A 113,663-nucleotide genomic window follows, 5' to 3' on the forward strand; every position below is an offset into this window, starting at 1 on the left:
AAGCCCCGATATTCGCCGCCATACTTGATCGGCCGGCCCATTTGCCAGGCAAGTTCCGGCACGACGACATCGGCCATCTCATTAAGCCGGGCGACGCCCTTCAGCACGAGTTGGACACGATCTTCCATCGGGCGGCGGGCCCAATCCTTCTGTGCCTTGCGGGCGCGTGCAACGACTTCCCTGGCGGCATCCAGCGACAAGGCCGGACGTTCAGCATAAACCTCTCCGTTCACCGGAGAGACGCATGTGATCATAGTCATGATCGAATTCCTGTTTTCTTCGTCATCAATTGATTACCGGATATTTCGCAACCTGCCGCCGCATTCCAAGGAGAATCCGGCGAGCAGAAAAACATCCTGGCGCCCCTGCCCGACCATGGAATGAAATCGGGCACGAGGCAGATCGCAAAAGCCTTACGCTCTTTCGAATCCGCGCGCCACTTCCCAATCCGTGATGCGACGATCGTACTCCTCCTGCTCCCATTCGGCAGCGCGGGTGTAGTGATCGATGACATCGTCGCCGAAGGCGGCACGCAGCATCTTCGAATTGCTCAGGGCCTCGGTCGCACCGCGCAGCGTGCGGGGAATTTCGCGAACCTCGCGCGCACCATAGGCATCGCCGACGAAGGGCGCTTCCAGTTCGAGCTTGTTCTCGATGCCGTCGAGGCCGGCGGCGATCAGGGCAGCGAAAGCTAGATAAGGATTGAGATCGGAGCCGCCGACGCGGCATTCGATGCGGATACTCTTGGTCTCGGCGCCGCACAGGCGATAACCGGCCGTGCGATTGTCGGTGCTCCAGATCGCCTTGGTAGGGGCAAACGTGCCGGCGACGAAACGCTTGTAGGAGTTGATATAGGGTGCGAGGAAATAGGTGATTTCGCTGGCATGGTTCAAAAGACCGGCGACATAATGCTTCATCAGCGGCGTCATGCCATGCTCTTCGCCCTTGTCGAAGAACAGCGGCGTCTTGCCGTCGGCGCTCCATAGCGACTGATGGATATGCGACGAGCTGCCGGCGGCGTTGTAGTTCCACTTCGCCAGGAAGGTGATGGCCTTGCCCTTCGACCAGGCAATCTCCTTGCAGCCGTTCTTGATGATCGCATGCCGGTCGGCCATGGTCAGGGCGTCGGCATAGCGGACGTTGATTTCCTCCTGGCCGGCCGAAGCCTCCCCCTTGGAGTTTTCGACCGGAATATCTGCGCCCTGCAGGCCCTTGCGGATCGCCCGCATCACATCCTCTTCCTTGGTGGTCTGGAAGATGTGGTAGTCCTCGTTGTAGCCACTGACCAGATTGAGGTTGCGATAGCCGGATTCCCGGGCGCTGTCGTAGCTCTGGTCGAACAGGAAGAACTCGAGTTCCGAGGCCATGTAGGCCTTCATGCCCAGCGCCTCGAGGCGCTTGACCTGCTTCTTGAGGATCGCACGCGGCGAATGCGCCACTTCCTCATGCGTGTGATGGTCGAGCACGTCGCAGAGCACCAGCGCGGTGCCCTCGAGCCAGGGGATACGGCGAAGCGTGGCAAGATCCGGCTTCATCGTATAGTCGCCGTACCCCTTCTCCCAGCTCGTGGACTTGTAGCCGGAGACCGTCTCCATCTCGATGTCGGTTGCCTGCAGATAGTTGCAGCTATGCGTTTCCTTCCACGCGCTTTCAATGAAGAATTCCGCCTGGAAGCGTTTGCCCATCAACCGGCCCTGCATGTCAACCTGACATGCCAGAACCGTGTCGATGCGCCCTTCGGCCACATCTCGTTTGAGGTCGTCGAACGTATAGCTGCTGCTCATAATTGGTCCGCCTGAAATATAGAAGAGTGATCGGCCGGCGACATTGTGGGGAGCCTATTTGCCCCATGCCGCACGTCAAGTTGGATGGGGCCGCGCCTGCGGCCCCCGCCGGAGTGAATGATTGATGAGGATCACACCTCGCCCACAGCCCGTTCGGCGGCAGCGATATCGGCCTGACGCTTCGTGATCATGTCGCCTATAGGCGGCCCCTGGAAGCGGCGCTTCTCAAAGGCGAACCAAACGATCGCAGTCAGCACCAGGAAGCCGATGGTGATGTAAAGCGCCCATTCGTTCGGTGGCTGCACGCCGATGATGAAGATGATCGCCATCGCAAGGATCACGACAACCGAGACCACCTTATAAAGGCCGATACCCATGTTCCATGGTCCCATCTTCGGCCATTTCGCAGTTCCGATCGCCTTGATGCCGAGCACGATCGGCACGGTGAAGGAGAGGAAAAGGAAGATGACGGTGCAAGACACGACGATGGTATAGGCCGAAGAGCCGGCGATCGTGACGAGCGAAGCGCCCCAGACGAACAGCACGGCCAGAACCGCAGCCGTCCAGATGGCGACGGAAGGCGTCCTGAACTTCGGGCTGACGCTGGCGAGCGCCTTCGAAAACGGCAGGCCGCCGTCGCGGGAGAAGGCATAGATCATGCGCGATGCCGATGTTACGGTCGCAAGACCGCACAGGAGTTGCGAGATGAAAATCGCCACGTAAAGTATATTGGCGACGACAGGGTTGGTGATGCTGTTGATCGTCCAGAAGAAGACGTTCCAGCCCTGCTTCGAGGCTTCGTTCATGTCCGGGATCGCCAGGAGGAAGGCGAGCAGCATGATATAGCCGAAGAACGAGGACCACCAGACCGAGGAGACCATGCCGCGCGGCACCGAGCTGGATGCCTTGACGGTCTCTTCGGAGGTATGCGCCGAGGCGTCATAACCGGTAATCGTGTAAATCGGCAGCAACAGGCCAAGGGCGAAGACGTACCAGATATTCTCCATCTTCGGCCAGACCGATGAATCGCCTTCCGGCGTGCCGGAATAGTTGGTGAAGGTCCAGATGCGGCTGATGTCCCAGCTCTTGACGCCGATGAGGCAAACGATGGTCAACGCGATCGCGGCGCCGAAGATCAGGTAGCCCGACATGTCCGTCAGCTTTGCCGTCAGCTTGATCCCGAAGTGATTGATCAATGCCTGCAGGCCGGTGATGATGGCGACGAAGATGATCTGATTGGCAAAGCCCGCCGAAGTCGTCGTATCGACGGCAATGCCGAACCATCCGGCGATAGCGCCGCTGAAGAAGCCCCAGGTGCCGACGTTGATCGCGCCGAGCACGGTGATCAGGCCAAGCAGATTGAGCCACGCCGTCAACCAGCCGGTGAAGCGGTTGCCGAGGATGGAGCCCCAGTGATACAGGCCGCCGGCCGTGGGATAGGCCGAGGAAATCTGCGCCATGGAGAGAGCGAAAACGCCGGAAATCAGGCAGCCGAGCGGCCAGCCGATGCCGATCGCGGCACCGCCCGCACCCGATGTCGCCTGTGCGAGCGAGTTGATGCCGCCCGATAGAATGCAGATGATGGAGAAGGAAATCGCGAAATTCGAGAACGAGCTCATGCGCCGTTCCAGCTCCTGGGCGTAGCCCATGGAGTGCAGGATATGAACATCCTGCTTCTTGTCTAAGTCTGTGTATTCAGGCATGTCACTCCCCTAAAGCCCGGTCGTCCGCGGGATTGCGAAGAACCATGTGCACTGAGCGGACCGCCTTTCGGCACGCCGCCTTGATCGCAGTTGAACTGCTCCCCGGGGTCTTTTTCTTTTTATGCTCAGGCTTCCAGACTGCTCTGGAGAAGCCCTGTCAGATAATCGGCCACGACCCCTTGGCCGACGTCATCCTGGATGAGGTCGTTGCGGACCTCGATCATTACATTGTGCAGGCCATTGGCGAGCCCGTGCAGCTTCAGCGTATGGGTAACGCCGTCCTCAGGCCCGTAAGGCTGGTTGCGCCTGGTCTGATAAAGCGGCGCCTCAGCCGCTGCATCCAGCATGCGATCGGCCAGCCAACGGTCCTCGTCATGCAGAATACCGAGCTCCACGGCCCGCGGTTTGCCATTGTAGATCGGCGTGAAGCTGTGGATTGTCACGATCACGGTTTTTTGTCCGCGCGCCGCGCGTTCCTGCAGCAGCGTCCGGATGCGCTCGTGGAACGGTATATACAGTCCTTCCGTGCGCGCCTGCCTGTCGGCTTCGCCCAGATGCTGGTTGCCGGGGATCGTGTAGATCTCGCTCGTCTCCGGCATGGCGCCGGTACTTTCCGGCGGCCGGTTGCAGTCGTAGATCAGGCGCGAGAAGCGCTGAAAAACCAGGGTCGCATTCAGGCTCGCGGAAATTTTCCTTGCAACCGCGAGTGCACCCGGATCCCAGGCGATATGGCTGGCAAGCGCCTCGGCGGAAAGCCCGAGATCACCGAATTGCTCCGGCAGGGCACGGGAGGCGTGCTCGCAGACGAGCAAAACCGCACTGTCTCCGTCCGGCCTTTCGACCGCAACACAATCGCCGTCCGCCTTCGTCAAAATGCCTTGCTGAGCAAGCATCGGAGACGCCCCATTGCCGATTAATAAAATGTTTATAAGAAAAGAATTCTTCAGCTTCTCGTCGCTGTCAACTGAAAACTGAAATTATTTCTTCATTTGTGACATTGACTCGAAATGTGACAGCGTTGTTATATCCTGAGAGGAAAACGGCATAAGACCGTACCGGGGAGCAAAAATCGAGTGAACCATGCGTCGAAGACAGTTTCTGACGTGATTAACGCGCGCTTTGACACGCTGACGCGCGCCGAAAAGCAGCTCGCCAAGAGTCTGCTCGACAACTATCCCGTTTCCGGGCTGGGCAGTATCACGACAGTCGCCGAAAATGCACGCGTATCGACCCCGACGGTCGCGCGCATGGTGCAGAAACTCGGCTACAAGGGCTATCCGGACTTCCAGTCGCATCTTCATCAGGAAGTCGAAGCGACCATCTCCAACCCGCTGACGAAGCACGATCGCTGGGCATCGAACGCGCCGGGAACGCATATCCTCAATCGTTTTGCCGATGCCATCATGAGCAATCTGCGCCAGACCTTGTCGGATATCGACGTGGCGACTTTCGACAACGTCGCCACCCTGTTGTCAGAAAGAAAACGCGGACTTTATTTTGTGGGCGGCCGCATCACGGGCGCATTGGCCGAGTATTTCTTCACCCATATGCAGGTCATACGACCGAATACGACGCTGCTTTCCTCCAATTCCAGCACCTGGCCGCAATATGTCCTGAACATGAATCCGGGCGACCTGCTCGTCATATTCGACATCAGGCGCTACGAGCAGGAAATGGTCAATCTCGCCGCTGCCGCACGCAGGCGCGGCGCCGAAATCATCGTCTTCACCGACCAATGGGCGACACCCGCCGCCAAGCACGCGAAGCACACCTTCCGCGTGCAGATCGAAGCCCCCTCCGCCTGGGATTCCTCGGTCGTCACTCTCTTCATCGTCGAAGCCCTGATCGAAGCCGTGCAAAGCTCGACGTGGGACGAGACGAGCGAGCGCATGAAAACGCTGGAAGGCCTTTTCGAACAAACCAAGCTATTTCGCAAGCTGAGTTAAAGGGGAACGAAAGCATAAAATAACATGACATGAAGCCGCATGAAATGCAGCGACTGTCATACTTGTCGACTAGAAGCAAAATCATCTGCGTTGTCAGCAAACGCAACGCCTTGAAGCCGTCACACAACCTTCATGTTACGTCATTAACAGCAACGCCAGGCACTGAAAACCCAGAAGGAGGAAATGCAGTGATCTCGAATATTCATCGTGTTCTGACCATCTCTACCGCGATGCTCGTCGCTTCGACCGCTATCGCGGCCGCAGAGCCGAGTGCCGACCTGATCGCCGCCGCCAAGAAAGAAGGCACGCTGACCACGATCGCGCTGCCCCACAACTGGTGCGGCTACGGCGATCTCATCGCTGCGTTCAAGGCCAAGTACGGCATCGACGTCAACGAACTGAACCCGGATGCCGGTTCGGGCGATGAAGTCGAAGCAATCCGCGCCAACAAGGGCAACACCGGCCCGCAGGCTCCGGACGTAATCGACGTCGGCCTCTCCTTCGGCCCGACCGCCAAGAAGGAAGGCCTGCTGCAGCCTTACAAGGTTTCCACCTGGGACTCCATTCCGGATAGCGCCAAGGATTCCGAAGGCTACTGGTACGGCGACTACTACGGCGTTCTCTCCTTCGTCACCAACAAGGACGTCGTGAAGAACCCGCCGAAGGACTGGGCCGACCTGCAGAAGCCGGAATACGCAAACACCGTTTCGCTCGCCGGCGATCCGCGCACGTCGAACCAGGCCGTTCAGGCCGTTTACGCCGCCGGCCTCGCCGCTGGCGAAAAGGATGCGACCAAGGTCGGCGCCGCCGGTCTGGACTACTTCGCCAAGCTGAACAAGGCCGGCAACTTCGTTCCGGTCATCGGCAAGTCCGCTTCGCTCGCTCAGGGCGCAACCCCGATCGTCGTCGCATGGGACTACAACGGCCTGTCCTGGCGTGACAGCCTGAACGGCAACCCGCCGGTCGACGTCACCGTTCCGGCTTCGGGCGTTATCGCAGGCGTCTACGTTCAGGCGATCTCGGCTTTCGCACCGCATCCGAATGCCGCCAAGCTCTGGATGGAGTTCCTCTATTCCGACGAAGGCCAGATCGGCTGGCTGAAGGGCTATTGCCACCCGATCCGCTTCAACGACCTGGCGAAGAACAAGAAGGTTCCGCAGGATCTTCTCGACAAGCTGCCGCCGGCTGCCGCCTATGAAAAGGCTGTATTCCCGACGCTCGACGAGCAGGATGCCGGCAACAAGGCAATCACCACCAAGTGGGATTCCGTCGTCGGTTCGAACGTACAGTAATCAGACCTGACACGACCTCCCCGCTTCGGCGGGGAGGTTTTCCGTTTTTCCGGCACCGGGGATTGGGCTAATCATGAGCATCGCCACAACATCAACGGTCAGTTCCGCTCCGATGATCAGCAAACGCGCGGTTGTCGACTGGCTGGGCATAGCGCCCTTCCTCATTTTCGCGCTGCTGTTTCTGATTCTCCCGACGATCTATCTGATCGCAGGCGCCTTTCTGACGCCTGACGGAAGCCTGACGCTGAAGAATATCGGCGATCTGTTCACGCCGACGATCATGAGCGCCTACCTGATCAGTATCAAAATCTCCGTCGCCTCGGCGCTCGGCGGTGCGATCATAGGTTTCTATCTTGCCTGGGCACTGGTGCTCGGAGGCCTGCCCTCCTGGATCCGCCATGGCTTCCTGACCTTCTCGGGCGTGGCATCCAATTTCGCCGGCGTGCCGCTGGCCTTTTCATTCATCGCAACGCTGGGCCGGCAGGGTCTGGTCACCATATTGCTCGCTCATTTCGGTCTGAACCTCTATTCGACCGGCTTCAACCTGCTGAGCTTCTTCGGCCTGACCATCACCTACATGTACTTCCAGATCCCGTTGATGGTGCTGATCATTACGCCCGCACTCGACGGCATGAAAAAGGAATGGCGCGAAGCCGCCTCCATCCTCGGAGCGACCAACCGGCAATATTGGCTCATGGTCGCCCTGCCGATCCTCTGGCCGAGCCTGCTCGGCACCACGCTCCTGCTATTCGCCAATTCGTTCGGCGCCATCGCGACCGCAATTGCGCTCACCGGCAGCTCGCTGAATATCGTTCCGATCGTACTCTATGCCCAGATCCGCGGCGATGTGCTGCACAATGCCAATCTCGGCTATGCGCTGGCGCTCGGCATGATCGTCATCACCGGTATCTCGAACGTCATCTATATCTTGATGCGCATGCGCGCTGAACGGTGGCAGAAATGAAGTTGCAAAAGTTCTTTGCCTGGATCGCAGTTACCATCGGCCTCATTTATTTCCTGGTGCCGCTCATCGGTACATTGGAATTTTCGCTGCGCATGCGGCGCAACGCCTATAGCTTCGACGCTTACGCCTCGGTCTTTTCGGACTTTGGCTTCATAACCGCCTTCAGCTTTTCGATGCTGATGGCCCTTTTGACCATCATCTTCGGCATGCTCCTCGTCGTGCCAACAGCCTACTGGGTGCGGCTGCGGCTGCCGCAAATCCGGCCCTTGGTCGAATTCATCACGCTGATGCCGCTGGTCATCCCCGCGATCGTTATCGTCTTCGGTTATCTGCGCCTCTATAATTCCTCATCGGTCCTGCCGCTGACGGGCTACAACGCGACGACGAACATTCTCCTCGTCTGCTCCTACATTGTATTATCTTTGCCCTATATGTATCGTTCGGTAGATACGGCGATGCGTACCATCGATGTTGGCACGCTGACGGAAGCAGCCGAAAGCCTTGGTGCTAAATGGACAACGATCATGTTCAAATGCATCTTTCCAAACGTAATGAGCGGTGTGCTTTCCGGAGCGTTCATCACACTCGCTATCGTCATGGGGGAATTCACCATGGCGTCGCTGCTCAACCGTCCCGCTTTCGGCCCCTATATGCAGCTGATGGGCGCCAACAGAGCCTATGAGCCTTCCGCCCTGGCGATCATCGCCCTTGCGGTTACCTGGCTCAGCATGGGCCTGTTGCAGCTCGTTTCCCGTTTCTCAAAATCCGCTCCGATTAAGGCGTAAGGCTTCTCACCATGGCTTTTCTCGAACTCACCCACATCAAGAAGTCCTTCGGCGACATTCACGTCGTTCACGATTTCAATATGCAAATCGAGAAGGGGGAATTCGTCTCCTTCCTCGGCCCGTCGGGTTGCGGCAAGACGACCGTGCTGCGCATGATCGCCGGCTTTGAAACGCCGACGGCGGGCAACCTGACAATCAACGGCAAGGATCAGCGCCCCCTGAAGCCGAACCAGCGCAACATTGGCATGGTGTTCCAGGCTTACGCCCTGTTCCCGAACATGACGGTACACGACAATGTCGCCTTCGGCCTCAAGGTCGCCGGCATGGCGAAGCCGGACATCGACAAGCGCGTCAAGGAGATGCTTGCTCTCATCAAGCTCGACCATCTTGCCGGCCGCTACCCCTACCAGATGTCGGGCGGTCAGCAGCAGCGCGTGGCGCTGGCTCGTGCCATCGCCGTCAAGCCGCAGGTCCTCCTGCTCGACGAGCCGCTATCGGCGCTCGACGCAAAGATCCGCATCTCGCTGCGCGAGGAAATTCGCGCCATTCAGCAGCAGCTCGGCATCACCACGGTTTTCGTGACGCACGATCAGGAAGAAGCGCTGTCGATCTCCGACCGCATCGTCGTCATGAATGCCGGCCGCGCCGACCAGATTGGCACGCCCTTCGAGATCTACAACACCCCGGCAACCCGCTTCGTCGCCTCCTTCGTCGGCACGCTGAACCTGATCGAAGGCAAGGTCGTCGATCCCGACAGCAACCGCATCATGATCGGCGATCAGGGCGTGACCCTGAAACAGTCGGTCACGGCCTATAAGCCGGGCGACACGGTATCGCTCGCCCTGCGTCCGGAAGCCGGCTCGCTGGCGGAATCGGCCAAGGGCGATACCGCTTTGACAGGCGAAGTCTCCTCGGCGCATTTCCTGGGCTCGGTCATCCGCACCCGCATGAACGTCGCCGGCAACACCATTTCCTTCGATATGTTCAACAGCCCCGGAATGATGCCGCCCAGCGTCGGCGAGAAGGTGACGCTGCGTTTCGCCTCCTCCGACCTTCTGGTCATCCAGGATTGAAAGCACGCCGCGCATTGCGGGACAGCTTTGGAAAAATATTCGCGAACGCCGGGCCAAATGCCCGGCGTTTTTCTTTGATTTCGTTGCGCAAATGCATTTATAGTCCACTCGTTCTCAGGGCGGGGTGCAATTCCCCACCGGCGGTATGGGGTTTTCCCCGAGCCCGCGAGCGCCTTCCGGGATTCGGAAGGGTCAGCAGATCCGGTGAGAGGCCGGAGCCGACGGTATAGTCCGGATGGAAGAGAGCAAGCAGGTCGCAACCTTCTCGGCGAGAGGAGTGTCGCGTGCATGCGTGTTCGCCCAAGGGATATTTGATACCAACCCTTGAAAGGCAAAATTCATGACCATTTCAATCTCTACCCAGCCGAGCCGTATTGCGCTCATCCGCGCTCGCTGGCACGCCGACATCGTCGATCATTCCGTCGATTCCTTCGTCGCCGAGTGGCAGACGACGGAAGGCGCGTCGCCGATCGACATCTTCGACGTGCCCGGCGCACTGGAAATCCCGCTGCATGCGCAGACTCTTGCCCGCAATGGCCGCTATTCGGCGATCGTCGCCACCGCTTTCGTTGTCGACGGCGGTATCTATCGCCATGAATTCGTTGCCAATACCGTTCTCGATGCGATGATGCGCGTGCAGCTCGACACCGGCGTGCCGATCCTTTCGGCCGTCCTCACACCCCATCATTTCCAGGAGTCGGAAGCCCACATCCAGTTCTTCAAGGAACATTTCATCATCAAGGGCCGCGAAGTGGCCAGCGCCTGCCGCCATATTCTCGCGGAGCGCGCCAAGCTGCTGCCCGCAGTCACGGTCTGAGCCAGCATCGTGGAGGCGCGGCGAGAGCCCGCCTCCATCCTACAAGGGAGAAATGTCAGTGACGGTCCTACGGATCATTCCAAACCTGTCCACCGCCGATCCCGCAACGGCCCGGCTGTTCTACCATGATCTGCTCGGCCTCGATATCGTCATGGATCATGGCTGGATTGTCACCTTCGCCTCCGAAGCGGCAACGGTACCGCAGATCAGCGTCGCCAGCGAAGGCGGCTCGGGAACGATCGTCCCGGACCTCTCCATCGAGGTCGATGATGTCGACACGCTTTACCAGCGCGCCACCTCCATGGGGTTCGGCATATTGTACGACCTTACGGACGAGCCTTGGGGCGTGCGCCGCTTTTACGTTCGCGACCCCTTCGGCAAGGTGGTCAATATCCTCTCGCACCGCTGAGGCGAATACGGGCGGCCATTTGTCTCTGCGATCACCTTGATCCGGCTAGCGCAGATCCACATTGAAGGTGATCCGTTCCGCCGACCACATCGATTCCGAATAGGTTATCGGCACTCCGCCCGCATCCGCGTCCACCTTGCGGGTAATGAGGAGAGGTGTGGATTTCGGCTGACGTAGGATCCGTGCCTCCTCGGCCGTCGGCATGCGCGCTTCGATTTCCGTCGACAGCCGTTCATAATCGGTCACGCCATAGCTGGCGAGCGCCGCCGAGATCGTCGGATGGTGCAGTCGCGCCTTGTCGAAATCGGGAAAACGCTCGGCAGGATAATAGGAATCGCCCAATTCGACCGGAATGCCGTCCGCCGTCATGACGCCGCGGCGGTGGATGACCGGCACGCCCATCGCGAGCTTGAGATACGTCGCGATGCGTTCGGTCGCCGGCACGATCTCGTGAACGAGCAACTCGCCGCCCGGCTCGAAGCCCTGCTCGATCAGGTTCTTGTTGAAACGGGTGCGCTTGGAGAGTGTATAGTCGAGCACGCCCCTATGGACGAATGTTCCCCGCCCCTGTTCGGCGCGCACCAGCCCGCGTTGCTCGAGATGCCCCAGCGCCTGGCGTACGGTGAAACGGCTGACGCCGAAGCGCTGCATCAACTCGGGCTCGGTCGGCAATTTCTCGCCGGGAGCGAAGATCCCGGCGGCGATATCAGCCGCCAGGATCTCTCCGATCTGATGCCAGAGAGCACTCCCGCCCTTTCGATCGATCGTTTCCATTTCAAACGCGCTTTTCGAGGCGAAACAACAGCTTGTATTCGGCCGGATAACTCAACGCATCGAGAATGCTCGGATAGTATTTGCGGTCCTTGGTTGCGCGCACGAAGCCATCGTAGCCGAAACGCTTGACGGAGACATCGAAGCCCGCTGCGGCGAAGGCATCGATATAATCCTGCGGTGATCGATCCTGCACGGGGGCATTGCTATTGTTGCCGATGAGGTCCCGCCACGTCGGCCAGAGCGGCATTTCATTGTGGCAACCGGTCACCGCATAGTAGACGCCACCATCGCGCATGACCTGGAACATCTGCTCGGCATGCTGCTTCAGCTCCGGCAGCAGATAGACGACCTCGTAACTGAAGGCCACATCGAAGCTATCGGTAAAGGGCGACAGGTCGGTCGTGACATGGAACTGCAGCGGCATGTTGCCGATGGCAGCGACCGCGGCAGCTACAGATTCCGAGGCAATATCGATGCCGACACCCCGGCGAAACGGCCGCATGGCATGGAGCAACCGTAGGAAGCCGCCACGGTTACAGCCGAAATCAAGGACGGATTTCGACGAGAAATCTCGCTCCGGCACCATCTCGATGAAATGCCGCCAGTAAGGGCTATGCGATTCCGCCATCGAGATATCGCCCTGCGGCTCTGTATGCCAGGTCGCATAAATGGATGCTGCGTTTGTCATGATCTGCTCGCTATTGGAGTGGACTGACCCCGTGATAGCGCAACTTCATGACAGTCGCATGAATTCATCCGGACGACCGGACTATTTCGCGTCTTTCATCAGGCAATCGAAGTGTACGGATCGGCCCGCACGAGAACGGCATGGCCGACGTATAGCAAGGCTTCAGCAGTCGAGCCTTGCAGGCCCGATGCCTCGATAAAGGATCGCATGATTGCAGGTGTGGATGCTTTCCGGCCTGCCGCGTCTCCGCCGTCCGAGACAATAGCGGGTCGCTACCTATGTATTTGGAAAGTGCTCGACATGGGTATCCGCAGTACGGCCGATATAAAGAGCGCGGCGGCCGGAGAACGACACGATATAGCCGGCACACCCGGCCGAAACGGCCTTCTCGCAGAATCCTTTGTAGGTATATCCAGGCACCAGTTGCTGTGCCTCCCTGATGGCAGCCTGCATGCGCGCTGCATCGAAAGTCGACGCGACTGCGGCGTGGACGCGGTGCGTTGGCAGCTCCATGCTCTCGCCATCGGCCAGATAGTAAGTCGCGGTCGCCCGCCGGAAGTCGATCTGATAGCTTTCAAAGCCGGCTTCCATGAGGGTTCCGACGATCTGGGGGAAGGTCATGCTGTTGCCCTCGGCGCCTTCGAGGCAGGACCGGGCGATTGCTTTCTGCTGATCGTTCATAGGTGCTCCGTAAAGTGTTCGATCGCATTCATTCGATCGGGATTGCTGTCATATGGCCGCGCTCCGCCAGGCTCTTCAGGAGACGCCCCAGCATTGCCCGCTCATCCGTGGTGAGACATTCAAAGAATTCGGCATCGTTGCGGTCGGCAAGCGCTGCCAGATACGGCACGAGGTCTCGGCCGCGATCCGTCAGAGCAAGCGTCTGAGCACGACCGTCGTTCGCGCTGGCCTCGCGCCTTATCAGCGACTTCGCGATCAATCGGTCGGCAAGCTTGGTGATCGCCCCCCTGCTCATACCCATATCGTCCGCAAGCCGGCTGGGTGGCGTCGGCTCTTTGCCATAGAGCGTGCGCATCAGGCTCCATTCGGCGACCGTCACCTGCTTGTCGGCGAGCTTGGCCGCGAAGGCATGGGAAACGTGGTTGGACACCATGCGCAGCCAGAAGCCGAGATGCACGGTCAGGTCGGAAACGGGTGGGACTGGCGACATAGCAACCTCTTTGATTGACTAGGAAACTATATCAATATGATTTCCTAGTCAACTAGATCATGCAGCATCACCTATTCCAGATATGTTGGGGAATTTTCGAACAGCCTGCCCTGCAATGTCCAGGCTCCCTCCCGCACCCAGGCTATGGTCGACCGCATATGCTCAAGCCTGATCGCCCTTCGGCGGCCTGCGCGACGACATCAGTCACCAGTTCTATGAAGACGCGCGGAGATCGCTCTCGATAGCGAGCCACAATACGCTATGGCGTCGAACCCAAGCAGGAAACCCGGAGCAGGTCATCGCGCCCACCGGGCAGGCATTTCGAAAGGAAGAATATGGCGGCGCGGGCATCGATGCCTTGGCGAACGCGACCGGTGAAATCAACGGACACTTCCAACCTAAGGTCGAAGCGTTTCGCACGGCCATGGCGGCAGGATTATTCGGCAGGAAATAACCGAGACGAAGCCCTGCTCCGCCTCGGCCAAGGTCGACTTACGCGCGGATCGCTTTGTCGTTCGCGTCAAAGCGATGCATATGGCTCGTATCCGGCGTCACATAAACCACATCATCCGGTTCGTACTTGTGCTCGCCGAAGAGACGTACGGTCAGAAGGCCGGTGGCCTCGGATTCGAGATAGATGATCGTATCGGCACCAAGATGCTCGACATGGATGACCTTTGCGGCCCAAGTACCCTGATCACGCGATAGCGTGATATGTTCGGGACGGATGCCGATGGTCTTGGCGCCACTTTCACCAAGCCGTTCAGCCGGAATGAAATTCATCTGCGGCGAGCCGATGAAGCCGGCAACGAAGGTATTGGCCGGTCGGTTGTAGAGCTCCATCGGCGAACCGATCTGCTCGATCGCGCCGGCGTTGAGCACGACGATCTTGTCTGCAAGCGTCATCGCTTCGACCTGGTCGTGCGTGACGTAGATCATCGTTGCCTTCAGGCTGCGGTGCAGCCGGGCGATTTCGAGGCGCGTCTGCACGCGCAGAGCAGCATCGAGGTTCGAGAGCGGCTCGTCGAAAAGGAAAAGCTCCGGTTCGCGGACGATGGCGCGGCCGATTGCGACGCGCTGGCGTTGGCCGCCGGAAAGCTCAGCCGGCCGGCGGGCCAGATAAGGGCCGAGCGAGAGCATGCCGGAAGCCTTGTCGACACGGCTGTCGATCTCCGCCTTCGGAGTGCCGGCCTGTTTCAGGCCCAATCCCATATTGTCCTTCACGGTCAGGTGCGGATAGAGCGCATAGGACTGGAAGACCATGGAGATGCCGCGCTTGGCGGGCGGCGTCGTCGTCACATCCTCGCCATTGATCAGCACGGCACCGGACGTCACGTCTTCGAGGCCGGCGATGCTGCGCAGAAGAGTCGACTTGCCGCAGCCGGAAGGACCGACGAAGATGACGAACTCGCCATCCTTCACTTCGAGGTCGATGCCCTTCAGCACGTCGTGCGAGCCATAGGCCTTGCGGATGGATTTCAGTTGAAGCGATCCCACAGTCTTTTGTCCTTATAGATAAACAGGCTTGCCGGTGCGCACGCTCTCATCGGCGGCGAGGCATATGCGCAGCGATTGAACGGCGTCGGCCATATGGCGATTAAGGTCGATATCCTCGCGGATGGCTTTCAGCATGAAGGCCTGCTCGAAGTCGCAGAGCTCCTGATGGCCCGGCTCGCCGTCCATGTGCAGGTCCTGATCGGGCCGGATGAACTGGCCGCCCGACCCTGTTTCGGCGCTGTGCAGCCGGATGACGGAGGTCTTGGTATGCATGTCGATGTCATCGGACTTGGCATTCTGATCCATGACGATCGAGACCGAACCGTTCGGCGACATCACATCCTTCACGAAGAAGGCAGTCTCCGAAATCATCGGACCCCAGCCGGCTTCATACCAGCCGACCGAACCATCCTCGAAGATGACCTGCAGATGGCCGTAATTATACATGTCCGGCTTGATCTCCTGCGACAGGCGCAGACCCATGCCGCGCACCTCGACAGGCTTCGCATCGGTGATCTGGCACATGACGTCGACATAGTGCACGCCGCAGTCGACGATCGGCGACGTCGTGCGCATCAATGCCTTATGCGTTTCCCAGGTCGGGCCGCTCGATTGCTGATTGAGATTCATGCGGAAGACATAGGGACCGCCGAGCTTGCGAGCCTCGGCGATCAGCCGCATCCATGAGGGATGATGACGCAGGATGTAGCCGATCGCCAGCTTCTTGCCGGCCCTCTTGGCAGCTGCGACGACGCGCTCCGCGTCCTCGACAGTCGTCGCCAACGGCTTCTCAACGAAGACGTGGCAGCCCGCCTCGAAAGCCATTACGGCAAAATCGGCATGGCTATCGGAATAGGTATTGATGGAGCAGAGCTCGGGCTTCAGCTCCTTCAACGCCGCCTCGAAATCCGGATGGATCGTGTATCCCCGCAGCTCCTCCGGCAGTTCCGGCTTGGAGCGATTGACGAGGCCGACGATCTCGAAGCCCGGATTGTTATGATAGGCCAGCGCATGGCTGCGGCCCATATTGCCAAGGCCGGCAACGAGAACGCGGATTGGCTTTTCGGAAACGCTCACTTGACTGCTCCGGATGTAATGCCGCGAATGAGTTGACGCGAAAAGATAACGTAAAGGACGAGGATCGGCAGGATGGCGAGCGTGAGCGCTGCCAGCACCGCATTCCAGTTGGTGACGAACTGGCCGATGAAGATCTGCGATCCGAGCGTCACGGTTTTGGTCGCTTCGCTTGGCGCCAGGATCAGCGGGAACCACAGGTCGTTCCAGATCGGGATCATGGTGAAGACGGCGACGGTCGCCATGGCCGGACGAACCAGCGGCAGGACGAGACGGAAGAAGATCGCATATTCGCTGAGACCGTCGATGCGGCCGGCATTCTTCAGGTCGTCAGAAACGGTCCGCATGAATTCGGACAGGATGAAAATCGCCAAGGGCAGACCCTGCGCGGTGTAGACAAGGATCAGCGCCGTCAGCGTATTGACGAGGCCGGCGGCGACCATCCCCTGCAGGATGGCGACCGTGCCGAGGCGGATCGGGATCATGATGCCGATCGCCAGATAAAGACCCGTTACCGTATTGCCACGGAAGCGATACTCCGACAGGGCGAAAGCCGCCATCGCCCCGAACAGCAACGTAAGGATGATCGAGACGATCGTCACCACGAAGCTGTTCTGGAAATACGTCAGAAAATCGCCCTGCTTCAGAACGGTATCATAACCGATCATGCTGAAGGAGGAAGGCGTCGGGACGCTCAGGGGCGCGCGGAAGATCGATGCGCGATCCTTGAAGGAATTGATGACCGTCAGGAACACCGGGAAAATGGCAATCAGCGTGTAGGCGATCAACGCCAGATGCACGAAGCCGGTGCGGATGGTGGAAGTGCGTGCCTTGGACATGGTCGCCTCTCCTCAGAACTGGTAGCGGCGAATGCGCCGCTGTACGATGAAAAGGTAGAATGAAACGCCGGCGAGGATAATCAGGAACATCACCGTCGCGATTGTCGCACCCATCGAGCGGTCGCCCAGCTGCAGCTGGAAACCGAAGAAGACGCGGTAGAGCAACGTGCCGAGAATATCGGTCGAACCATCCGGCCCCGCCAATGCGCCTTGCACGGTATAGACCAGGTCGAACGCGTTGAAATTGCCGACGAAAGTGAGGATCGAAATGATACCGATTGCAGGGAGCACCAGCGGCAATTTGATCTTCCAGAACTGGCTCCAGCCGGTGATGCCGTCGCATTCGGCCGCTTCGACGACCTCTTCGGGAATATTGAGCAGGGCTGCGTAGATCAGCATCATCGGAATGCCGACATATTGCCAGACCGAGATGAGTGCGACGGTGATCAGCGCCGTACTCGGTCTGCCGAGCCAAGGCGCAAACAACGACTTGAGGCCGATGACGTTCAGCAACTCCGGCGCCACGCCCCAAAGCGGCGAGAGGATCAGCTTCCAGATGAAGCCGACGACGACGAAGGACAGCAGCGTCGGCAGGAAAATCGCCGTGCGGTAGAAAGAAACGAAGCGCAGCTTCGGCAAGGACAGGAGTGCCGCCAGCGCGACACCGATCGGATTCTGTACGCACATATGAATGGCGAAGAAGATCAGGTTGTTGCGTAGCGCATTCCAGAAGTCGTGCGACCAGCGTTCATCGCCGAACAGCACCTTGAAATTGTTCAGGCCGACAAAGACGGATTGATTGTCGACGACGTTGTAAAGCGACAGCCGCAAGGTCTCGATCAACGGCAGGATCATGACCGCCGTATAGACGACGAAGGCCGGAAAAAGGAAAATGAGGATGTGCCAACGCCTGGGGCGCCTGATCGGCGTGACCTCAAGGGCATCTGATGTCGCGGCTTCGCTCATGGCTTTCTGCCTGTTTTTCTTGGCTGCTTGAATAGGCGGCAGCTCAAAGGTTCAAATCCGCCCGCAGGCCCGGCTCTGAGCCGGATGGAAACAATATCGGGCGTGTCGAATACGAAGGCGATGAAAATCGCCGATCAAATTGGCCAAGCTAACGAAAAGGGCGAGGCGCCCGGTAGGCCCCTCGCCCGCATGGTCCAATTATTACTTGGCCGGCTTATACCAGCTGTCGAGGCCCTTCTGCAGCTTCTCGCCAGCCTGTTCCGGAGTATCCGTACCGTTGATCACGTTTGCGGATTCGGTCCAGGTCTCGTTCTCCAGGTTCGGCGTGCCGCGCGACAGGATCTGATAGGTGGAACGAACCGTCGACTTGTGATCGTTGCGCCAGGAAACGAATTCCTGTGCCAGCGGATCGCTCATCTTCACCGGATGCGAGTTCAGGCTGAAGAAGCCCGGCAGCGAATTGGCGTAGATGGAGGCGAATTCGTCCGAAGCGACCCAGCTGAGGAACTTCTTGGCTTCTTCCTGATGCGCGCTCTTTGCATTCAGACCGACGCCGATATCCGGATGGTCGGAGATGTAAGCAGTGTCGCCAGCCTTTGCGACCGGAGGCGGGAAGGCTCCCATCTTGAACTGCGCCTGAGTGTTGAATAGAGCGATTTCCCAGGAACCGGCCGGATAAATGGCGGCCTTGCCGAGCGTGAAGAGGTTCTGGCTGTCAGCATAGCCCTGAGCCTCGAAACCATCGCCGAGATAGGGCTTCCACTTGGCAAGTTCCTTATAAGGATCGACCCACGGAGCGTCCGTCAGCTTTTCCTTGCCGGCGATCAGAGCCTGTCGGCCATCCTCGCCTTTCCAGTAGTTCGGGCCGATGTTCTGGTAGCCCATGGTTGCGGCTTCCCAGAGATCCTTGGTGCCCATGGCCATCGGAATGTAGGTGCCGTCAGCCTTGATCTTGTCGAGAAGAGCGAAGAACTCGTCGCGGGTTGCCGGGACCTTCAGACCGAGCTTGTCGAAGGCGTCCTTGTTGTAGATGAAGCCATGGATGACCGAAGCCATCGGCACGCAGAAGGTGGACTTGCCGTCATCGGTGGACCATGCGGCCTTGGCGACCGCCGAGAAATTCTCGATGCCCGGCAGGCTGGTGAGATCGGCAAGATGCTTCTTGTTGAAGAGATCGAGCGAGGCGTCGAACGGACGGCAGGTGATGATGTCACCCGCCGAGCCGGCGTCGAGCTTGGCGTTCAGCGATGCGTTGTATTCAGTCGGAGCCGTCGGCGAGAAGACGATCTTGATGCCCGGATTCTTCGCTTCGAAGGCCGGAATGATCTTCTCCTGCCAGATCTGCAGGTCGTCGTTACGCCAGCTCTCAACCGTCAGCGTCACATCAGCCGCATGCGCCAGGCTGACCGAAGTCAGCAGGCTCGATGCAAGAAGCAAGCCTTTCAGAACATTGGTTCTCATTTCCCTCTCCTGTTTTCCGCGCCCATAGCAAGGCGCTGTTTTCGATCTGAAAATCCGCTGGCCTGTCCGAGAAAACGGTCAGCGCTCCATAGAGACCGCCAATATTGCCGATCTCCCATGCAAAAGGCCTCCGAGGCGCTTAGCCTGATCGGCCCGATCAATTGCCGCCTGCCGCCCTCGGGCGGAGATGCTGCAAGAACCACGCGGGAAATTCATGACAAACGCCGAAGCGAGATCCTCCTGATCCGAACGGTCTGCGACAACGGCGGGATGCGCACCTTTCTGCCTCATCTACCAGCTATTGTTCTTATGCTGGCTTTGCCAATGTCTGTTCGCACTGTTCCCTTGCCAAGAATTAAGGCCAAAAAAATACCAATTGTCCAGCCGATTTTAACATTCGAACGAAAAAATATTGCCGTCACAAATTTTATCTTTATATTTCAAATAGATATAAACTTACAAAAATGAGTGCTGCGCCTATTGGTAAATGGTATTTTTTTGGTATTGTATAGAAAAGACGGGAACAGCGGCATCCGGAGGCATGATGGGGCAGTTTGCAATTGGTATCGATGGCGGCGGAACGAGCTGCCGGGCAGCCGTCATAGACGGCGCAGGGCAAGTGCTTGGCACGGGCAAAGCCGGCGCTTCGAACATCCTGTCCGACTTGGAAAACTCGCTGATTCACATCGTCGCCTCAGCGCGACAAGCGTTGCTCGATGCCGGACTGGACCCCGAACTGGTACAGAAGCTGCCAGCGGTTATCGGAACGGCCGGGGCCAATGTCGGCAACTACGGCAAGCAGGTGGAAGGCGCTCTGCCCTTTGCGAGTACACGCGTGGTCACGGATGCGACGATCGCCCTTCAAGGCGCACTCGGCGATGCCGATGGGGTGATCGGCGCCTTCGGCACCGGCTCCGTCTACAATGCGCGTCGCAACGGCAAGAGCTGGGGCATCGGCGGATGGGGCTTTGTCATCGGCGATCAGGCCAGCGGCGCCCGTCTCGGCCGAGATCTTCTCGAGCGGGCTCTTCTGGCGCATGACAGGGTGACGGCAGGTTCCGCGCTGACGAAGGTCATCATGGCCGAATATGGCAATGATCCGGAACGCGTCGTCGAATTTGCGCATGCATCCAAGCCCAAGGATTTTGCCCGCTACGCACCGATCGTTTTCGAGTATGCCGGGACAGGGGATGTGGTCGGCGCGGATATCGTCAAGACGGCGGCGAGCGCCATAACCAAGAGCCTGGACGCGTTGCTTTGGCCGGAATGCCCTTCGATCTGCCTATTGGGTGGCCTTGCCCAGGCCTATCGTCCCTGGCTTGATGAACGCCACAAGGCACTTCTCGCCGAACCCAAGGGCGATGTTCTGCGCGGTGCCGTGGAGCTGGCGGCAAAATTGCTGCGGGGTGGAGAGGAACATAAGGCATGACCGAAGATTTGAGTGCGATCTTCTCGCCAGAACGCCTCTTGGGAGGCGGCACCGGTCCACTGTACGTCAAGCTGCGACGCACACTCGAAGAGGCTGTGAAGGTCGGGAGACTGAAGCAGGGGGACGCGCTTCCCCCGGAACGGGACATTGCCGAATTTGCCGCAGTCAGCCGCGTCACCGTGCGAAAGGCGATCGACGATCTCGTCGCCGAAGGCATTCTCGTGCGCCGGCATGGCTCTGGCACATTCGTCGCAAAACCCGTATCCAAGGTGGAGCAACGGCTGTCTCAGCTCACCTCGTTTACGGAGGATATGGCCAGACGCGGGATGACTGCTCGCTCCGAATGGCTGCACAAGGGCGTGCATACGCCCTCCCCGGATGAGATGATGATTCTCGGTCTCGCTGCCGATACCAAAGTGTCGCGATTAAGCCGTCTCCGCATCGCCGACGACCAGCCGCTTGCGATCGAGCACGCCAGTGTCTCGGGTGAATTCCTTCCGGACCCATCGGTGGTGACGACCTCTCTCTACGCCGAGCTGGAGAAACGACAGGTCCGCCCCGTTCGCGCCGTTCAGCGGATCTCAGCAACCAACATGAAAGAGGCCGATGCAGCGCTGCTCGGCGTTTCCGTGGGAGCCGCTGGCCTTTCGATCGAACGCATCTCCTATCTCGCCTCCGGCCGGGCGGTGGAATTCACGCGATCGCTTTATCGCGGAGATGCCTATGATTTCGTCGCCGAGCTGACGATAGGGGCGAACTGACCCCAATCCGCGAAGCAGAAGAATGGTCAGGAATCAAAAAAAAGCCACCCCGGCTGTTTCAGCCGGGGTGGCTTTTGCATGCGGAATCAAAGTCTACGCAAAATGCCGCAAGCCCTTGAATCGACTCACGATCAGGCCGCATCATCCACTGCGGCGTCACGCTTCTCGGGCACATAATTGAGAACCGGCCCTAGCCAGCGCTCCACCTCGATCACAGGCATCCCCTTACGCACGGCATAGTCTTCGACCTGGTCGCGCTCGACCTTGGCGACGCCGAAATAATATGAGGACGGATGAGCGATATAGATGCCCGAGACGGATGAGCCCGGCCACATAGCATAGCTTTCCGTGAGCTCGACGCCGGCCGCAGCTTCAGCATCGAGCAGGCGGAAAAGCGTGTCCTTTTCAGTATGATCCGGCTGCGCGGGATAGCCCGGTGCCGGGCGAATGCCGGCATAGGCCTCCGAAAGGAGCTCTTCGCTCGAGAAATTCTCGTCCGCGGCATATCCCCAGAACTCTCGCCTCACCCGCTCATGCATACGCTCCGCAAAAGCTTCGGCAAAGCGGTCGGCAAGCGCCTTGACGAGGATCGACGAATAGTCGTCGTTGGCGCGCTCGAAGCGCTCGGCGATGGCCACCTCCTCGATGCCGGCTGTGACGACGAAGCCGCCCACATAGTCACCCACACCGCTGGAAACCGGCGCCACGAAGTCAGACAAAGCAACATTCGGCCGGCCGTCACGCTTCGACAATTGCTGGCGTAGCGTGAAGAACGTAGCGATCTCCTCACTGCGGCTTTCATCCTTGAACAGCCGGATATCGTCGCCGACCGCACCTGCCGGCCAGAAGCCGATAACCGCGCGCGGGCGGAACCAGTTTTCCGCTATAATCTTCTCCAGCATCGCCTGCGCATCGCTATAGAGCTGCCGCGCCGCGGCTCCCTGCTTCTCGTCCTCAAGAATCGCCGGGAAACGCCCCTTCAGCTCCCACGTCTGGAAGAAAGGCGTCCAGTCGATATATTTCGCGAGCTCGGCAAGATCATAGCTTTCGAACACCTTGGTCCCGAAGAGCTGGGGCTTGACGGGTGTGTAGCTCGACCAGTCCACTTTCTCGGCATTCTCACGCGCTCTTGCGATCGGCAGACGCACCTTCTCAGCCTCGCTGCGGGCATGTGCGGCAGCGACCTTGGAATACTCGGCCCGGACGGTATCGATATAGCCCTGGCGCGCTTCGGGCGACAGCAACGCGGACACGACGCCGACGGCGCGGCTGGCATCCGTGACGTAGACCGTCTGACCACGATGATAGCCGGGATGGATCTTCACCGCCGTATGAACGCGGCTGGTGGTAGCGCCGCCGATCAGCAAGGGAATATCGAAACCCTGTCGCTCCATTTCGGAAGCGACATGCACCATTTCGTCGAGCGACGGTGTGATCAGCCCTGAAAGGCCAATGATATCGACTTTCTCGGCTATCGCCGTCTCCAGAATCTTGGTTGCCGGAACCATGACGCCGAGATCGATGATCTCGTAGTTGTTGCAGGCAAGCACGACGCCGACGATATTCTTACCGATATCGTGCACGTCGCCCTTGACGGTTGCCATCAGCACCTTACCGGCCGACTGTCGTTGTCCGTCGCCACCATTCGCAAGCTTCTCGGCTTCCATATAAGGCAGTAGCACGGCAACCGCCTGCTTCATAACACGGGCGGACTTCACCACTTGCGGCAGGAACATCTTGCCGGAGCCGAAGAGGTCGCCAACGACATTCATCCCGGCCATAAGAGGGCCTTCGATGACATGCAGTGGCCGCGCGGCAGCCAGACGAGCCTCCTCGGTATCGGCTTCGATGTATTCGGTGATGCCGTTGACCAACGCATGTTCGAGCCGCTTTGCCACCGGCCACTCACGCCAGGAAAGATCCTGCGCCTTGGCTTCTTTGGCGCCAGCACCACGAAAACGCTCCGCGATCTCCAAAAGGCGTTCCGTGCTGTCAGGCCGGCGATTAAGCACAACGTCTTCGCACGCTTCCCGCAATTCCAGGTCGATATTGTCATACACCGCAAGCTGACCGGCGTTGACGATACCCATGTCCATTCCCGCCTGGATGGCGTGGTAGAGGAACACGGCATGCATGGCCTCGCGGACGGGTTCATTGCCACGGAATGAGAAGGACAGATTCGAAACACCGCCGGAGATATGGACCAGCGGCATGATCTTACGGATCGTCCGCGTCGCCTCGATGAAGTCGACACCGTAATTATTATGCTCTTCGATACCCGTCGCGACTGCGAAGATGTTCGGATCGAAGATGATATCTTCCGGCGACAGACCCGCCACCTCCGTCAGCAGCTTGTAGGCGCGCGAGCAGATCTCGACCTTGCGCTCGTAGCTGTCTGCCTGTCCCTTCTCATCGAAGGCCATGACGACGACGGCCGCGCCGTACATGCGCATCAATCGCGCCTGCTTGAGGAAGTTCTCTTCGCCCTCTTTCAGGGAGATGGAATTGACGATCGGCTTACCTTGAACGCACTTCAGGCCGGCCTCTATGATCGAAAACTTCGAACTGTCGATCATCACGGGGACGCGAGCGATATCCGGTTCCGCGGCGATGAGGTTCAGGAACTCGACCATGGCCTTTTCGGAATCGATCAGGCCTTCATCCATGTTGATGTCGATAACCTGCGCGCCGTTCTCCACCTGATCGCGAGCGACGGCGAGAGCGGCCGTATAATCGGCATTGGTGATCAGCTTGCGAAACTTCGCCGAGCCGGTGACGTTCGTGCGCTCGCCAACGTTGACGAAGGGAATGTCCTTGGTGAGCTCAAACGGCTCCAGGCCGGAAAGGGACATAAAGGGGCGATGCTCGGCAAGCTTGCGAGGCGGATATTTCGAAACCGTTTCAGCGATCGCAGCGATATGCTCCGGCGTGGAACCGCAGCAACCGCCTACAATGTTGACGAGACCCTCGCGCGCAAACTCCTCGACCTGCGCCGCCATCATCTCGGGCGTTTCATCATACTGACCAAATTCGTTCGGCAGACCGGCATTGGGATAGGCACAGATGAAAGTATCCGCAGCAGCTGAGAGCTCCTGCAAATGCGGCCGCATGGCGTTCGCCCCAAGGGCACAGTTGAGGCCGATTGTGAAGGGACTGGCATGACGGACGGAATTCCAGAACGCCGACGGCGTCTGGCCGGACAGCGTGCGGCCGGAAAGGTCCGTGATCGTGCCTGAAATCATGACCGGCAGATGTATGCCCTTGGCGTCGAAACGCTCCTCGCAGGCAAAGATCGCCGCCTTGGCGTTCAGCGTGTCGAAAATCGTTTCGATCAGGATGATGTCAGCGCCGCCATCGATCAGACCGTCGATCTGTTCGCCGTAAGCCAGACGCAGATCATCGAACGTGACGGCGCGATAGCCAGGGTTGTTGACATCCGGAGAAATGGATGCGGTGCGATTGGTCGGACCGATCGCTCCGGCAACAAAACGGCGCTTCCCATCTTCCCGCTCCGCGCGGATCGCAGCGCGGCGCACGATCTCGGCGCCTTCCTTGTTGAGGTCATAGACCGCGCCCTCCATCTGGTAGTCCGCCTGCGCGATCCTGGTGGACGAGAAGGTGTTGGTCTCCAGGATATCGGCACCGGCCTTGGCGTAACGATAGTGGATCTCTTCGATCGCATCGGGCTGGGTCAGAATGAGGAGGTCGTTATTGCCCTTCTGGTGGCAGGCACAGCCTATGAACCGATGACCCCGAAACTGATCCTCGTCAAATCCAAGGCCCTGGATCTGCGTGCCCATCGCGCCATCCAGTACGAGAATTCGCTCGCTCGCCGCCTTTCGCAAGGCCTCGAATACTTCGCTGCCGTCGCGCTTCGCTGTTTCGGAACCAAAAAGATTGTCAAACATAAGCGAATTCCTCTGGCCTGATTGCGACTCCGCATTCAGATCACATAAAGATATCTTTATGTCAACATATCTACGCTTTAGTTGCCCCTATGGCAAGAACGATGCTTCCTTGGTTCGAGCTCTTCACGAAAAATAAGAGCAGGTCCGCCAATTGCCGATCCGACCATGGACAATGCAACGCCGGCGACACAGTTTGATCCCATTACGCCATGACAGCGACCATGGGCAGCGCTATAGGCATCAGGAAAGAATCCAAGGAGGACGGCATGAATATACAGGTTGAACCGGCAACGCTCGGGAACTGGAGCACGCGCGCTTATCATCGGCGCTGGCTGCTCGACCAGGCGGACGCCCTTTTCGATTTCTTCCAATATCAAGCCGTCAATCCTCAAGGCGGATTCTATGATATGGACAATGCCGGCAAGCCGCTGGATGCGGTCAATCCCGTGCGCGGTATCCACTCGACGGCCCGCATGGTGCATTGCTTCTCGATTGGCTCGCTACTCGGTCGTCCCGGCGCAAACGAGATTGTCGACCACGGAATGAATTATCTGTGGAACCGTCATCGCGATACGAAGTGCGGCGGTTACGTCTGGTCGCTGAACAATGATGGACCCGTTGATTCCAGCAAGCAGGGCTATGGCCATGCATTCGTGCTGCTCGCGGCGTCTTCCGCCAAAACGATCGGACACCCGCTGGCCGATGGCATGCTCGCCGATGTCACGGAAATTCTGAATACGAAGTTCTGGGAAGTAAAGCACGGGGCAATCGCCGAGGAGTTCAATCAGGATTGGTCGCTGATCGATGGCGGTACCTATCGCGGCCAGAACTCCAACATGCATCTGACGGAAGCGCTGATGGCGGCCTTCGAGGCCACCGGCGAAAAAGCTTATCTGGAAAAGGCTGAAAGCATCGCCGATCTCGTCATTCGCCGGTCGGCCGGATCCGTCGGCTGGCGTGTCGCCGAGCATTTCAACGCCGATTGGGTGCTGGACAAGAATTATCGCGGCAACGAGATGTTCCGCCCATCCGGTACGACGCCGGGGCACTGGCTGGAATGGGCGCGTCTCATCCTGCAGCTTTGGTCGCTGGGAGAAAAGCGGCACGATTGGATGCCGGAAGCGGCCAAGGGCCTCTTCTCGCAATCCATGTCACTGGGATGGGACGATGAGAAGAGCGGCTTCTTCTACACGCTTGACTGGGAAGACGTTCCCGCAAAGCGCAACAAGCTGTGGTGGCCAGCCTGCGAAGGCGCCGGCGCCGCTCATTACCTGAACGAGCATGATGCCAGCGATTTCCATGAAGAAAGCTATCGCAAGATTTGGAGCGTGATCGGCCGATCTTTCATAGATCGCGCCAATGGCGGCTGGCATGAGGAACTGACGGAAGACCTCATTCCGGCCCATACGCTGTTCCCAGGAAAGGGCGACATCTATCATGCCTTGCAAGCATGCTTGATCCCCCTCTTCCCGGCAACTGGCAGCCTGACCAAGGTCATCGCCGAAGCCGGCGGAAAAATCTGAAATCGTGGGGGCGCCGGCTTCGAACCGGCGCCCCCACAATTTTCTCACGCGAGGCTGAGACTGCGAAGTTCGTGGCCGAGCGTCAGCGCCAGAGCTTCTACAACAAGATTGTGATCTTCGCGCTGAGGAAGGCCCGAAACTGTCACGGCACCAATACAGCCCGTGCCATTGACAAAAATCGGGAAGCTGCCGCCGGATGCGGCGTAATCGGCGCTTGAAAGCCCATTGTCCTCGATCGTTTTTTCCTGCTGCTGCAAACGCAATGTACTGGCGTAGCTGCTGCGGAAATAGCGCAACACCATGTTGCGTTTCCGGCGTATCCAGTTTGAATTGTCGGGCGTCGAGCCGGGCAAGGCTATATAGAAAACCGGCATCGAGTGGAGTGTGATGTCTATTGCGACGCCGAGGTTGCGCTCGCTAGCCAAGTCACGCAGCAGCTTGCCGAGCACCCAGGCGGTTGAAACGTCGAAAGCGTCGAAACGCAGCGTCTCTTCCTGCAGTGCGATACGTGTGAGGTCCTGGTCGATCGTCATGAAAACTTTCCCTAGAAATGGATCAGCCTATCAAACGCCGGGAGAGTGATTTGTCCATCTATCTCTTCGGTATTTCGAAACCAAGCTGCCATTTCCGGCCGATCGAGAGGTCGTACTCATCCGGCTCGAACGCTTCGAACCCACCTCCGGGATAGAAGGTCAATTCGCCCACCCGGACCCACTCCGCCGATGCGTAGAGATCGACGCGGACGAAATCGATATCGCAAGCGACCGTTTCCGCCACATGGATCATTTCATCGAGCCGTGGCGGACGCACCGCTTCGCCCGGATAAAGGCCGAGATAGTCCCGGTCGTAGAACGGCAACTTCTGCCAGTCGGGCGTATAGTTGCAGGAATAGCCTCTGCCATTCTCACGTATGTCGATCTCGATATGCGAAACCTTGCCGTTAAACGTAAAGAGCCGGTAGTCCCAGGGAACTCGGCCGTCGACGAGCAGCATGCTTTCTATAAGAATGCGCGGCTCCACCTGGCTGTAAGCCCACTCTCGGTTATAGGAGGAATGATCGATCGCCAGCCATTCGGCGGAGGGATTGCTGCTGAGGAGCCGATCGACATCGGCCTCTCCGTAGAGAAATCGTCCCACGCCGCTCGCATGGGTCGGCTTGACGACCGCCGGCAAGGCGATCGCCGACCAATCGACCGAAGCCAGGTCGGTCCCCACCCAAAGCGTGGGGATGACATACTGGCTGCCGACCTTTTCTGCGATCAGCGCTTTCGCAGCGGCCTTGTCCACAAGACGCGGAAAGAGAGGATTGTGATCGTATAGTTTTCGCGCCTGCACCTTTTCGGTGAAGGTCTGAGGTGAGGTCAGATTGGGGAACCTGCCGCGAATGGTACGATACTTCAAAGCACAATAGGGCCCATCCGGCAAAGGTGACATAAAGCGCCACAAAAGATTGCGCATCCGCTCGCGCAGTCCCTTCTTCAGATATCCCGGAATGAGAAATCCATCCCGCTCAGCAGCTCGGTCTGTCATAGCGGCCATCTCGAATTTCAACCATAACGCAAGTGAAAACTATCAGCCGGCTTTTAACACAAGGTTATGCGTCAGCCTTCAAGATAGACGGCCATGAGCGCGTCCGTATCCAATCTTCTTAAAAGCTCGCTGATCAGCATGGCAGCGACATTCATATCTCTGGCCGCAGGCTTCGCGAGCAGTATCATCGCAGCTCGTCTGCTGGGTCCAGCAGGTTCTGGCAAGGTCGCTTATGCACTATGGGTTGTAACATCAGCCGCCGCACTGGCGGACATGGGCCTGCCTCAGACCTTGCTGCGCAATGCAGGCAGCCTCTCGGGCGACGGCAATGCATGGAAAGCACTCGTCGGCAGCGCATTGCGCAGCTTTTTCATTTCGGTCTGCATGGTGGGTGCCGCCATTCTTCTGTTTGCCGCAATCACTTACGCTCACCGCGACGCACGCCATGCCTGGTTCTGGCTGGTTACCGGGGTTCTCTTCCTGAGCTATGCCTTCTACGTTTTCTCGACGGCCGTGGCTCGCGGAAGAAATCAATTCGGTCAAACGGCTCGCACCACCCTTCTGGGCGGCGCGATGCAAGTTCCGCTTGTCTTCGCCGGAGCATGGTTGCTGGGCCCGACAGGGGCATTGATCGGCTACGTCGCCCGCTACTTACCGCAAGCACTGAAATTGCGCAGCTACATCGATCCGACGACAAAACGCTCGCAAGGCACTCTGACGCCGGAAATGCTGCGCTACGGCCGTTACATGTGGTTCAGCGACCTCATCGAGATTCTTGTCCTTTCCCGTATCGAATTTCTCTTTCTCGGCGTTTTTCTCTCTCCGACCAGCATCGGTTACTTCGCCGCGGGCCTCGGTCTGGCCGGTCTCATCGAACAGATCATGCTCCAGATCTCGCCGGCATTGATTGTCGGCTTCACCGAGGCACACACACGAAATGACCAGCAGGCGCTTGATGCTGCCTATGCTCGCGTTATCCGCATAGTCGCCTTGGTCATGCTGCCGATCAGCCTGGGTGGAGCAACCATCATGCCCGAGCTTTTGCCGCTGATTTTCGGCGATGTTTTCGAGCCTGCGGTTCCTGCGGCGGCCACCCTGCTTGCCTTTGTCTGGCTCGCAGGTCTCTCTGTGATCCCATGGGGTATAATCGGCGCTTCGGGACGAAGCGCTGTTTTGCTTCGGGTACAAATCGCAAGCGGCGTATCGACAATATTCCTGCTGACCATCTTCGTTCCCCTGCTAGGCCTCGAAGGCGCCGCTCTTGCTCGGGCAACGATCGTCACGCTCACGTTCATCTTACTGGGCTGGATGGCCCGAAGACATGTCCGAGTGGTGGTCCCCATCGCAGTATTGGCAAAAACGATGCTTGCCGCACTTCTTTGCGCAGGTGCCGCAGGCATCGCGGTCTATAGTCTCGATGGACCGGCCGCGCTTGCAAGCGCCATCCCAGCCGGAGCAATCGCCTATATCCTGGCAATCCGCTTTCTGCGCCTGGTCACGCCCGAGGATATTCGGATCCTGATGGATACGGCCGGACAGAAGCTGCCCGGAGCATCACGTCCGATCGCCAATCGGTTACTGAATTTTCTAGCGCCGGGCTGAGCGGGTCACTGCGTTTCGAAGGCGGCCGCCAAGGTTTGGCGCGCAACCGCATCCCACGTCATTATCCCATCCCGGAAAGCGGCAGAACGCCGCATCGCCAAAGCCGCATCGATCTTTTCTCGCCACGCAGTCTCTCCGTCAAGGCGATAAGCAATGCCGTTGGCTCGGGCGAAGGGAACAAGATCAGGCAACAGGATCGGCAGGCCACAATAGCTGTATTGCGCAAGCTTCAAACTCGATTCCGCGAGATAGACCTCATCTGCCGTGAGGCGATAGGGAGCAATACCGAAGTCCGCATGTTGCAGATAAGGAACGATGCTTTCGAAGTCCCGTTCACCATAGATCGTCACGTTTGGCTGCGCCCAACCATTCCATGCGGCGCCGAAAACGTGGAAATTTACGTCCGGAGCAGCCGCCGCCATGGCGGCGACCGAAGCCTGATCAAAGAGCATGTTGCCGATGGAAACAGCATTGCGACTGCCGGATCGATATGGCGACGGCTGCTCGCGATCAAATAACGCGGCGTCAACGCCTTGAGGAATGACCCGAACACGTCCTCCCGGTGGGAGCAGCGCACCCAACCGTTTCGAAGGAACGCAGACGGCATCGAAACGTCCGATCTGGTCGGCTTGAATATGCTGGAGCACGGGTGCGGCCCCTATGCTGCGCAGCAGGTCACGGCAAAAATACAAAGTGCGTGCCGCCGAATTAAGCTTTTTGACCTTGTTGAAGAAGGCGAGCGCGGAGCCGCTCTCAATCAGTACCAGATCTGCATCTGCAACGGCGCGCCGCGCAAAATGCGGAAGATAGCGGCCATAAAGCCGAAAGAGTATCGCATTTGCTGCATTCAGAAAGCGATTGCCGGAACTGAACGCATGCAATGGCGGGAGGTAGGCACCCGCTCTCAGGTTGGTCGCTACGGTCTGGAACCGGTTCCCTTGATCTTGGTACAAGGCACGAAAGCGTGGACGATCCTTGAGCAAGGTCAGCCAACTGTGCCCTATGGTGACAAAATCGACTTCATGTCCCTGCTCGGCCCAACGAGATGCGATAAAGTGGATCGACGCTTTGCGATAGCCGCGCAGAAATGCATGCGAGGTCAGAATAACGATCTTTCGCGGTCGCTCGATGCCACTTGTGGCCAGCTCCGATTTCCCGTTTGCCAAACGCAGTCCCCAACAGCAACCCTCGGTCGGTTCAATTCATGACCGACATCAGAACGTCGATGCGGTCGCGGCAGCGGACAATCATGTCCGGGGCGCTAATCGCCGCAACCAAAGCCCGATCTTCGAGGATAAGAACCACAGAGCGTCTAACATGCGGTTAAAGTTGCAGCATCAATCAGCACATTATTAGGTTGCATTCATTGGATTTGACCGGGATCGACGTGAGGGCCATCGATGTGGTTTAGGCCACTTTGCCTCCGCTTGCTTAGATGAAGCGAACAGGTCATTGATAGGGCTCTATAATGTCCCGCCAGAGGAATGCTCAGCATGAACGCAAAATACGCACTGCCCGCCATTCTGGCCTGCACCTGCGCAGCAACACCAACTCTGGCGGACAATCCGGCGCAACTGGTACTGCGGGACGGCTTCGATGGTACGGATTTTGCACCATCCGGGCACCTCTATTATCGAGACAACTTTGAGCAAAAAGCAGGGACGGTCGAATTTCAATCGGAAGTAAAGCGCACCGGTACCGGAGCGCTGAAGCTGAGCGTCAAGCCATTCTGCCCGCCGGGTAAAGCAAATTGCAGCGAGAGAGCAGAAATCTGGGAGCGCACCAAATATCGCGTGCCCTACGATCAGGGAGTTTGGTACGGCTTTGCCGTGAAGTTCGCCGATCCCATTCCTTCCGGCGATCACCGCTATCTCATTGCACAGTGGAAACGGGAGATCGGGCCGAACGCAAAAGGCGACTTCAGTCCCTTCCTGGCACTGAGACTCAACAACGGTAAGCTCTTCGCAACGGTTGAAACCAACTATGTTGCGCCCATCAAGAAACAAGAGGCTGGAAGCGACAACAAGGCCTGCCACGACGGCGAAACGCCGGTCTGGTTCCGTCAGGACACCAATCAAATGCGTGCATTGGTCGCCACAGATGGCAATTGGGCTGAAAGCGACGGCGAAGAATTTACCGGATGCACGGATGCAATAAAAGTAGTCGATCGCGGCAACAAGCTGCCGACGCCAGCATCGGGATGGATAGATTTTGCCATCTACAGCAAGCCCGGCCCGGATGGGTCAGGTCACATTGAAATATTCGCCAACAATAAATGGATTGTTACCGTAACCGGCCACATTGGACACGCAGACAGTGGACTAGGAAAGAATCAATATTTCAAATTCGGCCCCTATCGCGCAGCCGACACCACGGTATGGACGCTATACTATGACGATTTTCGTCGCTCGCCCTATTGTGCCGATGTGTTGTCGGATACCACCCTTTGCCCGATGAAATAAGAGGCAACCAGACCCGGCCATCGCTGCCAATAGAGTAAGAGGCAAGTCTGCGAGCATTTTTTTACAGTGAGACTGAACTTTTTTCCGTCTCAATAGTTATCCTTTTTCGTGAAGGAGGCGACCGAAATGCTTACGACCCATCGCGATTGCAAACAGCATGTGAAGAGGAATGCAATACCGTCACTCGGTGAGATCGAGGGCCGAGTTGCCGTTCTGGAGATCGTAGCTCAATCTGCGCTGACGCACGTCTTCGATGAAGGTGAAGTCGACATCGACACGGTTCTATTGGCACAGATTCGTCGCGCGATGCATCACAAGTGCAGAGAGCTGAAGCTCGACGGAGAAGACACGGCGTCGGCACTTTCATATGCCGAGGAGCTGATTGAGGCCGCGGTCAAGGCGTCTCTTCCCGTTCACCAATGATGCCTTCTGGGCCAAGGCTCGCCTTATCCCTTCTGGTGGCGCTGGCAATTATGCTCGGCGCCCTGCTGTTTGTTGACCCGCACGACAGAAAAGACGGCTTCACACATCCGGCTCAGACCGAGAAGCATCGAGTCCTGCAGTGATGTGCCGAAACGAACTGCTGTTACATTAAGATACAGGCACCCACTCCCTGTCAGGCGACGTTAACGTCCCGCGATGAACGCGGTTGCAAATTTCCAAAACCAAAGCAGTGTTCGCTTTAACCCACCCGGGTCAGCTCCAACAATGAATGGTGTAGCGAATGTCTATGATGGTCAACGCGCCGCTTTATCCCGATGACATTGATGTCCTCGCAGGCGCTCTTTTCGCCTGGTGCGCCGAGCGCAGCATAAGATTGCACAGTCAGGAAGGCCTGTCGGCGGCCAACGTGGCTATCGATCTCTACGATGCCGGCTATCAAACACAAGATCAGCTTCTGGGCGCTTTGCATGCCTATGAATCTCATTGAGGATCAAGGCTAGGCAGCCCGTTTTCGGATTCGTAAAACCATGGCACCACTCTGCCAACCGAAGCGCGGCTTCGGTTGTTGTTGTGGAACGCTCTGACTATGGCGCCACATCCCTTAGAACATTCGCGATGCAGTCCCGCTCTTCAAGTATGCCGGACCATTCGTCCTGATGGTATGTCGAGTCATAAATCAGGGTGAAAGGGCCGCCATAGCCGGCTGCCCTGGAAAGCACGACGCAACGGGTATAGTCCTCTGCGTCGAGACCGGTCACTGAATAATGCCCCTTTGCATGGCAAAGCTCGGCGCGACCCATGATCTTTGCGAGGTCGTCGTATTTGTCGGCGCCCTCCCAATTGCCAAAGTCCCCGTTGAGACCGACTTTGCCATCCAATGCATCCAGAATTCGATGAACCTCTGCTGGTCCCGGCAAGAGGGCAAACCAGTTTTCTATGACGAGACGGATCCCTGCCTCAGCGGCGAATTCGGCCAGCCGGCGCAGATGATCCTCCGCCAAGGTCAGAGCAGCATCTGTTGGCCGAGCTTTCCCGGCTATCACGCGCATGTTTTCTGCTCCAAGAGCCACGGCAACATCGATCCAGCCGGCCATCCATTCGGCATCGCGCTGGCCCGTTTCAGGATTGCTGAGATCCCCGTCTTCGACCAGCAGCGTCTGAACTTTCACGCCAGCTTTTTCAGCAGCCTTGCGAAAATCGGCAAGATAATCCGGAAGGAGACTCGGCAAATGAAAGGAACAGATCTCGAGCCGAAACACGCCATGATCGGCACATTGCCGCGGCACGTCGATCAGTTCGATTGTGCCCTCACCGTAAGTCGGTTGACGGGCGGGATGCGAACGATCGCCGGGCTTATAAGGATAGGTGGAGCCGAGCGCGCGATGCAATGACCACGTTGAAACCGCAAAACGATCCGATAGATCAACCATAGGGCTTTCCCATTCTTACTGGCCGCAAAAGATAACCAAGACATAGGCTCGCTTACGGCGAGATCAACCGAAAACATCCAATGGATTGCATCTCTTGGTCGTATTCCGATCAGCGCATTCAAGTGATAAGCCGTCACGGCATTTCATGGCCGCCTTTGACCCATCTGGAGATGGCATCGAAGACCAGATCGGCAATCCACATTGCGCACACTCCTACAACGAAAGCCGTCGCGTTCATGGCGGCCACATCCTTCTGTGGTAGAGGCCAGTTGACGGCTCGCAGGTAAAAGAGCGCGGGCTCGGTCAGGTAAGTTGCAGCAAGCGCGCCACAGATCGGCGATGCAACGATCTCGCGCATCGTATATCGGCGCCTGGAAAGGCCGCGTAAAATCCCGCCGGAGAGGCCAGCGATGACGACTCCGACTTTGATGCCCAATGCATCCAGAAATTCGTGTATCGTCATCGTTTTACTCGATCAATGTCTCGGATTTTGAAATGCTGCGGCCCGATTTACCTAGGCTTGCAGCCGGTAAAATGGTCTCATCGGTCTACGGGCGGCTGTGGCTTTATCAAACCGGCAACACCATCGCGCATGATGTTGACGACGATTTTTATCGTACTCAGAACTGCAACGCCGGCGGCGGCATAGCCTGGGCCGATAAAAGATTGCGAACATTCCAGCGAGCCGTCGGCAAGTTGTGTGCAACCCGTTGCGAGAAGGACCGCAATCATCAGCGCCGATAGGGCGATCAGAACATTCAACATATTGTGCAGGGTGTTTGTATTGAACATAGATTTCCCTTTTAAGTAGAATTAAGCTATCCGCCGACACGATGCCGCCGAAACTCTGAGTTCTTGGGATCTGGGCGCGCTGGGTATCGGCTGTATCTTCGGTAGTCCGACCCCAGGCAAATCTATCGGGCGTGCTCGATCGCTGCCGCAAACTTCTTGGCAAAGCCGGCGATATCGACGGCGCGATCCGTGCTATTGATAATGCGACGCGCGCCAATCCAGTCGGAACCGATAGCACTGAAGTAATCGGCAAGCTTTTTGCCGGTAAAGCGGCCGTTGATCATGCCATCGAAAAGGATGTCGATCGCTTTGCGCGGATCAAGAGCCATATCCGGATCATCGACGATGCCGTATTTGGCGTAATTGTCTCGCCCGGTTATCTGCACAAGACCACGACCACGATAGCGCCAACCGTCACCGCTGGCTTCATCGCCGTTTCCCATACGGTTTGCATAGGCGCGGTTGGCAATCCGCTGCGGCTGACGAGAATAAGCAGCAGCCTGCTCGATATTGAAATACTTTCCGAATGTTGCTCGGAGGCCGGCCGCCGAATAGTTCAAATTTTCCGAGACGGCACACATGGTATTGTCCGTCTCGTGATAGACAGTTGCCAACATGTAAGCCAGCCAGCGAGGATCGAAGGAGGTCATCTCCCATCCGGCAAGGATTGCCTCCATACCGTTGACCTGCTTTGTCGACAGGCGCCCGCCAAATAATGACGGGCGCACCGTCGCGAAGAATTTCGCGTGGTCCATGTCCTTTATTCCGATTCCAATGATAGAATTTATACTGCAGAACGCGGATGGGACGCTTAGCGCAAACATCATCCGTTGAAGCCGGCTGCCCTCATGACCAAGCCCGATTTGGCTTTCACATTGGCCTCCGCCCAGGTGAAGAGCGGCGCCGGGGCCCAGGCCTATCGAACCGACTCACTCACCTGTTGCTCCGAGTCGTCGGCTCGAGGCGTTTCTGATTCATCGACCTTGCCGGGGGATGCAACCGCGCGCAATTGGGCCTCCTTCTCGGCAAGTTGTTCGGCAAGGCGATCAACCGCCTTGGCGTAAACCTCGACCTCGCCTTGGAGTAACTCGACCTGCTTCTTGAGAGAATTCGCATAGGTAGACATTCATGGCTCCTTAGACAGTCGATGCCATCGCATCGCCGGACGGCCAGGCGAAGGCGTCGATTTCGGCCGTGGTGGTGATGGTGCCGGCGACGATCCGGCTGTTGACTTCGCCCTCGGCGGCGAAAGCCGCCTGGACATGCGCGCCGACCGCATTGGCGATCGCGGTCATCTGCGCTGCCGTCAGCTCGACAAAGCCGGCCGCAGTCTTGAACTTCACCGTCACCTCCGGGTTCGCCTGCACATAGTTGTAGGCTCCGGTGATCAGCGATTGGCTTCCCCGATCGGTCATGACGGACATGCCATTGATGACGATGCCGCCCGTCTCGACGGCATAGCGTTTGGACGCGGCGTAGGCATAGAGATCGACGGGTGCCGGTTCCGGAGACCAGCCGGCGACGACGGCCAGAAGGCTTGACGGCGTTTCCGGCCAATCCTCGGTCGAGCCGACCAGGCCCGCTTCCTTGTTGTTGAGCTGATCGAGAATGGCCTCCTTGTCCGCAGCATCCAGTCCGGATGTGATCTTGGCGGCGAGCGCAAGCCAGAAGTCCGGCACATTGTAGATCTGCTGTCGGCCAAGCCAGAAGGCGGCGCAAGCCATCCAGCGATCGGCCTTGCTCTCCGATCGAGCCGCAAGCAGCGCCTCGACCATCGGTTCATACATGCTGTCTATGCGATACATGGTAGTCCTTTCCTTCGTTAGGCTTGGGCAAAAGTACGCACGGCCCGCCAATCGATGACGGTGGCGGCGCGGATTTCGGGGGCGGTTTTGGCGGCGGCAAGGGCGGCATTCGCCGATCGGCGGATCGCTTCGATCATCTGCGAGCCGACTTTCCAATGCTGGTCGCGCGTTAGAATTTCGGCCGCTTTCTCGAAACGGCTAACGCCATCTTCGGCTGCCTCGGCCGCGATGTGAGGCGTCTCGCCCTCCGGCACATTGTGGTAGTCGGCTGCAATCCGCTGCGCCTCGGCAAGCTTCACGGCATAGACCGCTTCCTGACCCGGCGTGAGCGTGATGAAGAGAGCGCGGGCCTGGCTGACCTGATGGTCTATGTCGGCCTGCGCCTGGATGCGTTCCCGGGTGGGATCGGCGAGCACGTTAAACTGCATGAATGGTCACCTCGAAATTGAAGAACGCGGCCGGGGCGATGAAGGAAAACCGGTGATCATCGGGAACGTCGGTCGTAAACTCGAAGACATTGTCTTCGATAGCGACGATCGCACCGGCGTGAACGACCGAAGTGCCGGCGGGCATAGGAAAGCGCACCTTTTCCACGCCATCGGCCTGGACGGTGAATTCGGTGATATCGAGCGCGACCGCCTTAGGGGTAATGACGCCATCGAGCACGTAGGAAGTTGCGTCGATATCCAGCCGATACTGCGCCTCGGGCACCTCCATGACCGCGTAACCGTCACCGAACAGAGCGGCCAGCTTGGGAAGGGTATCCCGGTCACAATGCCCGCTTTGACGGACACGGCCGTCGGTGGCGAAAATGATGTAATGGACGATTGTCGATGTCACGGCGTCACCTCTTGAACGCGGTTGCGATAATGTTGCTTTCGTTCCAGGCAATCGTGTTGTTGGGGCAGTAAATTTGCAGGGTGTAGACGTGGTACCCGGCACCCGGCGCATCATAGAGGGCGGGTACGGAAACGAGGCCTGCGGTATAGGTTGTCTGGGTTACGCCGCCACCACCGCCACCGCCACCACTGCTCGTCACGACGGTCTGAACGACCCCGAGATAGTAGGTCTGGCTGAAGATCGCCGTTCCATCGCGGAAGATGTTACAGCCTATTGGTTGGGCATTCTGCGACCCACCGTTCTGATTGTATTGACCGATCGTCATGGCGTTGATCATGACGCGACCGTCGCCAGCAACAGTGATTCCCGCAGCCGCCAGATTGACGGTCTGATTTGCACTAATAGTTTGGCCGCCAGCATTTCGGCCGGCGGTCATAGCCGTAACCGCACCACCCTGAATATTGCTAGTGCCAACCTGGAGCGTGCCGATGACGGCCGAGCTGATATTGACCGCACCGAGGTTGGCGGTGATTGCGTCCAGGCTGTTGACCGACATCTTATTGGCGGTGATCGAACCATCCACGATAAGCTCCGCCGAGACAGCTCGACGCATGACCGGATTCGACCAGTAGCAGGAGCTGCCGGTACCAGCTGTCTTGACCACCTGAAGGAGCATGGCGAGCTTTGAGACGCCGCTCGCAACAGTGTATCGCCCCTGCAGCCGCACCCAGCCGTTCTTCGTCGTCGTGCTCGTCACTGCCGCATAGGCGACAGTCCCGCTCGGCGTCATCGTTATCGCCGTGACCTGGGCCATGTTCGCATCGGCATTCTTCACCCAGACGTCGAAGGCGTAGACATCCCCCGGCGTGACCGCGACGAAGTTCGAGCGTGCGCAATCTCGGCCGAGCGACTGCAGAACGTAGCCTGCAGCATCTCCAGCGGTGGCGTCGTTAGCGAAGCTCTGGACGTTCTGTGTGGTCCAGCCGTCGAGCGTCCCTGTCTGCCAGCCGTTGTCCGCCATGTTCGAGAAGTCGGTGAGAACAAGCTGCTTGGCGGTGATGGCATTCGCGGCAATCTGATCTGCGCCGATCGTGTTGGCGGCGAGCTTATCACCGGTGATCGTGCCGCCCGCGATCGTCGTCGCGGTGACCGCCCCGGCCGAAATCGTTCCGGCAGTCACAGCATTGGCGGCGATCTTGCCGGCCGTCACGGCATTCGCCGCAATCTTATCGGCCGTGACCGCGTTAGAAGCGATGTCGGTGGCGGTCACTGCTCCCGCAGCCAGCGCATCCGTCGTCACTGAACCTGAGGCAAGCTTGTCCGTCGTGATGGCACCAGCAGCGATCTGTGAGGCAGAAACCGCGCCAGCTGCGATCGTGCCGGCCGTGACCGCGCTCGCGGCAAGCTCATTGGCGGTGACCGCGCCGGCTGCGAGTTTGGCAGTCGTGACAGCACCGGCCGCCAGCTGGGTTGCCGTGATGGCGCTCGCTGCAATCTGCGCTGCCGTCAGAGTGCCGGCCGCAATATTGCCCGCCGTAATCGTGGTGGCAGCAATATTCGTGCCGGTGATCGTGCCATCGACAACCAGGCTACCGGTGCCCTTGCGCTGGCAGGAAACGAAACCGATCTGATAGCTACCGCCTGTAAAAGCTGCGACCGGATTAAAGTCGATCCTCGCGTAAACCGCGTTCGCGGGAGCCGTGGCACTAACCCTGTACTCGGTATAGCTCATGCCAACGGTGGTCGGAATCACGACGTTCGGCGTGCCTATGTTTGTCGTCTTGTCGGCGGCTAGGAAGTGAACACGGCCATAAATGCCGGCACTCGGGGCGTCGGTTGCCTTGGCGACGACTTGGAGAAGATATTGCTCCCCCGGAACCACAGGGAAGATGTTGTCGCTGGCTAGAAATACGCCGGCCGCCCCAATAGGAATGTTAGCGTAATAATTGCCGACATAGGCGTTGGCGCTGTCGTTGACGATGGTAACGCCAGCAGCCTTCACCCAGCCGACGTCGCCTTCGCCGAAGTTCGGGTTTTCGACACGGTTCGTAAAGTCACCCAGAACCATTTTGTTGGCGGTAATGGTGCCGTCAACGATCAGATTGGCGGTGGCTTTCCGCAGGAAACTAAAGCCGCCGATCGACACGTTCCCATCGGTGTAGTCGCGATGAATATAGCCTTTGAGGACCGCGCCGTAGGCGCTGCTCGGAGGGATGATGCTCGCCGAGAACGACTGAACGCCATCTATGGTGCCCCCACCCGCCGTTCCGTAAGAGGTGATCGTCAGATACGTATCGGGGTTAAGGAGGTTGCCGTTGGCATCGAGCCAATAGACGCGCAACCACAGACCGAATTTCGAGCCAGAGGTTCTGATCGCCTGCGCGGATGCAAAATACTCCTGCCCGGACACAACGGCGAAGGGCTGGCTCGTGAGGATCTGGACGTAACTGGCACCTGCCACGTAGGTGTAGTCTAACGATCCCTTCGACGTGAATGCCTGGGTTGTCGCCGGGTTGATAACGCTGTTGTTCAGCGACGACCAGGACGCGGCACTTTGCAACTGGTTATCAGGGATCAGGTTCTCCCAATCCTGAATGACCAGGCTCTTCGCCGTGACAGCGCCAGCGGCAAGCTGGGTCACAGAGATAGCGCCAGCAGCGATCTGACCGGCCGTGATGGTGTTCGCGGCGATTTGGGTTGCCGTGACCGCGCCGGCCGCAATCTTCGCCGTCGTGACCGCATTGGCAGCGAGAGCGTCAGTGGTGATTGCACCTGCAGCGATGGAAGCAGCGGTGACGGCATTCGCCGCGATCTTGGCGGCGGCGATAGCGCCATCGACAATGAGGCTGCCCGCGTTGCGCCGCTGGCAGGAGACGAAACCGATCTGGTAGCTGCCGGTTGTGATCGCGCTGCTGTTCGTCGCGAAATCGACCCAGGCATAGACCGCACCTGCAGGGACCGACGAACTGACATTATACTCTGCGTAGGTCGCAGCACCGTTAGCCGGGATGGTAACAGCACCCGTTCCGACCAACGTCGATTTATCCGCTTGCGTGTAACGGATGCGGAGCGAGATCGCCACATTCGGAGCACCTGTCACTTTCGCGAAAGCCTGCAAAAAGTATTGCTCGCCCGCAATGACTGGGAAGATATTGATATTTCGCGAGACGATGCCGTTAATGCCGGCACCCACATTGAGATAGCATATCCCGACGTAGGCGCTTGCCGGATCGTTAACGATGGAGGAAGCCGCCGTTATAGTCCAAGAACCGTTACCCTCACCAAAGTTCGGATTCTCGCACCGGTTCGTGAAGTCGGCCAAAACCATCTTGTCGGCGGTGATGGTGTTCGCAGCGATCTGGGTGGCACCGATGGCCCCTGCTGCGATCTGACCGGCCGTAATGGTGTTTGCGGCAATCTGTGCTGCGGTTACAGAGCCGGCCGCGATTTTGCCGGTGGTGATCGCATTGGCGGCGATCTCGTTCGCGGTCACAGCTCCAGCAGCGAGGGCGACCGTTGTCACAGAATTCGCAGCCAGGGAGTTGGCGGTGATGCCGCCATCAACAATCAGGCTGGCCGCATTCGCCCGACGCAGCACAACACGGTCGATATCGACATAAAGCGCCGTAGTCTGAGTGTTGTGATTATAGAATTGGACGCGGCAGAAGTCGGCCCCTGCCGGAATAGCGATCTTGGTCGAGTATATCGTCCAGTCCGTCGCCATCGCGACGTTGCCTCGAACGTCTATATATTGAGGAGACGCAAGAGCGACCTTGTTGCCGTCATACCAACCCACACGGAAGTAGAAGCCAGCCGTCGCAGCAGCGTCCGATCTCCAAGCAGTCTCGCAATAGAGACTTTCTCCCGCGACCACCGGCATATAGTCGATCATCTGGACGTTGACCGAAGTGGCACCAGCTGCGGCCTTGGAGAGCCGCATGTAGTTCGCTCCGGTCAATGCAGTCGCTGGATCGCTTACAAGCGAGACAGATCCTGTTCCGCTAAATGCCCAATAGGCCGACAGTACCGTGGCCGTATCTTCCCAGCGACCGTTGGGGACGAGGTTCTCGAAATCCTGCAACAGAAGGCTCTTCGCGGTGACCGCACCCGCCGCGATGTTCGTGGCGGCGACGGCGTTCGCGGCGATCTTCCCAGCCGTGACGGCGTTCGCGGCAAGCTCATTGGCGGTGACCGCGCCGGCAGAGAGCTTCGCCGTCGTAACAGCGCCGGCCGCGATCTGTGTCGCGCCGATCGCGCCGGCCGAAATCTGACCAGCCGTGATCGTGTTCGTGGCAATCTGCGTTGCCGTGACGGCACCCGCAGCGATGGCATTCGTGGTCACTGCCCCAGCCGAGATCGCCGCCGCAACAACGGCGCCGGCCGCGATCTTGGCGGCAATGACGGAATTGGCGGCCAGTTCGTTCGCGGTGACAGCGCCAGCCGCGAGCTTCGGCGTCGAGATCGCGCCATCCGTGATTTGCGTGCTGGTGATTTGGCCGGTGACCTTGGCGGCTGCGATCGCACCAATCTGCGCGTCGGTTAGCTGACCGGTGATGTCGGTCGCAGGCGTGGCCGACGTCCAGGCAGCGCCGGTGTACCGATAGAGCTTGTCGTCCGTGGTCAGGTAGACGGTGCGCCCCTCGACGTTGCCCGTCGTTGGCAGCGCGGCAACGATCTCGATCGGCCGGATGCCGCTGGCGAATTTCGTGGTCGACACGGCCGCATCGGCGATCTTCGCCGCCGTGACCGAGGCGTCGGCAAGCTTGGTGGCATCCACCGCTAACGCGGCGAGCTTCGAATTCGTGATGGCCGCGTCGGCAATCTGCGAGGAGACCAGCGTGCCAGTGACCTTCGCAGCGGCGACGGCCGCGATCTGCGCATCCGTCAACTGACCGGTGATGTCGGTCGAAGGCGTGGCCGACGTCCAGGCGCTGCCGGTATAGCGATAGAGCTTGTCGTCGGTGGTCAGGTAGACCATCCGCCCTTCGACGTTGCCCGTCGTCGGCAGCGTGGCGACGATCTCGACCGGCCGGATGCCGGAAGCGAATTTCGCTGTGGTAATCGCTGCGTCCGCAATCTGAGAGGAGACCAGCGCGCCGGTGACCTTGGCGGCGGCGACGGCCGCGATTTGGGCATCCGTCATCTGCCCGGTCACATCGGCCGCCGCAGTGGTCGAGATCCAGGCGCTTCCGGTGTAGCGATAGAGTTTGTCGTCGGCGGTCAGATAAACCGTGCGACCTTCGCTGTTTCCGGTCGTCGGCAGCGACGATACGATTTCAACGGGCCGGATACCGGAGGCGAACTTGGTCGCATCGATAGCGGCCGCAGCAACTTTCGCCGACGTGATCGCGGCGTCCGCGATCTGCGAGGAAACCAGCGTGCCGGTGACCTTGGTGGCGGCAACAGCATCAATCTGGGCGTCGGTCAGCGTGCCGTTGATATCGACCGAGGCAACAGTCGCCGTCCATGCGCCATTGTGATAGCGGTAAAGCTTGCCATCCGTTGTGAGATAAACCTGCCGGCCTTCGACGTTGGCGGTCGCCGGTAGAGCGGAGACGATTTCGACGGCCTTGATGCTGCTTGCTAGGCTGGTGGCGTCCACGGCACCCTGGGCAAGTTTCGTGGCCGTGACAGCACCATCGGCCAACTTGGCGGAGATCACAGCGCCACTAGCCAGCACATCGGCCGTAACGGCCGCCACCTCAAGCTTGGCGGTTGAAACGGCCTGGTCGGCAAGCTTCAGATTGGTGACGGCGTCATCCATGATCTTCGCGGCCGTCACGGCAGCATCGGCAATCTTCGAAGCGATGATTGCGCCGTCGAGGACGTCGCCCGCCTGAATGAGAACATTCGGTGTCTTGACGGTCAACCACGCCGACCAATCCGTTGCCCGATGGGATCTAGCGAGATAGCGACCGCGCGCTTCATAATTGGTATTGGCCAACGTCCATTGACCGGACAGCACCCACGAATAGGGAGAAGCATAGGGATTGCTGTCACTGTCGAAAACAACGTCGCCGGTATCCTTGAGACGCACCTGCACCCAAACGCCTCTCACGTCGTCGAGATCCGGCGCACAGCTGATCTTGATCGCCGGACGGCGATCAATGCCGCCGGAGTCCTTGATCGTCGCGGGCTCCACGGTCCAGCCGATCATCGGCTGCGACGGGGGCGTGATCGGGCCGAGCCAGCCGATAGCGGTCGGCAACTGCATATCCGGATGCCAGTCGTAGTCAGCCGGATCGACTTCCTTCAGCGTGACGACGATGAGGAAATTGGGCTGCGGCTCCACTTTCACGACAAGGAATTTCTTCTCGTCATAGCCGTTGCGAACCGAAGACCAGGAAACGACATCGTTCGGCTCCAGCGGATAAGCGTCCGGCGGCAGCGATACCTGGTGCACGCGAAAGCGGCGATAATCCTGGATCATCGCCAGGCCGACGCGCTGCACCTGATTGGCGAAAGGGACGGCCAGCAACTGGATCTGCGCCGGCAGGCGTCGATTGCCATCCTGCACCTCGAGATCGGCGTTGTAGCGGCCGGGCGCATCCTTGGTCGCCCACTTTTCGGCCGGCTCGGGATATGTGACCTCGATGGCGTTGTAGGTCGCAGACAGCGAGGGAAACGGTTGAAAACTCTGCTCTTCGGTAACGACAATGTCGTCATCCGAGAAGGAATAGACCGCCGCGCCCGGCGTACCCACCAGCATCTTGAAGATACCGCCAACTTCGGCCATGCGGCCGTTGCAGCCTTTCAACAGTTCCGAAACGGCATCGAGCGGCTCCTGGTCGCACTGAACGTCATAGCCGGCCCGGAACGCCGGTTCGCTGGTGCCGTCGCCGAGCTGGACGGATGCGTTGCAGGCATTGGCCGCCGCCATCCAGTTCGTTGCCGGCAGGCAGAAGGCGCCGATGTTCTGGCCGCCATAGACCCATTCCGATCCGTAATAGACGCCTCTGGCAAGGTTGTAGATCATGACCGCCGGGTTGGTGCTGGGCTGCCATGTCGACGGATCGGCCCACCGCTGCGCGCCGTTGCCGCCAACCGAGGAATCCTTGCGGACGTCGTACAGCGGCAGCGGATGCGGCTCGAAAAGGCCGGAGGGCACGCCGGAAAACAGATCGGTGTTGTAGCGCGAGGTGAGGACGACGACCTGGCAACCGCGGCCGATCATGGTTGGTTTCCAGGGACGTTCGGCATGGCTGCCGAATTTGGCGATCAGGAAGGGATCGGGGCTCGTTTGCGTGCCGTCGAGGAACTTGATCCAGAGATAGTCCTTGCCGTTGGCGCGATATTGCAGCACCGGAAAGCCGCGGCCGTCGGGATGCGGCTCTTCCCAGAGGACGCCGACCTTCTGGTCGTCGATCCAGACGCTGGTCAGGCCGCGCTCGCCGGCGCGATTGGGCAGGCTGCCGATCTCGATGACATCGGTGAAATAGGCATTCGGCGTCTTGCCGTCGTCTCCCCAGGTGCCGGCATATTTGCGCTTGCCGGCGGTCGCGTAGCTGCCGATGATGAAGGACATCGCATGATCGTCCCCCATGCTGATCTCGAGCTTGGTTCCGGCCGGCTGCGGCTGGTCCTTCTTCGCCAGCGCCTTTTCGACCAAAGACAGGCCGATATTGATGGCCACGGTCAGCACCAGTTTGCCGATGATGCCGATCGAACTGACAAATTGCGATATCGCGGCAATCGCCAGACTGATCGGCTCGGCATGCGCCACATCCGCCATCAGCCAGAAGCCGAGGACGTTCAGAAGCAGGATGAGATATTTCATGGATCGGACGACCTCGATTGGCGCATGGGAAAGGGTCGTCGCGGCAAAGCCGCGCCGAAATGTCACCGGTCAGAGATAAATGGATTGATGGCGTACTGCCCGGTCAGCCGACCTTGAAGGCCCGCTTGGCGTCGAGCAGATCGACGGTTCCAAGCCCGCTCTCGCGCAGCACGAAGATGCGCTCGCCATTGACGACGCCGAGGGCATAGCCGAAGGGGCCTTCATGTGGGATCGCGGCGATATCGCCGATGTGGGCTTCGCTCGGATGGATCTCGGGCAACATGCCGGCGGCCAGATCGGCGAGATTGTCGAAGCCCGCCGCCTTCATCGTCTTCAGAGCGCCGGCGGCGGTCGAATATTCGCCGCGAAACTGGGCGGCGCAATCGACGCCGGTGATCGCCAGCACCAGATTGCCGGCAAGGCCCGGGCCGCAATCATGGCTGCCCCAGGCAAAGGGCGTGCGCTTCAGCCGATCGACCTCGGCGACGAAGCGGGCACGCCAGTTCTTGACCCTGACAAGATCGCTGTTCATTTCTGCCCCCAGGGAATCTGCCAATTGGCGACGGTGCTGGAATAAAGGCCGAACTCGTCGCCGCTGCGGCGTTTCTGGCCTTCGTAGGAGGATTTGGCCGGGTTGGTGCGCTCCAGCATGGCGATGGCGGCGGAGATGGCGGATATTTCGATATCCCCATCCTGCCCCACGGCCGGCGTCTTTACCGGCGCGCCATCGGCAATGCCGAGAAAGGCGATTTCCGGCGCCGCGCTCGGCAGGCGCGTGCCGGTATCGAACGACATGTCGTGGATTTCGATCGGCGCCAGCCGCAGATCGTAGCCGCGCACGAGCTGCTGCACGGCGGGCGCGATCTGGCCGATGGTGATGGTTACGGTCTGGATCGTCAGATCGGCGGTGCGCGGGATCGGGCTCACCTGCAGATTGAGGCCACCGTAATAGGTCCGCGCCTCCGGCAGACCGGTGACGCCGGAGGTAACCGTGATGTTGATGTCGTCATCGCCGGTCCAGAGGCCGATCGAGGCTGGCCCGCCGGTGGCGAGATCCTTGCCGGTGATCCAGACGAAACGACGGGGCACGAGCCCCTTGTCGCGCGCGCCGGTCAGCGCCGCGAAGAAGGCGGAGGTGATGTTTTTCATCGTCTATTTCTTCTGGATGATCTTGAAGGTGGCGCCCGAGGTGATCGGGCCGCTCGCAGTGCCAGGATTGTGGCTGCCCGGCATGACCAGGCATTTGCAGGCCGGTAGCAGAAGCGTCACGCTAAGACCGGCGGCAAAGCCGGCCGGCAGATGCGGGAAGACGCCGAAGACGGGCGTGATCCCCTGCCCGCTGGCGTTGACCGTTTCCGAAACTTCGAGAAAGGCATAGCGGCCGCCATAGCCGACCTGCATCTTGTCGCCGACGGTCAGCCGATAACCAGCCGGCAAACCCTTGAGGCTGAGCGAGGCATTGTCGCCCCCGAGCGCTGCGACGCTGACCGCAGCGCTCCCGAGCTTCGTCCCGTCGGGATCGGCCTGCGGATATTTCGACAGCGGATCATAAAGAAAAAGCGCCTCCTGGGCGCCGTGTAGCTTGCGGATGCGGGCGGCGATCTGTTTCGCCTCCGCATTGTACATGTCGGCCAGCGTCACCGTGCCGGTCCAGAGCGGCGGCGCCAGCTCCGCCTGCCAGACCCGGCCATCGCCGGAGCCGGAAAGCTCGTCATTGCGCTGAATATCCCAGACGATGCTGGAGATCTTCAGAAGATCGGCAAAGGCCGGCAGGCTGTAGGGATAGGAAACGGCCATCAGCGCCTCCGGGGATTGCGGTTGATCTGCGCGACGCGATCGGGAAGCTGCTGATTGAAATCATTCAGCCCCTGCCGCGTCGAACTCTGCGCTTCCGATTGCGCGACATTCTTCACATAGGCCTTCAGATTGCCGTCCTCATCGACGGAAACGCCGACCGTGACATGAACGCCGGAAGCGGAGCCGGCGGCATCGTTCTGGTTATCGGCCCTGAGGCGACGGACAGGAACGGAAGCATCCGGCTGTGCGCGCACCAATTGCGGCCCGCCCTCCCCGACCACGCCGCCATCAGCATAGCCACGCCGGCCAAGCCGCATCGCCTCGACGACGCCGACACCGCCGGCCCGGGCGATATCCTTTTGGCTCCAGACGACCTCGCCGGCATGAACGATGCCGGCAGGGTCATTCTTGCCGCCAGGGCCGGTATAGCCGCCATCGGCCCAAAGGCCGGGAATACCGCTCGCAACGGCTGCCGCCGCCTGTGGCGACCGCGCCAGGATGCCGAGATCCAGCCCGCCGCCACCGCCCAAGAGCCCGCCAATACCACCGCCGCCGAACAGCCCGCCGCCCGCGGCGGCACTGTTGACCTTGAACAGGCTATTGAGCACATCGTTCAACAACCTGTCGGAAATCTTGGTGAGCACGGAAATCGCCGCCTTCCCCAGGGATTTCCAGAGGCCCTCGCCATTGCGCAAGCCGCTGACCAGCGTCGAGGCAAAATCGCCGGCAAGCTCGCGGGCATATTTCAGCTGTTCATTGTAGCGAATGATATTGGCCGAGGCCGAATTCATGTCGACGGGTAGGCCATATTGCTTCTGTGTCGAAGCAACAGTCTGGTCGACGGTTGAGCGGCCCATTTGATCCTGCTGGAACTGGATATCGCCCGCCAGTTTCTGTAGCGCCTGCGCGTCGGCAACGCGCCGATAGGCATCAGCCTGCTCGTTGGCCGCCTTGGTCAATTGCGGCATTTGCGCCAACTGCACTGCACAGCTTTTCTGAAGCTCGTCCTGGCTTTGCTTCAGCGTGACAACCTTCGACTTTACATTGTCTGTCGCGGCAGCGGATTGAGCGGAGGTCTGTATTCCGAGTTTTGTTTGTTCGGTATTGGCTTGTGTCGACTTCGTAAGAGTATCCGTTGCTTGTTGAACACCCTGCAATTCATCCTTTTGGTTGCGTTGAACGTCAACGCTGCCAACCGCAACCTGTTTCGATTGTGCTTCAATCACGAGGGGCGCCGCGCGAGCGAAAGACGAAAGCGCCGGAAAGAATGTTTCCACGAGAGCTCCGATTTGGGAAAGCTTGCGTTGTTGTTCAGCCGGCGGAGCAGGGGCGGCTCCATTCTGCTCTGACTTTATTTTGGCATTTATTGCTGCTGACGTTGCATCAACGTTTTTATTGACCTTCTCATCCAAAGCAACGTAATCTCTGTATGCCTCTGAATTCTGGATCATGCTAGGCATGGCGTCCTTGAATAACTGAGCAAAAGTCTGAAGATTTACAAATTGTGGGTTCTTAGCGGCATTTTCGGCTACGCTATTCCCAAAAGTTTGATATTGCTGTCTCGTGGCTTTTCCCGACAAGATTAGTGGCTTGATCTCGTTATATTGCTTCTCCAGCTCAGTAAAATTCCCTCCCCCGATAAATGAATCCGTACCGAACTGCATTTCAGCAGCGAGTTTTATTGAATTAAATGTATCACGCACCATTTCCAGCGAAGAATCGGATAGCTTCTTAGGAGTTTCTAACGCACTCACTAGGCCGTTTTCGGTATGACTATTTTCGTAATTAATTTTCATCGCTGGAGTTTCATTAAGAGAAAGCTTGCGTAACTCGTCGGTCATCCTCGCTCGATCAGCAATGACTTTCTTCGAAGTTTCAAAGCGGTTTGATGGTAAGCTTCCATCAACCTTATCGGCTACCGAACTAAAAAAGATATCTGCAAAGAAGGCGCCGAAGCCACCAAACAGACTACTGGCGCTCTTTATTGCCTGGCTTCCGAGGCTCAACGCCATATCGGACGCATTTTTGCCTTCATCGGGCCGATTCTCCATATAATATTTCAGCTCCGGCGATCTGCGATAACTGGATTCTCCATTTGGAGCGGATTGTGATTTATCGCCTGAAAGTTGTACTCTTCCACTTCCGTCGCTTGATTTCACGTTCAAGGCAATCAAGGAACTCGACAATTTGATCGGAGACGATCGATCATTGCTGCTCAATTTGCCAATGGCGTAATCAACTCTGGCGAGAGAACCTGCCGCACCTCGCGCTTCATTGCTCATCGTTTTTAGTGCACGACCAGTCACACCGGATACTTTTTCCGCCCGGCCCATCGAAGCAACAAAATCCCTTACATCGTTACTTGCGGTCCTTATGTCACTGCTATCGACTTTAATGCCTAGAGTTGCGATTTCTGTCACTGGACCACCTTCTGATTTCATGTAAGAGAATACGGCTAGGCTATCTGCGGGAGTTTTGATGAAGCCGATTTCTGGTCTGATCGCAGCGGTTATCGCCGTGCTGCTGCTGAACAATTATGGCTTCTTCGATCCACCGATCGTAAAAGCTTGCGAGGAACGCATGATGCGCTACTTCATTGCGCCATCGAGCTACAAACGTCTCGGATACGTCTTGTCGGAAAGGCCATTTTCGAAGCCTGAAATCGAGAAGAGATATTTGATAGATGACGCTATATTGGAGACCTTAGGCGCCGAAGCGGCTGCCCGAATGAAGGCACACCAGAATTTGATACGAACAGAGGGTCTAAGCTTTCTCAAAAAAGGCGGCCTGGATCCTACGGTTCACTCAAGTATAATTGAGTTCAACATCAAAAATAAAGATAACAAATTTGTAAATTTAATTGTCGATTGCAAATATTACTCAGATGATGGCAGTATTTCCGGGATGAGAATATACGACGTACATCCAGTGGATGTCGACAATTCGAACCTGCTTCAGGTGACTCAAGATCGACCTGAACTGTCAACAGAAGAGCAGCAAAGATATGCCAAACCAATAGCCCCGTATCGAGGTTGGCTCCACGACATATGGAGACGACTCGTTAATTGAGGTGTCTCCGGAAGAACTTTAGCACCTACCCCGCCTCCCGCGCCCTGATCGCCGTAGCCTTCTCCTCCACCGCGCGGCAATAGCGCCCATCCATCGCCTTTCACACTGCAAGGTCCTCGCGGAATTACCGTGATGCTACACTCAAATAAGAACGCTTGTCCTATCTAGCCCACTGATGGCCATCTTGCCTGGCCCAAACCAAGGCCATCACTGAGAAAAATGAGTGCACCGTCACTGTAATTCAAATTCGCGCAGTACTTGTATTTCTTCTCCCGTCGCTTTAACATCGACTTCGGTTGAAATTAGGATGAACAATGCGCGGAATTGTTGCAATTATATGCCTATGCCTTCTGGGCGGTAGCGCTTTTGCCGGCAGCACCAAAAATAGCGATTCTAGCGCGGACGTGCTGATCAAAGCCCTCTATGACAATTTAAGTGCCACCTACCTATGCCGAAACGTTGCGGGCGTAGACATATACTTGAAAGCGCGTAGCACAGTGGAAGCGACGATGCTGAAATTTTCAAAGAACGCAGACCTCACTCAAAAAGTTCTGGCAAAATGGGAAGGCGAATTCCAAAAGAACGCAGGTTATCAAAACCCTAACATTTCAGTTGACGAATGTAAGGTTTTACTAAAGGGACGACTTGAGAAACTCAATGCTGCTTTAGTTCAGTTTCTGCAGTAACAACTCTTGTTGTTTCGCTTTCATTGTCAGAACTCGTTCTACCCCGCCTCCCGCGCCCTGATCGCCTCTGTCTCCTCCTCCACCGCCTGGCAATAGCGCCCGTCCATCGCCTTTAGCGTGGCGATGTCCTCGCGGCGCAGGAGATTGCCGGTCAGTTGCAGCCAGGCCAGCATTTCCTGGTGGGAGAGCGGCGCCGGGCCGGAAAAGCCGGGGGCCTGCGCCGAACGCAGGTCCCAAAACCAGTCCCAGAGCGCATGACCGGCCTCCGGCACCTCGGCCTCCGGGCTGATAAGCTCGAAGGCCTCGTTGCGTTCGCGCCGGGTCTCGCCGTTTGCGTCGCGCACGCAATCATAGCGTGCTACGATCTTTACGGCTTCTGAGAGCCCTTCGGCAAGCTCTTCATAAAATTTGCGCGGTCCTCCGAGGCGCCGGCCACCTGATCGTAGATCCAGCCGGCGTCCTCGACGACTTCGCGGGCCTTCTCGAAGGAGAGCGCGGGCTGCTCGCCCTTCCACTGCTGCTCGCCCCAGCTCCAGGAGGCGATGGCGGCAGCGGCCTTGTCGAGATATTCGGCCTCGACCTTGCTGGTGGTCAGCTTCTTCTTGCGGCTGGCGAGGAAGCGGTCGCTATGCTGGCGAACGATCTTCTTCACCTCGTTGCTCTCGGCCGAGCGGATCATGAAGGAGATGCCGAGCGGCTCCTCGGTGGCCGGATGCAGGAGCTGCAGCTCGAAGAGATCTTCGGAATTGACGAGACTGGAGATATCCAAGGAAACACCTTATCGGTTGGGACATGTAGGAGTGGCCGCGCGCCGCAGGAGAGCGACGCGCGCAAGGTTCCGAAAGATCGCGCTTACGGAGTGGTGACGGGATCGACGCGGATCGGCAGCTGGTTGAGGCCGATCTTGAACTTCTCCAGATCGAAATCGTCGGAGCCGCCACCGGGATAGAGCGGGCCGGAAACGACGCCGCGCGAATAGAACACCGTGTTGGTCTTGCCCTGCGGCGCGTCGTTGCGCTCGACCTTGATCGCCATGTTGTTGATGTTGAGGGGATCGCCGAAGACGCGCAGAATGTCCTGGCCGGGATCGTCGGCGATGGAGGCGACTTCGAGCTCCGGGTCGCCGGCGTTGGAAACGCCCTTCTGCTTCTGCTGCACCGGCTCATCCAGCGTATTGTAGTTGTTGATGGTGGATTCCGAGCCGAAATCGCCGACCTTGCCGACTTTGCCCACCTGCACCCAGGTCAGCGCGGCATAGGCGGTGGCCGTCAGGTCGGTATTCTGGGGCGTCTCGCATACGTAGACTTTCGAGCCCTTCTTCGTGCTTTTGTTCGCCATGGATCATGTCTCCGGTTCAAAGGCGGTGTAGGGAATGGTGACCGGTATCTGCACCCGGTCATCCTCTTGGATCGGGCCTGCGGCCCACGGCTCGCCGCTGATCGTGATCTTCACGCCAGAGGCGAACAACGTCTTGTTGTTGAAATGGTCGATGACCAGGCCGGCGGCATCGAGTGGCTTGATCAGCCCGCCGCCGGCCTTCCAATAGACGGAAATCTGCAGAAGCCCGAGCTTCTGCTGCGGATCGTCGCCAAGCGTCACCTGCCGGGGGCGGTTGGGCAGGTAGCTGACGGCCAGATAGTTATCCGGTTTATCTTGCCCCGCCGGCGGAAAGGCAATGCCCGGCTGCGCCACCGGCAATGGCGGCTGAAATTGGAGCGCGGCCAAATGATCCAGCAGTGCCGCCAGAATGAGAGCGTCCGTCGCCGTCGCCATGTGTCACCCATGTCTATGATGTTGAAATTTCGAGGAATTAGTCTGTCGTGTCGCGCGCGGCACTCTCGACGATGTCGGGCCATGCCTGTGCCGCGAGCCGCACCATGCCCTGCCCCGCCTGACCATCCTTGCCGTACTCGACTTCAGCGGCATGAGGTGCGGTGAAACCCATATGGATCAGGCCACCCAGCGGCACGCCAAGGCCGGCCAGATTGACCGGCTGGCCCTCATCTGCACCCTCAGCATCCCCGCTTTGCAGCGGCGAAGCGGAAACCTGGAAGGAATTGACAAGCTCGCCCGATACCGCTGGCGTTGCCTCGACGATCGCCTCGGCCAGCCGCTGCGTGGAGAGGTTCACCACCTCTTCCACGCGCTTCTTGGTCCGCTCGGCCCAGGCCGCGATATCGGCGGAGAAATTGGCGGAAGCCATGTCGGATACCCCTTTGATATGATTATGCGTCATCGGCGGCATCGCCCGGTGACGAGCCACGCCGCTCGAAATTCAAAAGTGTGAGGTGGCCGTAACGGGCACGAACCGCAGATCTGGCGGTTCGGGATTCGCCCTTCGCCCCGCCACTTCGCTCAATCCCCGGCAATGGTGAAACCCGATTGAGCAGCAGGATGACACGCGACAGCAGCCAAAGCGTCAGGATCGTCTTGAAACGTACCAGCGCCGTCATCGCCGCACCTGCAGCTGCCAGAAGACGACAGTCCCACCCGGTGACAGCGGCTGGATATCCACGATCGCGTGTTCGGCGCCGCCGATCAGCATCTTGTCGGCGAGCGTCGGCGTGATCGAAAGCCCCTCGGTCGAAAGATAGACCATGCGGTCGCCGCGCTGGATCAGCGTCTCGGCGATGTGCGCCTGGCTCTGATCGAGATCGACGAGCGAACACGCAAAGTCCTCGCTCGTCTGAACCGGATCGTAATCGGGACCGGAACTGGCGATGCGCCGCAGACTGGCCTTTTGCCCGAATTTGGCGATTAGCCGCTCGGCGGTCGCGCGCGCCCTGTCATAATCGAAGCCAGCCATCACACCACCAGAATGCCCGGAAGCACCGGACGCAGAAGAGGATAGAGAAGCCCATCGAGCATGGTCAGCACCGGCCTTGCGGCAGCGATCATGTCGTCGCTGGTGTCGGCAACGGCATATTCCGTCTCCAGCGGCCCCACCCTCTCCCGTTTCACTGTGCGGGCTGCAACGATCACCGGCGTCAGGCTGCCCGGCTCGGAAAGCTCGAGCGCCGCCGCCTCATAGGCTGCGCAGGTCACGGCCAGCGGCAGCGCGTCGTCTGCGATCGCCTCACCATTGACCGTCGTCGCCTCTCTGCGAGGCCATGACAGCGCCTGATCGTAACCGCCAGTCCGTCGCCCGGTGAATCTGGGCTCATAGAGGCTGTCGACCGCCTGTGATCCGCGCACCAGCGCCGCCAGGCGATCACCATCGCTGGCCTCTGCCCAGGCGGCATTGGCCCGGTCAGCGAAATAGGCATCGGCAGCGGCGAGCGTGCCGTAGAAGGATGCGGACATGAAAGCTCCGGTCGATCGTTGGAAGGAAAATCCCCTCTCCCCGCGCAAGCGGAGAGAGGGAAATCAGGCTCAGGATGCAGCCGTGATTTCGTCGCCATAGGCCATGGCCGCCGGCAGGCGCACTTCGGTGCCGCCTGTGCGGGCGATGATGCCGGTCTCGAAACTCATGATCGACTTCTGGCGCGGCTGCAGCACGCGGCGCGGCATCGGCAGATGGAAGCGCAGCACCTCCGGATCGCGGCGATAGACCACCATGCGGCCGCCGCCATCCTGCGAGGCCGTCGCAAGCTCGCGCAGCGGCTGGATATCGAGCGGCTGGCCGGTCTCGGCCGTGTAGACGTTGCCGCGCCGCAGGAATTCCAGCACGGTGATGTAGCCATCGCCATCGGCAAGCCGCTTGGTGGCGATCAGGCGGAAGGCCTCGGGCGGCAGGCGCAGGCTATCGATCCACTCGACCTCGCCGGTCCGCTGCCGCACGCCGCCGATAAGATCATTGACGTCGCGCAGGATCTGGTCGGCCGTCTTGGCGGACCAGTGGGTCGAGCTGCCCGTACCATCGGCAGCGACATCGACGCGCGACACCTTCGGATCGTTGACGAAACCGGTCCAGCCCTTCTCCGTCGAGCCGGTCATGGCGACGGAATTGAGCAGGCGTTCGATCTTATCGGCGGCGAAAATGGCGTTGGAAGCGTTGAGATCGAGATTGTAGAGCGCGGCCTGATTGACTTCTTCGAGGTTCCATTCCCAACCGGAGCCGATCATCGCGAAGTCGTGACTGGCACTGTCGCGGGTCGATTGGTTGAAGGGCATGTCGGTGCCGGCGGCGGAGAGGAACTTCGCCTCGCCGGCGCTGTCGACGGTGAAGAAGGTCGTGCCCGAAGCCCATTCATTGCCTTCGGTGACGACCGGAACATGGAGGCCATAGTTGAAGGTCGGATAGCGACGCTGGTAGATGCGGGTCTCGATATTGCGCCCTTGCGCAATGACGAAGGAATAGGCGGCCTGGGCGTCGGCGAACTGCTGTCGAACGAACTGGTTCATGAATTAGGCGCTCCTGTGCTTGAGCGAGATCTCGACGATGTCGCCGGTGCCGCCGCTCGTATCGAAGAAACAATCGGGAATGGGGCCGACAATGCCGGCGCCAGCTGCATTGACGTAGGCGTCGGTTGTCGGGTTGTAGTAGACGGCATCGCCATCCGAGACGGCGGCGCCGGCCCGCACATAGATCTGACCTGTGGTCAGGAACGCACCCGTGACGAACTGCGCATAGCCGCCAGCCGGCGCCACGTCGGGCAGCACGTTCGGCGTCAGCACGGCGATACCGATGAACTTGCCGCCGGCGGCAAAGGGCGCAACGCCATGATCGGCAAGCCCGCGCTGGGCAGGCTGTCCAAACTTGATGCCGGCGGCGTTTTCAACCGTGCGGCTGATCTTGTTGGCCTTTTCCTCAGAAGCGATCTGCCCGTGCAGGCCCTTCCGAGGAGCGTTTCCATAGGTGGTCTGATAAGTCGCCATTGAAGCGTCTCCTTTTCGTTGACCTGGTTAAGTGGGATTGGCGGCCAGATGCGCACGCTCGAGGTCGCGGACCATGGCGGCAAAGGCGGACGATGTGGATGGCTGCGTCGAGCTGATGCCATCCCTGACGGCATCCGCGAAAAGATCCGGCTTCCTGCGCAGCCCTTCGGCCAGCATGTCGAAACGCGCGTCGACGTAAGCGTCCGATCGGCCTTGCACCGCCCCCTCGCCCGCCTTGGCGATAACGACAGCCTTGCGGATCGCAGCATCGGAAAGACCCAATGTCTTGATGTCTCCGGCAATCGCCCTGGCGAGGTCGATGAGTTCGGCACGCGCCTCGGCACGGCGCTCGATCTCCGCCTCGTCGAGAACAGCTGCCTTCAGCGCATCCAGTTCGGCATCCCGGATGGCAATGGTCTTCTGATAGGCCGTCTCGGCGTCGGCAAGGCGCTGCCGCAATGTCGTGATGATCTCTGCAGTCTGATCGGAGACTTCGATCTCGATGCCGTCGATCATGATCGTCTTGGTGGGCATCATTCCTTCCTTGCTTTGGTGATGATCGGAAAGGGGGCGTGGGGCTGCGAGAGGAGAGCAGCCCCACGGTGCGGCTGCATCGCCGATGCGGACCTTCGAGCCCGCCCGGCCACGGCGCACAATGGCGATATGGTTGATGCGAATGTTGTGCTGAACGGCGTCATAGGCTTCGCCCGCAGGCGTGACGCCTGCCGTAAAATCGACGTCGCAGACATAGCCGGCCGACAGTTCCTGCTTGCCGCCTTCAATGTCCTGAATGGCCTCTTCGTCGCTGACCATCAGCGGCACACGCAGAAATATGCCTTCACCGGTGATCTCGTCGCCGGTCTGGCCGACGGCGTATTTCTTCCAGTTTTCCGAGGTAACCATTTCGGGTGGATGCTCATTTGTCACCGGCCGGTGAGCGGCACTCTTGAGCGTGTCCTCGGAAAAGACTTCGGCTCCAGGCCGATAGATCCGTACGGTGGGCATCTCAGGTCTGCCGATTTCGGCGCCGGCATAGGCCTGAATGCCCGTGCGGGCGATGCGGGCATCGGCAACAAGATAGCCGTCCCCGGTCCGGCGCGTTCCCGCGACGGTTACAATGTCTGTGAAGTTCATCTTGAGATTTCTCCTGTCGGAGCCACTTGGTTCGTCGTGAAAGCTGTTGCCCTAAGCGAAACGGGCCTTTCAGCGGCTACACGGGCGTCGCCTCGGGTCGTTCTGTGACCTCGGCAACTGCTTTGGATTGCTTCGTATCCGCTTGATCGGATGTCTTTATCGCCGCCTCCAAGCCCGGCAGCGATCCATCTTCGATAAAGGCATTCACCAGCGCTTCCGAGAGCGCCTGCCGTGCGATGATCTCCTCCCCCGAGGCTGAGCCGAACAGGGTCCGTGCCGCCTCTGCCTTTGTCTTGAAGATATCGGCCTTCTCCTTCTCGCTCATCTGCTCCAACGGTGCCCAGGTCGAGTAGATCGCGGGATCGCGGACACCCGTGGCGGATCGAATGAGACACTCGTCGAGCCGCGACATTGCCGGCGTGTAATCGAGCTCCTGAATGGCCTGGATGCGGTCGTGATAGTTCTTCATGTCGGCCGTGCCGGTCGCATTCAAGCCGGCGGGCGATTGGCCGAGCAAACGGGTGACCGGAATATCGGCCGCACCGGCAACGATTTGCAGGAAGGCCAGCAGAATATCCGTGAGGCCGGAGAGCGGTGCGCTCTTGCTGTCATATTCCTCTTCTGCGTCGAGGATCAGAGTCCCGTTGACCCCCTTGATGGTGTTGGCAAGCGCATAACGGCGCAACACGGCATCCTCGTAGGCCTGGTTGCCGATATTGGCGGAAAACTGCGGGACCTTGATGATATCGATTTTCGCCTCGAAGACGAGGCTGGCGATATTGGCCGCCGTGCTGTCGGCATTCTTGATCGCGTCGAATGTCGCGGCAAGCACGCTTTCGCCCCAGGCCTGATTGCCCATCCCGCAAAACTCTTCAGATGGCGTCATCGCCCCTTTGAAGACGACAAGCCGGGACGGATGGATGCGCACCTGCAGGCCGTTGGCGCCGGTCAGGGTGTAGAACTTTGGCTTGCCATACCATTCCGAGGTTGGATCGCTGTCGATGTCGCCGGCTGCGAGCTGGCGGCGTGTCAGCACCGTGAGATGCTTGAGGCCGCCCTTTCCGACAAGTTCCATCTCCAGCGGCAGCGCCGGATCGGCATCCCCAGATCCGATGAACAAGGCAGCTCCGCCGAAAAGGCGTGCCTTCGTCGACGCTTCCAGCACTTTGCCGCGCAGATTGAGCCGGCGTTCCTCCGCATCGATCAATCCGATCTGATCGCTCGCAGCCTGCCAGTTTCGCCACTTCCGGCAGCTGTCCAGCGCCGGAATGTCGACGATCTTGCGCGGCAGCCAGGAGCCGCGATAGGCGGCAATGATCTGCTCATCCGTTAGCATCGGTTGTGTATAGAAAACCGACGCCGCCTTGTCGCGCTCCGTGCCCATGCGGGATGCAAGGCTCACCAATCCGTCGCGAACCATCGAGAATACCTGCCCCATGGATTGTCCTTTGATATCGTGTGATGGAGGCTCGCGCCGGCGAGCCTAGAAATTGCTGAAGCTGAAAGAAGAGCTCAGCGCGAGCTCGTTCAAGGCGTCGGCGAAAGCATCGACCTGATCGTCGAATTGACCATTGGGAAAGGCGCAAATCTCGTCGAGAAATGCTTCGTTCCAATCCCCACGCAAGAGCTTGACGTTCCCCGCCTCGGCCTGGGCCGATGCCGGCTTGGCGCGCGTCGCCTTATCACCGGTTGGAGATATGACCTTTACGGGAAAGCCCGCGAGCAATTTGATCTTCGTTTCCGCATCGGCCTTTCCGGCTGCACCCGGATCTTGTGGCATCCGGACAGTCACCGTCGGGCCATCCTGCGACGCGGCGTTCTTGAGATTGCGCTCCACCTCCGCAGGTGACCAGCGGCCACGCGCAATGGTTTCGATATAGAAAACACCATCAGCCAAAGCCATGCGCAAGCCCACGGTCCAGTCCGGCTTACGGCCGGGGCGCGCTTTCGAAGCGGCGAAATCCCAGGCGCGACAGCGTTTTGCCCCGGCCGGCATGGCCTCGACGATTTCGAAATCGCCGCGCCGGAACAGCCCGCCTGACCGTGGCGCAGGCCGCTGCTGAAACTGACCGGCCACCGCGTAGGAACCAAGCGGTATCTTGTCCCGCTCGACCACGGCCCGCGGAAAGCGCTGCGGAAAAAGCAGTTCCCCCTCTTCCGTCCTCGGATCGGCAAATCCGATCGACGTCCGGCAGCGACGCTCCGGCTCGAACTCCATCGGCAGCATCAGGTGTTCGTAGCCGAGCCCAAGCGCCATGATCGTGCCGGATACATCCGCCTCGTGCAGCCGCTGCATCACGACGACGATCGCCGAGCGCTGGGGATCGTTGAGGCGCGTCGGCACGGATTCTCGAAATGTGCGAACCGTCGAAAGGCGCTCCGCCTCCGATTCAGCTCCATCGACCGAATGCGGATCGTCAATGATGACGCGATCGCCACGACCGCCGGTCAACCTTGAGAACGGTACACCCTGACGTGAGCCCATGCGGGTATTGGCGAAAGCCATCTCACCGGTTCTCGTCAGCCTGACCTGATCACCCCAGAGCGTCTGATACCATTCGGAGGCGACGAGGTCGCGCATGCGCCTGTTGTCGCGCTTGGCGTAATGTTCCGAATAGGAGGCGCCGAGATAACGCAGCTGCGGCTTGCCCTTCGGGCCCCATTCCCAGGCCGGCCAGAAGACACCACAAAGCAGCGACTTCATCGTGCCCGGCGGCACATTGATCAGCAGCCGGATAATGTCACCGGAGGTCACCGCTTCGAGGTGCTGGCAGATCGCATCGATATGCCACCCGTGAACATAGTCGACCGAGGGCTCTACGACATGCCAGGCTTCTTGAACGAACCCGGCTAGCGCCTGGCAATTCGCACGAATCCGCTCCGCATCCATTGCAATCTGGCCGGCATGTTCGGCTTGTTCGCGCTCAGCTGTGCGCCTCGCCCTCTCCTTCCGGATCGCTGCCATCATCGTCGCCGGATCCGGCAAGCGGACCGAAAAGGGATTCGAGTATCGCAAGCTGCTCATCCGTGGCATTGGTTAAGTCGACTGTGAAACCGCGGCCTCCCTTCGCTCCGCCTCCCGAACGCTCGCTCGGCTTCTGATGAACATAGGAGGCTGCAATCTTCGCCATTTCATCGCGTCGCTTCTGATCCGCCTCGTCGTCGCGCATCACTTTCAACATGTAGTCGAGCGGCGTATCGTCGGCGGGAACGGCCTTGCGACGGCGCGCACGCGGCTTGCGCGGCACGACCGGCTTGTCGGCATTGGACATGCTTGAGATTTCCGATGGATTTTTTGAAGGAAAACAAGCGCTTCAAAACATCGCTTGCGGCCAACAGTGCGTCGCTGCAACTGTTCTCATCATGCCAAAATGAATACCCCATTTCGGGGCTGTTGGCGACAACCTTGAAGGTTCAGCGTCCTGCAAGGAATGATGGCTTTGACGCAAACTGAAAATAACAATTTGAAATGACTTGCAAATATCGCAACCTGCGGTCCGACAAACTGAAGGAGAATACCCGCAGTTCGTACCAACCCGCTTCAAGAAATGCCCGCGATGCACGATCGAAATCAGCCGAAGGATGACCTCAATCAAGTTCGCATCATACTTCTGCGGGTATGGGATCCCATCGGCATCGGGGATGTGCCCGAAGCACAGGATGAATATGACAGCTACGTGGAAGACATTCTGGCCGCTCTCTCGCAGGCGAAAGCAACCGCGGATATGATCGCCGCTCATCTCCTGCAGATCGCGACCGATGACATGGCCCTGCCGAACTCACCGGCTCTCATCGAGCGTTGCACGCAGGCAGCCAAGCGGCTGACAGGAACTCGTACGGGGCGAATGCAAAGCAGGATATCCGATCGAGATCCAGACAGTGCTGACGATCATGATTGGATACGACGATTTATCGCCGCGAATCTTCCGGTTCTGCCTGTTCCGAATATCCCTGAAATTCGCCTGCATAAGGCAGGTCCGCAAAGCGGCTTGCGGCGTCTCGCCAAGCGCGATCCGCAATTCGGCTCGCCCTACTGGGCGCATTATTGGGGTGGTGGCCTAGTGTTGGCGCGCTATCTTCTCGACAGACCGGAAAGTGTCGTCGGTCGTCGCGTGCTCGACCTCGGCGCCGGTTCGGGAATCGTGAGTATCGCAGCGGCAAAGTCGGGCGCAGCGGAAGTATGGGCCGCCGATGTCGACCCCTATGCGATGGTGGCTATCGAGCTGAATGCAGCCGCCAACAACGTCTCAGTTCAGCCTATCCTCGCCGACCTGACGAAAGGCGAACCACCTGATGTCGACGTCATCTGCGTCGGCGATCTTTTCTACGAGGCGGCACTTGCTAAACGCGTAACCGCATTTCTCGATCGCTGCCTGGGCCAGGGTATTGCAGTTCTGATCGGTGACCCATGGCGCGCCCATCTGCCGACAGCACGACTGCGGCTTCTGGCGGAATATGCCGTAACGGACTTCGGCGAGGATATTGGAAGCATGCGGCGAAGTGGCGTTTTTACGCTTGAGCACAAAAGTCACCGATAGGTGATAATTATAAAGATGAATGCAACGGCAATGCGGGTTCAGACCGCAATTGCCCCTCATGCTTAAGCCCTCATCTTGCCGCGCCGGCGGTTTTCGCGCTCCAGCCTCTTGGCCAGTTCGGCAAGCTCGGGACTTGCCGCATCGAAGACGGGCCGCGCGTCATCCGGCAGCCAGTGCGTTTCGTGTCTGGGTGCCGGCGGCTTTACCCGCTCGACACCACTCGGCGAGTTCGGCATCATTGGCGAAATGCGCGACCAGTCGGGCTCCTGCAGCATCGGCGAGGTAGCAAGCAACACCCCTGCAAGGCTCTGAAATTCATTCTGGATGCGCCGTTCCGCCGTGCGGCGCACGCGCCCTGTTCGAGAGCAGAAGTCGCGGAAGGACCCTGCCACGTAAGGCGCGGCGAGGCAGACGGACCATCGCGACAGCAGAATGCGCCGCTCCTCGTCCTTGACATGAACGCGCAGCCATTCCTGCAAGACTTCCTCCGCCCGACTGATCGCCGCGGCACTCGGACGATAGCGGACACGGATTTCGGCGTGATCCAGTGGCTCGGGCAGAACCTCCGGCCAGAGCGTGCGCATTCTGTCGGGGCGAACGCCGCGCACATCGAGATGAACCATCGTATCGGCAGCCTCGACGAAGCGCGCGCGCACGATAATGCTCAAATCCGCGATCTCTGCCGCACGTTGGGAAAGATCGTCAAACTGCAAGGCGGGACGATGCATCAAGGCGTATCTCCAATTCATGATAGATCAGCGTGCGCAACGTCGCGCGCACGGGCCAGGGCCGTCGCGCTACCGCATCGGTGCGCAACGAACCGAGCGGGATATCGTCGAAGGCGCCCAGCAGGTCACCCGGGCGCTGCAGCGCCCAATCCTGACGCTGCACGAGAACATCGGAAACGGCCCCGATGGTATCAGACCAGAGTTCGTCGCGATTCTTGCCGGTCTGCCGGATGCAGCGCAGAACGAAAACCAGATGACCGTCGCCGTAGCGTCCCCGGATTTCCTGCATAGTCCCTCGCGCGTGGCTTTCCGCCGGTGCGCGCCGACGATGGACAGGAACCAGCTTTATGCCGAGACCATCAAGAAGAAGATCCAGTCTACCTTTGGTCATAGCCGCTCGCCTCCTTTCGCATTGAATTTGCAATGTTCGCGTTGCCCTATGCCAAGCTTTCCGTCGCCGCCGTCACGCTCGCGGATTTCGGTTTGAAGAAGGCTTCCGCCTTATGGATCGCCTCAACCCTCGCCCCATCCCGCAGCATCGGCGTGTTGAGATAGGCGACCATCGCCTCGCCCGCGGCGGCCTTTGCCGCATCTTGCGTGGCGAAGATGATCGGCTCGCCCCGGCTATCCCTGAGGATCTCGTTGGTTGCTCGATGCACCTTGCGAATCCAGCCGTGATGACCGCCGGCTACGGCTTCGCTTCCGATTTGAAATTTATTCATGGCAGCCTCCTCCGGCCCTGAGCCGGATCCGTTCGTTGAGTTTTTCATTGGTATGTGAGGGAGAGCGGCAGTAGCCGTCAGCGGGTTCCGATGAGGTGTTCCGATCTCTCGGCGCCAGCAATTTGGTCGTCGGACCTTCGGAAATGCACCTGATCTCCCTCCGGCGCACCGCAATTCCCATCACCTTCGTATCCGGACGACGATCCGCAGAAGATCGATTTCACCGCGACCAGCATGGTGCCGAAAAAGATGGCCGCACCGACACAGGCCAGAAAGCCTTGAAACAATTCGCTCACCGCAGGTTCCTCCCCATCTCGGACATTTCGACTGCCGGCTCGCCATCGATCATCTCGACAGGCTGGACACTCGTGTCGCAGCCCTCACAGTGCCGCTCGATGACTTCCGCGATCGACAGGGTTCGCCGACAGTCGGGGCAAACCCAGAAGCGGTCGAAATATCTCGCGCGCGTCGAAGTCTTTCCGTCCCTTCCGCCTGCGCCCATGCCATCACCTCCAGCCACACTCGCCCAAAGCCCGCAGTTCGGCCTGCGTCACCGCCCACGTCGAATTGCGTCGCAGGCATCTTGATAGACACAAATTATGTTGATAATAATGTTCATGTCAACATTATTTATGTCGGAAATTTTGCAAAGGTCGAGAGATGCAGAAATCCATGGGCGAACGACTGAGGGCGGCGCGCGAAGCCGCAAATTATCCATCGGCCACGAAAGCAGCGGAAGCGCTTGGCGTGAGCCTGTCTACCTATCGAGCACATGAGAACGGGCAGAACGAGTTCAATGCCGAGATTGCCAATCGATATGCCAAGAAATTCGGCACGACGGCCGGCTATCTTCTGACGGGAGAAGGAGCGCGCACGGCAGCGCGCTTGGCGCCGACCATCGTCACCTCCTTCGATCCCGACGAGCAAGACCAGGACGGTTTTGCCGAAAATGGCGAGGAGCATAGCTATAGCCGCGAGCATTGGACGCCGCAGATCGCGGGCGCGACTCCGGAGGTGGATGTCAAGCTGGGGGCCGGAAGCGGCATCGTCGGCGAGGTTATCAACCTTCCCGTCGGCTCCGGTAATGTTGCCGGCCATAAAATCGTCGCGGAATGGCTTATTCCGATGGGCTATTTGCGGAACGAGGCCAAAGCCTCACCAAGCCACACCATCATCATGGAAGTCGTCGGCGACTCCATGCAGCCGACCTATATGCCCGGCGATCGCGTCATCGTCGACCTTTCTCAAAACCAGATGACGACCGATACCGTCTATGCCATCAGCGACGGTTATTCCGAACCGCAAATCAAACGTCTCCAGCGCGTGCCTTTCACGCAGCCAAGCCAAGTCAAAATCATTTCGGACAACCCGGCATTGGAAACATTTACGGTCGAGCTCGGGCGATTGACGATCATCGGCCGTATCTGCGGACATATCGCCCGCAAATAAGCACCCATGTCGGCAATGAACACACCGCCTCTTCCGTCGACACGAATCAACACAAATAATGTTGACATTTTTCATGTTGAGTGCCAATATTCCCATCAAGAGCCGTCGGCACTGAAAGGAATGAGCCCGCGCAAGGCATAACCTTGCACGAAGTCAGCGAAACCGAACAGCCGCGGATATCGATCGTCGACCTGGAAGAATGCCAAAAGGAGACTTCGTTCATGCCCAGAGCGCCGAATACCACAGCGCCAAGGTTGCGGGACATACCGAGAGCCACGAGCCTTGAAGTAGCGAACAAATCCTTCGCGCCAACTGCAGGTATGGAGGGGTATTGATGCCAATCGACGGTGCCTTTTCCTGCGAATACGCGTTCGATGAGCTCAGTATTCGCCTCTGCGATCGCTGGGAAACCGGGCTGCTGCTATACGGGCGTGCCGAATTGACATCAGCCGGCGACGACTATGCCGATGAGTTCTACGTTTCAGCGATCCGCCTGGATGGCGGGGCAAGATTGGCAAGGCCTAGTCTTTTGAATGCTGCCGGCAATTTCGAGATCGAGTTATTTCGCCGGATAGCCGCGGTTATCGAAGACGATAGGACGCATATCGGCCGCCATGCAGTCGAACTCTTTGCCAATGAGCTGGAGCAATGCAGGCAAGCCGACCATGATCAGGCCCGCAAGATTGAACAGGAACGGATACTGGAACCGATGATGTAATATGTTCCCGACCTGAAAACGCGTGACTATCGTAGCGAGAAAAAAATGGAGGCCATGGTTGGGATGGAAGTTCCGCAAAGGGAATTCGAGGCGATCCGCCGGCTGGAGGAAAAGCTCCATCTTCCGGAGATCCGGCAGTCTCCGGAAGCCACGGGAAACCTCCTTGCGGAGGAGTTTGTCGAATTCGGCAGTTCGGGAACGATCTACGACGACAGGAATTCGCTTATCGCGAGCCTCGCCGCGGAGAAGTCCGAAACCCCTTCCCCGCCGATCATAGCCCGAGACTATGCCTTCCGGTCGATTTCACCGGATGCTGTCCTCGTCACATATTGGAGCATCCGGCCGGCGGCAGAAGACGGGCCCGCGCGGCACGTCCTGCGAAGTTCGATCTGGCGACGCATCCGCGGTCGGTGGCAGATGATATTTCATCAGGGCACGCCGACGACACCGGATGATCGAATGGTGTAGCGCCGGTCTCCTTCGGGATAGCCCGGTATATTGCCAAACAGGGAATGGGCTAACGCGGCCGAGGTGCGATGCTGTTCGCCTTGCCGTCACCCGTGGCTTCGCCCATCTCCAGGCTATCGGCCATTCGAATAAGATCGGCGACGGAATCTGCCCGCATCTTCCGCATGACATGGCCGCGATGCACCTTCACGGTGATCTCGCTCAGGCCGATATCCGCCGCGATCTGCTTGTTCAGCAGCCCCCGCGCAACTAGCGCCATCACTTCGCGTTCGCGTGGCGAAAGCGTCGCAAAGCGCTCTTGGAGATCGGCCGCCGCCGCCTGCTTCCGGAGCCGGGTGCGATCGATTTCAAGTGCCTGCCGGATGGCATCGAGAAGATCCTGCTCCCGGAATGGCTTCAGAAGAAACTCCACTGCGCCCGCCTTCATCGCCCTGACGGACATAGGCACATCGCCGTGCCCGGTCAGGAAGACAATGGGTATCGGATATCCCTTCCTCGCAAGCTCGTCCTGAAAATCGAGGCCGCTCGCGTCCGGCATCCTGACGTCGAGCACGATGCAGGCCGGCCCTTCCGAACGTGGATAGGCCAGAAAATCCCGCGGCGATGCAAAACCGCGCGTATCATAGCCGACAGACCGCAAAAGGCTGTCCAGCCCGTCGCGCACGGACGGATCGTCGTCGATCACGTAAACGGTCGGTTGCTGCTCCTGCTGCATGCTCTACCCCTTTGCCTTTCCATCCAACGGCAAGGTGAAGCCGAATACGGTCCCATGCGGAAAGTTTGGCGCGGCGTAGATGGTGCCACCATGCGCCTCGATGATCGACCGGCAGATTGCCAAGCCCATTCCCATGCCATGCGGCTTCGTCGTGTAGAAAGCTTCGAATATTCTGTCCAGCATCTCGGCCGGCATGCCGCTGCCGGTATCGCGCACGCTGACGGTAACTTTCCGCTCATCCGCTGCGGCGCTGACGAGCAGCTCGCGTGTCTCCGCATCAACCTCCGCCAGGGCCTCGATCGCGTTCATGACAAGATTGAGGATCACCTGCTGAAGCTGGACACGATCGCCGGTCACCAGCGGCAGATCGCTCGCCAACTCGGCGCTGAAGTGTATCTGATTGCCGCGGATTTCGCTGCGCACCAATTCCAGCACGTCAGCAATAGCCTCAACCAGATCGATCCTATCGCGTGAGGGCGATGAGCGCGCCACAAGTCCGCGAACGCGGCCGATAACATCGCCCGCTCGCCCCGCATCCGCCACGATTCTCTCAATAGCCCGGCGGGCCTCGTCCTGATCGGCTGGCGTTGCCGAAAGCCACCGCAATGCCGCATTGCCGTTGGCGGCAATCGCCGTAATCGGCTGACTGACCTCGTGGGCGATGGAAGTGCCAAGCTCGCCAACGATCATGAGGCGCGACATCCGCGCAAGCTCCGATTGCGCCTGCCTTGTTCTTGCGTCGAGCCTCTCGATCCTTATGGCAAGATAGGTCGTTGCGCCGATAGCCACCAGGCTGAGTGCACTGTTCACGATACCCGCCTGCCAGGCACCATGGCGTGTCAAAAAGTAGCTTGCGATGGTGAGGCCGGCGCAAACGGCGCCGACGATTGCGATCGCTTCGGTGCGACCGGAGTAAACCGACAGCAGGATCACCGAGACATAGAGGACGGCAAATGCAATCTCCAGATCCGTAATCGTATCACCGATGAAAATGAGACCGGCCAGGATCGTAATGCCGAGCCACAGCAAAGGCATTTCCAAAAGATATTTCAGGAACTCGCGCCTCATTTCCTGCATCCCCGCACCAGCATTCCCACGGCATCGCGTGCACAGGGAGAACGTTGCCCGACCTGAAGCTCCAAGACAACGGTAACGCTGATCGATATCGCTTCCATACGGCATTGATTTCACTCTATGAACACCGTGCCCGGATTGAGGGTGACTTGGTCAAGTACGACGGTCATCGTTGTCGTTTCCCGCATGATGATTGAACAGACGGCGGCGTTGGCGACGCCGGAGAATGGCTCGGCTCGCCCTGTTGAGGCTCGCGGCCCAGCCAAGCAACAGGCGCATCTGGCGCGCAGGCAAAAAACCGCGGAAAAACAGGCGGGTAGCCCAATGCATTAGCCAATGCGCGCCCCAGAGAAGTGCCAGCATGCATATCAAGCCGGTACGGTCCTTCAGACGCACCAGTCGTGCGGCGAGATTCCTTCGGATGTGGGAAGATGGCCGCTTTCCATTGCCTGGCCTGTCTGGCCTGTTTCTGTTGAGCGCTTCCAGGAAGCGGCCGAGCTCTTCGTTGTCTCTGGGCATGTCGATCCATCCCGCAGCCGGACAGGCCGCGCGAGCGCAGACCGCCACTACTGGCGGGCTGCTGGGTCTCATGCGCTAAATCCTGCCTTGGCGGCCTATCAAGTTTTGAGATGTTGCAAAGCCGGTCGCCGCCTCAGCCGGCGGCGACCTTGTCGCGTCTGTTGCCGCCGTGGGTCTCAACTCGGGTCCTCCAGCGTGAAGAGATCGGCATTTTCGTCGTAAGCGAAATATTCCGCATAGCGAGCCCAGTTCGTGACGGCCTTGAGTGTCGTGTCGGCATAGTCTTCCGACATGTAATCCTCCAGTTCGTCCCGGAAGCGCCGTGCGGGCGCACGATGCGTCGGCCGCTCGTCGAGCACGCGGCGAATATGTGCGGCAAGCGGCACATAGGTCGCGAGATGCTGCTCGAAGAGCTTCTTGCGCTCGTCGACATCGCTGTCGGAGAAACGCAGCCCGGGCGCGGTCAGCTTGATGTCGCCTCCTTCCAGATCCGCGAAACGCAGAAGCTGCAATGTTTCCGCAACAGGGAACAAGTCATTGATGCCGAGATGCAGATGGGCAGCCAGCGGCGGCAGGTCGGCCTGGCCGCGATAGGGCTCGGCGGCGACTGTCTCGATGAGACCGGACATCAGGTTGGTCGACACGCGCGGCAGCTCCATGGCAATGCCCGTGCCCGGGAAAAGCCCGTCGCGGGTTGGCGCACCGGTCTTCACCGTCATCCGGGCATAAATATCTTCGACCAACGTGCGGAATGCCGGATCGAGCCGATTGCCGGGTTGCGGCAGATCGACCTTCATCTCGGCAATCACACGACCGGGATTCGATCCGAAGATCAAGATACGGTCGCACATCAGCACCGCCTCTTCGATATTGTGGGTCACCATCAGTACCGACTCGATCGGCATCCGGCCTTCGCACCACAGATCGAGCAGATCCGTGCGCAGCGTTTCGGCCGTCAGCACGTCGAGCGCCGAAAACGGCTCGTCCATCAGCAGAACCTTGGGACGGACGACAAGCGCTCGGGCGAGGCCGACACGCTGGCGCATGCCGCCCGACAATTCCTTCGGATAGGCACTCTCGAAACCATCGAGGCCGATGAGGTCGATGGCAGCGAGGGCACGCTTGCGCCGTTCGGATGACGCAACGCCCTGAGCCTCCAGGCCGAGTTCGACGTTCTGCAGCACGGTCAGCCAGGGAAACAGAGCAAAACTCTGAAAGACCACCGCAACATCGGAGTTGGGGCCGACGACCGGCCGCCCGTTGAACGTGATGTCACCCTTGCTTGGCCGGATCAGGCCGGCGATGGCGCGCAGCAGCGTGGACTTGCCGGAGCCGGAACGGCCGAGCAAGCCGACGATTTCATTGGGATAGAGCTGAAGGTCGACATTTTCCAGCACGACAAGCGAGCCGGAAGCGCCCTTGTCATAGGTCTGGCATACCTGCCTGGCCTGGACGAGAGGCGAGTTCCGGGTGATGTCGATCTTCTGGGAGATGGCAGCATTTTCCATGTTCAATTCTCCGATCTGGAGTTAGTCGAGACGCAGGCGACGTTCAGCGAAGACGTAAAGCGGCCGCCAGAGCGTTCTGTTGAAGAGTGTGACGAAGATCGACATGACGACGATGCCGAGGATAACCCGCGGAAAATCGCCAGCTTCCGTCGCCTTTGCGATGTATGATCCAAGCCCGAAGGCTTCGAGTTTCGTGTTGCCCCAGCTCGCCAGTTCGGCGACGATGCTGGCATTCCAGGAACCGCCGGAAGCCGTCAGCGCTCCCGTCACGTAATAGGGGAATATTCCCGGCAGTATCGCTCGCCGCCACCACGTCCACGAGCGGAGCTGGTAGACGGCGGATGCCTCGCGCAGATCGGTGGGGAATGCGCTTGCACCTGCGATGACGTTGAACAGGATGTACCATTGCGTGCCGAGCACCATCAGCGGCGACAGCCAGATATTCGGGCTGGCACCCGTCGCAACGATCGCAACCACTGCAACGGGAAAGAGCACATTTGCCGGAAACGCGGCCAGGAACTGAGCCAAAGGCTGTACCCGCTCCGCAACCGCCGGCCGAAGGCCGATCCACACGCCAATCGGAACCCAGATGACGCTGGCAACGGCAATCAGAACGGCCACGCGAATGAGCGTGACAAACCCTCCGGCAAAGGCGATCCAGACATCGCCCCAGGAGAGTGTCTGGCTGAGATAGGATACGCCATCCCAGACGCTCCAGGCGCCGACGACGGCAATCAGGGCATACCAGACAAAGTCGATCGCCCAGCCGACGGTGCGCCGCCCGCCCCGTTCCCGTGCAACCGAACGAGACATGGGCGAAAATCGCACGAGCATGAGCCAGCCCCATACGGCCGAAAATGGTGTCGTCACATATTTCAGCAGGCGCGTGCGGCGGATCAGCGAATAGACCCAGGAACGGGGCTTCTGCTGTCCCGCGGTCTGTTCGAAGCGAAACTTGTCCGCCCAGGCAACGATCGGACGAAAGAGCAGCTGATCGTAGAGGAGGATGACCACCCCCATGGCAAGCACTGCCCAGCTCACGGCAGCGAAATCCTGCTTGTCGATGGCAAGCGCCAACCAGGAGCCGAGCCCGGGAAGCTGCACCGTGGTATCGCCCACCGTGATCGCCTCCGAGGCAACCACGAAGAACCAGCCGCCGGACATCGACATCATCGTATTCCAGACCAGGCCGGGCGCGGCAAAAGGTGCCTCCAGCCGCCAGAAGCGCTGCCAGCTCGACAGGCCGAAGCCACGGCTGACCTCGTCAAGATCGCGCGGCACCGTCCGCAGCGACTGATAGAAGGAAAAGGCCATGTTCCAGGCCTGGCTGGTGAAGATCGCGAAGATCGAGGCGCATTCGGCCCCGAGCTGGCTTCCGGGGAAAAGCCCCATGAAGAAGGTGACGGTGAACGTCAGGAAGCCTAGCACCGGCACGGACTGCAGGATGTCGAGCGCCGGAATGATGATCTTGCCGGCGCGGCGGCTCTTTGCGGCAAGCGTCGCGATCACGAAGGTGAAGATAAGTGAGGCGACGATAGCCGCCATCATGCGCAAGGTGGTGCGCAGGGCATATTCGGGCAGATATGCCGGGTCCAGCGACAAGGGCGCCATAGACAGACCGTCCAGCGGCGCACGCATTTCCGCCACGCCGTGAAGCGCCAGATAGGTTGCAGCGGCAATAAAAGCGAACGCGGCAAGATCGTAGCCGTTCGGCAGAATGCGAGCGCCGGCCAACGCGGCAACGGCGCTGCGCTCGCCTCGATCGTTAGCAAGGAAAACCATGTAGGCCTCTTTGAAAATAGGAGATTATCAGTCTGTACACGGCCGTTTCGCGTGGCATTCGCGACGCCGGCGGTGCACTTGTTCAACGGAATACGGTCAGGCCGCCCGATAACTGCCATCCTCATCGAGGGCAGGCCCGTTCTCAGTGGTCCAGAAGCACTCGAGCTTCCCGGTGCGGGCGCTGATGTGCCAGACGGCCGTCAGGCGCGGACGCGGTATGGACACAGTCCGTTCCATCGATCGGGCGCCGTTCTTGACGGGCAAAATGTGCGATGCGGAAAATTGGGTTGCGAACGGCCGTCCGCGGAAAAGAACGATGTTGTTCATGGCCCACCTCCTCGGTCCGCCTGGCGGCAGATCCCGAGGCGAGCCGGACAGGCTAGGCCCGACCGACGCTCGCCCGGCGGATGCCGGCAGCGGTCCAGGTTGTTGCGATGGCCGTCCGGATGCGGCACGAAGCTGCAGCCGGACAGCGACTAGGGTAGCTGTCCATTGGTTTCTTGATCTGTTGGTTTCGTCAGCCTTTGCATCAGTCGTGCAGGCAAGGCGGTATTCTCACACCCGCCATGGAGGGTCAATCAGCCGATGGTGCATGGCCCTTATACCAAGGTATATGCCGTCCCGTTTCACCGGCCATGCACGCTGCGGCAACCGATAAAAGCCGAGCCCGGTAAAGGCGTTGGAAGGCTCGCTGCACCTGGGATCCGAACTGCGGTGAATGGCGTATCTCAGCAATCCCGCCTGCCCTTAAAACCATGCAGCCGGCCGGCGAATGCGACATTCGTGCCGGGCAGGAAGCCTTCCCTGTAGAGCGATGCGCAGGGCAGAACCGCCATTGGCGCCCGGTCGTCAGAAAACGGGATTTTGCGCAACAATAACTTTCAAAGTAGAGGCATGACAATAGTTGAGTTGCAAATATTCATGCCGTGCCGCAGAAATATAAGATCGATTCGACTGTGATATCGACGTTTAGCCGGCCTATAATCGCGGTTTTTCCAGAAGAGCACAGTCGTTACATGTCTGAAGCAATATAGAAGGCGCGATGGAATTTTCACTCAGAACTTTTGGAGAGATCGCTCTTCTGGACGGTGACGAACGCCAAATAGGATTCCCGAAGAAGGCACTGTTGATACTTGCCTATCTGCTTGCGAGCGACAGCAAATCCACCAGCAGGACAAGCATGGCGCGCTTTCTGTGGGGAGATGGCGACATTGCAAACTCGTTGACAAACCTGCGCAAGCTCATCTCTCGCATCAAAAGCAGGCAGTCGGGCCTGAAGATGGAATTCCTGATCTTCGACGACACGGACATCCACCTCGTCCACGGCTCGATCGTGAGCGAGGCCACGCCATTCCGTACCGGCGCGCCCGAGAATTCTGCAGAAAATATTGCCATCCTATCAAGAAGCCTCAACTTAAAATTTCTGGAGGGAGCCAACTGCCAAACCCGAGCTTTCCTCGACTGGAGAGAGGGCGAAAGGAAACGTCATCTCGCCATGCTGAAGGAAACGCTTGATGCCGTGGCAAAACCGGGTGCGACGGAGGGCGATGCTGCGATCATCAAGGAGGCCGCGCTCCTTCTTTTCGAAGCGGAGCCACAAGACGAGACGACCCACCGCATATTGTTGAAGGCGTTTGACGTCGAAGGCGGTCTTGAACAGCTCAAACACATGTTCTCGCGGCGCAGGGATATCGCCCCGTCCTGGCTGGCGGCCTTGATGGCGGCGCCACGCCCGCAACTATCCGCGGCATCGGCACTTTCCTCAACAGGCGCTACGCTGCAGCACGATATCGCCACGCAGCCTATCCTGCGCATACCGCGTCTTGCCTTGCTGCCACCCGGCAACGACAGCGCGGATATAGCCGCGACCATGGTCGCGTCCTCACTGGTCGAAGACATCACCCTCGGCTTTTGTGCCCTGCACAGCGTCAGAGTCATCGCCCCCTATTCCGCCGTTCAGATAAGCCGCCAAAGCGAAAATCAACTCGCGCTTTTCGAGCGCTACGACATCAACTACGTGCTGGAGACCCGATTGAGCGGGCACGATCGCGACCTCTCGCTATTTGCGCAGCTCATATCCCTGCCGAGCAACGAGGTCGTCTGGGCCGAGCGCTTCAACTTCGGCAAGCTGGATCTGGCTCGCAACAAACACGATATGTCGCGGCAGATCGTCCTCGCCGTCGCCGCCGAGGTCGAGCGCCATGAAATGACGCGCGCGTACTTTGAGCAGAACCCCGCCGCCTACCATCAATATCTTGTCGGGCAGCAATATCTTCACCGCCTGACCCTGCCGAACATGCGCCGCGCGCGCAAGGAGCTGAAAGCCGCCCTGCGCCAAAGCGCCGATTTTGCACCGGCGCTCAGCTCCGTCGCCCGCACCTATTCCAAGGAATGGCTGCTCACTGCCCGCGGTGACGACGGGCTGCTGAAAGCCGCAGAGGATTTTGCCACACGCGCCATCTCGATTCGCAACGACCTGTCCGACGGCTATCGCGAGCTTGGGGTCGTCAAGCTCTTCCGGGGAGCGATCGACGAGAGCGTCGAAGCGCTGGAAGTGGCGGAATCCTTCAGCCCGCATCATGCGGACGTCATCGCCGACCATGCGGACACGCTGGTGCATTTTTCCCGGCCGGGCCTTGCCCTGGAAAAAATCCAGCATGCTATGGAGCTCAACCCCATCAACCCGGATTCATATTTGTGGACGGCGGCCGGAGCGAACTATGCGCTCAGCCAGTTCCAGACCGCCCTCGACTACATCGGCCAGATGGCCGATCCCAGCCTTGCGGACAGGCTCGCGGCTGCTAGCTGGGCAATGCTGGGCCATCAGGACGAGGCCCGAATGCTGGTGCGCCGGGTCCGCGAGACCAATCCCGATTTCGATGTGGACAGGTGGCTGTCCCTCGTCCCGAGCAAGGAGCAATGGCACAAGGATCTTTATCGCGAGGGACTGAAGAAGGCCGGTTTCTGAACATCGCCACAAGCGGCATCCTGCCCGGAACGCTTGCAACTGTGCTAGAAGCGAGATGATCCGAAACCGCCAACATGGAAGGCCGACATCGTTGACTCGTCTACGCGCGGAAATGCCCGAGGATATCGACGCCATCAGCAAGCTCACCACCGCCGCCTTCGAAAACACGGAACACAGTTCGGGCACGGAGGCAGCGATCGTCGATGCCCTGCGTGCCGCTAGCGCGTTGACCATTTCTCTCGTCGCCCTGGAGAATGAAGAGATCGTCGGCCATATCGCCTTCTCGCCCGTCACGATCGAATCCGGAGCTGAAGCATGGTACGGCCTGGGCCCGGTCTCTGTCCGGCCCGACAGACAAGGCTATGGCATCGGCAAGATGCTGATCGAGAGCGGGCTTGCCCAGTTGAAACAAAACGGCGCCAACGGCTGCGTCGTCCTTGGAGACCCGGGCTATTACACCCGCTTCGGCTTCACGAGCGATCCGGCCCTTCGCTACGCCGACGTGCCGGCCGAATATTTTCAGCGGATCGTATTCAAGGGACCGCCGCCAACCGGCGCGGTTGCCTATCACGCAGGGTTTGATGCTTGAGCAAAACAAAAAAATGGTGGGCCCGGAGGGACTCGAACCCCCAACCAAGCGGTTATGAGCCGCCGGCTCTAACCATTGAGCTACAGGCCCGGCACGAGAAAAGGCCTCGCGCTTGCGACTCCGGAGCAATGGTTCCCCGGAGCCGACTTGGCTCTAACCCAATTTCTCTTTTACGACAAGGGACTGCCGTAATACCTTCACAATCAATCAGCAAAAGCGAACCTGAGGGATTATCAACCAAGGAACGAACCATGCTACTGACGAAAACCAGAGATTTTGCTCTTGCCGCTCTTGTCAGCGCCACTTTCTTCGTGCCCGCGGCTGCGGCCTTCGCCGAAGATGCCAAGCCGCGAGAAGCCGTCATCACCGTCACCGGCGCGGGACATGCGGCGGTCGCGCCGGATATGGCCGTCGTGACGCTGTCGGTCGTCCAGCAGGCGAAAGCCGCTCAGGATGCGCTCGACCAGAACAACAAGGCCATGGGCGCCGTGCTGGCGACACTGAAGGAAAGCGGCATCGCCGAGCGCGATCTGCAAACCTCGGGTTTTTCCATCCAGCCGCAATACACCTATTCGAACGACAAGGACGGCCATACACAGCCGCCGGTGCTGACCGGTTATCAGGTGACGAACGGCCTGACCGTTCGCGTGCGTGATCTCTCCAAGCTCGGCGGCCTTCTCGACCAGGCGGTCAAGCTCGGCGTCAACCAGGGTGGCGATATCCAGTTCACCAATGACAAGACGGATGCGGTCCTCGAAGAAGCCCGCAAGAATGCCGTCGCCGATGCTGCGGCCAAGGCGAAGACCCTGACGGATGCCGCCGGCGTGAAGCTCGGCCGCATCATCGCAATCCACGAAGGCGGCATCGCTGCCCCGCCGCAGCCTTACATGCGCGCCATGGCCGCCGCAGCGCCGATGGACAAGGCCGTTCCCGTCGCGAACGGTGAGAACGAATACAACGCATCGGTGAGCATCACCTACGCGATCCAGCAGTAACCAAAACAAAACCGCCCTTCGCTCAGATCCGCAAGGATCGAACAAAGGGCGGTTTCGCGGCCCCCGCCAAAAGGCAAAAGGTCAGAAAAAAGAGCGGGGCGCCTTGTGCGCCCGCAATGCCTGTCAGCGGCCCAGAAGCGGGCAACCGCGGACGTTGGCGAACATCATCGTATCGGGGCCGCGGCGGCCGAAGCCATCGACGATGACGCGGCGCGGCGTCACGTCAACGACGCGTGCACGGCGCAGACCATAGCTGCGGGCAACATCGATCGCCTGGCGCGGATCGCAGCCGCGACGGTCGAAGCGCGGCGGTGGCGGACGATCGTAATCCGGCGGTGGCGGGCGATGCCGGCCCGGACCGACATAAATATCCACGCCCTGCGCGGAGGCAAAATCCGCCGTGCCCGATAACGCAGTCACTGCGACGGCAACGGCGACCCCCAACTTTGCCAGCATTTGTTTCATTGTGTTCTCCATGAAGCGAAAAGGCTTCTCTCTCATACCTGCAAGATTTATCGAGCGAGTGCCCAAGAGGTAACGGCGCGATACTGAACGAGCTCAGAATCAGCCATTCATCCGCTATTCAGGTACAATGAACGCCAAAATGACACCAGATGGCCGATAATAGCACAGCGTAAAAAATAAAGCCGCCTCCCTTTCGGAGGCGGCTTCGAATCCATCGAATAGATGTGGAAAACCTGAGCGAGCCCGGCCGCTGCGATCAGCGACGGATCAGCGGGCAACCCGGAGCGTTGGCGAACACGACCCGATCCGGACCACGGCGGCCGAAGCCTTCGACCACGACACGGCGCGGTGTGATATTGTCGATACGGGCGCGGCGCAGACCCATTTCGCGCGCCTTCTGGACGGCGAGAACCGGCGAGCACGAGCGACCGCGGTTGTGATCGTAGCGAACCTGCTGGATACCCGGATGGAAGTCATTGGCCGATGCCGTAACGGCCGTTGCAGAAACGGCGCCGAGCGCGATGAGAGCTGCAATACCTGCCTTGGCGAACAGATTGGTCATGGTGTTTCTCCTTCAAATCCTTGCTGCGGATCGTTGCAATCCCGTTGTCGGCCGATGCCTTTGGGATTGGGCTCACATTAGGTCAGCCAAGCTGAACCGAACGCGAATTGTCCGTTCAGATTGTATTCATGACGGTTAACAACCAGTTGACGAAATCATGGCGCCCGCTCAGGCGGAGAAATGCAGCACGATTTCGCGCCGATGCGGCCGGTCGCGATGCTCGAAGAGATAGATGCCCTGCCAGGTGCCGAGCGCCAGCCGGCCATACGTCACCGGAATGCCGATCGAAACCTGCGTCAGCGCGGACTTTATATGCGCGGGCATATCGTCCGGCCCCTCCATCGTATGCACGACCCAGCGCATCGAAGGGTCGGAGGATGGCGGCACAAGGCGGCTGAAGAAGGTTTTGAGATCGGTCTTCACATCGGGATCGGCATTTTCCTGAATCAGGAGGGAACAGGAGGTATGGCGCACGAAGACGGTCAAAAGCCCCTCGCCGCCAGCCGCAGCTGTCCGAACGAATTCCGCTGCCTCATCGGTGAATTCATAGAGGCCCTGACCGTGGGTCGAGAGCGTGATGGCGGTTTGCGGCATGGCGCTTCCAGAATGTGGTTACGGCGATGCGCATGAAGTCGGGCGCGGTGACCGGAATGTCAAGTCCGGGCACTGCCACAACCTATAGCTCAATGGCGATGTCGAAGCCGCCATAGATCATGCGCTCGCCGTCGAAGGGCATGTTTTCCATGTGCTCCTTCAAGCGCGGGTCAGCCATGACCTTCGCCAATACCGCGTCGCGGCTCTGCCTCGATTCATAGGTGATCCACGAAAATACCACGACCTCGTCTTCCGTCGCCTGCACCGCACGCGGGAAGGATGTGCGCTCGCCATAAGGCACATCGTCGCCGATGGCTTCGACATAGCTGAGCGCACCATGCTCCCGCCAGACCTCTCCGGCCGTGCGGGCCAAATCCTTGTAGACCTCGATCTTGTCTTTCGGCACGGCGACAATGAAACCGTCGACATAGGACATTTCTTCCTCCTTTGTTCTATGCTCACCCTCAAAGGACGGTCGACGACGGCCGGATCCGACATGGGCGGCACATATTTTGCCGCTTTCCCGCCACGGGGCCGCAAGCACGAAGGATCCGTCAAGCGATCCATCCAAGGGAATGCCAATGGACATAGAATACAGGCACGATCCGAATCTTGAAAATAAGGCGCTCAATGCCCTCTGGACGACAGCATGGGGCAGCTCCAAGCCGCGTGATTTCCAGCCGATCCTCTCCAAAAATCTCGCCCATGTTGCCGCATTTTCAGGCTCGACGTTGATTGGTTTCGTCAATGTCGCCTGGGATGGCGGCATTCACGCCTTCATTCTCGATACATGCGTCGATCCGGCCTTTCGCGGCAGGGGCATCGCGAGCGAACTGGTCGAGCAGGCGAAAATGCTGGCCCGCGACCGTGGCGCGGAATGGCTGCATGTCGATTTCGAACCGCACCTGACCGGTTTCTATCGAAAGCTCGGCTTCGCTCCGACGGAGGCTGGCCTGATCCGGCTGCGCGACTGATACGCGGCTATCCCTTGGCTGCCGACCGGATCTGCGAGAGCAGCCAGTTGCGGAACAGGGCTGCGGCGGGATTTTGCAGGGCACTTGGAGGATAGAGAAGATTGTAGCCGACGGCGGCCGGCTGCACCTCGACAAAGCACCGCACCAGCGTTTTCTCGGCGATGTCATGCGCGACCAGCGAACTGCGAACGAGAGCGAACCCCCGCCCTTGCCGGCAAGCGTCGAGCATGTCGGTGAAGGAAGCGAACAAAGGCGCCTCCTCCACCGCCCGCGCGATATCGAAGACCGCCCTTCCCTCGGCATCGTTCCCGCCGGCAATCTGCTCGTACCAGCGTTGCCAATCCAATATCGTGTGCCGCATGCCGGCATATCGCAGGAGCGGAGCGGCTCTTATCGCCTCGCGCGGCGGCAATTGCCTGGAAAGTGCCGGCGAACTGACGACAAACTCCTCGTCCGTCAGCAATTCCTCATGCGTGAGCCCTGCCTCGGCACGCCCGAGCCAGATGGCAAGATCGATGCCCCCAAGCTGGAAATCCGGGCGCTGATAACCAACAGCCACCTTCACCTCGATCTCCGGATGCCGCTGGCAGAAATCCGGCAGCCGCGCCGCCAGCCACTGGCTGGAAAACTCCGGCGACATGGAAACCGTCACGCTGCGGATCGAAACATTTGCACGCGCCTGATAGAGCGCCGCCTCCAGCTCGGAGATCGTGCCGGCGATCGCGGGATGCAGGCGGGCACCCAATGGCGTCAGCCTCGCACCATTCCGGCCCCGGTCGAACAATCGTCCACCGACCCATCCTTCCAGCTGCGCAAGCTGATGACTGACGGCCGTTTGCGTTTGTCCTATCCGTTCCGCGGCGCGACCGAAACCGCCGGTCTCCGCAATAGCGCAGAACGTCTGCAGCACGGACAATGGTGGAAGCGGTCTCTTTCCCATGAAAATTCTGCATGTTTCCGCGTGAAAGGCTTCATTATACATCGCTTTGAGTAAGGCGCATCCGTTCGTTTCTCCGCAACTTTGAGAGTAGCGACAGATGAAGATCTTTCATGGTTTCAGCATAAGGCGCTGGATCGTACGCCTGGTTCTGCAAACCGGTGCTGAAAGGCAGACGCAAAGCAGCCACAAGCGGGACACCCTGTCGCCGGCGAACAGACATCTGCTGAGGGACGTTGGCGTAAGCGGGAGCGAAGAAACGCGCCAGCAGGATGGAAAACGCTAGCCTTTGAGCGTCTTGACCTTGGTCAGATCCGGGAAAAGCCGCGTCCAGAGCAGCACCACGACGATGGTGCCGACGCCGCCGACGATGCCGGTCAGGACCGGCCCAAGCGCACTGGCAAGCATGCCCGACTCGAACTCGCCGAGCTGATTGGATGTGCCGATGAACAGCGAATTCACGGCATTGACGCGACCGCGCATGGCATCCGGCGTCAGGAGCTGGACGAGCGAGCTGCGCACGACGACGCTCACGGTATCGGACGCACCGACGACGAAGAGCGCCGCAACCGAAAGGATGATGTTGCTCGACAATGCAAAAACGATGGTGGCCACACCGAAAACAAGCACCGCAAACAGCATCTTCTTGCCGACATCGGTCTGCAGCGGCCGCCGCGCCAGCCAGATCGACATGACCAAGGCCCCGATTGCCGGCGCACCGCGCAGCAGGCCGAGCCCCCAAGGGCCCGCATGCAGGATATCGCGCGCAAACATCGGCAACAGCGCCGTCGCGCCGCCAAGCAAGACGGCGAAGAGATCGAGAGAGATGGTGCCGAGCATGACGGGGCGGCTCCTGATGAAGGAAACCCCGGCAAAGACCGAACTCAGGGTCATCGGCTCGCGCGAGGGCGACTGCAGCCGCTCGAGCCGGATCGAAATGACGTTGAAGCTCGCAATGACGTACAGCACGGCCGAAACGGCAAACGGTACGACCGGGCTGACGCCATAGAGCAGGCCGCCGAGCGATGGCCCGATGATGAAGGCGGTCTGCATCATGGATGTCGAGGTGGCGATGGCAACCTGCAGCAGCGACGACGGCACGATATTCGGCAGCAGCGCCGCCATCGTGGGACGCTCGAAAGCCGTCGCAGCGCCCATGACGGCGACGGCGGCCAGAATGCCGGCCGGCCCTATCCAATGCTGCCAGACGGCGGCCGCCAATACCAGGGCCGTCAGCGCCTCGATCAATTGGCAGGCGAGGCCGATGCGACGCCGATCGAACCGATCGGCGACATGACCGACGACGAATGTCAGGATGACCATGGGAAGAAACTGGCAGAAGCCGACGAGGCCAAGGTAGAAGGCGCTGTGGGTCTGATCGTAGATCATCCAGCCCATGGCGACCGTGACCGCCTGAAAGCCTATCGAGGAAAAGACACGCGACGCAACGAATGAACGATAGCCGGGGTGACCGAGCACGCTGGGCCGGTCAAGGTTCTGCAGGGTATCCATGAGCCTTCTTCGTCTGCCGGCACGAAAGCTCGCAGACATGCTTTTTCAAACCGCTGAAATTCTACAGTCCCCTGCTCTGCCTGAACGCACCTCTTGTCAATCTCGTTTTTGCTGCAGTTGCGAATTCATTGCGGGCGACGGATCAAATCGCGGTGAAGAAGCCGTAAGGCGTCCCCGTCTGCCCTCGATCGACCAAATGGAAGCCAACTCCGCGGCAAGCGCGCCGATCAGCTTCGGAACGTCGTCGCCCGCCGTGTCGTGCATCGCTTCCGCGACAATGAGCACCGAGCGCGTGCCGTCGCGCACGGCGGATAGGCCGCTCTGCCGGTTGGTCCAGCGCCGGGCATGGGCCTGTCCCGCCGCATCGGCGAAGATCACTTCTCTCGGCTCCGGATGCTCCATCTCGCCGGCAAAGGTCAGGTAGGATTCGCTGCCGTCTGCGTGCCGCACCTCGAGATCGCCGGATATCTTCGAGAGATCGAAAACGGCGACGGGAATGGCGAAGGCGATCGAGACCGCATTGCATAGATCGACGAGTGGATGCAGCCGCGGCAGCGCCCCTTCCTGGCGAAAGCGGCGAAGCAGCGCTTCGGACGCGCAGCGATATTGCGTCGGCTTCAACCCCATTTTGGAGAAGCTGCGCCGCCAGGCCTGGATCTCAGGCATCTCGCTTTCGGGACCTTGGGCCAGCCGTTCCGCAGCGGCCGCATGATATCCGGCGGCAGGAGCGGCGGCGTCGACGGTCGAGGTGATCCCTTCGGCAAACAGCGTACCGGCGACCAGCTCGGGAAACTCGGCCCACATCTCGTTCGAATGGCGGAAAAACATGGAATCTCCTTCTGCTGATCCTGCTTCGGCAGCAGAAAACCGCGTCATCGTCTCCCGGTCTTGAACAAAATTGCAGACGGCTCAGCTCATGGCCGCGGCATAGGCGCCGGGCGAGACGCCGAAATTGCGCACAAAGAGGCGGGTCATGTGGCTCTGATCGGCAAAGCCGCAGGCAAAGGCAGCCTCGGCCAAGGATGTACCCGCCGCGATCAGCCGCCGCGCCTCGTGAATACGACGCTGCATGAGGTAAGCATGGGGCGTCAGTCCCGTCGCCTTGGTGAAAGCCCGCAGAAAGCGGAAGTGGCTCAACCCGCAGAGTTCGGCAAGTTCGGCAAGGGTCAAGCTAGCGGCCGGATCGTCATCGATCCGATCCCGCGCCCGGCTGACAACCGCGGGACTGGCATTGTCCCTCGAGCTGCCTCCGCCCTGGCGCATCACGCCGGCAACGAGCGACAATAGCAGCCCGTCCCGCAAGAGAGCATTCCGGGCCGTTGCCTCGATCAGAAGCGGGAACAGGGTTTTGAAACGCGCGGCCATATCGCTGCTGCGGATGACAGGCGATGGAAACTCCATCGCTCCACACCGGCCTTCGCCGATGTCACGCAACAGGTCGCCGATGAGCCGTGGATCGAAATAAAGCATGGACCATGCCCGGCTCTCGCCGACCGGCATGCCGTCATGCACCTCGTTCGGGTTGACGCTGATGATATCGCCCGCTTCGGCCTGCACCATCCCGCGCCCGCTGAGCGATGCCTGTGCGCCGGCTTCGATGATGCCGATGCCGAATTGATCATGCGTATGCTTGGGAAAGCTGTGGCCCGTCTCGGCCCTCACCACCTCGATGCCGGCGGCATTAGAGCGAAGTATCGTGAACTGGCCGGACCTCATCCGCACCGCCCTCCCATGCGGCCAACTCTGCCGTCCCAAACGACGTGATGACAACCGATCATCGCCTGTGACGGGCAGTTTTGCGCATCTCCGATCGGGACACAAGCTCAGACGTCGGCCGGGGCCTTTATGTCCGCCGTCGTCGCTAGCGGCGCCTGCGCATTGCCGGCGACAGCAGCCGGCAGCGGTGTTCCACGCCTGCGCTCCCGCGCCAGCGTCAACAGGCCGGAAAAGATGATAAGCACGATGCCGAGGGCCATCGGCATGTCGATGCTGTCGTTGAACAGCAGGTAGCCGAAGGCGATGGCCCACAACATCTGGCTATATTGCGGCGGCGCGACCAGATTGGCCGGCGCCATATGCGCGGCATTCAACAGCAGGACGTTGCCGAAAGCGCCAAGCAGGCCATAGCTCGCCAGGAAAATCCATTGCGTCGGCGTGGGCATCGTGACTTCGGAGAGCATGAGGAAGCCGCTGACGATCATGGTCCCGAAGAGGCCGGCCCCATAGAGCGAGATGCGTTTTTCCTTCGAGCCGAGCGCGCGATTGATGACGATGGAAATCGCGCCCGCAAGACCGCCGATAGCTGCGCAGAGATGACCGATAGACAGTTCTCGAAAACCGGGGCGCAGGACGATCAATACGCCGACGAAACCGAGGATGACGGCTGTCCAGCGCTGCCAGCGCACGTCCTCCTTGAGGAATATCACCGAGAGGATCGTCACGAAGGACGGCAACAGGAAGAGCAGCGCGAAAGCCTCCGCCATCGGCAGCTTGGTGAAGGCGATGACGGAGCAGATGGCGCCCGTCGCGCCGCAGATGAAACGCAACAGCCAGAAGGGACGGCTCGACGTCTTCACCATATCGAGCCAGCCGTCCTCCCGCCGCTTCAGGAACGGCACGGCGGCAAAACCGAACAGCGCTCCAATGAAGGCGACTTGATAAGACGGAACGACGCCGTGCAGGATCTTGATCGAAGCATCGCTGAAGGCGAAGACGGCATAGGCCGCGAATGCAACAAGGACTCCGCGCAAGGCGGAGCGGCTCGCGGCCACGGAGCTGGAATCGGCTGTAATCGAGGACATCGGAAACGTCACGAAACGATGGGAGGACACTGAATCAGGTAGTTACAGCCAGTTGTATGATGAAATGAACCGAATTTCGATTGGGCTGGCAATAAACTATTGTTTCAGGTGGATGCCGGAAGCGACTATTCCGGATCAATTTCCAACGAAGCCCAATTTATCCAGCTGGCTCGGGGAAACATGACCCCTGACCGTGTAAGAAAAGGCAGTAACCTTTAGAGCATCACCATCCACTTCGCAGGTGAATGCCACTTTCTGCCAGCCATTGGGGGTCTGCACGGCGACGCCGTCGCCAAACAGACTGACATCGGAAACCATTGCCTGCGACAATGCGGAATTCACATAACCAACGGCCCGTAAATCGCTGCGATATTGAAGCTTTTCCTCGGAATTACAGAGGTAGGACACACGCTGACGCCGCGGCAACTTCTTCCAAGCGTCGTACTCACTCTTCGACAGGCGCGCCATCTCGGCGCCTGAGTAGAGCTTTTTGGCCTGGATGGCTCTCTTCGGCGCCACCGATCTAGGCGGTTGCGGCTCGGTGACCAGGGCCGTGCCGCTCGCCGGACCGCCTTGACTGCTCGAAGCAGACTGGCTCTGAGAGCTTTGCTGCGTCGGAGATGGCTTTACCGCCGGAACGACGATCTGCGGCGGATCCTTAGCCTGCCCGGCAGGAGATTGCTGTTGCGGATCGCCTGAGGGTGCCTGTGCGGCCTGTTGCGCCTGCGGATCGTTCTGATCGGTCGACGGGGCCTGTGGCTGCTGCACCTGCGAATCCGAAGGCTCATTGGTCGCCAGCACATCGGGCGCCGTGGAGGAAGCTTTTTCGGTCGAATCGCTTGCCGGCGGCTGCGCCGCATTGGCTTGCTGGTCCTTGGCGTCAGCTTGCTGTTGGGCCTCCTGCGCCTGTTGCGCCGCCTCTGCTTGGGCCTGAGCCTGGGCTTGGGCAGCAGCCGCCGCTGCGGCCTGAGCCTCCTGCTCCTGCTCAGCCTTCGCATCGCTCGGCGGCGTCGGAGGGGTATCGCTCGGCTGCTCAGAAGCTTCGGCCTGCTGCGTGGTGGTCGGGTCCTTCTGATCGCCCTTCATATCCGGAAGAGGTGTCTCGGTCGCGGAAGGCTGCTGCTCCGCTTTCTCGACAGGCTTCTCAGCACTGGGATCGTCAGGCTTTTCCGGCTGATCGGCCTTGGTCTCATCAGGTTTGGCGGGGGGCTTCTCCGATGCCTCCTTGCCTTGTGGATCGGATTGCTTCGGCGGCTGTTCGTCCGGCTTCTTTCCTTGAGGCTGCTGCGGCTCGTCTTTGGCGTCGGCCGTCTGCTGCTGCGGCTTCTCATCCGGCTTTGGTGTCGGTTTCGGAGGCTGATCGGGCTTCTCGTTCGCCTTCGTCGCCAGCTCCTGCTTTTCCTCCTGCTGCGGCACCAGCTCGACGTTGACGCTCTGCTCGGGCTTTGCCTGCGGCGGCGCCGGAAGCAGCGGCAGCAGGAAAATGGCGACAAACAGGACGTGCAGGAGGATCGACAGGACAAAGCCCGGCCTCATCTCCTTATCCCGTTTTGCCTCAGCCCGTTCCATCGTTCAGCGGATGGCTCGTGCGGAGAAAGCGATCAAGAGGAAATTGCGCATCGATTCATTCGATCCTTACCGGCAAACAGACGAGAGGACTCTTGGGTCCGCAGACATATGGTATCCGACAGCACTCCCCGAAAGAGGTATTTGTCGAAATCGAACTTGTCAGGCATCCGTGCGATCCGCAATGGCGCAAAAACAAACCTGCGTGATCATATAGCGCGAAAACCCGCGCATCCACCGTTAGAAGAACTCGTCCAGCAGCCGATATCGTCACTAAGTCATGACCTCCACCAAAGGTGGAGGTTTGAAACGCTGCGCTTGAACCACTAGAAGTGGTTTTGTTAGTGCTTAGTAGCTACGATTAAAGAGGTCGGCAAAGTCGGAAGCTTTGTCGGCCTTTTCTTGGTTCCGGATATATTGTCTGACGACCTGCTCATTATAGCCCGTCGTCGACACGAAATACCCACGTGCCCAAAAGTGATACCCTTTGTAGCGGCGCTTACGCGCGTACTTGTTGGCAATGTAAAGAGCCGTCTTGCCCTTCAAAAATCCAACTATATGCGCGACCGAGTATTTCGGCGGGATCGATATCAACATGTGGACATGATCGGGCATCAAATGACCCTCTTCGATCTGGCAGCCCTTTTGCTGAGCCAGACGACGTAAGAGTTCACCCAACTCTCGACGCACATCCCCGTAGAGTCTTTTCGTTCGGTATTTGCTGCCAAAAACAACGTGATATTTGCAGTCCCACGTCGCATGCGAGAGCGATTGCTCATCCATATAACCTCCTTGTTTGAAGTCTGGGCCACGCCAGCGGTTCAAGCAGGAGGTCTCTCAACTACCGTGTAAAACTCGTCCAGTCCTCCACCGTAGGTGGAGGTTTATTCTTGATATAAAAAGCCCGGCTCGCTTTCGCGAACCGGGCTCGATGTCGTAACAGCGCCAATCTCGGCTTAGCTGTCGAGGAAGCTGCGGAGCTTGCGGCTGCGGCTCGGATGTTTGAGCTTGCGCAGCGCCTTGGCTTCGATCTGGCGGATACGTTCGCGCGTCACCGAGAACTGCTGGCCCACTTCTTCGAGCGTGTGGTCGGTGTTCATGCCGATGCCGAAGCGCATGCGCAGCACGCGTTCTTCACGCGGCGTCAGCGATGCCAGAACGCGGGTCGTCGTCTCGCGCAGGTTCGCCTGGATGGCGGCGTCGATCGGTAGAAGCGCGTTCTTGTCCTCGATGAAATCGCCGAGATGCGAATCCTCTTCGTCACCGACAGGCGTTTCGAGCGAGATCGGCTCCTTGGCGATCTTCAGCACCTTGCGCACTTTCTCGAGCGGCATGGCGAGCTTCTCGGCCAATTCTTCCGGCGTCGGCTCGCGGCCGATTTCATGCAGCATCTGGCGCGAGGTGCGAACGATCTTGTTGATCGTTTCGATCATGTGCACCGGGATACGGATCGTCCGCGCCTGGTCGGCGATCGACCGGGTGATCGCCTGACGAATCCACCAGGTGGCGTAGGTCGAGAACTTGTAGCCACGGCGATACTCGAACTTGTCGACCGCCTTCATCAGGCCGATATTGCCTTCCTGAATGAGGTCGAGGAACTGCAGGCCGCGGTTCGTGTACTTCTTGGCGATGGAAATGACGAGGCGCAGGTTGGCTTCGACCATTTCCTTCTTGGCGATGCGCGCTTCGCGCTCGCCCTTCTGCACCATGTGAACGATGCGACGGAACTCCGAGATCGAAATGCCGGTTTCGGTCGCAAGGTTCTGGATTTCCTGGCGAATATCGCGGATCGTCGTGTTTTCGCTCTTGGCGAATTCCTTCCAGCCGCGGGCGGCCAGATTGCCGATCGACTTCATCCAGTTCGGATCGAGCTCGGCGCCCTGATACTGTTCCAGGAAGCTGTCGCGCTTGACGCCATAGGATTCGGCAAGGCGCAGCAGGCGGCCTTCGTTCTGAACGAGGCGCTTGTTGATGTCGTAGAGCTGCTCGACGAGGGCGTCGATGCGGTTCTGGTTCAGCGACAGAGACTTGACGGACTTGACCAGCTCATCCTTGAGCTCCTTGTAGCGGCGCTCCTGCGCCGAAGACAGCGTGCCGGAAGCAGACAGGCGCTGTTCCACCTGCTGGTCCTGCAGTTTGCGCAGCTTCTTGTAGGTTTCGGCAATGTTGTCGAGCGTCAGCATGACCTGCGGACGGAGCTCGGCTTCCATCGCGGCGAGAGAGAGGTTGGATTCGTCCTCGTCCTCTTCCTCCTCCTCGATCGGCAGGCCCTCGCCGCCGACATTGGTGATGTCGTCGTCGCCGGACGGAGAGCGGCCGCGACGTGCCTTTTCCTTCTCTTCGGCAGCCTTGCGGTCGGCCTCGATCTTCTCGGGGCTCTGGAACTGCGGCGCAGCCTTGGCCTCGGGACCGGAATAGGTGGTTTCGAGATCGATGATCTCGCGCAGCAGCGTCGTGCCCTCGTTGAGTTCGTCGCGCCAGATAATGAGCGCCTGGAACGTCAACGGGCTCTCACAGAGGCCGCCGATCATCGTTTCGCGGCCAGCCTCGATGCGCTTGGCAATCGCGATTTCGCCTTCGCGCGACAAGAGTTCGACGGAACCCATTTCGCGCAGATACATGCGCACCGGGTCGTCCGTGCGGTCGGTCGGCTCTTTCTTCTTGGCGGTGGCAAGCGCGGAGCCGCTGGTCGGGGCCAGTTCGCCGCCTTCGCTCTCTTCGTCGCCGCCGGCATCGTCGTCGTCGCTTGTCGCGGCGCCGGCCTCTTCGACATCCTCATCTTCAATGACGTTGATGCCCATGTCCGAAAGCATGGCCATCGTATCTTCGATCTGCTCGGACGTCACTTCTTCGGACGGAAGGACGGCGTTGAGCTCGTCCATCGTCACATAGCCGCGCTTCTTCGCGGCCTTGATCATCTTCTTGACCGCGTCATCGGAAAGATCGAGAAGTGGGCCGTCGGAGGTGCCGTCGCGTTCGACTTCAGCTTCTTCGTTCTCTTTGACCTTCGTTGCCATCTCTATATCGTCGCTTTCCCTGACGCTGCAAACTTACACGCGGTGAAACATTCATTCTGGCTGGCGCGCCCTGCACCAGCCGCGACTCACCGACAAACACCTAACGGAATGACCTTTAATGCCCGATTAACCACGATCACCGCCACCGGAGTGCAAAGCTGGATTGCGTTTGGATTTCCGGCCATGGTAGTAGGTGATCCGCTTGATCCAGTTTACCGTTCTTTCCGAAGTCAAACGGTGATTCCCAGAATTTTAGTTCTCGTCAAGCTTTTCCAGCAAAAAAGCCCGTTAAATGCACGAAAAAGCCTTATCCACAGGCTCGGTGCGCCGCAATCAATTGTTTCCCGTATTTAGGAAGTCCCCGCGCGATGACAAGAGCATCCTAAACAAAGCCTCACATTTCCGGCATCGGCAGGTATTATCGACGCCGGAAGTGTGTCCGAATGGCATCAATTCCAGTCCATGACGACCTTGCCGGAATTGCCGGAACGCATAGCTTCGAAGCCATCGCGGAAATCGTCGATGCCGATACGGTGGGTGATGACGGGCGATACATCGAGACCGCCCTGCACGAAGGCAATCATCTTGTACCAGGTCTCGAACATCTCGCGACCGTAGATGCCTTTCAGGTTCAGCATCTTGAAGATGACCTTGTTCCAGTCGATCTCGAAGCCGGCCGGCGCAATGCCGAGAATGGCGATCTTGCCGCCATTGTTCATCTTGTCGATCATGTCGCGGAACGCGGGTGCGGCGCCCGACATTTCCAGGCCTACGTCGAAGCCTTCCGTCATGCCGACGGATTTCATCACATCGGCAAGGTTCTCCTTTGAGGCATCGACGACGTGATCGATGCCGACCTTGCGGGCGAGCGCCAGCCGGGTGGGGTTGATATCGGTGATGACCACCTTGCGCGCGCCGGAGCGCTTGGCGACCATCGCGCCCATGATGCCGATCGGCCCTGCGCCGGTGACGAGCACGTCCTCGCCGACCAGATCGAAGGACAGCGCGGTATGGACCGCATTGCCGAACGGATCGAAGATCGCGGCGATTTCGTCCGGAATGTCATCGGGGATCGGCACGACGTTGGATTCGGGAATGCAGACGAATTCGCCGAAGGAGCCGGGGCGGTTGACGCCGACGCCGAGCGTGTTGCGGCAGAGATGCCCCCTGCCCGCCCGGCAGTTGCGACATTTGCCGCAGACGATGTGCCCTTCGCCGGAGACGCGCTCGCCGACGTGATATTTCGTCACCGCCGAGCCGATCTCGGCAATCTCGCCGCAGAATTCATGGCCGACGACCATCGGCACGGGAATGGTCTTCTGCGCCCATTGGTCCCAGTTCCAGATGTGGACATCGGTGCCGCAGATCGCCGACTTCCTGACCCGTATCAGGACATCGTTCGGCCCGATTTCCGGCACCGGGACATGCTCCATCCACAGCCCGACTTCCGGCTTGGCTTTGACCAGCGCTTTCATCATGTTCGACATGATCGGTTCTCTCCAACCAATTCAAATGATTCCGAGTTCTCTTCCGGCTTCCGCGAAGGCTGCGATTGCCTTTTCGACATCCGCCTTCGAATGGGCGGCCGACATCTGCGTGCGGATGCGCGCCTGGCCCTTGGGAACGACGGGGAAGGAAAAGCCGATGACGTAGACGCCCTTCTTCAGCATCAGCGCCGCCATGTCCTGCGCCAGCTTTGCATCGCCGAGCATGACGGGAATGATCGGGTGATCGGCGCCGGCCAGCGTGAAGCCGAGCTTCGTCATCTCGCTGCGGAAAAGCTCGGCATTGCTCTTGAGCCGTGCACGTAATTCGTCGCCGTTGTCGATCAGATCGAACACCTTCAGCGACGCGGCGGCAATGATGGGCGCCAATGTATTGGAGAAGAGGTAGGGGCGCGAACGCTGCCGCAGCCACTCGACGATCTCGCCTTTTGCTGACGTATAGCCGCCCGAAGCACCGCCGAGCGCCTTGCCGAGCGTACCGGTGATGATGTCGATCCGGCCTTCGACGCCGCAATGCTCCGGCGAGCCCCGGCCATGCTCGCCGACGAAACCGACCGCATGGCTGTCGTCGACCATAACCATGGCACCGTATTTTTCCGCCAGATCGCAGACGCCGCCCAGATTGGCGATGATGCCGTCCATGGAAAACACGCCATCGGTCGCGATCAGCTTGAAGCGGCTGCCCTCGGCCTTCTTCAGCTCCTCTTCAAGCGCCGCCATGTCATTGTTGGCATAGCGGAAGCGCTTCGCCTTGGAGAGCCGCACCCCGTCGATGATAGAGGCGTGATTGAGCGCATCCGAGATGATGGCGTCTTCTTCCGACAGCAGCGTCTCGAACAGGCCGCCATTCGCGTCGAAGCAGGAGGAATAAAGAATCGTATCCTCCATGCCGAGAAAGGCCGAGATCCGCGCTTCGAGCTGCTTGTGCTCTTCCTGCGTGCCGCAGATGAAGCGAACCGACGCCATGCCGTAGCCATAGCGATCGAGGGCTTTCTTTCCTGCCTCCGCAAGCTCCTCATTGTCTGCAAGGCCAAGATAGTTGTTGGCGCAGAAATTGAGGACGCGCGCACCGCCGGCAACGGCGATTTCGCCGGCCTGCTTCGAGGTGATGACGCGCTCGGATTTGTAAAGGCCGGCTTCTTTCAGGCCGGCAAGCTCTGTGCGCAGGTGCGATAGGAATTCAGAGGTCATTGTCGCATTCCATTACTGGTCATGGCGGAAACAGGCCGAGTGATAACATAGCATTAGCACAGCTGCCGCATTCACCAGCGGCAAAAATACATGAGGCTATGACGCTGCCGCGATATGGCACGTTGCGGTTCGTTTATCATCGTCGAGACGCGCCAAACAGACCATTCGCGCGCATCCAGGGCTGCAGCTATTGCAAAAATTACTTGACTGAGTCCATTATTGTCGCGAGCGTGCCGGTGCGGCAGCGGGCTTGTTGAGGGTATCATGAGCATATTCGAGAGATTTTCATTGAAGGGGCGAATCGCCCTCGTGACCGGCGGCGGACGCGGCCTCGGATTTGAAATGGCCCGGGCGCTTGCCGATGCCGGCGCTCACGTCATCGTCAATGGACGGACCCCGGCAACGCTGGAGATGGCCGTCGAGGCCATTCGTGACAGTGGCGGTTCGGCCGAAGCCGCAGCCTTCGATATTGCCGACCGCGACGCGCAACGCGCGGCGATGGGGCAGATCGAGAACCATCACGGACGGCTCGACATATTGATCAACAATGTCGGCGCCCGTGACAGACGCGCCCTGGTCGATTTCGACGACGAGGCGATCCTGGCCCTGCTTAATACGGATCTGGCCGCCTCCATCATGCTGTCCCGCGATGCCGCCCGACTGATGAAGCGACACAATCACGGACGGCTGATCTCGGTCACGTCGATCAGCGGTCACGTCGTCATGCCCGGCGACTGTGTCTATCCCGCAGCCAAGCAGGGCCTGACGGGCCTGATGCGAGGCATGGCGGTGGAATTCGGTCCGCATGGCATCACCAGCAATGCCATTGCTCCGGGCTGGTTCGCGACGGAAACGAACGCCGCGATGGCGGCAAATGAAGAGCTGCTTCCCTTCGTGCGCCAGCGCATCCCGGTTCAGCGCTGGGGACGGCCAGACGAAATCGCCGGCGCCGCATTGTTTCTGGCCAGCGACGCGGCGTCCTTCGTCAACGGCCATGTCCTGACCGTCGATGGGGGCATGACCGTGCGCATGTAACCGGCGGACCGTCACGCCTTCTCGCTCGGTCGCCGACTATCAACGACCGCCGAAATCCGAAATGACGGCCAGGAAAGCGTCCCCGTAGCGCTCGAGCTTCGACTGGCCGACGCCCGAAATCCCGAGAAGCGCCTTGTGATCCTTCGGCTGCTCCGTCGCAAAGGCGATCAGCGTCGTATCGGGGAAAACGACATAGGGCGGCACGCCCAGCTCCTTGGCTATTCTGGTCCGCTCGGCGCGCAGCGCATCGAACAAGGCCTGCGCCTCGCCTGCAAGACCGTGCGCGGGCTTCTCGGATCGCCCGATCTTCTTACCGCGACGCCCAGCTTCCGGGCGATCCTTGCGGAAAAAGACCTGGCGATCGCGCTTGAAGACCGATCGCGCCTCCTCCTCGAGCTTCATGGCGCCGAAGGCCGTATGATCGACGCTCAGAAAGCCGCTCGCCAGCAATTGCCGGAAGATCGACTGCCATGTGCGGGCTGGAATATCCTTTCCGGCGCCAAAGACCGGCATGTCGACATGGCCGAAGCGCTCGGTCTTTTCGTTGACCGTACCCATCAGCACATCGATGACATGGCCGGTGCCAAAACGTTCGCCGGTGCGATAGACGGCCGCGAGCGCCTTGATCGCCGCTTCCGTTCCATCCCAGGTCTCCACAGGCTTGAGGCAGGTATCGCAGTTGCCGCAGCCGCCGCCATGGGCCTCGCCGAAATGCGCGAGGATGGACTGCCGCCGGCATCCGGCCGTTTCACAGATCGCAAGCAAGGCATTGAGCTTTGCCCGCTCGACCCGCTTGATCTCTTCGGATGCACCGCCTTCATCGATCATCCGCCGCCGCTGGATGACGTCGGCCATGCCGTAGGCCATCCAGACATTCGAGGGCAGGCCATCGCGCCCGGCACGCCCCGTCTCCTGATAATAAGCCTCCACGGAACCCGGCAGATCGAGATGGGCGACATAGCGCACATTCGGCTTGTCGATGCCCATGCCGAACGCGACGGTCGCAACAAGGCACAGGTCTTCTTCCTTGAGGAACGCATCCTGATTGGCGTCGCGAAGCGCTCGATCCATGCCGGCATGATAGGGAAGCGCACGAATGCCCTGCCCGTTCAGCCACTCCGCCGTATCTTCGACTTTGGCGCGCGAAAGGCAGTAGACGATGCCGCTATCGCCACGATGGCCATCGAGAAAGCGCAGCAATTGCTGTCGCGGCTGGTCGCGCTCGACAATCTCGTAGGCGATGTTGGGGCGATCGAAACTGGTGGTGAAAACCGCGGCATCGTCGAGAGCCAGCCGCTCGATGATGTCCTCGCGGGTATGGGGATCGGCCGTCGCCGTCAGCGCGATACGCGGCACGCCGGGGAAAAGTTCGGCGAGCTTGCCCAGATCGCGATATTCCGGCCTGAAGTCGTGGCCCCATTGAGAGACGCAATGGGCTTCGTCGATCGCAAAAAGCGAGATCTTGGCCCTGCCGAGCATCTGGCAGAACCCCTCCGTCGCAATGCGTTCCGGCGTCACATAGAGCAGATCGAGCGTGCCTGCGGAAATGGCGCGATACACATCGCTGGCTTCCTCGCGCGACAGCGACGAATTCAGCGCGGCCGCTCGAATGCCGAGCTGCTTCATCGCCTCCACCTGATCCCGCATCAGGGCGATCAGCGGAGAAACGACGATGCCGATGCCATCGCGGCAAAGTGCGGGGATCTGGAAACACAGCGATTTTCCGGCGCCCGTCGGAAACAGCACGACGGCATCGCCGCCGGCAACGACGTGATCTACGACCTGCTGCTGCTTGCCGCGAAAGGCTGAATAGCCATAGACGCGCTTCAGGACGTCGAGCGGCGCCGGCGCACCGATACGCTTCCCGAACGCAGGCTTGCCAAACAATGCGTCGTCCGCGGAAAATTGCGGCTCTTGTCTTTCAGGCTGAGGCATCTATTCCCTATTTTCCAGCGGCACCCTTGACGCGGCCGGACAGTACGCCGAAGCCATCGATGATCGCCTCCTGATTTTCCAGCCGCAGCGCCTCGAGCTGCACTTCCTGCAACGCCCGAATCAACGGCTCTATCGCCTCACCGTCGCCCTCTTCGGTCGCTTCGGCAATAGCGCCTTCCAGCTCGATCTTGTGCCAGCGCAGCGCTTTCGAGCGTTTATGCAGGGCGAGTGCCTGGCGATAGCCCTCGCGCGCATCCTCCATGGCGGCCGCATCCGTCGCCGTCCACAGGCGAGCGTTGCGAACCTGCTGCTCGAGATTCTTCAGTAAGGCGCCGAAACCCTGCTCTTCCAATTGCTCGATCAAACGCTCACGGACGAGCTGAGGTCCCACCATGGTTGCGGCAACCCCGAGAACCGCGGACCAGAGGCGCTGCAGTTCACGGCTGTCATAATCGATGGCGGCAATCTCGTCATATTCGTCCTGCAGCAACGGCGGATGGTTGACGATGGTCAAGGCCAGAACGCTTTCGCGCAGGCTCGGAACATCCTGATGACCCTTGATCATGGCTGAACGTGCCAAACGATCGGATGCCGTTGTCGCCACCGCTGCGCCCGCGCGCGCCTGCCCGCCGCGCCCGCCGAAATTGCGGCCGTTGCCATCGCGAGAAAAGCCACGCGCCTGCTGGCCGCCGCCCCGCTGGAACTGCGGCTGAAAGAGCCCGTTCAATCGCTCACGCATATTCTGCTGGTAGTGACGGCGGACATCCTCGTCCGTTATCACGGACACGATACGCCTGAGCCGTGCCTCCAGCTCCGCCCGCGCCTCGGGCGTCTCGAAGGAGCCGCCACCGGCCTCCCTGGCCCATATCAGATCGGCCAGGGGCTTTGCCTGCGCCAGCACCTTGTCGAAAGGTGCCCGCCCGTCCTGTCGCACGAGGTCGTCCGGGTCCTTGCCGTCGGGCAGCAGCGCGAAGCGCACCGTTCGGCTCGGCTTGATATGCGGCAGCGCCAGATCGGCGGCGCGATTGGCGGCGCGGATGCCGGCGCCATCGCCATCGAAGCAGAGGACCGGCTCCGGCGTCATCTTCCAGAGGAGGTCCAGCTGGTTCTCCGTCAGCGCCGTGCCCAGCGGCGCTACCGCGTTTTCGACACCGGCCTGATGCAGTGCGATGACATCCATATAGCCTTCGACCGCGATGATGGTGCCGGCGCCATCGGCTCCTTGGGCGGCACGGCGGGCGCGCGTGAAATTGTAGAGCACGTTGCCCTTGTGAAAGAGCTCGGTCTCGTTGGAGTTCAGGTATTTCGCCGGCGCATCCGGCGACATGGCGCGTCCGCCGAAAGCGATCACCTTTTCCCTGGAGGAGAGAATCGGAAACATGATGCGGTCGCGAAAGCGATCGTAGGAGACCGGCACGTTCTCGTGCACGACGAGCCCGCAAGCTTCCATCTGCTCCTTCAATATGCCTTTGCTTGCGAGATGCTCCTTCAACGCGTTGCGGCTATCCGGCGAATATCCGAGGCGAAAGGTCTCGATGGTGCGGCCGCTCAGGCCACGGTCGCGCAGATAGGCCCGCGCCCGCGCGCCATTGGCAGTCTGCAGCTGATCTTGGAAGAACTGAGTCGCCATCTCCATGACATCGAGCAGCGACGTACGCTCCTTCTCGCGCTTGGCCTCCATCGGGTCGGCGACCGGCATGGGAACGCCGGCCATGTCGGCGATCTGCTGCACCGCCTCGGGAAAGCTCAGGCCCTCCAGCTCGGTGAGGAAGCGGAAATGGTCGCCGGTCACGCCACAGCCGAAGCAATGATAGCGTCCCTTGCGGTCCTCGCAGTGAAAGCTCGGCGATTTCTCGCCGTGGAAGGGGCAGCAGGCCCAGTAATCGCCGCGCGGGACATTGGTCTTGCGCCGATCCCAGGTAACACGACGGCCGATCACGTCCGAAATCAAAACGCGGTCGCGAATCTCGTCGAGAAACGTATTGGAAAATCGCATGGCTACCTCTGGCTCATTCCATATAAACAGGAATGGGAGGCTTTACCACGACACGCTGGCAACCTCCCCCGGTATTCACAGCCCTCTGCAAATGACCGCACCGGCGTCCTTTCGATCACAACTCCGTGAACTTCCGGCTGAATTCGATCCTGTCTGGACCCTACCCGAACGTCGCTTTCAGCCCATCGAAGGCGGATCGAGTGCTCCTCCCGCTTGAAGCAGGCGAACGCTTCAAGACTATTGGTGTAACCGCTTCGTCTAAGAAAATCCGCGAAAAAGCAATGACTTGCACAGCCTGAAGTCGATACCGCCGAACGAAATCCGCATCGCCGGCAATCAGGAGCTGCAAAGCAGCCGCTTCCGGACGACACTATCTGGCGGCACATTTGAGACGCCCTCCGTAAGCCAAACATTATTTTTTTGTAATTTGATTGTTGATGTGCGCCGCAATAGCGTTCTTCTCACAGGACGAGACAAGCCGGCGAAGAAATTCCTTCGCGACGCGACATGCCGAGACGCCCTGACGAACGGGAAGCCACCAGGTACAGGGCTTTCAGTTTAGGAGATGAAATGCGTGTTCTTATCGTACCGCTAGCCGCCGCGGCCATGTTTGCGACAGCAACCTATAGCTCGGCTACGACGAATGGCAGCGGTGCTGACAAGAACGTGCTTTATGCTGGCGCAGGATATCAGCTGCCGGCGGATATGAAAGTCCCTGCTCTTACGGCAGGCGTAAAAGTTCAAATGTCCGGACTGCCGTCGCAGGCGTTGGCCTTGCCTCGGCAAGTCAGGATTTTCAGATAGATTACCGAGATACTCAGGTGGGGCACCATCCCTACCCCCGGCGCCGCCCCACCTGAGTGCCTTTGCAATAGACGTTTGATTTTTGGGCCCCACCCTGCGTCATCAAACGCCTGCAAAGCGCAAGAAGGCAGGAGCTCCCCCAGCTCCTGCCTTCTCTAATTTTAAGCCCCTCTCCGATTTCACGACATGGAAGCAATGGATGATGCTGCGAAACATCCTCGCTCCATCGCCGCGAGTATCTTGACGCAACGGCGCCGATGGATATCTTTTATTATCTACGCATATGCGATCTCAGTAATTATCTCTTCAGACAATTTGGAAGTTTGCTCGGTTCATCGGAGACGGCTGCATGTCTTTATCCGCGAAGGAACTTGCTCAAGACCCTGAATTTTTCACAGAAATCCTAAACTACACTCGAGAGATCATATCCACTTACGATGAAAACCAGAGCGTATGCTCTGTTTTTGCTTCGCAGCAACGCTGGCTGATGGCGCTCGCCGGTTTTGCTTTATATTGCGGCGGCATCGACGGAGAGCCGCCCGGCATGCACGCCAATCGCTTCGCCAACTACGTCGTCGACCACGACATAGCCAGCCATAACACCGCCCTCAGCTTCCTTCAGGACATGCTGACGCTCGGCTTGTTGCGCTACCTGCCGGTTGCGGCAGATCGGCGGGCCCGGCCGATGGAGCCGACCGAAGAAGCCGCAAGGCAGCTTGCGAAATGGCTCAGCATTCATCTTTCCGCGCTGGATCACTTGGATGGCGGCAAACGCAACGCCCTGTTTGCCAAGCAACCGGAGCTCATCGGCGTGCTGCAGCCGGCGATTTCAGTCGGCATCATCCAGAGCGACGACCTGCGTCATCCAGGAGAGACATTCGATCTCTTCACCTGGGCAAACTCCGGCGGCGTCATCATGGACTATCTGATCTCCCGCGTCGGCATGATCAATCCGGCAACGCAACAGGCGATCGTGGGGCGCGTAGCCTTCACCGACATCTGCCGCCGCTTTCTGATTTCCAGAACGCATGCGAAGCGGCTCATGAACCGGGCGGTGAAAATGGAGAGCGTCGGGTGGACCGGATCTTCCGGGCGAAGCCAGCTGTGGCTGTCCAACAACTTCATCCAGGAATACCGCAACTATCAGGCGGAAAAGTTCGCGATCATCGACGCCGCCTGGGAAAACACCCTCGGCTTGCGGCACACCCGCACGCCGAGGGCAAGGCAAGCCTTTACTTCAACAATTCCTTCAAGATAGCCGAGGCCTTGGCGAAATCCAACTGCCCTGCATAGCGCTCGCGCAGGGCGGCCACGCACTTGCCCATGTCCTTCAGGCCCTGCGCGCCGAGTTCGGCGACGACCGCGACACAGATCTCGCGCACCTTCTCCTCGGAAAGCTGCTCAGGCATGAAACCCTGGATGACGGCGATTTCCTCGCGCTCCTTGTCGGCCAGCTCGGGACGTCCGCCATCGATATAGATCTTTACCGATTCCTCGCGCTGCTTGATCATCTTGGCGAGCAGCTGGAGGATTTCGTCCTCGCTCGCCTGCTCCTTGCCCAAGCCGCGGTTGGCGATGTCCTTGTCCTTGATGGCTGCAAGGATCAGACGAACGGTGGAAAGCCTCGCCGTAGCCTTGGCCTTCATGGCGTCCTTCTGGGCGTTGGAAAGGGTTTCGCGGATCATGTCTGTAAACTCCTTGAAGCAGGCCGGCGGCGATCGCCCGGTCACTTATGTCATGTCGCTGTCTCTTAGACCAACTGTGTCGATCAATGCAATTGCGCCCGAGAGCCCGAATTCCTTGACGGGAAAGCAAAGCGCGCATTGACCGACTGGCCGTGTTTAGCTATGTCCATCACCTGCACATAAGATCGATAGGAAGATCTCAAGCCGCGACAAGCGTCGCTGGCTGTACCTTGCTACAAACATGGCGGAAGCCGACGGTCTCTTCAAGGCCGCGCTCCACGCCGGAAACGGGATGACTATGACCGCCACAGCCCCATGGACCACTGAAAAGCCGACCGCCCTCCTCGTTCTTGCCGATGGCACCGTGATCGAGGGCAAGGGCATCGGCGCGACCGGCAAGGTCCAGGCCGAAGTCTGCTTCAACACGGCGCTGACCGGTTACGAGGAGATCCTGACGGATCCCTCCTATCTTGGCCAGATCGTCACCTTCACGTTCCCCCATATCGGCAATGTCGGCACGAACGACGAAGATATCGAAGACCTGACGCCCGCTGCCCGGCACGGCGCGGTCGGCGTCATCTTCAAGGCTGACATCACCGATCCGTCGAACTACCGCGCCGCCAAGCATCTCGACCAGTGGCTGAAGGCGCGCGGCATCATCGGCCTTTGCGGCATCGACACCCGCGCCCTGACCGCCTGGATCCGCGAGAACGGCATGCCGAACGGCGTCATCGCGCACGATCCGAACGGCGTCTTCGACATCGAACAGCTGAAGGCCGACGCCAAGGCCTGGAGCGGCCTCGAAGGTCTCGATCTTGCCAAGGTCGCGTCCTCCGGCCAGTCGTCGCAATGGTCGCAGACGCCCTGGATCTGGAACGAAGGCTACGGCGAACTGAATGCTGCCGACGCCAAGTATCACATCGTCTGCCTCGACTACGGCGTCAAGCGCAACATTCTGCGCCTGTTTGCCGGCCTCGATTGCAAGGTCACGGTGTTGCCGGCGACCGCTTCGACCGATGAAGTCCTCGGCCTCAACCCGGACGGCATCTTCCTCTCCAACGGCCCCGGCGATCCGGCCGCGACCGGCGAATATGCCGTTCCCGTCATCAAGGATCTGCTGAAGACCGAGATCCCGTTGTTCGGCATCTGCCTCGGCCACCAGATGCTCGGCCTTGCGCTGGGTGCCACGACCGCGAAGATGCACCAGGGCCATCACGGCGCCAACCATCCGGTCAAGGACCACACGACGGGCAAGGTCGAGATCGTTTCGATGAACCACGGCTTCGCGGTCGACTCGAACTCGCTGCCGGAAGGCGTTGAGGAGACTCACATTTCGCTTTTCGACGGCAGCAATTGCGGCCTGCGCGTCTCCGGCAAGCCGGTCTTCTCGGTGCAGCATCACCCGGAAGCCTCTCCCGGCCCGCAGGACAGCCACTATCTTTTCCGCCGCTTCGTCAATCTGGTGCGCGAAAAGAAGGGCGAATCGGCACTGGCCGAGCGCGCCTGAGCCGCCAGCGACCGAACGACATGAGAAAGGCCCCGGATTGGCAAGCAATCCGGGGCCTTTCTCTTTGCGCGGCTGCTTGGGAGGCATATCCGTCACATCGTTTCGCGCGTGCTGAAGCTCAAGCCTGCAAGCGGCGGCGCTTGACCTCCTCAAGCTCGCTCATGAGGATTTCCTCCAGGAACTCGAAGTCGGATTGCCCGAATTCAACCAGGCCGAATATCAGCTTGTAGCCCCAGTTCTTGTCCTGGGTGAAATCAAGCCAGCCCAGCAGCGGGCGGAGCGGCTGTTCCGGCGCATCCAGCCAGTCCACATCCTTGCGATAGGCCTTTCCGCAACCCATTTCGGCAAGATAAGGCTCGCCCTCACGAACGTAGCCGATGGCGGTGAAGCTCTGAAAAGCATCCCTATCGCCCATTTTGACAGATGGAGAATAGTAGACGATGCCGTCGCCCGGCTTGATGCGCTTCAAGGGAGCGCGCTTGCCGTGGTTTACCTGCATGAAGCCATGTTCGCGCCCTATGCGCACATGTTCGGCACTGGCCACCGCCAGCCAGTAGGATTTTTCAACCGGCTTGGATTGCCTGCGAGACACGTTGGCGTGCGGCAGCAGGCGCACCGTCGCACCCTGATCGATCTGTACTTCCCGCGGGAAAAGCGCGGCATCGTTGCGATTGCTTGCCTTGAATATCATGGTCGTCTCCCGTCCTTGGTATGAAACCAATATAGACGACCATGCTGTCAATTTTTGTCAGCAGTCTCGCGCCATGGCAACGGCTGCCGCCGTCAGGCGGAAGTCGTTTCGGAACGCACCAGAATGTAGAACCGCGCGCAAAGCATCGCCGCCGCGGAGCCCAGTCCGAGCAGGAAGCCGAACCATATGCCGATACCGCCGAAACCGAGCGGAAACGCCAGCAGCCAGGCCAGGAAGAAGCCGATCGGCCAATAGGCGACGAGCGCCATTATCATCGGCACCCGCGCGTCCTTCAGTCCGCGCAGCAGGCCGCTGGCGATGGACTGTAGCCCATCGACGAGCTGGAACAGGCCGGCCACGACGATCAGCGGCGCGGCATAGGCAAGCACCTTCGACGCATCGGCGGAGGTGACATCGAGGAACCAGCTTCCCAACCACGATGGCATTGTCGCGAACAGGATGCTGCCAAAGAGCGAAATGCAGCTCGAAATGATGATCACCACGATCGACGCCCGCTTCAGGCCGAGGTGATCGCCCTGCCCGTGCGCAACACCGACGCGCACCGTCGCCGCCTGGCTGAGGCCGAGCGGGATCATGAAGGCGATCGATGCCCACTGCAGGGCAATGCCATGGGCTGCGAGCTCGATCGTGCCGATCTGCCCCATCAGCAGCGATGCCGCGGTGAACAGGCTGACTTCGGCAAGAACCGTGACGCTGATCGGGAAACCCAGCCGGACGACATCCCACAGAGCATGCCAGTCCGGCCGCCAGAACCGGACGAAAATCTCGTAGCGACGAGTTTCCTGATGGGCCTGAACATAACCGACGATGAACAGGAAACCGGCCGTCTGTACCGCGACGGAAACAATAGCGGCGCCATGCAGGCCCATGGCAGGCAAGCCGAAATGGCCGAGCACGAGGATGTAGGCGAGCACGGCATTCATCACCAGCATGGCAATGGTGACCTTGAGGATGATGCCGGCGCGGCCAATGGCGCTGACAAGCGCGCGGATGACATTGTAGAGCAGCCCCGGCAGCACGGCGAAATGGCCGATGTCGATATAGCCGCTGGCAAGCTTCGCCACATCGGGCTTTTGCCCGGCCGCCAGCAGGATCTGCTCGGAATAGAAGAAGGCAGGCTGCGCCACCAGCCAATAGGCGGTGACAACCCAGAGACCCATGCGCAAGGCGCGACGCACGGAGATCACATCCCCCTTGCCGTAGGCCTGCGCCACCAGCGGCACGACGGCGATGGAAAAGCCCGAGCCGAAAATCAGGATCGTAAACAGGAACTGAGCTGCGAGCACCATCGCAGCCAGCTGCTCGGCACCGAGCCGGCCGACGATCATTACGTCCGTGGTGTTGATCCCGAGCTGCGCCAATTGCGCGCCGATCAGCGGGATGCCCAGCGCAAGCGTTGCGCGGACATGAGCAGACCACGAATTGTCATTGTCGTGCGCGAACGGGCGCGCAGTTACCGGCATATCCATAACGAAGACTCGATCTTTAGAAACGCGCGAGCCGCCCTACCCAAGGGTGCGCGAGCCTGCCGCATTAACGCAACTTAGCTCAAAAAGCCAGCAGACAAGCCCACGGTGCTAAAGAATTCATCAGAACATCAAAATATCTGATGAATTTTTAGGCCGCCTCGCCTGCCTGCGACTGGGCAACCACTTTCGGCTCGCTCTTGCGGACCTTTGTCAGGAGCACGACAAGCCCGGCAGCCACCAGAATCGCACCCATGATGAAGGGTGCCCCGGCAAAGACCACAGGCGCGGTCGGAGCCGTATAATACTGGAACAGATACGGAAAAAGCAGGGGGCCGATGATGGCGGTAATGCTCGTCAGGCTGCCGAGCGCGCCCTGCAACTCGCCCTGTGCGGAAGGTGGCACCTTGCTTGCGGCGATCGAACGCAGCGGCGCATCCGCGACGTTTTCGATGACCGTCAAGACGACAACCACATAGACCATCCATCCTTGCCATGCGAATGCGTAGCCCATGAGGCCGAGACAGGAGAACATCAGCCCGAGCAGCGCGGTCTTCCACTCGCCGAGCACAGGCACCAGCCGCGGCAGCACCAGGCCCATGACGATGGCGGCGCCAATCCCGTAGGCGCCGAGCGAGAAGCCGATCTGCCCCTCGCTCCAGTCATAGCGATAGGAGGTCACGAAGGACCAGACGGCCGGATAGACACCGTGCGCCAGCCAGTTCAGGAACATGACGACGCAGACCCAGCCGATGCCCTGATATCGCCGCATCTGCTTCAGCGCGCCGAACGGATTGGCGCGCGCGATTTCGAAGGGGCGGCGATGCTTCGCATCCAGCGTTTCCGGCAACAGGAAATAGGCGCCGACGAAATTCAGGAACGCCAGCGCCGCCGCGCCGTAAAACGGCACGCGCGGACCGAACTCGCCAAGAAAGCCGCCGATGACGGGGCCGAGCACGAAGCCGACACCGAAGGCCATGCCGATCAGGCCGAAATTCTTCGCACGGTTCTCGTCGTTGCTGATATCGGCGATATAGGCCGAACAGGTCGAGAAGCTCGCGCCGCTGATGCCGGCCAGGATACGCCCGACGAACAGCATCCAATAGGAACCGGCGATCGCACAGATGAAATTGTCGATCGCAAATGTCAGCACCGACGCCAGCAACAGCGGGCGGCGGCCGAAACGGTCGCTCAGATTGCCGATCAACGGCGAAAACAGGAACTGCATGGCGGCATAGGCGAGCAGCAGCCAGCCGCCTTCCGTTGCCGCCGAACTGACCGACGCGCCCGTCAACTCTTCCAGATATTTCGGCATGACCGGCATGATGATCGCGATGCCGATGACGTCGAGGAAGAGGATAAGGAAAACGAGGAACAAGCCTCGGCGGGCGAATTTCTGATCGATCATGGAGATGCCTTTTGGCGGCCCCGCCTCCATGAAAGAGACAGAACGTGAACGAAAAACCGGAGCGTTCCCCATACATAAAGATTTTGGCGGAAACAATCCGTGAACGCTTCAATCTTATTGATTTATTGCCCGGTTTTTTTGATCCTCGGCATGAAACGACGATCTCTCGCGATGCCGCCGTTGCTCGCCATTGAGGAAGTCGACGAAGGCGCGGAGCGGTGCCGGCATGTGCCGGCGGCTGGCATAATAGAGAAACGGACCGGAAAAGGCCGTGTCCCATTCTTCCAGGATCGGCACCAGTTCTCCGCTGGCAATCTGCGGCGCGAGAAACTCCCGAAAGGTTCTGATGATGCCGAGCCCAGCCACTGCCGCATTGCGCTCGATGTCGATCGAATTCGTCGCGACAACCATTGGCGGAGCGATGAAGATCGTCTCCCCTTTCCTTTCGAACTCCCAAGGCAGCACCGAGCCGCTCAGAAACCGGTGACGCACGCAGCGATGCTCCAGTATGTCGCGCGGATGCTGCGGCGTGCCGTTTGCAGCGAGATAGGCTGGGGCGGCGGCAGTCACATAATGCTGCTGCCGCGGGCCGATCGGCACCGCGATCATATCCTTTTCGAGCCTTTCGTCATAGCGGATCCCAGCGTCATAGCCGGCTGCGACCACATCGATGAAACTGTCCTCGGCGACGATTTCGACTGATATCGCGGGATATTCCCTCAGGAAGCGGCTGATGATGTCGGGCATGACGACCATGGCGGCAACGGTCGGCACGTTCAGCCGCAAAGTGCCGCCGACGCTGTCGCGAAAGCTGTTGATATCTTCGAGCGCGCCGGCGATCTCGCTCATGGCGGGGGTCAGGCGCTCCATCAAGCGCTCACCCGCCTCGGTCGGCGTCACGCTTCTGGTCGTGCGATTGAGTAGACGAACGGCCAGCCGCTCCTCCAACCGGCGAACCGCTTCGCTCAGGGACGAGGCGGAAACGCGGCGTTTGCGTGCCGCTTCGCGAAAGCTGCGTTCGCGCGCGACTGCGGTAAAGGCAACCAGATCGGCCAGTGGCAAATCATCCATTGTGCAAAATTCCAAACAAGCCGTTTCGATTTCCCTGGATTATCGCACACAGCACGATGGAGTAAAACCCTGTCGAGCGAGACCTCAAGAGGCGAACGCGCCTCCGACCAGGGAGAACGACGATGGAAAAGCACCAATTGGGAAAGACCGGGCCGCAGGTATCGGCACTGGGCCTCGGCTGCATGGGCATGTCGGGCATGTATGGCCCGTCGGATCGCGCCGAGAGCATCGCCACGATCCATGCCGCGCTCGATGCCGGCATCAATTTGCTGGATACGGGCGATTTCTACGGCATGGGCCACAATGAGATGCTGATCGGCGAAGCCATCAAGGGTCTGAAGCGGGATGACTTCCTCCTCAGCGTCAAGTTCGGCGCCCTGCGTGACCCTGCCGGAGCGTGGCTCGGCTACGATGCCCGGCCGGCAGCGATCAGAAATTTCGTCGCCTATTCGCTGCAGCGTCTCGGCGTCGATCACATCGATATCTACCGCCCTGCCCGCCTCGACCCCAATGTGCCGATCGAAGATCAGATCGGCGCGATATCGGATCTCATCAAGGCAGGCTATGTCAGGCATATCGGCCTTTCGGAGGTCGGGGCGGAGACCATCCGCCGCGCCGCCGCCGTTCATCCGATCGTCGACCTGCAGATCGAATATTCGCTGATTTCGCGCGGCATCGAGGACAAGATCCTTCCGACCTGCCGCGAGCTCGGCATCGGCATCACCGCCTACGGCGTTCTCTCGCGTGGCCTCATCAGCGGCCATTGGCAGAAAGACAATGCGCAGAAAGGCGATTTCCGCACTCTTAGCCCACGCTTCCAGGCTGGAAACGTCGAAAGAAACCTCGAGCTCGTGGAAGCCCTGCGCCAGATCGCCGAGGCGAAGGGCGCAAGCGTCGCCCAGATCGCCATCGCCTGGGTCGCAGCCCAGGGCAAGGAGATCGTCCCGGTGATCGGCGCCCGTCGTCGCGACCGCCTCACGGAAGCCCTGGGCGCACTCTCCGTCGAATTGTCGCAAGCGGATATGGCCGCGATCGAACGCGCGATCCCGAAGGATGCCGCCGCCGGCGGCCGCTATCCGGAAGCGCAGCTGACGCATCTCGACAGCGAGAAATAATGAACCAAGAAACTTGCCCGCTCACCGGCGCTCCGGCAGCGGGCAAGCCAAATCAGACGGGATTGTTCAGCGTATCGCAATCGCTGAGCTTGCCGGAATCGAAGCCCTGCTTGAACCACTTCACACGCTGCGCGGAAGTGCCGTGGTTGAAGCTGTCGGGAACGACATAGCCCTGCGTGCGCTTCTGTAGCGTATCGTCGCCGATCTGCTGCGCGGCATTCAGCGCCTCCTCCAGATCGCCGGACTGCAATATGCCCTTCTGCTGCGTGAACTTGCCCCAGATGCCCGCGAAGCAATCGGCCTGCAGCTCGATGCGCACCGACATCTTGTTGGCATCCACCTCGCTCATGTTGCGGCGGGCCTGATTGAACTTCGGCAGGATGCCGAGCAGGTCCTGAACATGGTGGCCGACCTCATGCGCGACGACATAGGCCTGCGCAAAATCGCCTGATGCGCCGAATTGGTCCTTCATCTGCTGGAAGAAGGCCATGTCGAGATAGATCTTCTGGTCGCTCGGGCAATAGAAGGGACCGGTGGCCGCGGAGGCTTGCCCGCAGGCCGAAGGGAAGCTGCCGGAGAACAGCACCAGCTTGGGATCCGTATAGGTTTTGCCCATCGACTTGAAGATGCCGGTCCAGGTGTCTTCCGTATCAGCAAGAACGGTGGCGACGAACTGCTTCATCTCGTCATTGGCCGGCTGGCCGCTGCCGTCGCCGCTGGAGGTGCTCTGCTGGTATCCGGAACCGCCGCCGCCCAGCATGCCGCTCTGCTGCAGCAGGCCGATGACGTCGACGCCCATGGCCCTCAGGATCAGGAAGATCACGATAAGCACGATAATGGTGCGGAAGCTCAAGCCACCGCCGCCAATTCCTCCGCCGGGGAACCGGAAGCCGCCGCCGCTCCCGCCGCCCATGGGCGATGAGCCACGTTCGTCCTCGATATTGTCGGATTGCCGACGCCCCTTCCAATCCATAGTGCACCTCCTGGCGATGCCCAAAACCAAAGTCCCTTGAAGCATTTATATATCCAGGAAGAGGGACAAAGCCAGTTCGCTATCGACAGAACATCAAGTTAAACGGCGGCGGCGCCATATTTCTTTGGACATCAGCCATAAGAGTGCGACGGCTATACATGCCGCGACCAGAAGCGGTGCAATGTCATCGCCATCGAACGCCACCTTGTTCATGATACGGCCTGGAAAGAACGTAAACGCGCCGGCGCCCACGATGCCGCCGAAATAGAGACTTCTCACGATGCGCTTATGCGCCTCGATATTGTGCTTGCGGGCGTTGACGATCGCTCCCCAGCAGCCGGAAAGAACGAATATCGAAAGCAGATGGATCGGGCTGAAGCCGAAGAACATGTTGATCTGATGAATGAAGAAGCTCGACAGCGCCGTGACGACCATCAGGGCCAGCCATATCTTGCCCAGCAGGCGGTGCCTCGGCGTCCCCTTCGGCCTCGCAAGAAGATAGGCTCCGAGCAAGGCGGCGGGAATGACCGCCGCGATATGGATCTGGATCGCGATGGGGGCATCAAGAAGCGGCTCGAAAGTCATGACCTGTATCCGGTTGAGTTTATCGAGCCTTTCCGCGATACTGTTGTTCTCTCAACTGAAATTGCGCGAAAGAACGGGAAATCTTCGTGGATCACACCTTTCTGCAATCCACGCTTCGTGAGTTGCAGGTCATCCAGCGTTCACCGCGCTTCTGGGCGACCTTCGTCACGATCGTCCTGATCTTCGCACTGACCGGACCTTATGGAACCTTTGCCCGGCTGACACCGGGAGCCCGCTTTGGATATTGGCTTGTTCTCCACGCCATGGCCTGGTCGATCGCGATCGTCTTCTCCGTCGTCGCCGAAATTCTGCTGCGCAGATTTGTGGCGAGCATGTTCGTCCGGATGATGATCGGATCCATCGTTGCCGCGTTGCCGATAGGCTTTGGCATCACGCTCGTCGACCTGGCCTTCTTCGGAACCGTGTCCACGGTGGCCGATAGCCTGCGCCAATCGCTCGGCGCGACGCCGCTCTGCGCCCTCTTCTGTGTTCTATCCTATCTGACCATGCATCGGCAGATCGCAATGGCAGCGGCATCGGACATGAAGGAACCGAAAATCACGTCCCCCGCCACAGCCGAGATCCGAAATCCGACCCCGCAGCCGCCGATCCTATCGCGCCTGAAACCGGAAAACAGGGGAGCCCTGATAAGGCTCACCGTGCGCGATCACTATACCGAAGTCGTGACGAGCCGTGGCCGTGAACTCATCCTGCTGCGTTTCGGCGACGCGCTGATGGAAATCGGCGATACCGAAGGCATGCGCCTGCATCGATCCCATTGGATCGCGAAAGACCACATCGCCGGTCTGAAACGCGACAATGGCAAGCTTTTCGTCATCGCGCGCGACGGCGTGGAGATGCCTGTCAGCCGCTCCTACGCCGAAGCCGTCCGACGCCGTTTCGGCTAATGGCGACAAAGGCTGCCGAATTCCTGTCGATTCCCCCATTTATGGGGTTCCGTTTGCAAATACATTTGCCTATAAGCCGCTTCTAGCCTGAAAATATTGCCCATAGCGCCCCGGCCGGTGATCTCCCACCCTGGCCGGTTTTTGGCGCAACGAAAAAATGGATGAGAGCCCATGCCGAAGCGCCAAGATATCAAGTCGATCCTCATTATCGGTGCAGGACCGATTGTTATCGGGCAAGCATGCGAATTCGACTATTCCGGCACGCAGGCCTGCAAGGCGCTGAAGGAGGAAGGCTACCGCGTCATCCTCGTCAACTCCAATCCGGCAACGATCATGACCGACCCGGGCCTGGCGGATGCGACTTATGTCGAGCCGATCACGCCCGAGGTCGTCGCCAAGATCATCGCCAAGGAGCGCCCGGACGCGCTGTTGCCGACCATGGGCGGCCAGACCGCACTCAACACCGCGCTTTCGCTGAAGCGCATGGGTGTGCTCGACCGTTATAATGTCGAAATGATCGGCGCGAAGCCCGCCGCCATCGACATGGCCGAAGACCGGGCCCTCTTCCGCGAAGCCATGGCCCGCATCGGCCTCGAGACGCCGCGCTCCATGCTGGCGAACGCCACCGACATCAAGGATGCCGACCGCAAGACGCATGAGGCCGAACGCAGCAAGCTGAAGGCCCAGCTTTCGGGCGCCGAACTCGACAAGGCCCTCGACGCGCTGGAAAACCAGTGGAACCTCGGCGAGAGCGACCGCAAGCAGCGTTATATGAGCCATGCCATGGCGATTGCCGCCCAGGCGATCGATCATGTCGGCCTGCCTGCCATCATTCGCCCGTCCTTTACCCTCGGCGGCACCGGCGGCGGCATCGCCTACAACCGCTCGGAATTCTTCGAAATCGTCGGCGGCGGCCTCGATGCCTCGCCGACGACCGAAGTGCTGGTCGAAGAATCGGTGCTCGGCTGGAAGGAATTCGAGATGGAAGTCGTCCGCGACACGGCGGACAACTGCATCATCATCTGCTCGATCGAAAACATCGACCCGATGGGCGTCCATACCGGCGACTCGATCACCGTTGCCCCGGCGCTGACGCTGACGGACAAAGAATACCAGATCATGCGCAACGCCTCGATCGCCGTCCTGCGCGAGATCGGCGTCGAAACCGGCGGCTCGAACGTGCAGTTCGCGGTCAATCCGAAGGATGGCCGCCTCGTCGTCATCGAAATGAACCCGCGCGTCTCGCGCTCCTCGGCTCTGGCGTCGAAGGCCACCGGCTTCCCGATCGCCAAGATCGCGGCCAAGCTCGCTGTCGGCTATACGCTGGATGAACTGGAAAACGACATCACCGGCGGCGCGACGCCTGCATCCTTCGAACCTTCGATCGACTATGTCGTCACCAAGATCCCGCGCTTCGCCTTCGAGAAGTTCCCCGGCGCCTCGCCGGTTCTGACCACGGCCATGAAGTCGGTCGGTGAAGTCATGGCGATCGGCCGCACCTTTGCCGAATCGCTGCAGAAGGCGCTGCGCGGTCTTGAAACCGGCCTGACGGGCCTCGACGAGATCGAAATCCCCGGCACCGAAGAGGGCGAAGGAGACCGCAACGCCATCCGCGCCGCCATCGGCACCCCGACGCCGGACCGCCTGCGCATGGTCGCCCAGGCGCTGCGCCTCGGCCTGACGCCGGAAGAGGTACACGAAGGCTGCAAGATCGACCCCTGGTTCATCGCCCAGTTCAAGAACATCGTCGATATGGAAGCCCGCATCCGCGAGCATGGCTTGCCGCAGGATGAGGCCAACCTGCGCATGCTGAAGTCCATGGGCTTCTCCGACGCGCGTCTGGCGACCTTGACCGGCAAGCGTCCGAAGGAAGTGGCGGAGCTGCGCAACAGCCTCAACGTTCGCCCCGTCTTCAAGCGCATCGACACCTGCGCGGCCGAGTTCGCCTCGCCGACGGCCTATATGTATTCGACCTACGAGACCCCTTTCGTCGGCGCCGCCCGCTCCGAAGCACAGGTTTCCGACCGCAAGAAGGTCGTCATCCTCGGCGGCGGCCCGAACCGCATCGGCCAGGGCATCGAGTTCGACTATTGCTGCTGCCACGCCGCCTTCGCGCTGAAGGATGCCGGCTATGAAGCGATCATGATCAACTGCAACCCGGAAACGGTTTCGACCGATTACGATACGTCGGATCGTCTCTATTTCGAACCGCTGACGGCCGAAGACGTCATTGAAATCCTCAAGGCCGAGCAGGCAAACGGCGAAGTCGTCGGCGTCATCGTCCAGTTCGGCGGCCAGACACCGCTGAAGCTTGCCGAAGCGCTCGAAAAGAACGGCATTCCGATCCTTGGCACAGCGCCGGACGCGATCGATCTCGCCGAAGACCGCGACCGCTTCCAGAAGCTGCTGATGAAGCTCGATCTGAACCAGCCGAACAACGGCATCGCTTATTCGGTCGAGCAGGCTCGCCTCGTCGCCTCCGAAATCGGCTTCCCGCTGGTCGTGCGCCCGTCCTACGTTCTCGGCGGCCGCGCCATGCAGATCCTGCATTCGGAAGGCCAGCTCCAGACCTACCTGCTCGACACCGTTCCCGAACTGGTGCCGGAAGACATCAAGCAGCGCTATCCGAACGACAAGACCGGCCAGATCAACACGCTGCTCGGCAAGAACCCGCTCCTGTTCGACAGCTATCTTGCGAACGCCATCGAAGTCGACGTCGATTGCCTGTCCGACGGCACCGACGTCTATGTCGCCGGCATCATGGAGCATATCGAAGAGGCCGGCATCCATTCCGGCGACTCGGCCTGCTCGCTGCCGCCGCGCACGCTCTCACCTGCCATGATCGACGAGCTGGAGCGCCAGGCGAAGGCCATGGCCAAGGCGTTGAACGTCGGCGGCCTGATGAACGTCCAGTTCGCCATCAAGGACGGCACCGTCTACGTGCTCGAAGTCAACCCGCGCGCCTCGCGCACGGTGCCCTTCGTCGCCAAGACCATCGGCGCGCCGATCGCCAAGATCGCCGCCCGCGTCATGGCCGGCGAGAAGCTGGATGCGACCTTTGCCGCCTATGGCGAAAAGCCCGATCCGCGCAAACTGAAGCATATTGCGGTCAAGGAAGCCGTCTTCCCCTTCGCCCGCTTCCCCGGCGTCGATACCCTGCTCGGACCGGAAATGCGCTCGACGGGCGAAGTCATCGGCCTGGACACGGATTTTGCGCTGGCTTTCGCCAAGTCGCAGCTCGGCGCCGGCGTCGAATTGCCGCGTGACGGGACCGTCTTCGTCTCCGTTCGCGACGACGACAAGCCGCGCGTCCTGCCTGCTATCCGCATGCTGGTGGAATTGGGCTTCAAGGTGCTCGCCACCGGCGGAACCCAGCGCTTCCTTGCCGAAAACGGCATCGAGGCCACCAAGATCAACAAGGTGCTGGAAGGCCGCCCGCATATCGAGGACGCCATCCGCAACCGCCAGGTCCAGCTCGTCATCAATACGACCGACAGCAACAAGGCGATCTCGGATTCCAAGTCGCTTCGCCGCGCGACGCTGATGCAGAAGGTGCCCTACTATACCACCATGGCCGGTGCCGAAGCCGCAGCCATGGCGATCAAGGCACTGAAGGCCGGAAACCTCGAGGTCCAGCCGCTGCAGAGCTATTTCTGACAGGTGGAATTCGCCGGGACGGATGTGAGAAACGATAGCCAGCTCACATTCATCCCGGCTTCGGCCGGCCGATGTGACGTTGATAAAAGACGCCTCTTCGCCGGTCGCGGCTAATGGGCTTCGGTATGGATGAGGCAGGAACGGCATTCCTTAAAGCATCGAATTTTCTGGAAATCGGCTGTCGCAATCTGCTATAGATGCAAAAGTTATGGCTCTACTGGTTCCGAAGTACCGCTTCGGAACCTGTTTTCTTTTGTGTGTGCGGAAGAGCAGCGCAGGGAGTGAAGGACAAGGCAAATGGTTGAAAAGGTACCGATGACACAGAACGGGTTCGTCAAGCTGCAGGAAGAACTGCGCTGGCGTCAGCAGGAAGAGCGCCCGCGAATCATCGAGGCAATTGCGGAAGCACGCGCCCATGGCGATCTGTCCGAAAATGCCGAGTACCACGCTGCCAAGGAAGCACAGAGCCACAACGAAGGCCGTATCAGCGAACTCGAAGATCTGACCGCGCGTGCGGAAGTCATCGACCTCACCAAGATGTCCGGCTCGAAGATCAAGTTCGGCGCGAAGGTGAAGCTCGTCGATGAAGACACCGAGGAAGAGAAGGTCTATCAGATCGTCGGCGATCAGGAAGCCGACGTGAAGGCAGGCCGCATCTCCATCTCCTCGCCGATCGCGCGTGCGCTGATCGGCAAGGAAGTCGGCGATTCCATCGAGGTCAATGCACCCGGCGGCGCCAAGGGCTACGAAATCCTCTCCATTACCTGGGGCTGATCGCCCGTGCGCGATCGCGATTCAGCGCATGCAAGCGATCTCGCTGAGATCGAAATCATAGCAACGAATTTCAAACGCCGGCTTTCCGGCGTTACCTCCACGATCGTGCAATTGATCCCCAAACAGGTCGAGCTGGGCTATCATGTCGCCACGCTCGGCCCCGGCCTGCCCGAGGAGTTGCCAAGGCTCGGCTGGCTCAGACTGCCAGGCCTCTGGATGCGGCCGCGCCGCTATCGCGTACGCATCTGGCATGCCCGCCGCAACAACGAAATGCTTGTGGGCCTGTTGCTGCGCTCCATTCTGCGCATGCCTCTCAAGCTGGTTTTCACCTCGGCAGCCCAGCGCCGCCACACCGGCTATACGCGCTGGCTCATCCGCCGCATGGATGCGGTGATCGCGACCAGCACCCGTTCGGGCAGTTTTCTCCAGGTGCCGCACACCGTCATTCAGCACGGCGTCGATCTCAACCGCTTTCATCCACCCGAAAAGCCCGACGACCGCATGGCCGCGACCGGACTGCCCGGCACCTATATGATCGGCTGCTTCGGCCGCGTCCGACACCAGAAGGGCACTGACCTTTTCGTCAAGGCAATGATCGAGCTTCTGCCACGCTATCCGGACTGGACGGCTGTGGTCTGCGGCCGCGTCACGGCCGAACATCGCGGCTTCGGTGACGAGCTGGAGAAGATGGTGGCAGCCGCGGGCCTTGCCGACCGCATCCGCTTCATGGGCGAAGTCGACGATATCAAGCCCTGGTATCGCCGCGCCACCCTCTACGTTGCCCCTTCCCGCAACGAAGGCTTCGGCCTGACGCCGCTTGAAGCCATGGCCTCCCGCACGGCGGTCGTCGCCTCGGATGCCGGCGCTTATGCCGAGATGATCGTTCCGGGCGAGACCGGCGCCGTCGTGCCCGCGGGTGATGGCGAGGCTCTGACCAAGGCAATCGCCTTCTATCTGGCCAATCCGGAGGAGGCGCTTCGCCATGGCGAGAATGGCGTGCGCCATGTGCGCAGCGAATTCGCGCTGGAAAAGGAAGCGACCGCTATCGGCGACGTTTACAAGCGCCTGCTCGTCGCCAACAAATA

112 protein-coding genes, 1 tRNA gene, 1 pseudogene and 1 riboswitch (1 of these 115 running past the window's edge) are annotated in these 113,663 nt (G+C 59.6%); of the genes and pseudogenes, 37 read left to right on the plus strand and 77 right to left on the minus strand.

Annotation, left to right across the window (positions count from 1 at the left end):
* The 4 genes from GR212_RS17000 to GR212_RS17015 all read right to left on the minus strand — a co-directional run.
* Window positions 1-260: aldehyde dehydrogenase family protein (locus GR212_RS17000; protein WP_163987763.1), on the minus strand; the 260-nt coding region annotated here is incomplete at its 3' end.
* 153 nt (window positions 261-413) lie between these two features.
* Entirely contained in the window at window positions 414-1,784 is a 1,371-nt protein-coding gene (locus tag GR212_RS17005; RefSeq protein ID WP_163987764.1) for a glutamine synthetase family protein, read from the minus strand.
* Window positions 1,785-1,915: 131 nt separating this feature from the next.
* Window positions 1,916-3,487: an amino acid permease gene (locus GR212_RS17010; protein ID WP_163987765.1), complete on the minus strand. Its 1,572-nt coding sequence runs from the start codon at window positions 3,485-3,487 to the stop codon at window positions 1,916-1,918.
* 125 nt (window positions 3,488-3,612) lie between these two features.
* Window positions 3,613-4,380: an N-formylglutamate amidohydrolase gene (locus GR212_RS17015; RefSeq protein WP_163987766.1), complete on the minus strand. Its 768-nt coding sequence runs from the start codon at window positions 4,378-4,380 to the stop codon at window positions 3,613-3,615.
* A 180-nt stretch (window positions 4,381-4,560) separates the two neighbouring features.
* Between GR212_RS17015 and GR212_RS17020 the strand changes: the two genes are divergently transcribed.
* The 7 genes from GR212_RS17020 (at window position 4,561) to GR212_RS17050 (ending at window position 10,773) form a co-directional block, all read left to right on the plus strand.
* Window positions 4,561-5,433, plus strand: a complete 873-nt coding sequence (locus GR212_RS17020; protein ID WP_163987767.1) for an SIS domain-containing protein — start codon at window positions 4,561-4,563, stop codon at window positions 5,431-5,433.
* A gap of 188 nt (window positions 5,434-5,621) precedes the next feature.
* Window positions 5,622-6,725, plus strand: a complete 1,104-nt coding sequence (locus GR212_RS17025; protein WP_163987768.1) for an extracellular solute-binding protein — start codon at window positions 5,622-5,624, stop codon at window positions 6,723-6,725.
* 73 nt (window positions 6,726-6,798) lie between these two features.
* Entirely contained in the window at window positions 6,799-7,689 is an 891-nt protein-coding gene (locus GR212_RS17030; protein WP_163987769.1) for an ABC transporter permease, read from the plus strand.
* Window positions 7,686-8,474 carry an ABC transporter permease gene (locus GR212_RS17035; RefSeq protein ID WP_163987770.1) on the plus strand — a complete coding sequence of 263 codons (789 nt, stop codon included), beginning with the start codon at window positions 7,686-7,688 and terminating at the stop codon, window positions 8,472-8,474. Before GR212_RS17030 ends, GR212_RS17035 begins: the two co-directional genes overlap by 4 nt.
* Before the next feature lie 11 nt (window positions 8,475-8,485).
* Window positions 8,486-9,547, plus strand: coding sequence for an ABC transporter ATP-binding protein (locus GR212_RS17040; RefSeq protein WP_163987771.1), 1,062 nt, complete (start codon window positions 8,486-8,488; stop codon window positions 9,545-9,547).
* Between the two features lie 106 nt (window positions 9,548-9,653).
* Window positions 9,654-9,798, plus strand: a riboswitch (FMN riboswitch).
* A gap of 89 nt (window positions 9,799-9,887) precedes the next feature.
* Window positions 9,888-10,364, plus strand: a complete 477-nt coding sequence (locus GR212_RS17045; protein ID WP_163987772.1) for a 6,7-dimethyl-8-ribityllumazine synthase — start codon at window positions 9,888-9,890, stop codon at window positions 10,362-10,364.
* A 58-nt stretch (window positions 10,365-10,422) separates the two neighbouring features.
* A complete protein-coding gene (locus GR212_RS17050; protein ID WP_163987773.1) occupies window positions 10,423-10,773 on the plus strand; it encodes a VOC family protein in 351 nt (116 codons plus the stop codon).
* A gap of 45 nt (window positions 10,774-10,818) precedes the next feature.
* Here GR212_RS17050 and phnF read toward each other — a convergent pair whose 3' ends face one another.
* From phnF to GR212_RS17070, 4 genes are all read right to left on the minus strand, one after another.
* Window positions 10,819-11,547, minus strand: a complete 729-nt coding sequence (phnF, locus tag GR212_RS17055; protein ID WP_163987774.1) for a phosphonate metabolism transcriptional regulator PhnF — start codon at window positions 11,545-11,547, stop codon at window positions 10,819-10,821.
* A 1-nt stretch (window position 11,548) separates the two neighbouring features.
* Window positions 11,549-12,235, minus strand: a complete 687-nt coding sequence (locus GR212_RS17060) for a class I SAM-dependent methyltransferase (protein WP_163987775.1) — start codon at window positions 12,233-12,235, stop codon at window positions 11,549-11,551.
* Between the two features lie 276 nt (window positions 12,236-12,511).
* Window positions 12,512-12,916, minus strand: a complete 405-nt coding sequence (locus GR212_RS17065) for a DUF1398 domain-containing protein (protein WP_163987776.1) — start codon at window positions 12,914-12,916, stop codon at window positions 12,512-12,514.
* Window positions 12,917-12,944: 28 nt separating this feature from the next.
* On the minus strand, window positions 12,945-13,406 hold the full coding sequence (locus tag GR212_RS17070; RefSeq protein WP_204326631.1) for a MarR family winged helix-turn-helix transcriptional regulator: 462 nt from the start codon (window positions 13,404-13,406) through the stop codon (window positions 12,945-12,947).
* Between the two features lie 254 nt (window positions 13,407-13,660).
* On the opposite strand from GR212_RS17070, the pseudogene GR212_RS37605 reads away from it, so the two are divergent.
* A pseudogene (locus GR212_RS37605) lies at window positions 13,661-13,845 on the plus strand (TetR/AcrR family transcriptional regulator); the annotation flags it as partial.
* A 53-nt stretch (window positions 13,846-13,898) separates the two neighbouring features.
* Here the strand turns inward: GR212_RS37605 and GR212_RS17075 are convergent.
* The 5 genes from GR212_RS17075 to GR212_RS17095 all read right to left on the minus strand — a co-directional run bounded on the left by GR212_RS17075 (window position 13,899) and on the right by GR212_RS17095 (window position 19,243).
* On the minus strand, window positions 13,899-14,903 hold the full coding sequence (locus GR212_RS17075; protein ID WP_163987777.1) for an ATP-binding cassette domain-containing protein: 1,005 nt from the start codon (window positions 14,901-14,903) through the stop codon (window positions 13,899-13,901).
* 12 nt (window positions 14,904-14,915) lie between these two features.
* Window positions 14,916-15,980 carry a Gfo/Idh/MocA family oxidoreductase gene (locus GR212_RS17080; RefSeq protein WP_163987778.1) on the minus strand — a complete coding sequence of 355 codons (1,065 nt, stop codon included), beginning with the start codon at window positions 15,978-15,980 and terminating at the stop codon, window positions 14,916-14,918.
* The gene (locus GR212_RS17085; RefSeq protein ID WP_163987779.1) at window positions 15,977-16,816 is read right to left on the minus strand and encodes a carbohydrate ABC transporter permease; all 840 of its coding nucleotides are present in this window, start codon (window positions 16,814-16,816) and stop codon (window positions 15,977-15,979) included. Before GR212_RS17085 ends, GR212_RS17080 begins: the two co-directional genes overlap by 4 nt.
* A 12-nt stretch (window positions 16,817-16,828) precedes the next feature.
* Window positions 16,829-17,782 (minus strand): carbohydrate ABC transporter permease, encoded by a 954-nt coding sequence (locus GR212_RS17090; protein WP_163987780.1) that lies wholly within the window; start codon window positions 17,780-17,782, stop codon window positions 16,829-16,831.
* A gap of 201 nt (window positions 17,783-17,983) precedes the next feature.
* Window positions 17,984-19,243 (minus strand): ABC transporter substrate-binding protein, encoded by a 1,260-nt coding sequence (locus GR212_RS17095; protein WP_163987781.1) that lies wholly within the window; start codon window positions 19,241-19,243, stop codon window positions 17,984-17,986.
* Window positions 19,244-19,360: 117 nt separating this feature from the next.
* Between GR212_RS17095 and GR212_RS17100 the strand changes: the two genes are divergently transcribed.
* The 3 genes from GR212_RS17100 (at window position 19,361) to GR212_RS17110 (ending at window position 21,433) form a co-directional block, all read left to right on the plus strand.
* Window positions 19,361-19,711 (plus strand): hypothetical protein, encoded by a 351-nt coding sequence (locus GR212_RS17100; RefSeq protein WP_163987782.1) that lies wholly within the window; start codon window positions 19,361-19,363, stop codon window positions 19,709-19,711.
* A gap of 76 nt (window positions 19,712-19,787) precedes the next feature.
* Window positions 19,788-20,672: a BadF/BadG/BcrA/BcrD ATPase family protein gene (locus GR212_RS17105; RefSeq protein ID WP_163988093.1), complete on the plus strand. Its 885-nt coding sequence runs from the start codon at window positions 19,788-19,790 to the stop codon at window positions 20,670-20,672.
* Window positions 20,669-21,433: a GntR family transcriptional regulator gene (locus GR212_RS17110; protein WP_163987783.1), complete on the plus strand. Its 765-nt coding sequence runs from the start codon at window positions 20,669-20,671 to the stop codon at window positions 21,431-21,433. The genes GR212_RS17105 and GR212_RS17110 overlap by 4 nt, the downstream gene beginning before the upstream one ends.
* A gap of 131 nt (window positions 21,434-21,564) precedes the next feature.
* On the opposite strand, the gene metH is transcribed toward GR212_RS17110, so the two are convergent.
* Window positions 21,565-25,341: a methionine synthase gene (metH, locus tag GR212_RS17115; protein ID WP_163987784.1), complete on the minus strand. Its 3,777-nt coding sequence runs from the start codon at window positions 25,339-25,341 to the stop codon at window positions 21,565-21,567.
* A 266-nt stretch (window positions 25,342-25,607) separates the two neighbouring features.
* Here metH and GR212_RS17120 point away from each other — a divergent pair, with 266 nt between their 5' ends.
* Complete coding sequence (locus GR212_RS17120; RefSeq protein WP_163987785.1) at window positions 25,608-26,864, plus strand: AGE family epimerase/isomerase; 1,257 nt, start codon at window positions 25,608-25,610, stop codon at window positions 26,862-26,864.
* 44 nt (window positions 26,865-26,908) lie between these two features.
* On the opposite strand, the gene GR212_RS17125 is transcribed toward GR212_RS17120, so the two are convergent.
* Both GR212_RS17125 and GR212_RS17130 read right to left on the minus strand, forming a co-directional pair.
* Entirely contained in the window at window positions 26,909-27,397 is a 489-nt protein-coding gene (locus tag GR212_RS17125; RefSeq protein ID WP_163987786.1) for a heme-degrading domain-containing protein, read from the minus strand.
* A gap of 58 nt (window positions 27,398-27,455) precedes the next feature.
* A complete protein-coding gene (locus GR212_RS17130; protein ID WP_163987787.1) occupies window positions 27,456-28,394 on the minus strand; it encodes an ATP-grasp fold amidoligase family protein in 939 nt (312 codons plus the stop codon).
* 93 nt (window positions 28,395-28,487) lie between these two features.
* Here GR212_RS17130 and GR212_RS17135 point away from each other — a divergent pair, with 93 nt between their 5' ends.
* Window positions 28,488-29,996: an oligosaccharide flippase family protein gene (locus GR212_RS17135; RefSeq protein ID WP_163987788.1), complete on the plus strand. Its 1,509-nt coding sequence runs from the start codon at window positions 28,488-28,490 to the stop codon at window positions 29,994-29,996.
* A 5-nt stretch (window positions 29,997-30,001) separates the two neighbouring features.
* On the opposite strand, the gene GR212_RS17140 is transcribed toward GR212_RS17135, so the two are convergent.
* Window positions 30,002-31,162 (minus strand): polysaccharide biosynthesis protein GumK, encoded by a 1,161-nt coding sequence (locus tag GR212_RS17140; RefSeq protein ID WP_204326632.1) that lies wholly within the window; start codon window positions 31,160-31,162, stop codon window positions 30,002-30,004.
* A 327-nt stretch (window positions 31,163-31,489) separates the two neighbouring features.
* On the opposite strand from GR212_RS17140, the gene GR212_RS17145 reads away from it, so the two are divergent.
* From GR212_RS17145 to GR212_RS17155, 3 genes are all read left to right on the plus strand, one after another.
* Window positions 31,490-32,458, plus strand: a complete 969-nt coding sequence (locus GR212_RS17145) for a polysaccharide lyase (RefSeq protein ID WP_163987789.1) — start codon at window positions 31,490-31,492, stop codon at window positions 32,456-32,458.
* A 126-nt stretch (window positions 32,459-32,584) separates the two neighbouring features.
* Complete coding sequence (locus tag GR212_RS17150) at window positions 32,585-32,881, plus strand: hypothetical protein (protein WP_163987790.1); 297 nt, start codon at window positions 32,585-32,587, stop codon at window positions 32,879-32,881.
* Window positions 32,882-33,182: 301 nt separating this feature from the next.
* Window positions 33,183-33,389, plus strand: a complete 207-nt coding sequence (locus GR212_RS17155; protein WP_163987791.1) for a hypothetical protein — start codon at window positions 33,183-33,185, stop codon at window positions 33,387-33,389.
* Window positions 33,390-33,486: 97 nt separating this feature from the next.
* On the opposite strand, the gene GR212_RS17160 is transcribed toward GR212_RS17155, so the two are convergent.
* The 13 genes from GR212_RS17160 to GR212_RS17220 all read right to left on the minus strand — a co-directional run bounded on the left by GR212_RS17160 (window position 33,487) and on the right by GR212_RS17220 (window position 49,763).
* Window positions 33,487-34,332, minus strand: a complete 846-nt coding sequence (locus tag GR212_RS17160; RefSeq protein WP_163987792.1) for a sugar phosphate isomerase/epimerase family protein — start codon at window positions 34,330-34,332, stop codon at window positions 33,487-33,489.
* Window positions 34,333-34,465: 133 nt separating this feature from the next.
* Window positions 34,466-34,795, minus strand: coding sequence for a hypothetical protein (locus GR212_RS17165; RefSeq protein ID WP_163987793.1), 330 nt, complete (start codon window positions 34,793-34,795; stop codon window positions 34,466-34,468).
* Between the two features lie 77 nt (window positions 34,796-34,872).
* Window positions 34,873-35,124 carry a hypothetical protein gene (locus tag GR212_RS17170; RefSeq protein WP_163987794.1) on the minus strand — a complete coding sequence of 84 codons (252 nt, stop codon included), beginning with the start codon at window positions 35,122-35,124 and terminating at the stop codon, window positions 34,873-34,875.
* A 122-nt stretch (window positions 35,125-35,246) separates the two neighbouring features.
* Complete coding sequence (locus GR212_RS17175; RefSeq protein ID WP_163987795.1) at window positions 35,247-35,879, minus strand: hypothetical protein; 633 nt, start codon at window positions 35,877-35,879, stop codon at window positions 35,247-35,249.
* A gap of 161 nt (window positions 35,880-36,040) precedes the next feature.
* Entirely contained in the window at window positions 36,041-36,250 is a 210-nt protein-coding gene (locus tag GR212_RS17180; protein WP_163987796.1) for a hypothetical protein, read from the minus strand.
* A 10-nt stretch (window positions 36,251-36,260) separates the two neighbouring features.
* Window positions 36,261-36,929 (minus strand): DUF4376 domain-containing protein, encoded by a 669-nt coding sequence (locus GR212_RS17185; RefSeq protein WP_163987797.1) that lies wholly within the window; start codon window positions 36,927-36,929, stop codon window positions 36,261-36,263.
* 17 nt (window positions 36,930-36,946) lie between these two features.
* Window positions 36,947-37,357 (minus strand): hypothetical protein, encoded by a 411-nt coding sequence (locus GR212_RS17190; RefSeq protein ID WP_163987798.1) that lies wholly within the window; start codon window positions 37,355-37,357, stop codon window positions 36,947-36,949.
* Window positions 37,347-37,769, minus strand: coding sequence for a hypothetical protein (locus tag GR212_RS17195; RefSeq protein WP_163987799.1), 423 nt, complete (start codon window positions 37,767-37,769; stop codon window positions 37,347-37,349). The genes GR212_RS17190 and GR212_RS17195 overlap by 11 nt, the downstream gene beginning before the upstream one ends.
* 4 nt (window positions 37,770-37,773) lie before the next feature.
* A complete protein-coding gene (locus tag GR212_RS17200) occupies window positions 37,774-45,546 on the minus strand; it encodes a hypothetical protein (RefSeq protein WP_163987761.1) in 7,773 nt (2,590 codons plus the stop codon).
* A gap of 103 nt (window positions 45,547-45,649) precedes the next feature.
* Window positions 45,650-46,078, minus strand: coding sequence for a DUF6950 family protein (locus GR212_RS17205; RefSeq protein WP_163987800.1), 429 nt, complete (start codon window positions 46,076-46,078; stop codon window positions 45,650-45,652).
* Window positions 46,075-46,695 (minus strand): hypothetical protein, encoded by a 621-nt coding sequence (locus tag GR212_RS17210; RefSeq protein ID WP_163987801.1) that lies wholly within the window; start codon window positions 46,693-46,695, stop codon window positions 46,075-46,077. Before GR212_RS17210 ends, GR212_RS17205 begins: the two co-directional genes overlap by 4 nt.
* A gap of 3 nt (window positions 46,696-46,698) precedes the next feature.
* On the minus strand, window positions 46,699-47,343 hold the full coding sequence (locus GR212_RS17215) for a hypothetical protein (RefSeq protein WP_163987802.1): 645 nt from the start codon (window positions 47,341-47,343) through the stop codon (window positions 46,699-46,701).
* Complete coding sequence (locus GR212_RS17220) at window positions 47,343-49,763, minus strand: hypothetical protein (protein ID WP_163987803.1); 2,421 nt, start codon at window positions 49,761-49,763, stop codon at window positions 47,343-47,345. Before GR212_RS17220 ends, GR212_RS17215 begins: the two co-directional genes overlap by 1 nt.
* A 58-nt stretch (window positions 49,764-49,821) precedes the next feature.
* On the opposite strand from GR212_RS17220, the gene GR212_RS17225 reads away from it, so the two are divergent.
* Together GR212_RS17225 and GR212_RS17230 are read left to right on the plus strand one after the other, a co-directional pair.
* Entirely contained in the window at window positions 49,822-50,412 is a 591-nt protein-coding gene (locus GR212_RS17225) for a hypothetical protein (protein WP_163987804.1), read from the plus strand.
* 314 nt (window positions 50,413-50,726) lie between these two features.
* Window positions 50,727-51,098, plus strand: coding sequence for a hypothetical protein (locus GR212_RS17230; RefSeq protein WP_163987805.1), 372 nt, complete (start codon window positions 50,727-50,729; stop codon window positions 51,096-51,098).
* A gap of 38 nt (window positions 51,099-51,136) precedes the next feature.
* Here the strand turns inward: GR212_RS17230 and GR212_RS37105 are convergent, their stop codons facing one another.
* The 14 genes from GR212_RS37105 to GR212_RS17300 all read right to left on the minus strand — a co-directional run bounded on the left by GR212_RS37105 (window position 51,137) and on the right by GR212_RS17300 (window position 60,322).
* Window positions 51,137-51,442 (minus strand): phage tail assembly chaperone, encoded by a 306-nt coding sequence (locus GR212_RS37105; RefSeq protein WP_163987806.1) that lies wholly within the window; start codon window positions 51,440-51,442, stop codon window positions 51,137-51,139.
* Window positions 51,443-51,465: 23 nt separating this feature from the next.
* Window positions 51,466-51,867 (minus strand): hypothetical protein, encoded by a 402-nt coding sequence (locus GR212_RS17240; protein ID WP_163987807.1) that lies wholly within the window; start codon window positions 51,865-51,867, stop codon window positions 51,466-51,468.
* A gap of 83 nt (window positions 51,868-51,950) precedes the next feature.
* Window positions 51,951-52,436 carry a hypothetical protein gene (locus tag GR212_RS17245; RefSeq protein ID WP_068398185.1) on the minus strand — a complete coding sequence of 162 codons (486 nt, stop codon included), beginning with the start codon at window positions 52,434-52,436 and terminating at the stop codon, window positions 51,951-51,953.
* Window positions 52,437-52,439: 3 nt separating this feature from the next.
* The gene (locus GR212_RS17250) at window positions 52,440-52,871 is read right to left on the minus strand and encodes a phage tail terminator-like protein (protein WP_163987808.1); all 432 of its coding nucleotides are present in this window, start codon (window positions 52,869-52,871) and stop codon (window positions 52,440-52,442) included.
* Between the two features lie 37 nt (window positions 52,872-52,908).
* A complete protein-coding gene (locus GR212_RS17255; protein WP_246725795.1) occupies window positions 52,909-53,301 on the minus strand; it encodes an HK97 gp10 family phage protein in 393 nt (130 codons plus the stop codon).
* Between the two features lie 22 nt (window positions 53,302-53,323).
* Window positions 53,324-53,551 carry a hypothetical protein gene (locus tag GR212_RS17260; protein WP_163987810.1) on the minus strand — a complete coding sequence of 76 codons (228 nt, stop codon included), beginning with the start codon at window positions 53,549-53,551 and terminating at the stop codon, window positions 53,324-53,326.
* Window positions 53,548-53,904 (minus strand): hypothetical protein, encoded by a 357-nt coding sequence (locus GR212_RS17265; protein ID WP_163987811.1) that lies wholly within the window; start codon window positions 53,902-53,904, stop codon window positions 53,548-53,550. The genes GR212_RS17260 and GR212_RS17265 overlap by 4 nt, the downstream gene beginning before the upstream one ends.
* Complete coding sequence (locus GR212_RS17270; RefSeq protein ID WP_163987812.1) at window positions 53,904-54,401, minus strand: DnaT-like ssDNA-binding protein; 498 nt, start codon at window positions 54,399-54,401, stop codon at window positions 53,904-53,906. Before GR212_RS17270 ends, GR212_RS17265 begins: the two co-directional genes overlap by 1 nt.
* 69 nt (window positions 54,402-54,470) lie before the next feature.
* The gene (locus tag GR212_RS17275; protein WP_163987813.1) at window positions 54,471-55,442 is read right to left on the minus strand and encodes a DUF2184 domain-containing protein; all 972 of its coding nucleotides are present in this window, start codon (window positions 55,440-55,442) and stop codon (window positions 54,471-54,473) included.
* Between the two features lie 3 nt (window positions 55,443-55,445).
* Complete coding sequence (locus tag GR212_RS17280) at window positions 55,446-55,916, minus strand: structural cement protein Gp24 (protein ID WP_163987814.1); 471 nt, start codon at window positions 55,914-55,916, stop codon at window positions 55,446-55,448.
* A gap of 27 nt (window positions 55,917-55,943) precedes the next feature.
* Entirely contained in the window at window positions 55,944-57,050 is a 1,107-nt protein-coding gene (locus tag GR212_RS17285) for a DUF2213 domain-containing protein (protein WP_163987815.1), read from the minus strand.
* A gap of 76 nt (window positions 57,051-57,126) precedes the next feature.
* The gene (locus GR212_RS17290) at window positions 57,127-58,488 is read right to left on the minus strand and encodes a DUF1073 domain-containing protein (RefSeq protein ID WP_163987816.1); all 1,362 of its coding nucleotides are present in this window, start codon (window positions 58,486-58,488) and stop codon (window positions 57,127-57,129) included.
* Window positions 58,489-58,533: 45 nt separating this feature from the next.
* Window positions 58,534-60,018 (minus strand): phage terminase large subunit, encoded by a 1,485-nt coding sequence (terL, locus tag GR212_RS17295; protein WP_204326633.1) that lies wholly within the window; start codon window positions 60,016-60,018, stop codon window positions 58,534-58,536.
* Window positions 59,975-60,322 carry a hypothetical protein gene (locus GR212_RS17300; protein ID WP_163987817.1) on the minus strand — a complete coding sequence of 116 codons (348 nt, stop codon included), beginning with the start codon at window positions 60,320-60,322 and terminating at the stop codon, window positions 59,975-59,977. Before GR212_RS17300 ends, terL begins: the two co-directional genes overlap by 44 nt.
* Before the next feature lie 14 nt (window positions 60,323-60,336).
* On the opposite strand from GR212_RS17300, the gene GR212_RS17305 reads away from it, so the two are divergent.
* Together GR212_RS17305 and GR212_RS17310 are read left to right on the plus strand one after the other, a co-directional pair.
* Complete coding sequence (locus tag GR212_RS17305; RefSeq protein WP_163987818.1) at window positions 60,337-60,504, plus strand: hypothetical protein; 168 nt, start codon at window positions 60,337-60,339, stop codon at window positions 60,502-60,504.
* Window positions 60,505-60,895: 391 nt separating this feature from the next.
* A complete protein-coding gene (locus tag GR212_RS17310) occupies window positions 60,896-61,588 on the plus strand; it encodes a class I SAM-dependent methyltransferase (RefSeq protein WP_163988095.1) in 693 nt (230 codons plus the stop codon).
* 62 nt (window positions 61,589-61,650) lie between these two features.
* Here the strand turns inward: GR212_RS17310 and GR212_RS17315 are convergent, their stop codons facing one another.
* The 4 genes from GR212_RS17315 to GR212_RS17330 all read right to left on the minus strand — a co-directional run bounded on the left by GR212_RS17315 (window position 61,651) and on the right by GR212_RS17330 (window position 63,540).
* The gene (locus tag GR212_RS17315) at window positions 61,651-62,316 is read right to left on the minus strand and encodes a DUF6362 family protein (protein ID WP_163988096.1); all 666 of its coding nucleotides are present in this window, start codon (window positions 62,314-62,316) and stop codon (window positions 61,651-61,653) included.
* Window positions 62,291-62,707: a hypothetical protein gene (locus GR212_RS17320; RefSeq protein WP_163987819.1), complete on the minus strand. Its 417-nt coding sequence runs from the start codon at window positions 62,705-62,707 to the stop codon at window positions 62,291-62,293. The genes GR212_RS17315 and GR212_RS17320 overlap by 26 nt, the downstream gene beginning before the upstream one ends.
* A 46-nt stretch (window positions 62,708-62,753) precedes the next feature.
* Window positions 62,754-63,038: a hypothetical protein gene (locus GR212_RS17325; RefSeq protein WP_163987820.1), complete on the minus strand. Its 285-nt coding sequence runs from the start codon at window positions 63,036-63,038 to the stop codon at window positions 62,754-62,756.
* A 292-nt stretch (window positions 63,039-63,330) separates the two neighbouring features.
* Window positions 63,331-63,540, minus strand: a complete 210-nt coding sequence (locus tag GR212_RS17330; protein ID WP_163987762.1) for a hypothetical protein — start codon at window positions 63,538-63,540, stop codon at window positions 63,331-63,333.
* Between the two features lie 158 nt (window positions 63,541-63,698).
* Here GR212_RS17330 and GR212_RS17335 point away from each other — a divergent pair, with 158 nt between their 5' ends.
* From GR212_RS17335 to GR212_RS17345, 3 genes are all read left to right on the plus strand, one after another.
* On the plus strand, window positions 63,699-64,487 hold the full coding sequence (locus GR212_RS17335; RefSeq protein WP_163987821.1) for an XRE family transcriptional regulator: 789 nt from the start codon (window positions 63,699-63,701) through the stop codon (window positions 64,485-64,487).
* 334 nt (window positions 64,488-64,821) lie between these two features.
* Window positions 64,822-65,205 carry a hypothetical protein gene (locus tag GR212_RS17340; protein ID WP_204326634.1) on the plus strand — a complete coding sequence of 128 codons (384 nt, stop codon included), beginning with the start codon at window positions 64,822-64,824 and terminating at the stop codon, window positions 65,203-65,205.
* Window positions 65,206-65,250: 45 nt separating this feature from the next.
* On the plus strand, window positions 65,251-65,673 hold the full coding sequence (locus tag GR212_RS17345) for a DUF4440 domain-containing protein (protein ID WP_246725796.1): 423 nt from the start codon (window positions 65,251-65,253) through the stop codon (window positions 65,671-65,673).
* A 49-nt stretch (window positions 65,674-65,722) separates the two neighbouring features.
* Here GR212_RS17345 and GR212_RS17350 read toward each other — a convergent pair whose 3' ends face one another.
* The 5 genes from GR212_RS17350 to GR212_RS17370 form a co-directional block, all read right to left on the minus strand.
* On the minus strand, window positions 65,723-66,388 hold the full coding sequence (locus tag GR212_RS17350; RefSeq protein WP_163987823.1) for a response regulator transcription factor: 666 nt from the start codon (window positions 66,386-66,388) through the stop codon (window positions 65,723-65,725).
* A 3-nt stretch (window positions 66,389-66,391) separates the two neighbouring features.
* Window positions 66,392-67,456 (minus strand): sensor histidine kinase, encoded by a 1,065-nt coding sequence (locus GR212_RS17355; protein WP_163987824.1) that lies wholly within the window; start codon window positions 67,454-67,456, stop codon window positions 66,392-66,394.
* A 701-nt stretch (window positions 67,457-68,157) separates the two neighbouring features.
* Window positions 68,158-69,489, minus strand: a complete 1,332-nt coding sequence (locus GR212_RS17360) for an ABC transporter ATP-binding protein (protein WP_163987825.1) — start codon at window positions 69,487-69,489, stop codon at window positions 68,158-68,160.
* Between the two features lie 21 nt (window positions 69,490-69,510).
* Window positions 69,511-71,271 carry an ABC transporter permease gene (locus tag GR212_RS17365; protein ID WP_163987826.1) on the minus strand — a complete coding sequence of 587 codons (1,761 nt, stop codon included), beginning with the start codon at window positions 71,269-71,271 and terminating at the stop codon, window positions 69,511-69,513.
* Between the two features lie 96 nt (window positions 71,272-71,367).
* On the minus strand, window positions 71,368-71,598 hold the full coding sequence (locus GR212_RS17370) for a hypothetical protein (RefSeq protein WP_163987827.1): 231 nt from the start codon (window positions 71,596-71,598) through the stop codon (window positions 71,368-71,370).
* Window positions 71,599-72,313: 715 nt separating this feature from the next.
* Between GR212_RS17370 and GR212_RS17375 the strand changes: the two genes are divergently transcribed.
* Entirely contained in the window at window positions 72,314-74,239 is a 1,926-nt protein-coding gene (locus GR212_RS17375; protein ID WP_163987828.1) for a hypothetical protein, read from the plus strand.
* 112 nt (window positions 74,240-74,351) lie between these two features.
* Window positions 74,352-74,828, plus strand: coding sequence for a GNAT family N-acetyltransferase (locus GR212_RS17380; protein WP_204326647.1), 477 nt, complete (start codon window positions 74,352-74,354; stop codon window positions 74,826-74,828).
* A 14-nt stretch (window positions 74,829-74,842) separates the two neighbouring features.
* On the opposite strand, the gene GR212_RS17385 is transcribed toward GR212_RS17380, so the two are convergent.
* A tRNA-Ile gene (locus GR212_RS17385) sits at window positions 74,843-74,918 on the minus strand.
* Window positions 74,919-75,079: 161 nt separating this feature from the next.
* Between GR212_RS17385 and GR212_RS17390 the strand changes: the two genes are divergently transcribed.
* Window positions 75,080-75,823 (plus strand): SIMPL domain-containing protein, encoded by a 744-nt coding sequence (locus tag GR212_RS17390; protein ID WP_163987830.1) that lies wholly within the window; start codon window positions 75,080-75,082, stop codon window positions 75,821-75,823.
* A 123-nt stretch (window positions 75,824-75,946) separates the two neighbouring features.
* Here GR212_RS17390 and GR212_RS17395 read toward each other — a convergent pair whose 3' ends face one another.
* From GR212_RS17395 to GR212_RS17410, 4 genes are all read right to left on the minus strand, one after another.
* Window positions 75,947-76,288 (minus strand): hypothetical protein, encoded by a 342-nt coding sequence (locus GR212_RS17395; RefSeq protein ID WP_163987831.1) that lies wholly within the window; start codon window positions 76,286-76,288, stop codon window positions 75,947-75,949.
* Between the two features lie 256 nt (window positions 76,289-76,544).
* Window positions 76,545-76,850, minus strand: coding sequence for a hypothetical protein (locus GR212_RS17400; protein WP_163987832.1), 306 nt, complete (start codon window positions 76,848-76,850; stop codon window positions 76,545-76,547).
* Between the two features lie 168 nt (window positions 76,851-77,018).
* On the minus strand, window positions 77,019-77,444 hold the full coding sequence (locus tag GR212_RS17405) for a secondary thiamine-phosphate synthase enzyme YjbQ (RefSeq protein ID WP_163987833.1): 426 nt from the start codon (window positions 77,442-77,444) through the stop codon (window positions 77,019-77,021).
* A gap of 82 nt (window positions 77,445-77,526) precedes the next feature.
* Window positions 77,527-77,880: a DUF1428 domain-containing protein gene (locus GR212_RS17410; protein ID WP_163987834.1), complete on the minus strand. Its 354-nt coding sequence runs from the start codon at window positions 77,878-77,880 to the stop codon at window positions 77,527-77,529.
* A gap of 145 nt (window positions 77,881-78,025) precedes the next feature.
* Here GR212_RS17410 and GR212_RS17415 point away from each other — a divergent pair, with 145 nt between their 5' ends.
* Window positions 78,026-78,418 carry a GNAT family N-acetyltransferase gene (locus GR212_RS17415; protein ID WP_432444373.1) on the plus strand — a complete coding sequence of 131 codons (393 nt, stop codon included), beginning with the start codon at window positions 78,026-78,028 and terminating at the stop codon, window positions 78,416-78,418.
* Between the two features lie 7 nt (window positions 78,419-78,425).
* Here GR212_RS17415 and GR212_RS17420 read toward each other — a convergent pair whose 3' ends face one another.
* The 8 genes from GR212_RS17420 to rpoD all read right to left on the minus strand — a co-directional run bounded on the left by GR212_RS17420 (window position 78,426) and on the right by rpoD (window position 88,251).
* Window positions 78,426-79,358, minus strand: coding sequence for a LysR substrate-binding domain-containing protein (locus GR212_RS17420; RefSeq protein WP_163987836.1), 933 nt, complete (start codon window positions 79,356-79,358; stop codon window positions 78,426-78,428).
* Between the two features lie 279 nt (window positions 79,359-79,637).
* Window positions 79,638-80,867: an MFS transporter gene (locus tag GR212_RS17425; RefSeq protein ID WP_163987837.1), complete on the minus strand. Its 1,230-nt coding sequence runs from the start codon at window positions 80,865-80,867 to the stop codon at window positions 79,638-79,640.
* A 96-nt stretch (window positions 80,868-80,963) separates the two neighbouring features.
* Entirely contained in the window at window positions 80,964-81,695 is a 732-nt protein-coding gene (locus GR212_RS17430) for a B3/B4 domain-containing protein (RefSeq protein WP_163987838.1), read from the minus strand.
* A gap of 81 nt (window positions 81,696-81,776) precedes the next feature.
* Complete coding sequence (locus tag GR212_RS17435; protein WP_163987839.1) at window positions 81,777-82,583, minus strand: AraC family transcriptional regulator; 807 nt, start codon at window positions 82,581-82,583, stop codon at window positions 81,777-81,779.
* Window positions 82,584-82,690: 107 nt separating this feature from the next.
* Window positions 82,691-83,668 (minus strand): DMT family transporter, encoded by a 978-nt coding sequence (locus tag GR212_RS17440; protein ID WP_163987840.1) that lies wholly within the window; start codon window positions 83,666-83,668, stop codon window positions 82,691-82,693.
* A gap of 135 nt (window positions 83,669-83,803) precedes the next feature.
* A complete protein-coding gene (locus GR212_RS17445) occupies window positions 83,804-85,237 on the minus strand; it encodes a DUF930 domain-containing protein (protein WP_163987841.1) in 1,434 nt (477 codons plus the stop codon).
* A 345-nt stretch (window positions 85,238-85,582) separates the two neighbouring features.
* Complete coding sequence (gene tnpA / locus GR212_RS17450; protein WP_113356627.1) at window positions 85,583-86,017, minus strand: IS200/IS605 family transposase; 435 nt, start codon at window positions 86,015-86,017, stop codon at window positions 85,583-85,585.
* A 173-nt stretch (window positions 86,018-86,190) separates the two neighbouring features.
* Window positions 86,191-88,251, minus strand: a complete 2,061-nt coding sequence (rpoD, locus tag GR212_RS17455; RefSeq protein WP_163987842.1) for an RNA polymerase sigma factor RpoD — start codon at window positions 88,249-88,251, stop codon at window positions 86,191-86,193.
* Between the two features lie 42 nt (window positions 88,252-88,293).
* Between rpoD and GR212_RS17460 the strand changes: the two genes are divergently transcribed.
* Complete coding sequence (locus tag GR212_RS17460; protein ID WP_163987843.1) at window positions 88,294-88,605, plus strand: hypothetical protein; 312 nt, start codon at window positions 88,294-88,296, stop codon at window positions 88,603-88,605.
* Between the two features lie 95 nt (window positions 88,606-88,700).
* Here GR212_RS17460 and tdh read toward each other — a convergent pair whose 3' ends face one another.
* Both tdh and GR212_RS17470 read right to left on the minus strand, forming a co-directional pair.
* Window positions 88,701-89,738, minus strand: a complete 1,038-nt coding sequence (gene tdh / locus GR212_RS17465; RefSeq protein WP_163987844.1) for an L-threonine 3-dehydrogenase — start codon at window positions 89,736-89,738, stop codon at window positions 88,701-88,703.
* Between the two features lie 21 nt (window positions 89,739-89,759).
* Window positions 89,760-90,947, minus strand: a complete 1,188-nt coding sequence (locus GR212_RS17470; protein ID WP_163987845.1) for a glycine C-acetyltransferase — start codon at window positions 90,945-90,947, stop codon at window positions 89,760-89,762.
* A gap of 264 nt (window positions 90,948-91,211) precedes the next feature.
* Here GR212_RS17470 and GR212_RS17475 point away from each other — a divergent pair, with 264 nt between their 5' ends.
* Window positions 91,212-91,982, plus strand: coding sequence for an SDR family oxidoreductase (locus GR212_RS17475; protein WP_163987846.1), 771 nt, complete (start codon window positions 91,212-91,214; stop codon window positions 91,980-91,982).
* Window positions 91,983-92,021: 39 nt separating this feature from the next.
* Here GR212_RS17475 and recQ read toward each other — a convergent pair whose 3' ends face one another.
* Entirely contained in the window at window positions 92,022-93,917 is a 1,896-nt protein-coding gene (gene recQ / locus GR212_RS17480) for a DNA helicase RecQ (protein ID WP_163987847.1), read from the minus strand.
* A gap of 7 nt (window positions 93,918-93,924) precedes the next feature.
* Complete coding sequence (gene dnaG / locus GR212_RS17485; protein ID WP_163987848.1) at window positions 93,925-95,913, minus strand: DNA primase; 1,989 nt, start codon at window positions 95,911-95,913, stop codon at window positions 93,925-93,927.
* Between the two features lie 570 nt (window positions 95,914-96,483).
* Here dnaG and GR212_RS17490 point away from each other — a divergent pair.
* Entirely contained in the window at window positions 96,484-96,717 is a 234-nt protein-coding gene (locus GR212_RS17490) for a hypothetical protein (RefSeq protein WP_163987849.1), read from the plus strand.
* 544 nt (window positions 96,718-97,261) lie between these two features.
* Entirely contained in the window at window positions 97,262-97,975 is a 714-nt protein-coding gene (locus GR212_RS17495; protein ID WP_246725797.1) for a hypothetical protein, read from the plus strand.
* Here the strand turns inward: GR212_RS17495 and GR212_RS17500 are convergent.
* Window positions 97,950-98,402: a GatB/YqeY domain-containing protein gene (locus tag GR212_RS17500; protein ID WP_163987851.1), complete on the minus strand. Its 453-nt coding sequence runs from the start codon at window positions 98,400-98,402 to the stop codon at window positions 97,950-97,952. The genes GR212_RS17495 and GR212_RS17500 overlap by 26 nt on opposite strands.
* Before the next feature lie 298 nt (window positions 98,403-98,700).
* On the opposite strand from GR212_RS17500, the gene carA reads away from it, so the two are divergent.
* Window positions 98,701-99,909, plus strand: a complete 1,209-nt coding sequence (gene carA, locus GR212_RS17505) for a glutamine-hydrolyzing carbamoyl-phosphate synthase small subunit (RefSeq protein ID WP_163987852.1) — start codon at window positions 98,701-98,703, stop codon at window positions 99,907-99,909.
* Window positions 99,910-100,027: 118 nt separating this feature from the next.
* Here carA and GR212_RS17510 read toward each other — a convergent pair whose 3' ends face one another.
* From GR212_RS17510 to GR212_RS17525, 4 genes are all read right to left on the minus strand, one after another.
* Window positions 100,028-100,600: an EVE domain-containing protein gene (locus GR212_RS17510; RefSeq protein WP_163987853.1), complete on the minus strand. Its 573-nt coding sequence runs from the start codon at window positions 100,598-100,600 to the stop codon at window positions 100,028-100,030.
* A gap of 92 nt (window positions 100,601-100,692) precedes the next feature.
* Window positions 100,693-102,090 (minus strand): MATE family efflux transporter, encoded by a 1,398-nt coding sequence (locus GR212_RS17515; RefSeq protein ID WP_163987854.1) that lies wholly within the window; start codon window positions 102,088-102,090, stop codon window positions 100,693-100,695.
* A gap of 148 nt (window positions 102,091-102,238) precedes the next feature.
* Window positions 102,239-103,495: a TCR/Tet family MFS transporter gene (locus GR212_RS17520; RefSeq protein WP_163987855.1), complete on the minus strand. Its 1,257-nt coding sequence runs from the start codon at window positions 103,493-103,495 to the stop codon at window positions 102,239-102,241.
* A 114-nt stretch (window positions 103,496-103,609) separates the two neighbouring features.
* Complete coding sequence (locus GR212_RS17525) at window positions 103,610-104,566, minus strand: LysR family transcriptional regulator (protein ID WP_163987856.1); 957 nt, start codon at window positions 104,564-104,566, stop codon at window positions 103,610-103,612.
* A 122-nt stretch (window positions 104,567-104,688) separates the two neighbouring features.
* On the opposite strand from GR212_RS17525, the gene GR212_RS17530 reads away from it, so the two are divergent.
* The gene (locus tag GR212_RS17530; RefSeq protein ID WP_163987857.1) at window positions 104,689-105,681 is read left to right on the plus strand and encodes an aldo/keto reductase; all 993 of its coding nucleotides are present in this window, start codon (window positions 104,689-104,691) and stop codon (window positions 105,679-105,681) included.
* Between the two features lie 52 nt (window positions 105,682-105,733).
* On the opposite strand, the gene ypfJ is transcribed toward GR212_RS17530, so the two are convergent.
* Entirely contained in the window at window positions 105,734-106,654 is a 921-nt protein-coding gene (gene ypfJ / locus GR212_RS17535; RefSeq protein ID WP_163987858.1) for a KPN_02809 family neutral zinc metallopeptidase, read from the minus strand.
* A gap of 93 nt (window positions 106,655-106,747) precedes the next feature.
* Entirely contained in the window at window positions 106,748-107,239 is a 492-nt protein-coding gene (locus tag GR212_RS17540) for a DUF2306 domain-containing protein (RefSeq protein ID WP_163987859.1), read from the minus strand.
* 86 nt (window positions 107,240-107,325) lie between these two features.
* On the opposite strand from GR212_RS17540, the gene GR212_RS17545 reads away from it, so the two are divergent.
* The 4 genes from GR212_RS17545 to GR212_RS17560 form a co-directional block, all read left to right on the plus strand.
* Entirely contained in the window at window positions 107,326-108,147 is an 822-nt protein-coding gene (locus GR212_RS17545) for a LytTR family transcriptional regulator DNA-binding domain-containing protein (protein ID WP_163987860.1), read from the plus strand.
* A 171-nt stretch (window positions 108,148-108,318) separates the two neighbouring features.
* Window positions 108,319-111,804: a carbamoyl-phosphate synthase large subunit gene (carB, locus tag GR212_RS17550; protein ID WP_163987861.1), complete on the plus strand. Its 3,486-nt coding sequence runs from the start codon at window positions 108,319-108,321 to the stop codon at window positions 111,802-111,804.
* A gap of 297 nt (window positions 111,805-112,101) precedes the next feature.
* Entirely contained in the window at window positions 112,102-112,578 is a 477-nt protein-coding gene (gene greA / locus GR212_RS17555) for a transcription elongation factor GreA (RefSeq protein WP_163987862.1), read from the plus strand.
* Window positions 112,579-112,584: 6 nt separating this feature from the next.
* Window positions 112,585-113,663: the 5' portion of a glycosyltransferase gene (locus tag GR212_RS17560; protein ID WP_163987863.1), read on the plus strand. Its footprint extends 1 nt past the window's final position; only the first 1,079 of its 1,080 coding nucleotides appear in the window; its start codon is at window positions 112,585-112,587; its stop codon straddles the right edge of the window (only 2 of its three bases are visible, at window positions 113,662-113,663).

The sequence above is a fragment of the Martinezella lusitana genome, assembly GCF_010668395.1.
Lineage (GTDB): Bacteria > Pseudomonadota > Alphaproteobacteria > Rhizobiales > Rhizobiaceae > Rhizobium > Rhizobium lusitanum_A.

Excerpts from the sequence above, each read along its gene's own strand:
- GR212_RS17375 (WP_163987828.1), top strand. The coding sequence starts at position 72,314 with ATGGAATTTTCACTCAGAACTTTTGGAGAGATCGCTCTTCTGGACGGT.
- GR212_RS17335 (WP_163987821.1), top strand. The coding sequence starts at position 63,699 with ATGCAGAAATCCATGGGCGAACGACTGAGGGCGGCGCGCGAAGCCGCA.
- GR212_RS17095 (WP_163987781.1), bottom strand. The coding sequence starts at position 19,243 with ATGAGAACCAATGTTCTGAAAGGCTTGCTTCTTGCATCGAGCCTGCTG.
- carA (WP_163987852.1), top strand. The coding sequence starts at position 98,701 with ATGACCGCCACAGCCCCATGGACCACTGAAAAGCCGACCGCCCTCCTC.
- GR212_RS17090 (WP_163987780.1), bottom strand. The coding sequence starts at position 17,782 with ATGAGCGAAGCCGCGACATCAGATGCCCTTGAGGTCACGCCGATCAGG.
- GR212_RS17150 (WP_163987790.1), top strand. The coding sequence starts at position 32,585 with ATGCTTACGACCCATCGCGATTGCAAACAGCATGTGAAGAGGAATGCA.
- GR212_RS17170 (WP_163987794.1), bottom strand. The coding sequence starts at position 35,124 with ATGTTCAATACAAACACCCTGCACAATATGTTGAATGTTCTGATCGCC.
- GR212_RS17085 (WP_163987779.1), bottom strand. The coding sequence starts at position 16,816 with ATGTCCAAGGCACGCACTTCCACCATCCGCACCGGCTTCGTGCATCTG.
- GR212_RS17530 (WP_163987857.1), top strand. The coding sequence starts at position 104,689 with ATGGAAAAGCACCAATTGGGAAAGACCGGGCCGCAGGTATCGGCACTG.
- GR212_RS17445 (WP_163987841.1), bottom strand. The coding sequence starts at position 85,237 with ATGGAACGGGCTGAGGCAAAACGGGATAAGGAGATGAGGCCGGGCTTT.
- GR212_RS17035 (WP_163987770.1), top strand. The coding sequence starts at position 7,686 with ATGAAGTTGCAAAAGTTCTTTGCCTGGATCGCAGTTACCATCGGCCTC.
- GR212_RS17340 (WP_204326634.1), top strand. The coding sequence starts at position 64,822 with ATGCCAATCGACGGTGCCTTTTCCTGCGAATACGCGTTCGATGAGCTC.
- GR212_RS17360 (WP_163987825.1), bottom strand. The coding sequence starts at position 69,489 with ATGGAAAATGCTGCCATCTCCCAGAAGATCGACATCACCCGGAACTCG.
- tdh (WP_163987844.1), bottom strand. The coding sequence starts at position 89,738 with ATGTCGAACATGATGAAAGCGCTGGTCAAAGCCAAGCCGGAAGTCGGG.
- GR212_RS17430 (WP_163987838.1), bottom strand. The coding sequence starts at position 81,695 with ATGTTTTTCCGCCATTCGAACGAGATGTGGGCCGAGTTTCCCGAGCTG.
- dnaG (WP_163987848.1), bottom strand. The coding sequence starts at position 95,913 with ATGCGATTTTCCAATACGTTTCTCGACGAGATTCGCGACCGCGTTTTG.
- GR212_RS17325 (WP_163987820.1), bottom strand. The coding sequence starts at position 63,038 with ATGAATAAATTTCAAATCGGAAGCGAAGCCGTAGCCGGCGGTCATCAC.
- GR212_RS17500 (WP_163987851.1), bottom strand. The coding sequence starts at position 98,402 with ATGATCCGCGAAACCCTTTCCAACGCCCAGAAGGACGCCATGAAGGCC.
- GR212_RS17355 (WP_163987824.1), bottom strand. The coding sequence starts at position 67,456 with ATGAGGCGCGAGTTCCTGAAATATCTTTTGGAAATGCCTTTGCTGTGG.
- GR212_RS17010 (WP_163987765.1), bottom strand. The coding sequence starts at position 3,487 with ATGCCTGAATACACAGACTTAGACAAGAAGCAGGATGTTCATATCCTG.
- GR212_RS17395 (WP_163987831.1), bottom strand. The coding sequence starts at position 76,288 with ATGAAACAAATGCTGGCAAAGTTGGGGGTCGCCGTTGCCGTCGCAGTG.
- GR212_RS17435 (WP_163987839.1), bottom strand. The coding sequence starts at position 82,583 with ATGAGGTCCGGCCAGTTCACGATACTTCGCTCTAATGCCGCCGGCATC.
- GR212_RS17390 (WP_163987830.1), top strand. The coding sequence starts at position 75,080 with ATGCTACTGACGAAAACCAGAGATTTTGCTCTTGCCGCTCTTGTCAGC.
- GR212_RS17470 (WP_163987845.1), bottom strand. The coding sequence starts at position 90,947 with ATGACCTCTGAATTCCTATCGCACCTGCGCACAGAGCTTGCCGGCCTG.
- GR212_RS17495 (WP_246725797.1), top strand. The coding sequence starts at position 97,262 with ATGCACGCCAATCGCTTCGCCAACTACGTCGTCGACCACGACATAGCC.
- GR212_RS17285 (WP_163987815.1), bottom strand. The coding sequence starts at position 57,050 with ATGAACTTCACAGACATTGTAACCGTCGCGGGAACGCGCCGGACCGGG.
- terL (WP_204326633.1), bottom strand. The coding sequence starts at position 60,018 with ATGATGGCAGCGATCCGGAAGGAGAGGGCGAGGCGCACAGCTGAGCGC.
- GR212_RS17160 (WP_163987792.1), bottom strand. The coding sequence starts at position 34,332 with ATGGTTGATCTATCGGATCGTTTTGCGGTTTCAACGTGGTCATTGCAT.
- GR212_RS17180 (WP_163987796.1), bottom strand. The coding sequence starts at position 36,250 with ATGTCTACCTATGCGAATTCTCTCAAGAAGCAGGTCGAGTTACTCCAA.
- GR212_RS17270 (WP_163987812.1), bottom strand. The coding sequence starts at position 54,401 with ATGTCCGCATCCTTCTACGGCACGCTCGCCGCTGCCGATGCCTATTTC.
- GR212_RS17520 (WP_163987855.1), bottom strand. The coding sequence starts at position 103,495 with ATGATCGATCAGAAATTCGCCCGCCGAGGCTTGTTCCTCGTTTTCCTT.
- GR212_RS17145 (WP_163987789.1), top strand. The coding sequence starts at position 31,490 with ATGAACGCAAAATACGCACTGCCCGCCATTCTGGCCTGCACCTGCGCA.
- GR212_RS17405 (WP_163987833.1), bottom strand. The coding sequence starts at position 77,444 with ATGCCGCAAACCGCCATCACGCTCTCGACCCACGGTCAGGGCCTCTAT.
- GR212_RS17350 (WP_163987823.1), bottom strand. The coding sequence starts at position 66,388 with ATGCAGCAGGAGCAGCAACCGACCGTTTACGTGATCGACGACGATCCG.
- GR212_RS17230 (WP_163987805.1), top strand. The coding sequence starts at position 50,727 with ATGCGCGGAATTGTTGCAATTATATGCCTATGCCTTCTGGGCGGTAGC.
- GR212_RS17420 (WP_163987836.1), bottom strand. The coding sequence starts at position 79,358 with ATGGGAAAGAGACCGCTTCCACCATTGTCCGTGCTGCAGACGTTCTGC.
- GR212_RS17320 (WP_163987819.1), bottom strand. The coding sequence starts at position 62,707 with ATGACCAAAGGTAGACTGGATCTTCTTCTTGATGGTCTCGGCATAAAG.
- GR212_RS17300 (WP_163987817.1), bottom strand. The coding sequence starts at position 60,322 with ATGTCCAATGCCGACAAGCCGGTCGTGCCGCGCAAGCCGCGTGCGCGC.
- GR212_RS17265 (WP_163987811.1), bottom strand. The coding sequence starts at position 53,904 with ATGGCTGGCTTCGATTATGACAGGGCGCGCGCGACCGCCGAGCGGCTA.
- GR212_RS17105 (WP_163988093.1), top strand. The coding sequence starts at position 19,788 with ATGGGGCAGTTTGCAATTGGTATCGATGGCGGCGGAACGAGCTGCCGG.
- GR212_RS17040 (WP_163987771.1), top strand. The coding sequence starts at position 8,486 with ATGGCTTTTCTCGAACTCACCCACATCAAGAAGTCCTTCGGCGACATT.
- GR212_RS17250 (WP_163987808.1), bottom strand. The coding sequence starts at position 52,871 with ATGGCGACGGCGACGGACGCTCTCATTCTGGCGGCACTGCTGGATCAT.
- GR212_RS17315 (WP_163988096.1), bottom strand. The coding sequence starts at position 62,316 with ATGCATCGTCCCGCCTTGCAGTTTGACGATCTTTCCCAACGTGCGGCA.
- GR212_RS17280 (WP_163987814.1), bottom strand. The coding sequence starts at position 55,916 with ATGGCGACTTATCAGACCACCTATGGAAACGCTCCTCGGAAGGGCCTG.
- GR212_RS17255 (WP_246725795.1), bottom strand. The coding sequence starts at position 53,301 with ATGGCTTCCGCCAATTTCTCCGCCGATATCGCGGCCTGGGCCGAGCGG.
- GR212_RS17365 (WP_163987826.1), bottom strand. The coding sequence starts at position 71,271 with ATGGTTTTCCTTGCTAACGATCGAGGCGAGCGCAGCGCCGTTGCCGCG.
- GR212_RS17305 (WP_163987818.1), top strand. The coding sequence starts at position 60,337 with ATGGATTTTTTGAAGGAAAACAAGCGCTTCAAAACATCGCTTGCGGCC.
- GR212_RS17275 (WP_163987813.1), bottom strand. The coding sequence starts at position 55,442 with ATGAACCAGTTCGTTCGACAGCAGTTCGCCGACGCCCAGGCCGCCTAT.
- GR212_RS17100 (WP_163987782.1), top strand. The coding sequence starts at position 19,361 with ATGCAAAAGGCCTCCGAGGCGCTTAGCCTGATCGGCCCGATCAATTGC.
- GR212_RS17175 (WP_163987795.1), bottom strand. The coding sequence starts at position 35,879 with ATGGACCACGCGAAATTCTTCGCGACGGTGCGCCCGTCATTATTTGGC.
- GR212_RS17290 (WP_163987816.1), bottom strand. The coding sequence starts at position 58,488 with ATGGGGCAGGTATTCTCGATGGTTCGCGACGGATTGGTGAGCCTTGCA.
- carB (WP_163987861.1), top strand. The coding sequence starts at position 108,319 with ATGCCGAAGCGCCAAGATATCAAGTCGATCCTCATTATCGGTGCAGGA.
- GR212_RS17440 (WP_163987840.1), bottom strand. The coding sequence starts at position 83,668 with ATGTCCTCGATTACAGCCGATTCCAGCTCCGTGGCCGCGAGCCGCTCC.
- GR212_RS17210 (WP_163987801.1), bottom strand. The coding sequence starts at position 46,695 with ATGAAAAACATCACCTCCGCCTTCTTCGCGGCGCTGACCGGCGCGCGC.
- GR212_RS17400 (WP_163987832.1), bottom strand. The coding sequence starts at position 76,850 with ATGACCAATCTGTTCGCCAAGGCAGGTATTGCAGCTCTCATCGCGCTC.
- GR212_RS17345 (WP_246725796.1), top strand. The coding sequence starts at position 65,251 with ATGGAGGCCATGGTTGGGATGGAAGTTCCGCAAAGGGAATTCGAGGCG.
- GR212_RS17370 (WP_163987827.1), bottom strand. The coding sequence starts at position 71,598 with ATGAACAACATCGTTCTTTTCCGCGGACGGCCGTTCGCAACCCAATTT.
- tnpA (WP_113356627.1), bottom strand. The coding sequence starts at position 86,017 with ATGGATGAGCAATCGCTCTCGCATGCGACGTGGGACTGCAAATATCAC.
- GR212_RS17540 (WP_163987859.1), bottom strand. The coding sequence starts at position 107,239 with ATGACTTTCGAGCCGCTTCTTGATGCCCCCATCGCGATCCAGATCCAT.
- GR212_RS17060 (WP_163987775.1), bottom strand. The coding sequence starts at position 12,235 with ATGACAAACGCAGCATCCATTTATGCGACCTGGCATACAGAGCCGCAG.
- GR212_RS17525 (WP_163987856.1), bottom strand. The coding sequence starts at position 104,566 with ATGGATGATTTGCCACTGGCCGATCTGGTTGCCTTTACCGCAGTCGCG.
- GR212_RS17030 (WP_163987769.1), top strand. The coding sequence starts at position 6,799 with ATGAGCATCGCCACAACATCAACGGTCAGTTCCGCTCCGATGATCAGC.
- greA (WP_163987862.1), top strand. The coding sequence starts at position 112,102 with ATGGTTGAAAAGGTACCGATGACACAGAACGGGTTCGTCAAGCTGCAG.
- GR212_RS17410 (WP_163987834.1), bottom strand. The coding sequence starts at position 77,880 with ATGTCCTATGTCGACGGTTTCATTGTCGCCGTGCCGAAAGACAAGATC.
- GR212_RS17015 (WP_163987766.1), bottom strand. The coding sequence starts at position 4,380 with ATGCTTGCTCAGCAAGGCATTTTGACGAAGGCGGACGGCGATTGTGTT.
- GR212_RS17070 (WP_204326631.1), bottom strand. The coding sequence starts at position 13,406 with ATGTCGCCAGTCCCACCCGTTTCCGACCTGACCGTGCATCTCGGCTTC.
- GR212_RS17225 (WP_163987804.1), top strand. The coding sequence starts at position 49,822 with ATGAAGCCGATTTCTGGTCTGATCGCAGCGGTTATCGCCGTGCTGCTG.
- GR212_RS17310 (WP_163988095.1), top strand. The coding sequence starts at position 60,896 with ATGCAAAGCAGGATATCCGATCGAGATCCAGACAGTGCTGACGATCAT.
- GR212_RS17045 (WP_163987772.1), top strand. The coding sequence starts at position 9,888 with ATGACCATTTCAATCTCTACCCAGCCGAGCCGTATTGCGCTCATCCGC.
- GR212_RS17260 (WP_163987810.1), bottom strand. The coding sequence starts at position 53,551 with ATGACGGCGCTGGTACGTTTCAAGACGATCCTGACGCTTTGGCTGCTG.
- ypfJ (WP_163987858.1), bottom strand. The coding sequence starts at position 106,654 with ATGGATTGGAAGGGGCGTCGGCAATCCGACAATATCGAGGACGAACGT.
- GR212_RS17510 (WP_163987853.1), bottom strand. The coding sequence starts at position 100,600 with ATGATATTCAAGGCAAGCAATCGCAACGATGCCGCGCTTTTCCCGCGG.
- GR212_RS17475 (WP_163987846.1), top strand. The coding sequence starts at position 91,212 with ATGAGCATATTCGAGAGATTTTCATTGAAGGGGCGAATCGCCCTCGTG.
- recQ (WP_163987847.1), bottom strand. The coding sequence starts at position 93,917 with ATGCCTCAGCCTGAAAGACAAGAGCCGCAATTTTCCGCGGACGACGCA.
- GR212_RS17200 (WP_163987761.1), bottom strand. The coding sequence starts at position 45,546 with ATGAAATATCTCATCCTGCTTCTGAACGTCCTCGGCTTCTGGCTGATG.
- GR212_RS17120 (WP_163987785.1), top strand. The coding sequence starts at position 25,608 with ATGAATATACAGGTTGAACCGGCAACGCTCGGGAACTGGAGCACGCGC.
- GR212_RS17155 (WP_163987791.1), top strand. The coding sequence starts at position 33,183 with ATGTCTATGATGGTCAACGCGCCGCTTTATCCCGATGACATTGATGTC.
- metH (WP_163987784.1), bottom strand. The coding sequence starts at position 25,341 with ATGTTTGACAATCTTTTTGGTTCCGAAACAGCGAAGCGCGACGGCAGC.
- GR212_RS17380 (WP_204326647.1), top strand. The coding sequence starts at position 74,352 with ATGCCCGAGGATATCGACGCCATCAGCAAGCTCACCACCGCCGCCTTC.
- GR212_RS17130 (WP_163987787.1), bottom strand. The coding sequence starts at position 28,394 with ATGACAGACCGAGCTGCTGAGCGGGATGGATTTCTCATTCCGGGATAT.
- GR212_RS17190 (WP_163987798.1), bottom strand. The coding sequence starts at position 37,357 with ATGCAGTTTAACGTGCTCGCCGATCCCACCCGGGAACGCATCCAGGCG.
- GR212_RS17490 (WP_163987849.1), top strand. The coding sequence starts at position 96,484 with ATGCGTGTTCTTATCGTACCGCTAGCCGCCGCGGCCATGTTTGCGACA.
- GR212_RS17165 (WP_163987793.1), bottom strand. The coding sequence starts at position 34,795 with ATGACGATACACGAATTTCTGGATGCATTGGGCATCAAAGTCGGAGTC.
- rpoD (WP_163987842.1), bottom strand. The coding sequence starts at position 88,251 with ATGGCAACGAAGGTCAAAGAGAACGAAGAAGCTGAAGTCGAACGCGAC.
- GR212_RS17415 (WP_432444373.1), top strand. The coding sequence starts at position 78,026 with ATGGACATAGAATACAGGCACGATCCGAATCTTGAAAATAAGGCGCTC.
- GR212_RS17065 (WP_163987776.1), bottom strand. The coding sequence starts at position 12,916 with ATGAACGATCAGCAGAAAGCAATCGCCCGGTCCTGCCTCGAAGGCGCC.
- GR212_RS17005 (WP_163987764.1), bottom strand. The coding sequence starts at position 1,784 with ATGAGCAGCAGCTATACGTTCGACGACCTCAAACGAGATGTGGCCGAA.
- GR212_RS17330 (WP_163987762.1), bottom strand. The coding sequence starts at position 63,540 with ATGGGCGCAGGCGGAAGGGACGGAAAGACTTCGACGCGCGCGAGATAT.
- GR212_RS17515 (WP_163987854.1), bottom strand. The coding sequence starts at position 102,090 with ATGGATATGCCGGTAACTGCGCGCCCGTTCGCGCACGACAATGACAAT.
- GR212_RS17205 (WP_163987800.1), bottom strand. The coding sequence starts at position 46,078 with ATGAACAGCGATCTTGTCAGGGTCAAGAACTGGCGTGCCCGCTTCGTC.
- GR212_RS17110 (WP_163987783.1), top strand. The coding sequence starts at position 20,669 with ATGACCGAAGATTTGAGTGCGATCTTCTCGCCAGAACGCCTCTTGGGA.
- GR212_RS17245 (WP_068398185.1), bottom strand. The coding sequence starts at position 52,436 with ATGGCGAACAAAAGCACGAAGAAGGGCTCGAAAGTCTACGTATGCGAG.
- GR212_RS17185 (WP_163987797.1), bottom strand. The coding sequence starts at position 36,929 with ATGTATCGCATAGACAGCATGTATGAACCGATGGTCGAGGCGCTGCTT.
- GR212_RS17215 (WP_163987802.1), bottom strand. The coding sequence starts at position 47,343 with ATGGCCGTTTCCTATCCCTACAGCCTGCCGGCCTTTGCCGATCTTCTG.
- phnF (WP_163987774.1), bottom strand. The coding sequence starts at position 11,547 with ATGGAAACGATCGATCGAAAGGGCGGGAGTGCTCTCTGGCATCAGATC.
- GR212_RS17425 (WP_163987837.1), bottom strand. The coding sequence starts at position 80,867 with ATGGATACCCTGCAGAACCTTGACCGGCCCAGCGTGCTCGGTCACCCC.
- GR212_RS17125 (WP_163987786.1), bottom strand. The coding sequence starts at position 27,397 with ATGACGATCGACCAGGACCTCACACGTATCGCACTGCAGGAAGAGACG.
- GR212_RS17135 (WP_163987788.1), top strand. The coding sequence starts at position 28,488 with ATGAGCGCGTCCGTATCCAATCTTCTTAAAAGCTCGCTGATCAGCATG.